The sequence below is a fragment of the Pseudoalteromonas sp. NGC95 genome, assembly GCF_015864705.1.
Taxonomy (GTDB): Bacteria; Pseudomonadota; Gammaproteobacteria; order Enterobacterales; family Alteromonadaceae; genus Pseudoalteromonas; species Pseudoalteromonas arctica.
In genome coordinates, this window is sequence record NZ_JADYWR010000007.1 from 1 (window position 1) to 115,343 (window position 115,343).

Genomic DNA, 115,343 nt, shown 5'->3' on the forward strand with positions numbered 1-115,343 from the left:
CGATGCCAATTCGAGACTGGCGTAATGCAATGAGTCGTTTTATCATTGAATTTGAGGAACGCCTCAGTAAGCATATTTAAAATCTAACAACGGGCAGTTACACAGAATCCGTTACAGGCTCCCTATTTTTTCAAAGCCATTAAACTCGGTGTTAATTTGATCTTGTGCATTATTTTGCCAAATTAAAGTATCACTTTGCTCAATACGCATATCATCCACAACAAAACCATAATAATGTGTGTTCGCATCTGTTATGTATTCAATTTTTAGATCAATCATTTGCCCAGCATAAGCTGATAAATCAAACTCATGAGTTAAATAGCCGTTAGGCTGCTTAGCATCACTATTAAAAAATGAATCACCTGATATATACGGACCAATGTCACCATAGTATGGGTTTATTGCTTGCGTATAATCACTAGCAATAGGCTCCCCATTTACTTTTACCTGTACTAAATCATAGTCGCGCTCAATACTGTAATAAGCAATAAAGCTTAAAGTAAGTGCCTCAGTTGTGTTTGGTAGCGTTACGGTATTAACTAAGCTGTTACTAACATTGTCGCCCGTATTTGAATAGTATTGAAAATCGCCTTCTACTGGCGTTTTAAATTTTTCGAGTCGAGATGGCAGTGTTATTTTTATTTGGCTTTGTAGTTGTGAAGTACTCGCAGTATTAATTAATGTTTGCTGTGCGTTAGCATCTATCTCATCCATATCAAGCGTGAGCTGATTAACCCAATTACCCTGGTATCGATTTTGTAAATATTCAAGCGCATAAGGGCTAAACATAACAGGCTCTGAGCCTCGTGGAGAACCTGCCCAACTTCCTGTTGACATAACTGACCAAGACGCGACAGGCTCACCTACCGTGTTAGATTGTAAGTCGTATTCATCTAATAATCCCAAGTCATGCCCAAACTCATGCACCACCACGCCAATCCCAGCATCAATTGGATTAATTGTGTAACCAAAGAGTTTAATACTGCTGCCTGCAATCTCGCTCGGCCCGCTATTTTCATCAAATACATGATAGCGGTGCGACCAAATAGCATCGGTGCTTAGGTAACCACCACCCGCTTCCTCGCCAATACTTGAATGAAAAATCATTACATGGTCAATAATGCCATTGGGTTCATTAATAATTCCATCGCCATCAACATCATCTAAATCAGTTAAATCGTAGTCCGCTAAATTAATATTAAACTTTGCAACTGCCTTCTCCACAGCCTCCTTGACTAAAGCGGGCGCATTTTTATCACGCGTACTGCCTTGGCGTTCACCATATATTTTTGCATTACTATCAGCGGTTACCCAGCCATATACTTGCCCGTTAAAATTTAAGCTATTACCAGACGCTGCTTTATAATAATCTGCAGCCGTTGATAAGCTTTGTCCATCAGGGCCCGCATAACCTTGAGTATTAAAAAGCATTTGCTGATAGTGTTCAGTTGAATAATCAGCGTAAAACATATCTGTGTCTTGCTCTACAAGTCGATTATCGTCATGTTTGAGGTCAGGAAAATCAATTAAGATAGCTAACACTTTTACATCATTAACGCTTTGATCAGGCACTAGCGACGTTGAAAAAGCGGCTTGTTGTTTATTTGTGTTTGAAAAATCCGTAGAGGAAGATTTAAATCGCCTAAAGCCATTTTTAATTGAGTGATTGGCAGCGTTTTTGTTACTCATATATGACTTAAATGAACTATCTAACTCACTAGAGGATATTTGGTCTCTTTTTTTAAGCCAATATAAAATACGTTCTTCGTTAGTTATACCAACATCATGCGGGCTTAAATTATTAGCCGCTACTATAGGGCTTAATAGCGTAGTTAAAAGTGCAATTAACGTCACTTTTTTCACTGTGTTTTCCTCAAACATAATTATGTAGTAATCATACCTAATAATAAAAATTTAAACATGCGATAAAAACATATAGTTAACATGTGCAATAAAAGTTAATGGTCTTTCACACTTTTTTATAACTAAAATCAAACACACAACCTAAAACGCATAATTTCTGCTAGTTAACTCAGTTAAATACAGTATTTCTGCAGATTTAAATTAAAAAAAGCTACAAAACGAATTTAAAATGCAAAAAAACACTTTCAAGGTTGACATAAGGGTTCAAAACCCTTAAAAATAAACCTATACAGAATTTTTAATTTAAAAGCAGTGTTTTGCTAAGTAGAGTAAAAACTATGAACACACAAATTAACCTTTTAGTCGTACTCGTACTGGTCTTAGTTATAAGCCCAGCGGGGATGTATTAAAAGGTGATACTGCTTTTTAAAAACCCTCGCACTACGCGGGGGTTTTTTTATGCATAAAAAAAGCGCACAGAGGAATGAGGATGAGCAAACAAGAATATAATGGCTCTGAACTAGTAGTTCAGGCATTAAAAGAGTTAAAGGTAAAATACATATTTGGCTACCCCGGTGGTTCGGTCTTAGACTTATATGATGCACTTTTTCAGCAAGATGATATTGAGCATATATTAGTACGTCATGAACAAGCTGCCACACATATGGCTGATGGTTATGCTCGTGCTACTGGAGACGTCGGTGTTGTACTTGCAACCTCAGGCCCTGGCGCTACAAACTGTATAACGGGTATTGCAACGGCCTACATGGATTCAATTCCTATGGTTGTATTATCAGGCCAAGTGCCTACAAGTTTGATTGGCGATGATGCATTCCAAGAAACTGATATTGTGGGCTGTTCTCGCCCTATAGTTAAACACAGCTTTAACTGTAGAAGTGCTAAAGAAATCCCAACAATCTTAGCTAAAGCCTTTTATATAGCCAGTACAGGTCGTCCTGGGCCCGTTGTAGTTGAGCTTCCTAAAGATATGCTTAACCCTGCTATAAAGTTTGAATACGAATTTCCTAAAACAACAGAGCTAAGAACATACAGCCCTAATACTAAAGGGCATTCAAAACAAATTCGTAAAGCGGTAACAACTATTCTAGAGGCCAAAAAACTGGTTATCTACTCTGGCGGTGGTATTGTTATTTCAAATACGTCAGAGCAATTAACGCATTTAGTTGAGTCGTTAAATGCGCCCATTACCAATACACTAATGGGGCTTGGCGGCATATCAGGTGTACATCCAAACTTTGTAGGTATGCTAGGCATGCACGGTACGCTTGAGGCCAACAAAGCAATGGCAAACGCCGATGTGATTTTAGCGCTTGGTGCACGATTTGATGACAGGGTAACTAATAACGTTAAAAAGTTTTGTCCAAATGCCACAATTGTACATGTAGATGTAGATCCAACTTCAATTTCAAAAACAATCAAAGCGCATATACCGGTTGTAGGTTGCTTAGCAACAGTGCTAGAACAACTACAAACGGGCATTGATAAAAGCCCAATTAAAATAGATCGCAGCGCGCAAGAAGATTGGTGGCGCCAAATTATCAGCTGGCGTGAACAAAAATGTTTAAGCTACAACACAGATGGCGACAAAATTAAGCCACAAGCCGTAATTGAAGCTGTTTATAAAGCCACTAATGGCGATGCTTACGTAAGTTCTGACGTTGGTCAGCACCAAATGTTTGCAGCGCAATATTACCCATTTAAGCATCCTCGTCAGTGGATAAATTCAGGCGGCCTAGGCACTATGGGCTTTGGCTTACCTGCTGCTATGGGCGTAAAATTAGCCTTTCCTGGTAAAGAATCTGTATGTATTACGGGTGATGGCTCTATTCAAATGAATATTCAAGAGCTATCTACCTGCTTGCAGTACAACCTAGCTGTAAAAGTTGTATCACTCAATAACCGCTCTTTAGGTATGGTACGCCAATGGCAAGATATGGTTTACGGCGGTCGTCATTCATCATCTTACATGGACTCACTGCCTGATTTTGTTAAGTTGGTTGAAAGCTACGGGCATGTGGGTATTAAAGTAAACACACTTGATGAGTTACAACCTGCAATCGATAAAGCTATGAGCATAAACGATCGTTTAGTCTTTTTAGATATTCTTGTAGACGAGAAAGAACATGTATACCCAATGCAAATCAAGTTAGGTGGCATTGATGAGATGTGGTTACGTAAAGGAGTAAAAGCATAATGCGTCGTATTTTATCTATTTTATTAGAAAACGAACCAGGTGCACTGTCGCGGATTGTTGGGCTTTTTTCACAACGTGCATACAACATTGACAGCCTAACTGTTGGTACAACTGATGATCAGTCGTTATCACGTATTACCATTACCACCATGGGTGATGACAGAGTGGTTGAGCAGATCACAAAACAAGTTAACAAATTAGTCGACGTGCTTAAAATTATCGATTTAACAGAAATGAGTCACATTGAGCGAGAGTTATTGCTTGTTAAGGTATTTGCTCAAGACGAGACGACTCGTGCAGCGGTTACCCGCGTAGTTGATGTGTTCCAGGGTGTTATTTTAGATATGGGCCGACAAAGCTATAGCCTGCAACTAGTGAGTAGTACAGACAAAATAGAATCGTTTTTAGACACACTTCGTCATGAAACCGATATTATTGAAGTTGTACGTTCTGGTGCTGTTGGCATTGGCCGAGGCGATAAAGCCTTAAAAGCATAAATTTATAATATAAAGGCATCAGTTGATGTCTTTATTAAACATAAAAAAAAAGAGCTAAATAGCTCTTTTTTTATTTTAATTCGTTAAACCTATTAAGGGTTTACTTGGTCTTTAAGACCTTTACCTGCTTTAAAGCTTGGGATAGTTGCCGCTGCGATTTGGATCTCAGCACCCGTTTGTGGGTTACGGCCAGTGCGAGCTGCACGTTCTTTTACTGAGAAAGTACCAAAACCAACTAATGCTACTGAATCACCTTCTTTTAAAGAAGAAGTTACAGCACCTGTAAACGCGTCAAGAGCACGAGTAGCAGCGGCTTTAGAGATTTCTGCATCAGTAGCAATTTTTTCAACTAATTGAGCTTTATTCATTGTTAGATTCCTATTCGTTATTATTTTGCCTTCGCAAAACCTATCTTTATGCATTTTTAAAGAGTTAGCAACAGCAAATTGCATTTTTTGCTTAAATTCTTAAAAAATGAGTAAAATTTAAATAATTCTCGGTAGAATACAGCGTGTTGGGTTAACAAAGACTTAATTTGAGTACAATTTTGGCGCAAGTTAAGCAACTGGGCAAATAAGCTATATTTTTTCGATAACTAAGGTCACTTCCCCGACCTCGATTCCAAACTTAACAATAGATGTGCGGTTTATCAAGCGCGATTGTGTAACCAAGTACATCCAATCGTCAAAATTCACTTCTAAAGTACTGCCATCGTATGGAAGCTCTACATCATAATTCCAATGAAATACGCTGCCGTCACTTTTGCCTTTTGCTGTACCTATAACATCAGCTGCTGTCCCCGTTAAACTATTGTCTTCATTTAACGTTATTTTCCAGATTCGCTTTTGGGTTTCGCCATCATCATAAATAAAGTCTTCTTCAATAACGCCCTGGTTACCGTCCCAAGTCGCATTCATATCTACGACAAGCTTTCGGGTCAATTCGCCTTTAAAGTCTTGTACAACACCATAGGCTTTCAAATTTCCGCTAAAAAACGTTTTAAAGTCGAAATTTGGCGATGTATTTTTATAATGTTCAACATTTGGTGCCGAACAGCTAATTAAAAATAGAGCCGATAGGCTCATAACAGCTGCTTTTAACGTGTTTAATATGTTCATATTAATTCCCTAATAATTGCTTTCGTAGTTTTGGCTCAGAGGTTTTTTCATCAAGCCAAATAGCTAAAAAGTCACTCGAAAATTGAGGTTCATCAATTTCACCCATTTTTTCATCATTATGATAAAAAGTGCTCATACCTTGCTCATTTGTCACCAATGTTAGTGAGTCACCCTTTTTTATATCAGGCCAAATAGACAACAATTTACGGTCGTATTTATCTGCCAGCCCTGCTTTTCCAAGATGTTGCCACTGCTCATTTGTTGCTTTTACTATTTCTTTAGCGTCAAAGTCACGTAAATAGGTAAGCTTAAACTTAACAGGATGTGTTCCTGCGCTGTAATTACCTGAAGGGGTAAATAGCACGGCGTCATATACATCCCAAAATAAATACTCCATTCGTGCTTCGCCTACTTTATTAAATTGTGTGTTAGCTAAAACAATTGAAGTTGTAAGCAAATAAAAAGTAACTGCCTTTAGTAAAAATTTCAAAATAAGCTCCCTTTGAGTCAATGGGTAATGTTACGAAATAGAAATTGTGGAAGATCAGCGATTGATGAATAACTTGATTTTTTGGTTTATAAAAAGAATAACAGTAAACACTGTAGACCAAAGCGCCCCGTAAACGAGCCAGAATTGCCATAAAGGTAAACCTAAACTTATTACTTCAAAGCGCGCACCAGCCCAATAACTTGCTGGTGCAAATGCCATACATACCAAAAAGGCCTGCCAAAGCTTTAATTTACTCAAAAAAACCATAGAGGTATTCAAAGAAAGTAATAATGCAGCCCATAAAAAGACGAGCCATAGAGGGAAGGGATAAACTTTAAATTCTAACAAGCCTAACTTTACCGCTATAAATTCTAACAATAGTGCTAAAGGTAGGGCTTTAATTAACAGTAAGGAGTCTTGTTTTTTCTGCTTTGACAAACAAAACATTAAAACAATAATCAAGCCACTAAAAAGTAGCGAATTGGCTTCAAGCAGCAGTGATAAAAACCACACTGCTTGAAATAAAACAAAATTAGTAACCGAGCGCAATATCATCGTTATCACTAGTAAAACGAGGTTTACGCGCCATTAAATGTACCGTACTTGTTGCTCTGGCTCTAAACGCACCTTCACAATAAGCAAAATAAAATAACCATAAACGATAAAAGCGTTCATCAAATTTAGAGCGGTCTAAATCAGGCCAACTTTTTATAAAACGAGTTCGCCAGTCTGCTAATGTTCTTGCGTAGTGAGCACCAATATCATTAACAGTATGAATAACCATATCGGTATTATTTTTAATCTGCTCACTCATTTCGTTAAGCGATGGTAAACATCCGCCCGGAAAAATATACTGCTGGATAAAGTCAGAGTTCTTTAAATAATGCTTATAACGCTGATCGCCAATAGTAATTGCTTGAATAAGCATGGCACCATCGTCTTTTAGGAGCTCACCACACTGAGTGAAAAAGCTCGGCAAATAATCATGACCAACCGCTTCTATCATTTCAATAGAAACAAGCTTGTCGTATTTACCTTTTAGTAGTCTGTAGTCGAGCTTAAGTAATGTTATTTTACTTTCAAGACCAAGCTCAACAATCTTGTTAGCTACATAATCATGTTGCTCATCAGATATGGTTGTTGTTGTTACATGGCAATCGTAATGTGTGGCTGCATATATAGCAAATGCCCCCCACCCTGTACCAATTTCAATTACTGAATCATTTTTTTGAAGCTCAACTTGCTCACAAATGCGTTTAAGCTTGTATTGTTGAGCCTCTTCAAGTGTCGCTTCTTTTGTAGGATACACAGCACTTGAATAAAGCATTTCTTTACTTAAAAATGATTCGTACAAATCATTACCTAAGTCGTAATGAGCAACAATATTTTTCTTAGAACCCGATTCTGAATTTTTGTTTTTTATGTGATTAAATCGGTGTGCGATATTACTAAAAAATGCGAATTTTTTTTCAAACTCATCGAGTTGCTTTTCGTTTATAGCAAATATCTCAATGAATGAAGTTAAGTTGTCACAAGACCAATGTCCCAAAATATACGCTTCACCAGCGCCAACGCTCCCAGATAACGCAAACGCTTTATACATAGCTTTATCATTAACTGTTACTGTTGCTTTTAACGCAGACGATACATCACCAAAAACTGTACGCTCATTTCCTTCAATTAAAACAACTTGACCTGTTTCAATTGACGAAAAGGCTTTAGTCACTAATTTTTTATATATATTAGTTAACCAACTAGTGCTTTGTTCGCAATTTAAGCTCGACACTTTATCCATTAAAATACCTATTAATTGTCCTGACTACCTATGTGCTTTATGGCTTACCTGAGTGACCTAAAAAAGGCACTCGCTTTATAAACAACTTTAATGCTTGATAATAAATACCTTTGAAAATAGACCATGTCATGGCCGGAAAACGTTTAAACAACTTATTAATCTCTTCGTTAGTGAGTTCTTTACGTTTCAAGCGAAGTGTTGCATCAAATAATAACTCTTCATTTCGCTTATTTTCAATGTGTATCAATGTTTTATCAGGCGATTGTTTAACATGCCAATGATAGTTCATATCCAGATTCATAAAAGGTGATACGGAAAAAACCTTCTTAAAGTTCACTTTTTTTTCTAAAGGGACTAAATAATAATGACGTTCGTTCCATGGTGTATTACTCACTTCAGCAATCATGTACTTAAAACGGGTGTCGTTGTGGCCAAAAAAGTAAAAATTAACAGGGCTAAAATACACACCAAAACAACGAAACTGCCCTAACATGTAAATATGAGAAAAGGTTTCAGTAATACCTAAATTGGCAAGTTGATCATGCGCACGCTCAATAAGAGGTCGTTTAGCAAGTTCTGAGGTGTCTTTAAGATAATCAGCTTCATTAAATTTTAACGCTTTTAAGCCTGATGTACCTATGTGCTTATGCACACCATTTAGTTGTTGAGGATTATTTAAATCTACCCACATCATATACAAAGGGTAACTAAAACGATGTTCTTTAACAGCAAAACGGCGATGTTTTACATCGCCTAAATACACTGCACTAGTCAAATTCGACCCCAAGTTGCTTGGCTACATCTACACCACTGTGTACGCCATCTTCATGAAAACCATTGTACCAATAAGCACCACAAAAATAACTATTGTTTTGTCCATCAATACTGTGTTTAAGCTTTTGAGCAGCAATTGACTCTTGGTTAAATACAGGGTGATGATAAGTAAACTCGCGCAAAATTTTACTTTGGCTTATTCCTTCAAGGTGATTAAGCGTTACACAAAACTGTGTATCCGATTGTATACCTTGCAAAATATTCATTTGGTAAGTAACAACAGCTGCTTTATCAGTGTTGTTATTAAGTAGGTAGTTCCAACTTGCCCATGCCGCTTTTCTATCTGGTAAAAGGTTTGTATCGGTGTGCAGCACAACTGAATTCTCAGTGTAAGCTATTGCACCCAATACTGACTTTTCTTGCTCAGTCGCATCACCAAGTAGTGCAAGCGCCTGATCTGAATGACAAGCAAATATTACTTTATCAAACTTACTTTGCTCACCACTGGCAAACTCTATTGTTACTTCATCATTTTGACGCGTAACAGATTTAATATCTGTATTAAGTTTAATTTTATCAGCAAAACCTCTGATCAGTGGCTTAATATACTGACGAGAGCCACCTGGTACTACATACCACTGTGGTCTGTTTGTTACATCTAAAAGGCCATGATTAAAGAAGAACTTAACAAAAAATTCAACGCCTACATTTTCCATTTCTTTAATACTGGTAGACCAAATAGCCGCGCCCATCGGAAGGATATAATGGTATTTAAAAAAGTCATTAAAGTGATTGTCACTAAGCAGTTGCCCTAATGATTGATTAGATTGGTAATCATCTTTTTCATGTAGTGCTTTACACAGTTTGTTAAACCTAACAATGTCGTACAATAATCGCCAAAACTTAGGTCTAAAAATATTACGACGCTGTGCAAACAGGCTTGTAAACGTATGGCCATTGTATTCAAAGCCAGTGGCTTCGTTATGAACACTAAAGCTCATTTGCGTTGTTTGTTTATCTACACCAATACGCGATAGTAACTTTTCAAAGTATGGGTAAGTTCTGTCATTAAATACAATAAAGCCAGTATCTATTGCGTATTTTATGCCGCACACATCAACATCAACCGTTGCAGTGTGGCCACCTATATAATCATTTTTTTCAAATACGGTTACATCGTAATGTTTATGAAGCAAATGCCCACATGTTAAACCAGATACACCAGTTCCTATTATTGCTATTTTTTTCAACGGGCTAATCCTTTTGCGATTTTAAGCCAAATTGGGAGTGGCAAAATACGTAATGCCTTTAATATAAGTGTAAAACGGTACGGAAAGTGAACATCTTTTCGGCGCTCATGTATTCCCTTAATCATATAATCTGCGGCTTTTTCAGCGGTAACAGCCATAGGCATCGGGAAATCATTTTTATTAGTAAGCGGAGTTTTCACAAAGCCAGGGTGAACTAAAGTCACATCAACATCATCTAAATCAACAGCTAAGCTTTTTGCTAAGTAACTTACACCCGCTTTTGATGCACCATAAGCTTCTGAACGAGGTAGCGCAAGATAGGTAACACTTGAGCTGACCAAAACAAGCTGACCACCTGAATTTATTTTAGGAAGTAGCGCCTCAAGGCAATACCCCATAGAGAGTAAATTTACGTTTATTACACGTTCAAACAATGCACTATCAAAGTTTCGTGCGTCATCTATGTATTCACAGTTACCCGCGTTTAAAATAACACGGTCAAAATGAGGAAAGCCAACTGTCGACTCTTTAATGTCTTGTAGATTAGTTGCATCAAATTTACATGCTTGAATATTGTCGTATTTAGCAAGCTCAGCGAGCTTTTCACTATTACGGCCACAAGCTATAACAGTGTCTCCCATCTGTGCATATTTAATTGCTAACTGCTCACCAATACCAGAAGTAGCACCCGTTATAAGTGTGATCATAATTAACCTGCCCTTTTATCAATTAGCTTTATAACACTACCAAGTAAAGGAATATGTTTGTACAGCAACTCGCCCACATTAAAGTAGTCTCTGTGCTTGATAATTTTGCCATTTTCAAAAATAAGCTTGCTATGACCTTCTACCGATATAGTTTTACCTGATGAAAGCTTTGGATGTGCATAGTGCATAGTCCAATAAATAAAAGCATTGTTTCCGCTATTAAACGAATCGCTAATATCAAACTGACAATGCTTAACATTGCTGTATAAGTTAGCAAAGTACCTGCGCAATTCTACAATGCCATTAATTTCGTGCATTGGGTCTATAAACTGTATGTTGTCACAGTAAATATCACTCAATAAATCAAGATTGGTGCTATCAAGCTGTTGGTATATTTCAACAAATTTATCTACTGGTAACTGGTTATCCATATCACACCTTAAATGCAGCAAGTGCACGTTCTCGTGCCGCTTTATGATCAACTATTGCTGGCCAGTAACATTCCTTATCTTTACCTATTGCGGCTAAATAAGTGTGTGGAAAATGAATGTGTTTATCTGGCACGTTTTCAAGCTCTGGCAAATACTTACGGATAAACTTGCCAGTTGGATCAAAGCGCTCGCTTTGTCTGATAGGGTTAAAAACTCTAAAGTAAGGCTGAGCATCACACCCGGTACTTGCAGCCCACTGCCAGCCACCATTATTTGAGGCTAAATCGCCATCAATTAGGTGCTGCATAAAAAAGCGCTCACCTTCGCGCCAGTCTATTAATAAATGCTTAGTTAAAAAGCTCGCAACAACCATACGTAAACGATTGTGCATCCAACCGGTTTGCTTTAGTTGTAGCATTGCAGCATCCACTAACGGGTAACCTGTACGCCCTTCACACCATGCTGTAAATTCATTTTCGCTTTTACGCCACACTACGGCGTTATACTTTTCGTTAAAGTTATCACCGCGCGAAAGCTTCGGAAATTCAGCAATTAAATGCCTGTAAAATTCGCGCCAAACAAGCTCGTTAATCCACGTAAACGTTTTACTTTTTGACGTAGTTAAAATATCAGGATAACGCTGCTGAATATTAATAAGAAGCTGTTTTGTGCTTACAATACCAAGTGCTAAATACGGGCTTAAACCTGATGTGCCTTTTACGCTGGGTATATCACGCTGATCGTCGTAGCTTGTAAGTTTGTCACATATAAAATTATCAACTACGGTTGAGAGTGTTTCGTCGTCAACCGGCCACTTATCTGAGCATCCATCACTTTTTAGTAAGTCGCTTTCATCAAATTTTATTGAATCAGAAGTTAAAGGCCATTGTGGCAAACTAAAGTGTGTATCTTGATACTGCTTTAACCATGCTCGCTTAAATGGAGTAAATACTTTATACATTTCATTACTTTGATTTTTAACCGTTCCGACAGGTGCAATTAAATCACCTTCGTACAAAGTAAAAGTAATAGAAAGCTCATCGCATTTATGCAAAATTGCTTTATCGCGATTTGCTTCATTAAGCTCATATTCTGTATTAGCAATTACGTGTTTTACATCGTTTGCTTTACAAAAATCAATAAGCTCACGCGTACAATCAGAAAAGCTAGGCGCTTCAATAACATGTAAAGTAATGCCGTAATCAGCAAGCTGAGATTGAAGATAAGTAACTCGGCGCTTGAGTAAGTCAATCTGAATAGGCGCAGTTTGGTGTTGTTGCCACTGTTTTTCAGACACAAAAAAAATGGCGTGTTTAGCGCCATTGTTTAGCGCTTGAATTAACGCTTCGTTAGAAAAAAGGCGCAAATCGCGCCTAAACCAAAATAATGTATCCATTAAATACCAAATCGTAGTTTTAAATCGTGAGGGTAAGGGTTAAAAAACACTTGTTTTTCAAGGTACTCATTTGGGTGAACCTTCAAATGATGTTTTAACAAGGTAAGTGGTACATACAATGGCACCAAACCTTCGCGGTATTCATCTATCGCATCACGAAGTTCTTGTTTTTCAACCTTCGATAAATCAGTTTTAAAGTAACCTTGTAAATGCATTAGCGTGTTGCAATTATTTCTGCGAGAAGCTGGCTTTTTAAGACCCGTCATCAAATCTAAAATATATTCATCAGCAACTGCATTTATATCGTCGCCTACATAAGTCCCCAGCAGGTTACCCAAATCACGATAAGCTTGATAGTTATGAGCCATCAACAAGTACTTATACTGAGAGTGAAATTGAGTAAGCTTATGAACCGTAAGCGGCTCTTGTACTAATTTTTGCCAGTTTTTAAATACGTAAATTCTCATTACAAAGTTTTCACGTAAATGCATGTCGTTTAAACGTCCGTTTTCTTCACATGGCAATAATGGGTTGTGCTTCATTATTTGCTCAGCAAAAAAACCAACGCCTTCTGAGGTATTACCTGTTCCTGCTTCATTGTATATTTTAATGCGCTCCATGCCGCAACTTGGGCTTTTTGCACAAAATACAAATCCGCTTAATTCTTTAGCTTGTTCAGTTGCAACTTTTTTACCATATTCAGTAAGTTGTTGGCCTACTTCGCCGGTGCCATCTGGGCGGCATACTTTAATAGTATCGCCCACTTTAACTTGGCGAATAGTTGGACGAGGTATCGGTAAACCAACAGCTACTTCCGGACAAAACCGTGTGTATTCAACGTGTTTACCTAGCTCATCCATACAAAAATTTGACTTTTTATGTCCTGTGTCAAATCTAACTTTTTCGCCTGCTAAGCAGGCGCTTATACCTATTTTTATTATATCTGTATGCATATATTCTCTTAGTAAATCAAATTACCTATTGGATTTAGTAACTTGCTGAAGCCCTTATTAAAATGTAGCGCACTACTGACAACTGTAAAGCATAAACATCCATCTTTCGTTAAAGGTGTGTGTTGATGACTACCATCTTGCCAAATAAAGTCGCCTGGTACGTAATTACCGTCTTCATCACTAAACTCACCATCTAGTAGTAAAGTAACTTCAAATCCGGTATGTGTATGCTCAGGAATTTCGCCACCGGCATCAATATGTAGCAAGCTAGAACGCAGCGCACCATCATCAAGCGAAACGCGAGATCGTGCCAGTTTACCAACTTGTGTAAATTTGCTATGAGAAATACGTGTTAAAGCACGTGGAAGCTGATAGTTATGCTCATTCACTTTAATAGATACAGGCTCTACTTCGTAAACTTCATCGATAGAATCATCAGACATGATCATATCAAGAACATTTAGTTCAAATTCTTCAAGTAAATCAGATTTCTCAGTTTGAGGTTTCTCAAATTGAGCAGGCTCTTCACTAAATAATGCATTTGCATTACTTGCTTCAATTTTAGCTACTTTAGCTTGGCACACAGGGCACATGTCTACGTGAATAGAAACGGCTAAACTCAATGATGTAGCAAGTGATGCATCGCAATACTGTGTCAGTAAAGTTTCACTCGGGTGATGTTTAATCATGCTGATCTCCCATTTCATTACGTAATTTTTGCAAGGCCAAACGTAACCGTGATTTTACCGTGCCTACTGGAATATTAAGTTGATGTGCAAGTTGCTCTTGCGACATATCTTGAAAGTAAACGCCTCTTACCACTTCGCGTTGAGCAATTGGTAATTTGTCTAAATAACGCTTAATTTGCTTATCTTCTAAATGATCACTGTATTCGTGATGCGTATCTTGTGAGTCGTTTAGTAACGGCCAAATATCTTCGCTTATATTTTCTTCTTTATTACTTTTCATTTTACGAAGCATATCGAATGAAGCGTTACGCATAACGGTATAAACCCACGTAGTCGCAGCGCCTTTTTCACTATGATACAAATGTGCTTTACGCCAAACAGACGTTAATGTTTCTTGCACAAGCTCCATGGCTTGGGCTTCAACACCAAACTGCTTAATTCCAAAGCGTTTAATTTTTGGCGCAAAGTATTCAAATAAATATGAAAACGCTTTTTTGTCGCGTGATTGCGCAACATCTATAAGCGCTTGCATGAGCTCTTTACTCGGCGTTTCTGGCATGGCAGTGTACTTACCTGTATTAGGTTCACAACGTGGTGACTGTTGTTGACTTACCATAATAATTTATCCCGTTATTGCTTTTGTATTAAGTAATACGGGCAATAATTAATTTAGGATCATAAAATTTAGGCAAATTCGTTATTAATCACAGTATGGAGGAAATTCAGTAAGTTATCAAAATTCGTTTCAAACGCAAGTTGCTGTTTTTTCTCAATAGAAACAGGTAGGAGTTCGAGCCAACGTGCTGCAATCCATGGAAGCTTGTCAAAATGAGTTTTCTTGTACAACAAATTAAGTTCCGGATTACCTTGAAACACGTTTTTAAGCGCGTCGTGTAGTAGGTAATGTTCACCAATTTGGTTGTTAGAATCTTTGTACCAATACGGCGTATTACAAGGCGATACCAAGCCATGACGTAATTCGTCTTCGTCTTGATAAACATCATTAATTTGCACGTTTTGCGATGCAAATACATCAATTAATAATACATCGTTATCGTCTTGGTCAAAATCAATAATATCAACAAGGCAACCTTGCGCGCTTATATTAAAAGGCGTGTCATGCTCAAACGTACAAAGCACAAACCCTGTATTATTTTTTAATGCGGTTTTAACCATATTTAAGTAGCGAGGCTCAAATATGCGTAATCGCGTATAACCTTCAGGTAACATAAAAATGGGTAATGGAAAAATCGCACGTTTCATAAAGTCTACTTATTTCAAACACTCTGCCTTTATTTACGTGCGCTTTTGCTAAGTCGATCAGCTTTGTATAAATCGAATTAATTACCAGCTATATAATTGGCTAAAGATTAAACCAACCTCCCATAGCTTTAAACACTTGAACCGAGTAATAAGCGCTAATCATACTGACTACGGGTGCTAACATTAATGCAAATAATCCAAGTTCACTGCTCATCGTTTTAATCCTTTAAATGATTTATTTTACGTTTTTTATACTAGTGTCAGTATTTTTAAGCGTTGTGCTATCTGTTAAAACGGGCTCATCTAATAACCCCTCTAAAACAGTTTTAGCATCAAAATAAAGCGTTTCCTTTAGTGATTTTTCAAGCTCGATTGTGGTTTGCTTAACATAGCTTGCTACACTTTGAGTTAATATATCAGTTACATCTAGGTCCACTTCTGTTGCGTGTACTTGCGCAGAACCTAATACTAATAAACTTGCCATAGCGATTTTAATTGAATGTTTCATAATGGTATTCCTTGTTTGTGTATTGTTTAGACGTAGTTATATACTCAAGGGTTGTGCCAACATAAAAACAAACCTTAACCAATTGTAATTAAACAACTTTACACGCATTACTTTAATTTAAAAATTCACCTCTCGTTAATTTAACCATTTAATTTAATTTTTTGACTACTTTTTAGTTAATAAATAAAAGGATTTAAAGGTATTAATACCGTCACACTAAATACATTTAGCGTTTATAAAAACGTCATATCTACCCGCTAAAGTGCACACCACTATAAATAATTCAAAAAGTGCAGTATGACTCTTTCATCACGTCGAAATTTTTTAAAAACCTCAGCAGCAAGCATATTTACCGTCGCAGTATCGAGTGCCATTACAGGTTGTGCTCAAACATTAATAAACAAACCTCTATCGGCTATTGAATTTAAACACGGTGTAGCGAGTGGCGACCCGCTTAGTCATGCTTTAATAATTTGGACACGTGCAACCACTTCTCAATCAAATTTTGAAGTTACTGTTGCTTGGGAACTGGCAAGTGATTCTCAATTTAAAAACATTATTCGCAGCGGGCAAGAACAAACAGATAAAAGCCGAGACTTTACAATAAAAATAGATGTGCAAGAACTTGCTCCAAACACAGAGTACTTTTATCGTTTTATGGGTGTGAATACACAAAGCCCAATTGGCCGGGCTAAAACACTACCAATAAACAATGTTGAACAAATTAAAATGGCTGTTGTGTCGTGCTCAAACTACCCTGCTGGGTACTTTAATGCCTACACAGATGCCGCTAAGCAAAAAGATTTAGATGTGGTCCTGCATTTAGGAGATTACATTTACGAATACCCAATGGGCGGGTACGCTACCGAAAATGCCGAAAAAATTGGCCGCCAATTAGCCGCCGATAACAGCGGTGAAATTATTACCCTTAGCGACTATCGTAAGCGCTATGCTATTTACAGAACAGACCAAGGCTTACAAGCACTTCACGCTGCAGCGCCTTTTATCGCAATATGGGATGATCACGAAGTTACCAACGATACCTATAAAAGTGGTGCTGAAAATCATACCCCTGATGAAGGTGATTTTTTTAAGCGTCGCGCAGCAGCTATTCAAGCCTATTACGAATGGCTGCCAATTAGGCCACCTATGGGCGAACAAAGCCCGCAAATATACCGCACCTTCGATTTTGGTAATTTAATAAGCTTACATATGCTAGATACGCGCGTAATAGCACGCGATAAACAACTCGCTTACAGCGACTACAAAAACCCCGAGACCAAGCAAATGGATGTTGCGCGCTTTGTCAGTGATTTAAATAATCAAAATAGGCATTTACTAGGTAACACACAACTAAACTGGCTCACCAGTGCAATAACTAAATCAAATGCAAAATGGCAAGTATTGGGCCAGCAAGTATTGATGACTAAAATGTGGCTACCTACTGAAATATTCTCGCAATCCGATCGCACTAAAATACCTCAGGTGTTAAAAGAGCTTGTTACCATTAAAAAAGCAGTGTTAGCTCATAAAGCGGTAACACCCGAGCAACTCGCACGCGTAAATACTTTAATGCCTTATAATTTAGATGCGTGGGATGGTTACCCAAGCGAGCGCGAAGCATTATACAAAAGCATTACCGCATTAAATAAAAAGTTAGTCGTGGTTGCAGGTGATACGCACAATGCGTGGCATGGCACATTAAAAAATGCAAAAGGCGAAAGCGTAGGAGTAGAGTTTGCAACACCTGGTGTTACATCCCCGGGTATGGAGCATTATTTAGCGCTTAATACAGCACAAGCAAAGCAAATGGCTGACTCGCTTACATTGCTAATAAACGACTTAAATTATTGTGACTTATCACACCGTGGATATATGTTACTGACTATTACTAAAGAGCAAATCACAACCGATTGGCGCTATATAGATAACATAAACTCTCCAAGCTACAACATTGCTGCTCAACACCAAAGTGTTTATAAAGGCTAATACTTTTAAAAAGAAGGTAAATGTATTATTTACCTTCTTCGCATATTTTATAAAACGTGCTTAATTACAAGTATAAAGAAGCGTCCACGAAGCATCACTTCCTGGAATGCTGTTTGTATACCAATTTGCGCTGTATGCATTACCTTGATATTGCATTTTATCGTCGGTGTTATTGTGAGTAAACGGACCACCTGAGTAATCTTTGTTCACCCAATTAGGGTATGTATTAATACCGTTACAATCTGTTGAACTTACAACACTGCATCCATTTGTATCAACACTAGTACCTGCAGGTGTATCTGGGCACTGATCAATATCATCATTCACACCATCGTTATCCGCATCGCTTTGTGGCTCAACTACTTCAACAACGCAACCTACATTATTAACAGTTTCACCTACTGGTGTATTAGGACATTGATCAACATTATCGCTAATACCATCGGCATCGCTGTCAGTTACTGCACAACCAATACTATCAACCGTTGTACCTGCGGGAGTATTATTGCACTGATCAAGGCTGTCACTTACGCCATCCCCGTCGCTATCTAAATCAACATTGCTACTACCACCACCCCAACCTTGAATGATCTCTTTAACTTTAGAGCCTGACGATGTTAGTGAATTCCAACTACCGCCTGGAGTAAATAACGATGCACCTTCGTTTTTATCGTTTAAAGCCCAGTTAGCGTGGCTAATATTGTTTGTTTTAAAAAATGCCATCCATGCATCGGTTTCATTGATATTAACACCACCATTACCATCAGCATTAACTGTTCCCCACTCTGTGGCGAATAGTGCAATGCCGTTATCGAGTGCTGTTTGTGCTTTATTTCGATACGATTGACCATGCGTGCCAGCATAAAAATGCAGAGTGTAAGCAATATTGGCGCGATCAATTGGGTTTTGTGATGCCACATCAACATCTTGCGACCACGTAGGCGTTCCAACCACAATTAAGTTATCAGGGTCGATTGCTCTAATTTTATCAATAACTGTTTCTGCGTAAGGCTTAATATCGTTAACCCATGAGATTTGTAACGGCTCGTTATAAATTTCATAAATAACATTGTCGTACTGCCCATATTTGGTAGCTACGTCTTCAAAAAAGCGAACTGCAGTTGCTTGATCGGTATGTGCTTCATGGCTATGAAAATCAATAATAACGTACATATCTTCGCTAATAGCTGCGTTTACAACAGTATCAAGACGGCTCATATTGCCCTCCCAATCAAAGTTCAAACTACCACCAGTACTCGTACCATGGCCAATAGCTGCACGAATTAATGTTGCATTAAATTCAGTTTTTGCCTTTGCTACTGTTTCTGCTGTATAAAATTTTTCAGCGCCCCACCCCGTGTTACTCCAAAATAGGCTAGGTCCTGCAAAGCTTGTGTTTTCTCCGCCCGCAAGAATTTGATTCCCACTCACCGTTAACTTTTCAACAGCGGCATTGGCCATTGTTGAGCATCCTAATAATAAAGCTAACGATAAGCTCGCCACTTTAAAATCCTTTCTTTTGTGATTATTTGAACTGTTATTCATCGTATTTCCTTAAATTGAAATTATCAGTCGTCATTGCTTGACGTAATAAATTGATAGCAAACCAATACTTAATAGTTAAACAAAGTTAATTTGGCGAGCAGAAAGTATCATTTATTTATTAACATTAAATGAATAAAAAGGTACAAGGAGAAGGATTTTAATTAACTAAATATCAACAAGTGAGCGATTTAACGAGGTTTGAGGATTTTACTGGGTATATACAGGCATTTACACGATGTTTACATGATGCGGGCAAAAAATCTCGGTTACAAAAAATATGTATAAAAATGAAAAGGCGGTAATAATAATTATTACCGCCATCAATAATAGCTAAATATCAGGGATAAATATGCGGGAAGAAAATTAATAAGCCAACCAAACCGAGTTCTGATTAAGTGGCTTATTTTTTAGTGGGTAGCGCTTTTCTGCCCAAACGGTATGCATCCATAATGCTCAGCACCCAAATTATAATCATTAAAGGTACATACTTATATTCAGCGAGTTGAGCGCAAGCGTCAGATGGTTGTTGCGCTGCTTTTAAAATGGCCGTAACCGACATGGGGATTTTTCCGTTTACAATTTCATTTGCAGTACACTGTGCAATCGCAAATATATCTTGAAAGGTTAAAATTAAAAGAACAGAGAATACACCCGCAAAAATAGCGCCTATTAGGTGTTTTTTTAAAGAAAAATGCCCCGCTCCAGGATAAACAATGGCGGTAAGTAAAGCAGCTTTTAGATCTTGTTTCATTTTTACCTAATATAAATTCACTTTAACGTGATCACATAAAAAAGCCACTTTGCAGTGGCTCAATTAAAATATCAAGTAGTTAAATGTATTATTGTCCGCCAAACCCGAGAGTTAACTCAATACCAACAAAGCGAGGTGCCCCTGCAACAAATGTTGGGTTGCTAAATCCTCCTCCAGTATTACCAGCATCAACTAAATACTCTTTATCTAATAAGTTACTGGCAAAAACACTAACGGCCCAATCATCACAACTTGCAATTCCTAAGCGCGCACTGACTAATCCAAGCCCAGGTTGGCTAATATCTAAGCCTGATATTGGCGCATTTGCTGGCTCAAAAAACACTTCAGAGCGGTAGCTATATATTAAAGAGCTCGTTAAATTAAGTGAGTTCGACAATTCTGTTGAGTAAAACAGCCCCGTACTAAACGTCCACTCTGGTTGTAATCTAAATTTATTGCCTGCGAGGTTACCGTTATTACTATCATCATCTATTTCAGCATCAAGGTAGGCCGCATTGGCAAATACCTCAAACTCATTATTAATTAACGCCCTTACTTCAGCCTCTGCGCCAACATTAGTGGCAGAGCCCGCATCAGCAGAAAACGCAACGCCTTCATCATCCTGTAACGTAACCTGAAAGTTAGAGTAATCTTGATAAAATACAGCGACAGAGTAATCTAAACGCCCGTCAAGCGCTTTGCCTTTAATACCGGTTTCGTAGTTCCAAATAATTTCCGCTGGGACTTCTGATATAGAAGCTTCGACATTCCCTTGTTCATCGTTAGCCGAACTTACTTCAAGTACTTCCGAACGACGCCCTTTTGAAACAGTCGCATACATATTTGTAGTAGGGTTTATTATATAAAGCGCATTAAAACGTGGCAGCCAATCATCATAATCAGCATCGCCATAGAATGTTTCACCATTTGTATCAACCGTAAACAATGGCGCTTGTGTTAAAACACTATTGGGTGCTGCAGAGCTATAACCACTGCGCTTTTCTTCTTTTATATAACGAAGACCCGCTGTTAACTCTAATGCTTCAGTAGTAGCATAAGTTACATCAGCAAACGCTGAGTACGCTTTGTTTTCACCATAGTTTGTAAACTCTAGTGAATATGGCAACTCGTTTACTACACCACCTGTTAATGCTGGCGTTAAAATATTAACGCTACCATCATTATTAATACAAGGAACACCTGAACCCAATACGCCTAAGCAATTTAAAAATATAGACTCCTCTGTACTAAATGGAATACGCTGGCTACCATCTTCTTCAAAGTAACTCACACCAAAAATACTAGTAAACTTATTCTGCGTATAAACAGCGCGTAATTCTTGGCTAAATTGATCGCCCTCAGCAGCTTCTGCAAATTCTAAAAACCATGCTTGCGTACCATCAGCATCAAACACTTCTAAAGAATCAAAGTTACGCCCTGCAGTAATTGAGGTGATTGTTAAATCGTTACTTACATCCCAATTTACAGTCAAATTTAAATCGTTAACTGTGCGATCCACACCTAAGTCTTTTTTTCCAAACACAGACTCTGCATACGGACTACCTGGCATTTCAACAAAGCTATATGGACTTATATCACCACCGGTTGGTGCATAAAGCCCATTTTTAAAAGATGTACCCGAGTCATCATTTTTTTCATACGTATACACCAAATCAATCGTTACATCGTCACTAGGTGTAATACGTAAAGACGGACGATAAGAAAAACGCTCAATAGCATGCATATCATCTTGCTTAAACCCAGCCGGATTTTGGGAGTTACTATCTCCTGCAATATTTTTTATAAACCCATCACGTTCACGATAAGTAAAAGCAACACGGCCTTGCAATAAATCATTGCCACCCGTTACAAAGCCACTAGCACCTTTGGCCGAGTAATTACCAACGGATGCTTTTAATTGAGCCGAAAAATCTTTTTCTGGTTTACGTGTTGCTACACTAATAGCACCTACAGAAGCTGCTGTTCCAAACAGTGTCGCTTGTGGTCCCTTAACAACTTCAATCCCTTCTACATCAAAAAGCTCAAAGTATGAGCCACGAGAGCGTGATACATCTGCTCCGTTATAATAAATAGACACACGAGGGGATGATTGAGACGACCCACTATCAGACGTAATACCACGAATTACAAAGCCCGGGTTGTTAGGGCTTTGCTCTTGAATAACAAGCCCTGGTGTTATTTCAGATAAAGTGTCTAGTTCACCTATACCCAAGCTTTCTAAAAAGTCGCCATCGTAGGCGCTTATTGTTACGGGCACATTTTGTATTGATTGCGCACGCTTTTGAGCAACAACCACTATTTCATCAAGTTCTTTATTTATGGTTTGATCTGCAAAACTATTTGTTGATGTAACGCAAATCATCGCCACAGACAATTTAGTAAGTTTAAGAAAAGGCCGTGTTGTTAATTTATTTTTCATGTTTTTCACTGTTCGTCCGGTTAATTGTTTTTAGGAATTACCAGTAATCTAACGAACTATTACGACTTTTTTACGTCTTATTAATTACGCATTGGTTAAATTGATGTTTCAACTTTATGAAAAACAATAAATTATTGTATTCATATAAAAATTATAATATTGAAAAACTCAGCGTACACTTGTACACTAAAATTCATTCAAATAGTGGTAGGATCTGTCATGTCGTTAGAAGCGCCCTATTCTAAAAAAGAAGAACAACTAAACGTAATTAGCCATGCACTTGGTATTGTATTTGCCGCATTTGTTATGTGGGATTTATTTAGCCAAGCCACCAGCACTAAAGCGTATATTAGTACTGCAATTTATGGCAGCAGCCTATTTGTGCTGTTTTTGTCATCCACTTTGTACCACGCCAGTATTCAACCGCGCTTAAGAGCCTTTTATAAAAAGTGCGATCACTGCGCCATATATTTATTAATTGCCGGCACCTACACTCCCTTTTTATTAATCTCATTAACCGGTGCTTGGTCATGGGCAACACTTACATTTATTTGGACTGTGGCACTAGCAGGCGTTGCATACAAAGTATTTATAAAAAACGGTAATAAAAAAATATCGCTCGCCACCTACTTGCTCATGGGTTGGTTTGCACTGGCTATTGTATATCCGCTTTATTCAAGTGTTGATGTAAAAGCACTTTACTGGCTACTTGCCGGCGGCGTTTTTTATAGTTTAGGTACATTATTTTACAGCGCTAAAAGCACCCAATTTAGTCACGCTATTTGGCACTTATTTGTTATTGCTGGGTGTGTTTGCCATTATATTTCAATTAGCAATTACGTTTATTAGGCTGGTTAAGTCAATTAGAATGGTCTGGTTTGAGCGATAACCGGACATTGAGGTGAGTTGTCATTAACTTAGTAAGAATAAGAGGACACTTTCCTCTTTTTTACATGTTTATATAGGCTATAGAAAGTATAATATTTATAGCTGGCAATAGTTTACGCTATTTGCTATTGATATAAGTTCATAAAATAAGGACATTTTCGCGCTAAAATAGGGAAAGTGTCCTCTTATAAAGATGTTAGGCAAATTAACCTCGCTCCTCATGTCAATATTTATCGCACAGGGATTTAGAAGATGAATAACATACAAGAAGACCATCATTCACAAGAGCCCGACAGCTTCGAAACTTGGATTAATGAGCGCCCTAAGTGGCTACAATCCGCAGCGAGATTACTTATTGACTCAAAAAGAATGCCTAATGACGCTGAAATAACGGAGCTTGCAAGACTTTGCTTTAAAGAAGCGTCGGGGGCAAAGGAGGGTTTCTCTAAAATAGTACCTGGTGCTTTAGCGCAGGCAGCCCAGCGCCCAGAACTACGTATAAATAAAATTTCTGGCGTCTCAGGTGTTAACGCAATCAAAGCAGACGCATCTATTTCATTTGGCAATACAAACCTTGCAGTTATATATGGTGCAAATGGATCAGGGAAAACAAGCTTCTCTCGCATTCTAAAACAGGTATGTGGTTCAAGGGCTAAGGATGAACTGCTAGGCAACGTATTCTCTAATGAATCACCGCCCGCTTCTGCCGATATAGAGTTATCGATAAGTGGAAAAACACAGTCAGTTTCTTGGACCCTTAGTGGCGGGGCTTTAGCACATCTGCGTCATGTTCATGTTTTCGATACGAAGACTGCACAGATGTACATGGGTAAAAACGAAGCTACATACGAGCCAAGTAGCATGCGTTTCAATTCATCTCTAATTGCAATATGTGATCGTGTATCAACATTTCTAAAGCAAGAAAAAAAGACGCTCGCGTCGAAGCTCCCTAGTACCCCACCTATGTTAATCCATGCTGTACCAATCCAATGGCTAAATACAATTAAGGCCACCACCAAGCTAGAAGTTATTGATCAAAAATGTGTATTCTCTAAAGAGCTTGACGACGAGCGCATTGCAACAGAAGCAGCTTTAGCTCAAAAAGACGTAGAAGGCCGTCTTAAAGTTATTGCGCAAGATAGACTTGTTTTCAAAAGGATAAAAGATAGGATCGATAGCCTAAAATTCGCTTTGGCTGATGAAGCAATTCAAGCTGAAATTACAGCGAGATCCGATGCAAACAAGAAGCGATATATTGCGAATGAAGAGGCTAAAAAGGTCTTTTCTAACGCTGCCCTTGATGGGGTAGGACAAAGCACATGGATGGCACTATGGAAGCATGCAAAGGAATTTTCAGAAAAGCACGCATATCCAAATGTCAATTTCCCATCTACTGAAGATGGATCTCGCTGTGTTTTATGTCAGCAAGAATTCACAGTTGATGGAAAAGAGCGCATGGATCACTTTCAGGTATATGTTCAAGGAGGGCTTGAAGCAGATGCCAAAGCAGCCGAGAAACTGAGAGATGAGCTGACGAAGAGAATGCTTAGCCTACCATTGGAGCATGATTGGTTGATACAAATGAATCAATTGAAAATATCAGAGGAACTAGCTAGGCAATATATGGCATCACTAACGCTACGGCGAAAAGCTGTTGATACTGCTGATAGTCTTGCGACAGTCCCTATATTTGATTGGAGCCCTCTTGATAAAGCATGTCAACATATATCAAATACTTTTGATATAGAGGAAAAGACCCTAAAAGAACTACAACAGGATGGGCAACGGCTGAAGCTAGAAACAAGACTTAAAGAGCTGCAATCCATACAGTGGCTAAATCAAAATAAAGCCGCGATTCTAAAGGAGAGAAAAAGACTCTACTATATTTCTACTTTCGATTCTGCAATTAGACTTACAAGCACAAATGCCCTGACAACAAAAAGCAATGAATTAGCAAAAGTTGAACTTGATGCGGGCTATCAAGAACGCTTTGCCAAAGAGCTAAGAGTGCTAGGGGGCATTAGGCTCCCCGTTAAGCCAGAGAGTAAACCACAAGGAAAGGGGAAGATAACATTTGGACTTACACTACAAGGTAGTAAATCAGCTGTCCCAGCTGAGATAATTTTGAGCGAAGGAGAAATCAGAGTTGTAGCTCTAGCGGCTTTCCTAGCTGATATCACAGGATCTGGCCAAAAATCTCCATTCATATTTGATGATCCGATATCATCTCTTGACCAAGACTTTGAAGAAAAAGTTGTATCTCGACTTGTTGCTTTAGCGATGGAACGTCAAGTTATTATTTTTACACATAGGCTATCACTTTTGTCTCAGGTTGAGTCAGTGACTAGGAGATTAAAAGACCAAGCTCGTGAAAATGGTCTTCCAGCCCCGATTTCTGTAACTGTGGAAACGTTACGAAAGCTCGGGAAAGACACTGGAATTACAGCTAAATTAAGCCTTCGAGATTCGAAACCAGTGAAAGCTGTAGCACGAATAAAAAACGAATTCCTTCCCCAGCTAAGGAAGCATGTTGATAATGGTGATGCAGATACTTTTGAGAGAGAGGCATGGCAAACCTGTAGCGAGTTTAGAATTTTAGTGGAGAAATGCATAGAAAGCGTACTGTTGAATGAAGTTCTTGTCAGGTTTAGACGAGATATTCAAACGAAGGGCCGGCTGTCAAAGTTAATTAAGATAGAGCAGAGCGATTGTGATCTTATTGATGATTTGATGACTCGATACTCAGTGTTTGAGCATTCTCAATCGGATGAATCTCCTGCCCCATGTCCAGATCTTCAACAGATAGAAAACGATGTTGATGCATTATCTTCTTGGATCAAAACATTTTGACAAACTTATTAATACTAGAAAACTTTGGCGGCGCATAGTCTTCAATGCCTAACAAGCGCAAGCACTCGGAACAATTTTCGCTGCGCTCCAAAGTGTCTGGTGTTGCGTGCGTTACCAATGTCCGCTACTGGCACTCTCCAGCCAGTCGACAACATAAAATATTGATAATAATTGGCAAGGTATTTTACTGTGTCGGATGGCGTGGCTTCACCACTTATCCGACCTACGTCAAAATGTAGGTTGGTTAAGCAGAAGGCGCCACCCAACAGAGTATCGATTCACGCCTTGAAGGTTAGCTTTTGGCACTCAGCTAATAGTCGGTGTCGAGCGATAACCGGCAATTCAGAAGATTTGCCATCAGCTAAGTAATACTAAAAGGATACTTTCCCCTTTACTACATGACTAAATAACCCACCCCAAGCATAATATATATAGCTAGCAATAACTTATGCTTTTTGCTATTAATAGAAACTCATAAAATAAGGACGTTCTCACGCTAAAATAGGCAAAGTGTCCTCTGATATAACTGTTAACTGGCTCTTTAGTATTGAGCATATTTTTAGTAGGGAGTAATAATTTGTCAGCATTTTTGAGAATACATTTTCAAATATTACTTACTCATTTTGGTGTTGCTTTATTCTCTGGAAGCATGATTGGTTGGGCGGAAGGTTTAAATAAAGGGTTACTGTTCGGTGTACTTTATTTTATATTTATGTTCATCGTTCATTTTTATTTATTTTACAAGCACGGGCATAGGTACGGTAAAAACCCATCTAAATAAATTACAGTAATTTAAAGCCAGTTAACAAGGCAAATTAAAAAATGCGGACAAAAAATATTGATAATAATTGGCAAGGTATTTTACTGTGTCGGATGGCATGGCGAAGCCACTTATCCGACCTACGTCAAAAGGTAGATTGCTTAAGCCGAAGGCGCCACCCAACAGAGTATCAATTCACGCCTAGAGGTCAGCTATGGCACTTACCTGCCCATAATAGTCATATCACTCCCACCGGCACTCGCGCATATTCACTTTGTCGCTTTTAAACAGCACACCTTCTGATAATAGCTTTTCACGCTGTTCTTGGTATTTTTCGCTACCTGCAGGGAATGATATTTTACCTTGGCTATTCACTACCCTGTGCCAAGGTATAACCGAGTCGTTTGGCATCATTTTTAATAAGCGCCCGACCAACCGTGAGTTTTGCGGATAACCAGCAAGAGCTGCAACTTGCCCGTAACTTGCTACTTTTCCTACTGGTATGCCTGCGATAACAGTATAAATAAGCGTTTCTTTATCAATATCCATTGTTGTTAGAATATTCCTTACTTAATTGTTTAAATTGCTCCCAGATAGTACGCGCTACAGGGCCGTGGTGCATTGCATGCTGCCTAAAGGCTCTAATTTGCGCGCTAAATTTATGCTCTCGGTCAGTTATGTGTATTTCTTGAAGTAAGCCTGCTTTTATTTCAGGGTCGCAGTGCTCTAGGCTCATCATTGCCCAACCCGCACCTGAGAGTAAAAACGATTTTAGGGTCGATACATCATCAATTTTCATCATGGCGGAGCCTTTTGAGTACGATAGCCTGTCACTGTCGATACTCAAGTCACTTTCAAACATGGCTAAACACGGATACGTTTGTAGTTCGCTATAGGTTAGCTTTTGAGGGAGTACGCCTTTAGCGCTGACAATGCCAATATCGAGCCTGCCTATAGGTACGCTTTCTAAATCACCTGTCGCATGAAATAAATCAAACCAAGGGCCAATGCCTAATTCGGCTTGCCCACTATTTACTTGCTCTAACGAAATAAAGCGCTTCCCGCTTGTTAAGCTAAATTCTGTACTGGTAAATAGCCTAAAAGTATTACTTATGATCTCGTTGTAACTCTGCATATGACAAAGTTGTTCGTAACAAACTCTAAATTGGGGTTCATTACCTAATGCCAATTCTTTAGCGAGCTGTGCCAGCTCGTCGTTGGCATGCAGTAGTTGCTGCGCTTCGCGGTGAAAAACACGCCCTTTTTCAGTAAGCTGTAATCGGTACTTACTTCTGTCTAGTAACTCAAATCCTATTTTGGCTTCTAAGTTTTTAATGGCTAGTGTAAGCGCGGGCTGCGTTTTATGTAGCTTTAGTGCTGCTCCGCTTAAGCTTGCGCTTTGCACTATGGCATCTAAAATTATTAATTGATTCAGCTTCATATACCGCCCTGTAACATCATAAATAAAACTTATTGAGTTTCTAAAATTTAATGATTTTTATTTTATATGTTTGCAGCGTATGCTGCACTTAATTATTTTGCCATCATTGCAACGGAGAAGACATGAAACTCTTTCGTCTATGTTTATTAACAACGACCTTACTTAGCTTAATAGCCTGTTCTGAGCCAGAACAACAAGTTAAAGAAGAGCCTATTCGCCCTGTTAAATTATTCAACATAGGTCATGATACGCAAATTAACATTCGTAGTTTTCCTGCTGAAGTTGTTGCAAACCAAGGCTCTTACCTTGCTTTTAGGGTAAACGGTGAACTTATTAAGTTTCCGGTTCTTGCTGGTGAACACGTTGAAAAAGGTGATTTATTAGCAAAACTGGATCCAGAAGATTTTCAATTACAGTTTGACGAACGTAAAGCGCGCTTTGAATTGGCAAAGTCACAACTTGGCCGTATTGAGCAATTGTTTGAGAAAAAAATCACCAGCCAATCAGAATTAGATCAAGCCACTGCTAATATGCAAATTGCTGAATCTGCATTTAGAATTGCACAAACAAACCTTGAGTACAGCGAGCTACGCGCACCATTTTCAGGCACGGTCGCAAAAGTATTTGTTAAAAACTTTGAAAATATTCAAGCAAAGCAAAATATATTACGCTTAGAAACACGCGATTTAATGGACGTAGAAATTCAGGTTCCTGAAAAAATAGTCGCTCGCTTTCAAAAAGGCACCGATTACCACCCTACTGTAAAGTTTGATGGCTTTGACGACAAAGAATACATACTTGATATTAAAGAGTGGGATACCCAAGCAGATCCTGCAACACTTACTTATAAGGTTGTATTTTCGCTACCAGTACCTGAGGACTTTAATTTACTAGCCGGTATGACGGGTAGCGTGCTTATAGATTTAAGTAAAGTAACGCGCTCGCAGGTTGCTTATACAATCTTACCTATCGAGTCGGTGTTTTCTGAGCCGCAAGAATCAATTGAAGATAACGCCTACGTATGGCTTTTTGATTCAAAAACTAGCCAAGTGCATAAACAAGCTGTAAAGGTTGGCCAGTTGCACCGCGATGGTATTGAAGTATTAAGCGGTATTGAAGAAGGCCAAATTGTGGTTTCTGCCGGTGTGCATTCACTAAAAGAAGGCATGAAAGTAAGAGCATGGAATAAAGAGCGAGGCTTATAATTATGAGCTTTGCACAACTCTCCATAGAGAAAAAAGTAATCAGTTGGATGTTTACGCTGCTGCTATTAATTGGCGGTAGTGTGTCGTACTTTGATTTAGGGCAACTAGAAGACCCTGAGTTTACGCTTAAAAAAGCCATGGTTATTACCATGTACCCTGGCGCTTCGCCGCAGCAAGTTGAAGAAGAAGTTACTTTTCCGATTGAAAACGCGATTCAGCAATTGCCTTATGTCGATTACGTTACGTCTATTTCATCTAACGGTAAATCACAAATTTCTGTAGAAATGAAAAGCAATTATCGTAAAGAGCAGCTTCGCCAAATTTGGGATGAAATGCGTCGTAAAATTAACGACCTTTCTCCGTCATTACCTAGTGGTGTTTACCCAAGCACTATTTTGGACGACTTTGCCGATGTTTACGGTGTTATGTATTCGGTAACCGGCGATGGTTATTCGTATGATGAGCTTAAAGATTACGTCGATTTTTTAAAGCGCGAACTGGTATTGGTTAAAGGTGTTAGTAAAGTAACCGTTGCGGGCCAACAACAAGCGCAAGTAATGGTTGAAGTTTCTACGCGTAAACTCGCTCAATTAGGTATTGCGCCAAGCCATATATTCCAGTTATTACAATCGCAAAACACGGTATCTAACGCGGGTAAAATTCGCGTGGGCGATGAGTCAATTCGCTTGCATCCTACTGGCGAATTTAAAGATGTAAAAGAGCTCGAAACCTTATTAATTTCAAAATCAGGTGCCAATGAGCTTATTTACTTAGGCGATGTAGCAAAGGTTTACAGAGAGTACGCAGAAGTACCAAATAACATTATTCGTTATAACTCTCAGCAAGCTTTACTTATTGGCGTGTCGTTTATGTCGGGTGTTAACGTGGTTGATGTGGGTCAAAACATAGACGAGCATTTAGCTTCACTTGAATATCAACGCCCTCATGGTATTCACATAAATTCTGTATACAACCAACCACAAGAGGTTCAAAAATCGGTTGATGGTTTTATTATCAGCTTACTTGAAGCCATTGCGATTGTTATTGTTGTACTGCTGTTATTTATGGGTTTAAAAAGCGGCATTTTAATCGGTGGTATTTTACTGCTTACCGTACTGGGTACGTTTATATTTATGAAGTTGTTTGCCATCGACTTGCAACGTATATCGCTTGGGGCACTTATTATTGCTCTTGGTATGCTGGTTGATAACGCAATAGTCGTCACTGAAGGCATACTGATAAACCTCAAACGTGGCCAAACAAAACTCAAAGCGGCTGTTAATATTGTTGAGCAAACAAAATGGCCTTTACTAGGTGCAACAGTAATTGCAGTAACTGCCTTTGCGCCAATTGGTTTAAGCTCTGATGCCAGTGGTGAATTTGCCGGTAGCTTGTTTTGGGTGTTGTTTATTTCGCTTTTATTAAGCTGGATAACAGCCATTACGCTAACGCCATTTTTTGCCAATTTAATGTTTAAAGAAAACGAATTTAAAAACGAAGAAGGCCAAGAAGATGAAGACCCATACAAAGGTTTTATTTTTAACGGTTACAAAGCGATTTTAGATTTAGCGCTGCACTTTAGAAAAACCACGCTTATATTAATGGTTGTTTTACTGTGTACGGCGGTTGTTGGTTTTGGCTCTGTAAAACAGTCGTTTTTTCCTGCCTCTAATACACCTATGTTTTATGTAGATTATTGGCAAGAGCAAGGCTCTGATATTCGATCAACCCTTGAGGGCGTTAAAAAGCTCGAAGAGTTTTTGCAAAAAGAAGACCTTGTTGAAGAAGTAACAAGTACAACAGGCCAAGGTGCACCGCGCTTTATGCTTACCTACGCGCCAGAAAAATCATATCCCGCGTACGGGCAATTAATTATTCGTGTTGCCGACAGAGAAGCCGTAGCAACTGTAATGCAAACAGTGCGTGATTACTCAAGCAATCATGCACTCTCTGCACAGCTTAAAATTAAACCGATGGAAATTGGCCCCTCTACTGATGCAAAAATAGAAGCACGTTTTTCGGGCCCTGATCCTGTTATTTTAAGACAACTCGCTGCTACAGCTGAAGAATTGATTGGTAGCGACGATGGTGCATATAATATTCGTGATGACTGGCGCGCACGTACCAAAATGATTCGCCCGCAATTTAACGAGCAAAAAGCACGTCGATTAGGTATTAGTAAATCAGACTTAGATAATGTATTACTAACGAGCTTATCGGGTAAACAAGTGGGCGTATATCGCGATGGTACGCAATTGCTACCCATTATTGCTCGCTCTCCTGCTAACGAGCGCTTAAACGTAGAAAGCGTACACGACCTTCAAATATACAGCCCAGTATTGGGTGTATTTGTACCAGTGACTCAAGTTGTAGACGAATTTGATGTGCAGTGGGAAGACAGCCTAATAATGCGCCGCGATCGCAAACGAACTATTACAGTAATGGCCGATCACAATGTATTAGGAGACGAAACGCCCGCTAAATTATTTGCGCGTATTCGCGGCCCAATAGAGAACATGGAACTACCGCGTGGTTACCAACTAGAATGGGGCGGCGAGTTTGAGTCATCAAGCAAGGCGCAAAAAGCAATATTTGGCTCATTACCGCTGGGTTATTTAGCGATGTTTGCAGTCACGGTATTACTTTTTAACTCACTTAAACAGCCACTTGTTATTTGGGCAACTGTGCCGTTGGCTATTATTGGTGTAAGTGCCGGCTTGTTAGCGATGAATGCGCCGTTTAGCTTTATGGGGCTACTTGGTTTGTTAAGCTTAAGCGGTATGCTAATTAAAAACGGTATTGTATTAGTTGATCAAATAAATCTTGAATTAAGGGAAGGTAAATCGCCCTATGAAGCCGTGTTTGACTCTGGTGTGAGCCGTGTGCGACCAGTTGCAATGGCAGCTATAACCACTATTTTGGGTATGATCCCGCTGTTATTTGACGTGTTTTTTCAGTCAATGGCGGTAACAATAATGTTTGGTTTGGGCTTTGCTACCATACTAACCCTCATTGTAGTGCCGGTACTGTACACGGTTATATTTAGAATTGATTACGAGCCACGTAAGTAGTTAAACATATAATTGGTTAACATTAAAAAATGCCACAGGCTCAAAATCCTGTGGCATTTTTATTTAATACCGATTAAAAAAGAAAGGCTACATATTTAGTTGTTAAGAAACTAACCGCAACACTTCTTATATTTTTTGCCGCTACCACATACACAAGGTGCGTTACGCTCTGGTACTTTATCAAATACTTGTGGTGTTGACTTACTAAGCGCAAAGTCTAGTTCGCGAATATCTTCTGGTACGTCTGCTTTAACTTCAATTGAAGCAAACAGCGAATGCTCTTCTAGTATTGCTTCTATTTCTGATTGTCGTTCAGCTGAGTTTACAATTAGCGTTAACGGGTGCAACTCTGTGCCTACCTTTGCAGTACGATTTGGCGCAAATCCATTACTGTTATTTTTACCCATTATGTCGGGCTTACCCATAAAGAAAAATTTTGACATGTTACTTCTATAACCTTTCTACATTATTAAGACGGCGCATCTTAACAGCTTACCCAAAATATAACTAAGTGTACTTGTAAATAGCTTAACAACACGTCTATAAAGCAATTTTAACTTAAAAATTTAAATGGCCTGCAAAATAGGCTAACCACTATTATATACATTTACTATAAACTGATTAAATAAATGCGATTATTATCAATATTTAAATACTCTGTACACTTAGCTTCGTTATCTAAGCACTTACCAATTAAGCGATAGGTATGCTAACTAGGGCGATAGAAATTGCCTTTAACTTTTTAGCCTCACTTATACAGAGGCAATTTATTTAAGTAGAGAAAGTCATGTTTAAAAATTTTGGATGGATAGTAGAAGCTAAACTTAATGCTGGTGAACTTGAAAACTTTAAAGCGGTGATGAATTCACAAGTTAATCGCGCACTTAATGAAGTTGGCACTAAAAATTATCAATATTATATATCTGATGCTGGCGATGTTTTAGTTTACGAACGCTTTGCTGATGCAGACTCTTCACACGAACATATTGAAAATTGGGACGATCATTCAGCACGTTGGATGGCGGCTGCTGCACCAACACGCATGGTGAATTTAGGCGAATTACCTGAAGATGTTCGTGAGCGTCATGCGGCTTTAAGCCCTCTTTGGCTAAAACCATTTGGTGGCTTTTCTCGCGAAGAAGAACAAACGAGTCAAATTAACAAAAACGGTGATACGACATTTGATAATTTTGGCTGGATTGTTGAAGCCAAGCTAAACCCTGGCCAGTTAGATGCCTTTCGTGAAGTAATGAATTCACAAGTAGAACGTGCAAAAACAGAGCCTGGTACACTAAATTACCAATATTACATGTCTGACGATGGCGATATTATGGTTTATGAGCGCTTTAGAGATTTAGAAGCATCGTACATACACATCCAAAACTGGGATGACCATGCAGAGCGCTGGATTGCTGCAGCAACACCAACACGTATGGTTCATTTGGGTGATTTACCTAAAGAACTAACCGATAAACATGCTGCACTGTCACCACTTCTATTAAAGCCTCTAGGTGGTTTTGCAAAGTAAATATGGTTAAATACTAAATTCGTAATATAGTTAAATGCCACTGACTAAACTCAGTGGCGTTTTAGTATCTAACTCAATATTATGGAAAAGCCTTGGAAAACTTTAAAATTGCAGCACTAATAGCAGGCAGTCTTTTTATACTTTTTGGTTATTTACGCTTTATAACTGACGATAGTGGTAACGTGAACTTAAACAACTACCGTTTTACAGGGGGCATACTACTGGTTATTTCCGGTATGGTTGATGGCACACGCGACCTTGTTAAGCGCCTGCGCTCTAAAAACTCGTTATCGGCGATTACAATTTATTTAGGTATACTCTTGTTTTATATTGGCTTTAGCATTCAATAGCTAAACATTAAGCGCTAATTTGGGCTTTATACAAGCAGCATTTTATAAGTGAATACCCTGTGACCTTTAAACAACTATTCAACAGCGCTCTGCTACTTTTAGCAACGGCTCCTCCACTGGTTTTACTTGCATGGGATGAACAAGCTGATCCCGCTTTTATTCCCAATGGTATATATAACACCTTAACATTTACGTTATTTCCAATAATGACGATCGTGTTATCGGTTGCTTTATTTAAGCACCTATATAAAAAATACAATAATAACTTTGAATTTAAACATACGGTTAAAGATTATATTGTTGAGCACGGGAAATTCCGTTCAGTATTTATACCAATCGGTTTACCTATTTTAATTTACTTATGGTTGTGGACGTCAGTATGTATTTCAGTAAAGTTACTGGCTAATAAATACGGCGATAATATATGGCAGCAAGAATATCAGTTACTCGAAGTAGGTACTTGCCCAACTGATTATGAATACAGTTGCGCAAAACTGACTGTACTGGATTTAAAAAGCTATAAAAAGCACACTTTTAGATGGTATTTAGATAAAGGTAGATTGGTGGGTTTGCAAAATAACAACGTAAACTTAGTGGGCGTTAAAAGCCCACTTGGTAATATAGTACAAGAAATACAGTGGTAGTAGAATACCACTTAGCTGCACATTATTTTTTTAGACTGAGAATACGGTCCGAGCTTGGTTTTGAGTCTGATTTAGCATTAGACGACTTGTTCTCTTTAATGCTTTTTGGCTTACCCACATACGTTGTAGAACGCTTTTGGTAAGGAGTATTACTGCGCTCATTTTTGCGCTCTCCGTTAGCGTTGCTGCGCTCAGAGTTACGATTTGTATTTCGCTCAGTACTACGCTCATTATTTCGATCACCATTATTAAAGCGTCGAGGGTTTTCGCCCTGAAAATCACGTTTTTTAGGTGCTAAAGGTGCATTATTTTCTGATTGCTTATTAGTATCAAGCGAGTGCTCTTGGGTTTTACCAGAATCAGAAATTGAATCGTTTATTTGCGCCATTTCAATATCTGATAGATGACGCCATTGTCCTACTTTTAAACCTTTAAGTGTTACGTTCATTATGCGCGTACGTTTTAAGGTTACAACTTCGTAGCCTAAGTATTCACACATGCGGCGTATTTGACGGTTTAAACCTTGAGTAAGTACTATTTTAAATTCTTTGGGGCCACTTTGCGTTACTTTACATTCTTTAGTAACGGTATCTAAAATAGGCACACCATTCGCCATTTTTGTAACAAACTGACGATTAAGCGGTTTATCTACCGTAACAACGTATTCTTTTTCGTGATTATTGCCCGCACGTAAAATTTTATTAACGATATCGCCTTCGTTAGTTAAAAATATAAGCCCTTCAGACGGTCTATCTAAGCGCCCTATTGGGAATATACGCGTAGGATAATTTACCGCGCGAATAATATTACTTTGAATTTTACTTTCGGTAGTACACGTTATACCAACGGGTTTATTGTAGGCAATGTAAACGCGCTTTGGCGTGGCTTTAAGAGGCTTACCATCAATTAATACAACATCGGTAGCGGCTACTTTTACGCCCATTTCTGGTGAGTAGCCATTAACGCTGACACGACCTTGCTCAATATATTTATCGGCTTCGCGGCGTGAACAAAATCCTGTTTCACTAATAAATTTATTTAAACGTTTTAATTCAGTCATGGCACTTATAGCGTAGTAATTTTTAAGGCGAGTAGTGTAAACCACCCACACTATTTTTTCGCCCCTAATTTACTATTTATAGGTGTTTAAGCACTAATTTTTACTTTAGTTAATTTACGCCATACACATTCAAGCGGACCTTGATTAAAATAGCGACTGTATAAAAAGGTAAATATAAGCTGCAGCGCAACTAATGCCGTTGCAACTAACCAGTAGTCAATACGATCAAAACTGAGCACCCAGTGGGTAAATAGCACTTTATATAACAACAGTTGTATGAGTGTTTGGCTAATATATAAAGTAAATGCTAAGCGCCCTGCTTGTTGAATAAGCATGCCGACGTGTGCGCTGTTATTGCAAAATTTAACAATTAAATGAATATACAGCGTAGCCATACCTAGGGCCGCAAACATATTTACAAATTCTTGCACCCCATATCCTAAGCTGCCATTAAGCTGTGATGCATAAAGCCTGATCCCACAAAAAACAAGGGTCATTGCACCGCAAACTATTAATTGCTGAGTCGTTAAGCCTTTACTAAAAACGCCTTGTTTATATAAATAAATGCCAATGAGCATAAGGCCCACGCACATCCACATTGTCATTATTGGCACCATAACAAGCATCAATGTGTTCATGGCGAGGTTACTAATAAAGTAATCAATATAGTGTGGGTTATATAAATCTATAAACTGTGCTGAATCACGGTAAATCACTTCATCGGGTACGCTAGATACAATAAGCACAGTAGCTACACCCGATAACAAAATAAACTCAAGTCCTCTTTTTAAAAGAACAGTGCTATCACTCTCTAAATATTTAATAACAAACCAGCCAGATACACCGTAAACAAATAAAATATCACCTGCCCAAAGTAAAAAACCATGCGCTAAACCAAAGAGGATTAACCAATAGAGCCTGCTTTTTAACTGCAATTCAGACTTATAACGTTGCCACTGAATGTAAAGCCCAGCACCAAAAAGCAAACTAAACAGTGTTCTAAAACGCCCGTCTACAAACAAACTGCTAAAGGTGTGAATAATTGAGTCGCTAACAGGAGGATTAGTTAAGGAGGTATACCCGTATTCAAAAAGGCCGAAGGCGTAAGCATTCATGTAAACTAGGCCAAGTACGGCAACGCCGCGAATAAAGTCCATATTATAATTGCGCATTAAAGCTATTATCCGTTAAATATTATTCTTATAACTGTCAGCCCAATCGACTGACTGCTGGTAAAGTGGAGGAAGTATAGCACTGTCTATATTTAGCAAAAGTACAGCTTGTTCAAGTGCCCACCAGCTTCCTGTTTCGTATGCTTTAACAACGTTTAAAATATAATAAAGTGTGTTTTTATCCCCTAATAATGCCGTTTTTATTTCATCAGGGAAAGGTAGCTTTTCAACAAGCAAGCTCATTGGTTGATCAAGGATTGCATCTAGCAGTGAAAATAACCCAGTTAAAAATGCTTCGCCTGACTGGCTTTTATTAACATTTTTTGCTAACAACTCACAAAAACGAGCACGTACAACACACACTTGCATTAGCTCTGCAGGCTTTTTACCCGCTGTATGAGCAGTAACAATAAGGCTCACAAACTTTTTAAGGCGTTCATGGCCTAAATACACAAGCGCTTGCTTTAATGACGATATTTGGCTTTGTATAGGAAAAATACCGCTGTTAATTAAACGCAGTAATTTATATGCAAGTGCAGCATCAAGCTCAAACAGTCCAGATATAGCTTTTATATCTGGACTGTTTTTCATTATTTCGGCGTAAATAGCGACGACTAAACCATAATTATAATCAATGTCATTTTGTTTGATCATGGTAGGTTTTGCAAAAAAATAGCCTTGAAAATAATCAAACCCCATATCAAAGGCGAGCTTATAGTCTTCTTGCGTTTCTATTTTTTCGGCTAGTATTTTTATTTGTTTATGCGTTTGTAACTTATTAATTATGGGCTGTATTTCGCTAAGAGGTGTAATCGCAATATCAAATTTAATGAGCTTCACAAGCTTTAAAAAACGATCCCACTGTGGTTTATATACAAAGTCATCGAGTGCGAGTTTGTAGTTACTATGAAATAAACCTCGGCACAGTTCATAGTTATCGTCGGTGGGTTCTATGGTTTCGAGTAACTCAATCACAACGTCTTGGCATGGTAGGAAAGCACATAAATCGAGTTTTAATGATTCTGGTCCTATATTAATAAGCGCTTTTTTGCCTGATGTAATATGGCGTGTACCTAAATTTAATTGATTTTCCATAATAAGCCTTGCTGTTGCTTGGCCTTCTGCAATATCTGGAAAATAATTTTTTGGACTATCACGAAAAAGTAGCTCATAGGCTACTACTTTTTTATTTCGATTGAATATTGCTTGCCTTGCAACAAATACAGACACATTACCTACTTCTTAGTTTTTATATAATACTAAGTAATTAAACCCTAAGCAGGTACATTTGTCACTAAACTTTAAAGTACAGCAACGATTTACCGGTATAAGGTTGTTATATAATCAGTTGCCACTTGTGGCCACGAAAAACGCATTTGCTCTGCGCTGTGCTTAATTTTATGCCACTTTTTAGGATTTTGCTTTTTAATTAAGAGAGTTTCGTCTAAACAGCTAATTAAATTACTCGTTTGCGTTACTAACGTGTCGCCATTAAAGCTAAAACCATTTTCGTGGTGTTTAACTGTATCTTTTAATCCGCCAACACTGTGTACTAAACAGGGTTGCCCGGCACGCATTGCTAGCATTTGGCTAATCCCACAAGGTTCAAACGAGCTTGGCATTAAAAATAAGTCACCTAGCTGATACATTAAATCGCCAACACCTTGACCATAACCCTTCAAAAATAAAAGATTAGAATTACGCGCCATTGCTTTGGTAAATATGCTTTCGAGCTCTTTATCACCCGAGCCTAGAATAATAAGTCTGCCGTTATGTTCATTAATGACTTGGCACACTTTATCAATAGCTAAAGCCTCATTAACCTGCTGGCACAATAACAACACTTTTTGCTCTGTAAGTCGGCCAACGCTTGTGATTAATGGGCCATTATTAACCGTTGCTTTAAATTGCTGTAGTCGTTGGTGCGCAATATAGTAGCCGCTTTGTAACTGCTCGCTATTTGCCATCCAAGTAAATAAAGTGTTCTCGGCTTGGCTATAAAAATCAGCGAGAGTTGCTCCTTCAAGTGCATTGCTTGGATATTCGCAGCCATTTAAAATACCGACAAGCTTACCTTGGCTTGCTGCATTTTGCAGATCTTGCTCAAGCCCTTCGCCACCAAAAAAACCATGCTCGTAATTACTAGGTTCAAGAACCTCTTGGCTGTAGGTTGGTGATACAACATGTATTTTATCGCACAGATTTATTGCACTGCGCATAGGATTAAAGCAATGAGGGTAACGCGGGTCGCATAGTTGCTGGCCATTATAACTAAGTGACGGAAACCATGCCTCTAAGCTTGAGTCGTCGTGTTTAAAAGGTCTTATACCTTGCAGTGCAATATTATGCACTGTGTAGGCAATGGGTAAGGTATTAAGTGAGCTATAACGTGGCTCAAACTTAAGTAAAACTGCAACGCAGGCGCTGTGCCAATCATGTAAATGTAGCGCTGTAGGGCGCTTTAATACACCTTGTAATAATGCTTCGCAGACAGCTGCATTAAATAAAGCAAATTTTGTCGCGTCGGTAGCAAAAGGCCTCCCCGGTGCATCGTTACAATATACACTGCCTGATTCACTAAATAGCGGGTGGCTAATAACAATTTGGCTTAAGTTATTTTGGGCTTGTTGTACTTGAAAAACTGTTAATACATGGGGTTGAGCATTAAATGCAACGGTTACTTCACCTATATAAATACGCTCAAGAGGCTCAAACCCGTAGTCAGGAATAACAACGTCAACCGTTATACCTTGCTTTGCGAGCGCCCTTGGGGCATCGCGTACTACATCTGCCACACCGCCTACTTTTGCGCCTGGTAACGCGTCATTTTCTGCTGCAACCATTAATACATGCATTAATTTACTACTTCCTTTAACCTGTGTGGGCTTGCTCATAAATGAGCAAGCTTTGTTGTCGTGCTTAATATTTAACGTGTTTTACGCTAGCTTTTTATTCTCACGCGCTTGGCGCTCTAACTTTTTTGCAAGCTCAGTGAGCATATCACGAGTAACAAGAACGATGCCTTTCTTAGATACTCTAAAGCCGTTTTCTTCATCTGTTTTTTTGTCAAAACCGATTTCGAGACCTGCCGGTATTTCACAGCTCCTATCTATAATCGCACGCTTAATTTTACAACCTCGATTTATAACCGCTCCGGGTAAAATTACCGACTGCTCAATGGTACAAAATGAGCGAACGTGGACATTAGAAAACAAGAGTGACTTTCTAACCGCAGAGCCCGAAATAATACACCCACCCGACACAGTTGAGTCTAATGCCATACCGCGCCTATCTTCGTCATCAAAAATAAACTTAGCAGGTGGTAGTTGCTCTTGATATGTCCATATTGGCCACGTTGGGTCGTATAAATCAAGTTGTGGCTCAGGCATTACCAATTCCATATTAGCCTCCCAGAACGAATCTAGGGTACCTACATCACGCCAATAAGGTTGCCCTTCTTGATTTGGATCTCTAAATGGGAACGCAAATACATTATGCTCTTCTATAATCGCTGGAATAATATCGTGACCAAAATCTCGGCCAGAACCTTCATTCTCAGAATCTTTTTTAAGTTGCTCAAACAAAAATTCAGTATTAAAAATGTAGTTTCCCATTGATGCTAAACATGTACCTGGCTTGCCAGGTACGGAGCTAGGCATTGCTGGTTTTTCATCAAAACGACACACTCTGTTTTCTTCATCAACGGTCATTACACCAAACGTGTCTGCGGCTTCCTCTACGGGCACTTCAATACAACACACTGTCATATCTGCACCCTTTTGCACATGTTCAGCCAATAAAGCACCATAGTCCATGCGATACACATGATCTCCAGACAAAATCATCACATATTTAGGAAGCTCGTGACGAATAATATCTATGTTTTGAAAAACAGCATCTGCGGTTCCACAATACCAATCATCACCTTGGCGCTGAGATGCAGGTAGTATTTCAACCGACTCTCCTAGCTCTTTTTTAAAGTGCCCCCACGCGCGGTTTACATGGCGTATTAATGAATGTGATTTATATTGTGTAGCAATACCAACACGTCTCACACCCGAGTTAATACAGTTTGATAGTGGAAAATCAATAATTCGATGTTTACCACCAAAGTAAACTGCTGGCTTTGCTCGCCAATCGGTTAGCTCATGCAGGCGAGAACCGCGTCCGCCTGCCAGTATTAACGCGTAAGTTTCTCTGGTTAGGCTACTTATGTAGCGATTTGCATAATTGGGCATAATACTCTCTCCATTTAGTCTAGGCTGTTAGTGGCATGGCTTTTAGTTGTCGTTAAGTCTGTTTCACTAATATTGAGGGGTTCTAAATGCCAAATGTCTTCACTGTATTGGCTTATGGTTCTATCACTTGAAAACATGCCACTGGCTGCCGTATTTAAAATACTCATTTGTGTCCAGTAGGTTTGATCTGCGTAAGCTTTATCAACTTCTTTTTGAGCTGCTACATAACTTTCAAAATCGTGCGCAACAAGCCATGGATCGTGTGGGCTTTTAATTGCATTTGTTATATCGTCAAATAAGCATGGTTCAAACAAGTTAAAATGGCCGCTTTCGAGTAGTTGCATTACATTATTTAAATCGCTATTTTGTGCGATTAAGTGCTCAGGATTGTAACGCGATTTAATATCATCAATTTGATGAGCTTGTGCCCCAAACAAAAAGAAGTTGTCTGCACCAACGGCGTCTCTAATTTCAATGTTTGCACCATCCAGCGTGCCGATCGTCAATGCACCATTCATCATAAACTTCATGTTGCCAGTACCAGACGCTTCTTTGCCTGCGGTAGATACTTGCTCTGACAAATCGGTTGCAGGACAAATCACTTCCATAGCGGTTACGTTGTAATTAGGTAAAAAGGCGACGCGTAAATACGGGGCTGCTAACGGATCTTTATTTATAACTTCTGCCACGTTATTAATAAGCTTAATAATTTTTTTAGCCATGTAATAACCCGGTGCTGCTTTACCACCTAATAAAACACAGCGAGGAACAAGCCCTTGGGTATCACCACGGCGAATACGGTCATATAAATGAATCACATGAAGTATGTTTAATAGCTGACGTTTGTATTCGTGAATACGTTTTACTTGTACGTCAAACATCATCGATACGTCAAAATCAACATCGCAGCGCGCCTTAACTAAATCAACTAAACGCTGTTTGTTTTCGCGTTTAGCATTTTGCCATTGCCCATGAAATGCTTTGTCGTCGTAAAAGCGACGTAGATCGCTAATTGTTGAAAAGTTTTTAACCCAGTCATGACCAATTTTTTCGCTGATTAATTTACTTAAAACGGGATTACAATGTGCAAGCCAACGTCTTGGTGTAACACCATTTGTTTTGTTATTAAACTTATCTGGCCAAAGCGCGTAAAACTCTTTAAATAAACCCGCTTTTAACAGTTCGGTATGCAGTGCTGCTACGCCATTTACAGAGTAACTACCTACAATGGCTAAGTAAGCCATACGAATTTGCGGCTCATCGCCCTCTTCAATCAACGACAATGCACGCTGTTTATTAACATCACCCGGCCATTGCTGTGCAACTTGTGCTAAAAAGCGTGCGTTTATCTCGTAAACTATTTCTAAAATGCGTGGTAATAATTTTGAAAACAACGAAACAGACCACTTTTCAAGCGCTTCAGGAAGTAGCGTATGATTTGTGTAGGCCATTGTTTTAGTAGTGATTTGCCAGGCATCGTTCCAATCAAGTTCGTAATCATCAATTAAAATACGCATCAGCTCTGCAACAGCAATACTTGGGTGCGTGTCGTTTAACTGAAAAACATGAAAATCAGCAAAGTCACTAAAACTTTCGCCATGTTGAGCAACCCATTGATCTACTACGTCTTGAATACTCGCAGATGATAAAAAATATTGTTGGCGCAATCTAAGCTCTTTACCATTTTCGCTGCTGTCGTTTGGATACAGCACCATGGTAATTTGTTCAGCTAGGTTTTTTTGTGCGACGGCTTCTGAGTAACTGCCTGCATTAAATTCGGTCAAATTAAATTCATCTGTCGCTTCTGATTTCCATAAGCGTAGTGTATTTACAATATTGTTTTTATAACCTGGAACAGGTACATCGTAAGGTACAGCTAATACATCTTGTGAACTCATCCATTGACGATGCTCTCGGCCAAATTTATCTGTGTAACTTTGCACGTAGCCGCCAAATTTCACACGTTTTGCATGCTCTGGCGCGCTTAGCTCCCATGGGTGCCCTTCGCGCAGCCAGTTATCTGGTTGCTCAATTTGGTTACCATCTTTAATTGATTGGTTAAACATGCCGTATTCGTAACGAAGGCCATAACCAATGACAGGTAATGCTAGACTTGCACAGCTATCTAAAAAACAAGCAGCTAGGCGGCCTAAACCACCGTTACCTAAACCTGCATCATGCTCGGCATCTTCAAGCGTTTCTAGTGTTGTGCAGTATTCTTGTAATGCAGCAGCAACTTGGTCGTCTAAATCTAGGTTTAGTATTGCATTACCCAGCGCACGTCCCATTAAAAACTCAAGAGAAAGGTAAGCCGTTTTACGGCGTTTCTCTTGCTTAATTTGTTGATTCGTTTCTCTGCAGCGGGCAACAAGTCTGTCGCGAATAGTCAGCGCTAAAGCATGGTATAAATACAGTCTTGATTCGCCGACCTTATCGCGACCTAGGGTATAATAAAAATGCCGTGTTAAGTCATCTTTAAGCGTACTTTCATCTATAACAGGACCTTCTTGCCAGCCCTTTACTACACACACTTGTTCACTTTGTTTAGCCATGACTTACATCCTCTAAATTAGCACTAAAAACCCAACTACTTTGTGCTGAAATTTCAACCATCGCATCTTCATTACTACTCACAGATGCATTATTTACACTTGATAAAACCATTTGCCACGGCGCATTAATAGGCGAAGGCGGAATTTGGCAAAAAACTGTTTTTTTACTGGCATTAAATACCATCAGTAATGCATGATTGTTTTGCTTATCAAGTAAGCTATACATTAAAAACTGTCTGGTATCTTCATGCCAATGAGCGTCGGTCATGGTTTTACCTTGTTCGGTAAACCACTTAACGGTAAAACGCTCGTCTATATCATCTAAAAATACACTGTGTTTGAACGCACTGTGCGCGCGTCTAATTTTTAAAGCATCATCAATAAATCGTGTTAGCGAATGATTAAGTTGAGAATCTTTCCAGGCAAGCCAGCTAGTGCGATTATTTTGGCAATAAGCATTGTTATTCCCCCCTTGAGAGTGCGCCATTTCGCTGCCAGCGGCAATCATGGGTACACCTTTTGAGAGTATTAAAGTAAGTAAAAAGTTCTTTTGTTGTTGCAAACGCAGTGCGTTTATTTTTGAGTCACTGGTAAAGCCTTCTACTCCACAGTTGAACGAGTGATTTGCACTGTGCCCATCTCTGTTTTGCTCACCATTAGCTTCGTTATGCTTTTCTTCATAACTCACTAAATCGGCAAGCGTGAAACCATCATGACTCGTTATAAAGTTAATGCTATTAAGTGGTCCACGTTGGCTGTGCTCAAAAATATCAAACGATCCATGCAAACGTTTTGCAACGTTGGCAATTATGCCCGTTTCACTTTGCCAAAAACGTCTAATTACATCGCGGTATTGATCGTTCCATTCTCGCCATGGCGGCGGAAATGCCCCAAGCTGATAGCCACCAGGACCTATATCCCAAGGTTCACTTATTAGCTTAACCTTATTAAGCACAGGGTCTTGGGCTACTGCTTGTAAAAAAGTATGTGCAGAGCTAAAGCCTGCTTTTGAGCGCCCTAAAATGGTCGCTAAATCAAACCTAAATCCATCAACTCCCATTACCTCAACCCAATAACGAAGGCTATCAAGTACAAGTTGCAGCGTTTTAGGGTGATCAATATTTATGGTATTTCCACAGCCGGTATCGTTTATATATACATTAGGCTGACCCTCTACTGTGCGGTAATACGCTAAGTTATCAAAGCCTCTTAGCGATAATATAGGGCCATCGGCCCCAGCCTCTGCGGTATGGTTATAGACAACATCTAAAATAACTTCTATGTCGGCAGCATGAAGCTCGCGCACCATTTGCTTAAACTCGTTTATATCGTCGTTTACCAAATAGTCTTTGTGGGGCGTAAAAAAGTTAAGCGTGTTATAACCCCAATAGTTTTGCAGCCCTTTTCCTGTTAAAAATTGCTCACTAATAAAAGAGTGAACAGGTAAAAGCTCAACTGCTGTAACGCCAAAGCTTTGTAAGTGCTCAATAAAGCTTGGGTGACTTAACCCTAAAAACTTTCCTTGTAGAGATTTAGGTATTTTAGGATGACGACACGTTGTGCCTTTCACATGGCACTCATAAATAACCGTGTTTGACCAACGGTGGTTTGGCTTTTTATGCGCATACAACGTAGGGGGGGCTACTTTTGACTTAGGTATATCAATGGCATTATTTACGGTGCTTTTAGTGCCAATTGGCATTTGCCCATAATGGCGTTCGCTCCATGTAAACTCACCAAACAAGTCTTTTGCGTATGGGTCTATCAGTAGTTTATTTTCGTTAAATAGTTGACCATTTTTAGGGTTATATTCACCCTCAACTCTAAAGCCATAAAGTGCGCCGGCGCTTAATGGCGAAATATGAATACTCCAAATACCCCCTTCGTTAATATTCATCGCCATTTTTAGAATTTCTGAATGGCCACTTTTATCAAACAAACACACATAGGCTTGGCTTGCACCTGGCGCATAAAGCGCGAAGTTAACCCCATTATTAATAACACTAGAACCTAGCGGTTCTACATTACCGGGGGCTACATCAAATTGGTTACTCATCATCAACCTTTTGTAAGTAAATAGTTGTTAAGCCACCAATGGCAATTGAAATACTGTGTTTAAAGCCATGATTTGATTCATTTATTGCCTGAACTATCTGCGATGAATCTTTAGTTACTTCAACGCCAGAGCCAAAAAACTGAGTATCGTCTGTATTTAAAACAACTTTATAACGCCCTTTACTCGGTACGCCAATAACGTAGTTTTCATATGACGCGGGGGTAAAATTAGCAATAACAACCACAAAGTCTTTTGCGTTTTTAGCATAGCGAACAAAGCTTAAAATGCTCTGCTGATTATTATTGTTATCTATCCAGGTAAAACCAGCCGCGCTCGAGTCTAACTCATACAACGCGGGTTGGTTTTTATAAACGGTATTGAGCGCTTTTACGGTGTGCTTTATACCGCTGTGGCTTTGGTGCTCAAGTAAATGCCAATCGATAGAATGATCGTGTCCCCACTCTTTTCGCTGTGCAATTTCACCGCCCATAAACAAGAGTTTTTTACCCGGGTGTGCCCACATAAATGCGTAGTAAGCGCGTAAATTTGCAAATTTCTGCCAATCATCGCCTGGCATTTTTTCAATTAACGATCCTTTACCGTGGACTACTTCATCGTGGCTTAATGGCAATATATAGTTTTCACTAAAAGCGTATACCATCGAAAAAGTCATTTCGTGATGATGATGCTGACGGTATAAAGGGTCGTGCTGCATGTAATGCAAACTATCGTTCATCCAACCCATATTCCACTTATAGCCAAAGCCTAAGCCGTTGTGCTCAACACTTTGGGTGACACCCGGCCACGCTGTTGACTCCTCAGCCACCATCATAATGCCTAGGTTGTTTTTATAGCTGCGCATATTGACTTGCTTTAGGCACTCAATTGCACCTAAGTTTTCGCGCCCGCCATAACAATTAGCAATCCACTCGCCTTCTTTTCGGCTGTAATCTAAATACAACATAGAGGCTACGGCATCTACACGCAGACCATCTAAACCAAATTGATGTAACCAATACATAGCATTTGAAATCAAAAAGCTTTTAACTTCAGGGCGGTCGTAGTTATAAATGTAGGTATTCCAATCAGGATGAAAACCTTGACGCTTATCGGCATGCTCATATAAATGAGTGCCATCGAATCGATGTAAGCCATGCGGATCGCTGGGAAAATGCCCAGGCACCCAATCAAGTAAAATACCTAAATTAGCTTTGTGGCATTGCTCTACAAAGTATTTAAAGCTGTTGTAATCGCCAAAACGGCTGGTAGGTGCAAATAAACCAACAGGCTGATACCCCCACGAACCATCAAACGGGTATTCACTTATTGGCATAAGTTGCAGATGGGTAAAATTCATTTCAAGGGCGTAGCTAACCAGTTTGTCAGCAAGCTCTGTGTAACTTAAATAGCGGTTGTTTTCAGCGCGTTGCCATGAGCCTAAATGCACTTCATAAATACTAATTGGCGCATCAATATGATTACGCTTTTGTCGGTTTTGAAGTGCCTGAGCGCCGAGCGTTATAGGTTCTGGTTTATACTGCAGTACACTTGCAGTACCCGGGGCTTGTTGCATTTTAAATGCATAGGGGTCGGCTTTTTCAAGTACTTCTCCACTTTGAGCGGTAATTGCAAATTTGTAGCACATGTCGGCTTTAAGGCCTGGTACGAATAGCTCCCATACACCACTTGCAGGATGAAAACGCATAAAGTGGCGATTAGCTTGCCAAAAATTAAACTCACCAATAATAGAGACACTTGCAGCATTAGGCGCCCATACACAAAAGCGCACACCCTCTACATTTTGTTGAGTGCTAAAATGTGCACCAAAATGAGAGTACGCATGTTCAAGGCTGCCTTCGTTAAATAAATACATTGCCTCTGCATCAAGTGTGCTCTCAAAGCTGTATTCATCATAAAAGGTAGTGCTGCTATTTGTGTACTGAGCAATGCATTGATAAGGCGCAGTGGGCAGCGCATCAACTTTGACTATAAATAAGTCACTTTGTTGGTAGCGCTGCGCCTTAATACTTTTATTATTTAATGTAACACTCACACCTATTGCACAAGGTAAGTAAAAACGAATTTCAACCTCAGCATCCGTTTTATGTGCCCCTAAAAAGCTAAATGGGTCTTTAAATCGTCCTGTATTTAATGCATGCACCTGTGCATCGTAACTATTTTCATTAGTTGTACTGCTCATTTAACCTTTCCTTATTGAATCGATAGCAGCTAAAAGTGAGGTATTTTTGGTAAAAATTTCTTCACTGGTATGCGTTAATACACGTCGCCAATTAGGATATTCTTTGTCTGTCCCGGGGATATTAACCGGATACTTCTGCTCATCTAAATCATCTATTTGTATTGCAAATAAACGCGATTGAGAACCCGCCAAACATAATGCTAGTGCGTTATATACTTCGACTGAATTACTATGTAATAAAAGCTCGGTTGTATTGGTATGGCGATTAATAAATCGTAGTATCCTATGTTGCTCTTCTATTCGTTGTTGCTTTAATTGCTCGTATTCATTGCAAGTAATAAGCTTGTATTGTTGCTTAATATTTAAATCAGCATGCTGCCACCAACCTGTAAAAGGCGGTACATCATGATTGGCTATCATTAACAAACACTGTGTTGCTAGCTCATCAGTCGATAAAAACTCACCACTGTGTTGTTTTTCAAAATAAAATAAGCTGTTAGAAAAAATACCGCTAGATGCCAAAGCCTGCCTTACCTCTGGCGGCACAACGCCTAAATCTTCTCCAATAACAATACTCTGATTAATATGTGATTCAATTTTTAAAATGGCGAGTAAGTGCTCAAACGGGTAGTAAACATAACAGCCATCTTGTTCACCATTGCTTTCAAAGCACCACCATAGGCGCCTAATAGCCATTACGTGGTCAATTCTAAGTCCACCTACATTTTGCAAGTTTGCGCGAATGAGCGAGCGATAGAATTGGTAGTGATTATTACTAAGACTTTGAGGATTTAGTGCTGGAAGCCCCCAGTTTTGGCCAGCTTCGGCCCATGGATCTGGTGGAGCACCTACACTTGCACCTTGGCTAAACAGTGGCTTTTGATTTTTAAACTCGGCTCCATCACCCGCACAACCAACAGCTAAATCATTTATTAAGCCAATAGCCATACCTCGCTCTGCACAACTTTGTTGACACAGTGCCAATTGCGTATGCGCTTGCCACTGCAGGTAATAATCAAATGTTAAGTTATCTGATTCGAGGGTATTTAACGTAGTTGAATGAGTATTACAAAAATCAGTAAACGCTTGGCGACGCTCATCACTTGCCGTTAATTCAAACTGATTATAAAGCGCTTCAAATAACGCATACTTTATATGGCTTACATTTTCATAATTTATAAATTGATCATTACTTTTTATAAGTGTAATTACATCGTCTCGTTGCATGAGGTCATGTAGAACTGCGTTATTTTGTGCGTCTTCGCTTAATACTATAGAAATATAAAGAGGGTTTAATAAAGCCCGACTACTAGGGCTATAAGGGCTTGCACGCTCTGGCATATCAGCAAATAACAAATGCAGTGGGTTAAGTAATATGTAATCCATATTTTGCGAGCTGCATAATTTTGTAAGCGTTAGTAAATCGTCAAAGTCGCCAATACCTAAATGCGCTTTATTTTTTAATGTGTAAAGCTGAATAGATAACCCTGTGCGCTTTGTGTCTTCAACTTGATAGACTTGCTCAGGCACGCACCAAATTTGTGTAATAGCGTGTTGCTCACCTACCTGAACATTAGCGTCATGATAGCCAATTGGCATAGTTTCTATGGGTAGTGCCAGCTCAATATAGCGAACGCCATGTAAGTAATATTCACCTGTAACTGCCAAATTATAAAGGTTCTCAACCGCTATATTAATCCCAAGAGAAGGGACATTAATGTTGGCGGCTAAATACTGCTGACGTTCGTCTATACGAAGCTTTAAAGCGCATTTTTTTTGGTCAACCAAACTCACACTGGGTACTAAATCCAGCCAAAGCGATGCATCTAAATCATAAGTTAGTTGAGTTATTTCGGCTTCGTTATTTGTATCAACACCGCAACATTGCAAAGCACGTTTACGTGTGTCTTCGCTAAAAAACACCTGTTCACCTGTATACTTAGTGAATTCAAAGCCAATACCATGCAGGTAAAACAACTGCGAAAGAGCATCCATTGAATCGCCTTAATTAATGCGTTGAGTATTTACTATGCTGTTTTCTGTGCCAAATGTATTGCCAATATAACCGTCAGCTTGGTGGTCGTTATCCCAAATGTCTCCATTTATTAAATAACGAAAGTGAAATTGTTGATCAATAGGTAAGCGTTGCTTAAATTTAAACACACCTTGTTTTTTATTAAGCTTCATTGGCACAGGTTGCCAATCATTAAATTCGCCTAGTAAGCAAACTTCTTCTGCCTCTGGATAAGAAAATTCAAAGGTTACTTCAGCTTCATCTTTTGTTTTAAAAAAACGTTTATTCAACATAGCAGGCTCCAACTAAACCAAAAAGGGTACTTAATCTTTGCCACAGGCCATACAACTAAACAAAAAGGCGATGTGGATTCCATTCAAAATCATTAAACACGTTGTAAGTTAACCAAAACTTTATTTACGCATTATTACAGTGCAACAATTCATTTTTTCTGCACTTAAAAAGTGCGGTTAGTATATAAACAATCTTTTTTAAAAAGCTCAGTAGTACAGAGCAATATTTGAACCAACTAAGCGTACATCACATATTATTTATTTAATCGAATTTAAAGTTAAATAATCCAAAAGTATTGCCTAAATTTATAAAATTCTTTTGTTCTGTACTTTCATCAGCGATAATACACAGCATCTTAATACTCTGAAATATCATAATTTTCATGTTGAAAAAAAGCATTTTAATAACTATAGCCATCATCTTTTTAATAATAGCCACACTTGTTGGTTCTTCAATCTATACCCTTTATAGTAAAAAAGAAATCTCAGTTGATCCTAAATTAAAAGAAATCTCAGGTATTGAATTTGATAAACAAAAACGTCTATGGGCTATTAACGACGGAGGCAACGAACCCAAGCTTTACCGCCTTAACAAAGATGGTTCTATCGCCAAAGAAATTTTGGTTGAAAACGCTAAAAACATTGATTGGGAAGACATGACCCAAAACAAATTTGGGCACTTTTTTTTAGGGGATTTTGGTAATAACAAAAATGATCGTAGATGGCTCACTATTTATAAAATAGAAAACCCTATAGATATAAAAACAAACACAACCCAAGCCGAAATAATCAAGTTTACCTACCCTGAAATGGATGGCAGTCCGATAAAACCTAATGACCGAAATTTTGATTTAGAAGCATTTGTAGCACTAGGTCGTCACTTATATTTATTTACTAAAAACCGCACAGAACCTTTCGATGGCATTACTAAAGTGTATAAAGTGGGCGATCATGCAGCAAATTTTGATGCTGAACTAATTGACTCTTTTAAAACGTGTACCACGCTTGAAAAACTATGCTGGATAACCTCTGCTGCGCTCAGCCCCGATCGTAAAAAATTAGTCTTACTTGATTCAACCAGTCTTTGGTTATTTGAAAACTTTGAAGGTGATAAGTTTTTCTCTGGTGATGTATCAAAAATAGACCTAGGGATTGTTACTCAAAAAGAAGCAGTCACCTTTTTTGATGACAACACGATTGTATTTACAGATGAAGAGTTTAAAGGCATAGGCGGTAATGCTTATTTTATAAAACTTGATAAAGCCAAAAAAGAAGTTATAAGAAAAAAACCTATTTCAGAAAAAACACTTCCATAGCATCTAGTTAGCTAAGCTGAAGCATTAAAGCTTAGCTAACTTATGTAAAAGGTAATGAGTTAATTACTCTTTTCATTTGACGAATGAAGTGCTTTTTCTACATCAACACCTAAAATCAACACTCCAATATGACTATTATTATCATCTAAAACAGGAAAACTTAGCTGAACTTGAAAATGATGTGTTGATGCATCATATGTGACGCTATCAAAGTTAAAATCTTTTGACTGTTTAAATGTTTTAGTAAACTTATTTTCATCTCCTTGCCAGTAGTCACTGGTTAGCTTACTAATAGCGATGTTTTTTCCTTGGTTATCAGTCAATATTAGCTCAGTAACAACACCTTTGAATTGAGATTGCCATTTTTTAAATACTTTAGATAACGGTAAATTAAGCATAGCTAATCCATCAGGGTGCTTTACTTGTTTACTTTCTTTTATCCATAGCTGGTCTAGTCTTTTAATTTCAGATTCACTTAAGGGAAACTCATTACTTATTTGAACTTGTTCTACTAAACTAGGTAAGTTTAGTAAGGTTTTAGCACTACTGGACAATCTATCAAGCATTTGCTTTTCTTCACTTTTTGATAGTGAAAATGGAACCTGCGCGCAAGTATTTATATTTTCATCAAACTGCTGCATAAATTTAGGGAAGCGTTTAATAAGTGAATGCGAAGCAAATAATCCCAAAGGTACATACCTAAAAAATTCTCTTTGATACTAGTCTTCATTAATGCCTAGCTTAGAGGCTGCTAATTCAAAATCGTCTAAATCAAGTAGAATTCTATCAATCCGCTTATGGTGCATAACATTTACTATTTCTTCTAATGAATTTACTCCTACCTCAGCAATAATATTCTGAGTTTTAAACCAATTAGCCTGGTAACTCCCTCTTACTGCACCATAACGCATTTTATTTTTTGGTTTATTAATCCTCTCTGGATGAGTAAACCAGTACCAGCTTTCTAAAAAGATGGGGGATGATATGCGCCCATAGGCCTTCATTTCAGGCATTAAGTGAGTTGTGAAATAACCATCTAAGCCGTCTAACTTTACTTCTCGACGTGCACGTAACCATGGCAAGGTTTGTAGCTGAAAAGGGGCTCCCATTTCAAATAAAATACACTCAACTTGGTTGACTGCATTATCAGGTGCAGTGGTGGGTAAGTTTGTTCCAAACTGAAGAGGCTCAGTTAAACCCAATAAGAGGGTAAAAAAATATGCAGGCATAATCCATTACTAAATAATGTACAAATTAAAATAAGTGTAGCCAAACAGATTAAAATTGCATTATTTGCTGTAATTATTAGGTAACAGCTCTAATTTCCTAGCTATGCAGCGCTTACACACTTAATAAACCGTTCTGTTAGCAGTGTTACTGTAGCTTTGTCTGTATAGTGCTGCTTAGCATTCTTCATAATATGCTTTGAGCAAACGTTTTTAGATTCTTCAAATTGAGAATTGCAGCTAGCAACAGTATTACCTAAAGCTTCCTGATAGGCTTTATCTGCGCACATAGTTAAAGCAAAATCTGTAGCGCCAGCAATTATTTCATTGATATTTACTGAGGATGTTTCGAGTTTAAAATAGATATCACTATACGTATTAACTTCTGTATTCTTCTTTGACGAAAAATGACTAGCTTTGGCAGTTAAATAATAGCCTATAAGTATGATTGATAATATCACTGTAAAAACCGTTTTCATAATTACCCTTAACACAATAATTAGTATTGCATTGTTTATAAAATAGTTCGATTTTTTACATAAGTACGAGGGAGGGAGACTCTCTACATCCATGTAAGTAGCAAATAAATCCTTGTTATGTAATTACTAAAAACGCAATTACCAACTATTCTTAATTTTAGCATGCAAGATAAATAAATCAAGAATTTATAAACTATTTACTACACGTTATTTAGTAATGTTTATAGTCATTTCTAATATATAAACAGTATTAAACAATTCAGGGCTTAAATGGCGATTAACGCTTAAATTTAGTTTCTAAAATAACAGAAGATGTTGTGCGCTCTACTCCATCCAGATTTCCTATATCGTCTAGTAAATGGCTAAGCTGCTCTAAATTTTGAGCCTGTACTACAGCAATTAAATCAAACTCACCACTTATGGCATAGAGCTGCGAAATTGCATCAATTTGCTTAAGCTCAATATTTGTTTTAGTTGTTAGTTTTTGTCTTACTTTTATGGACACATGAGCTGATACCATTTTACTGAGGTAGTCGTCACCATAATCAACGCTATAGCCTTTAATTACACCCGTTTCTTCTAGTTTGAGCATACGGCTTTGTACCGTTGAACGAGATAAGTCAAGCATGCGAGCAAGATCAGAAATACTCGCTCTAGCGTTTGTTTTTAGTACAGAAAGTAGCTTTTCATCTTGTGGAGTTATCATAATGGTTATTTTCTTCGTTATTTTGTCTTTTATTTTAATCATTTTTCACAAAATAGCACTGCAATTTTAATAGCTAACCTTCGATAATGACCTCTACAAGAAATAATAACGTGTTTGCTGAAGAATAAAGGCTATATTCTTCTTTGAGTTAGCAACTAATCTTTTATCTAAGCCCATTAAATTTAGGTGTAAAAATGCAAGTAACAAGAGACTTATTTAACGACGTAATGGTACCAAACTATAATCCATCAGCAATCATTCCAGTTCGTGGTGAAGGTTCACGCGTTTGGGATCAAAATGATAACGAGTTTATCGATTTTGCTGGTGGTATTGCCGTTAACTGTTTGGGTCACTGTCATCCTGCATTAGTTAAAGCATTAAAAGAGCAAGGCGAAAAAATTTGGCATTTATCGAATGTTATGACTAATGAGCCAGCACTTCGTTTAGCTCAAAAAATGGTTGAAGCAACATTTGCTGATAAAGTTTACTTTGCAAACTCAGGCGCAGAAGCAAACGAAGCAGCTCTTAAGCTAGCGCGTCGTTATGCACTGGACGTATATGGCGCTGAAAAGACTCAAATTATTGCATTTAATAAAGGTTTTCATGGTCGCACATTCTTTACAGTAACTGTGGGCGGGCAAGCTGCATATTCTGACGGCTTTGGTCCTAAACCTGCTGACATAGTACATTGTGATTTTAACGATATAGCAGCATTTGAAGCGCTGATCAGCGACAAAACATGTGCTGTTATGATGGAACCATTACAAGGTGAAGGCGGTATTATTTCACCAACAGATGAATTTGCTAAAAAAGTACGTGAACTTTGTACTAAACATAACGCGTTACTTATTTTTGATGAAGTACAAACGGGTGTTGGTCGCACAGGCGATTTATACGCTTATGAAGGTTTAGGCGTTGTTCCTGACATTTTAACAACGGCAAAAGCATTAGGCGGTGGTTTTCCAATTGGCGCTATGATCACTCGTACACCTATTGCTGAGCATTTAAAAATTGGTACTCACGGTTCTACTTATGGCGGAAACGCACTTGCTTGTGCTGTTGCTGAAGCGGCATTTGATACAGTAAATACACCAGACGTACTAAACGGTGTTAAAGAGCGCGAGCAATTATTCCGTGACGGATTAAACGCAATTAACGAAAAATACAACGTATTTAGCGAAGTACGTGGTAAAGGCTTATTAATTGGCGCAGTACTAAATGACAAATTTGAAGGACGTGCACGCGACTTTTTAGTAGCCAGTGCTAATAATGGTTTAATGAACCTTGTAGCGGGCATGAATGTAATTCGCTTTACACCATCTTTAGTTATCCCGTTTGAAGATATTAAAGAAGGCTTAGCGCGCTTTGAAAAAGCCGTTAGCGATGTAGTAAACGGTTAATATAGTTTAAATTAGCACGCCTACAGGCGTGCTATTGGAGCAAGCAATAAATGCAAGTATTACGTCCTATTACTGCCAATGATTTTGACGCGCTTAAACAAATAGCGATTGAGTCCGGTCATGGGTTTACCTCTTTACCTGTGGACGATGCACAGCTTAAAGAAAAAATTGAACGTGCTGAAAAAAGCTTTGCCAAAAACATTAACCAGCCACTTGATGAAAGCTATTTATTTGTTTTAGAGGACAGTGAAACAGGTGACGTTATTGGCACAACCGCTATAGAAGCTGCGGTGGGTTTATCGGTGCCTTTATATCATTATCATTTAGGTAAAACAGTACACCACTCGCCTACTTTAAATGTATATAACACCGTTGATATTTTAAGCATGTGTAACGACTACACTGGTTGCTCAGAAATATGCACATTATTTTTGCGCGAAAATAGCCGTAAAGGTTTAACAGGTCGATTTTTATCACGTTCACGCTTTTTGTTTATGGCTCAGCATAGCGAGCGTTTTGCCGATACTGTTATCGCAGAAATGCGTGGTGTTAGCGACGAAGACGGTCATTCTCCTTTTTGGCAATGGCTGCAAGAGCACTTTTTTAGTATCGAATTTCCAGAAGCGGATCACTTAGTTGGCTTAGGCGATAAGGTATTTATTAGCGAGTTAATGCCTAAATACCCTATTTATGTGAACTTGCTTAGCAAAAAGGCCCAAGCAGTTATTGGGCATGTGCATGAAAAAACAAAACCTGCGCTAAAATTATTAGAAAAAGAAGGTTTTGAGCACAGAGGCTACGTTGACTTATTTGACGCAGGTCCAACGGTTGAAGCAAAGCTTGGTAATATTCGCAGCATTCGCGACTCTCAAGTTTGCCCTATTACTATTGGTGAGCTTGATCACATATCACAAAATAGCTCTGATACGCTGGCTGTATGTAATCAAGGCGTAAGTGGCTTTAGAGCAACATTTACCAAAGACGCACATTACAATCATGCAAAACATACTCTCGTCATTAGCCAAGATGTGGCTAAAGCACTTAATTTAAGTCAAGGAGATGCAGCGCGATTTTTCCGCCTGTAAATTATTTATGAATACACACCTAATTAATAACCAGTGGCATGCAGGGCAAGGTCCAGCATTTGAGTCAATCAATCCAAGTAATGGCGATGTGGTATGGCAAGGTAATGGCGCAAACGCCCAGCAAGTAGATTCAGCTATAAAAGCAGCCAGAGCAGCACAGGTACAATGGGCAGATAAGCCGCTTGAAGAGCGTATAGCCATTCTTGAAAACTTCGCAGCTCAATTAAAAGAACACAGTGAAGAATTTGCGACCATAATTGCACGCGAAACAGGTAAGCCATTATGGGAAACCCGTACCGAAGTGGGCGCAATGACAGGCAAAGTAGCTATTTCAGTTAAAGCGTACCATGAACGTACCGGTACAACCGAAAACCCAATGCCAGGTGCAAAAGCGTTTATTAGACACAAACCGCATGGCGTTGTGGCTATTTTTGGCCCGTATAACTTTCCGGGGCATTTACCAAACGGGCATATTGTTCCTGCAATTTTAGCAGGCAACACCGTAGTATTTAAGCCATCAGAACTAACACCGCACGTTGCAGAATTCACCCTCTCACTTTGGTTAAAAGCGGGCTTACCAGCGGGTGTTATTAACCTTGTCCAAGGTGAAATTGAAACAGGCAAAGCGCTTGCTTCTCATAAAGATATAGATGGATTGTTTTTTACTGGTAGCTCAAACACAGGTCACTTACTACATAAGCAATTTGCAGGGCACCCTGGCAAAATTTTAGCACTTGAAATGGGCGGTAATAATCCTCTTATCGTAAAAGACGTGAGTGATGTAAGCGCTGTTGTGCACGATATTATTCAATCAGGCTTTATTACCTCAGGTCAGCGCTGTACGTGTGCACGCCGCTTATTTATTGAAAAATCGCTCAATGGCGATGCTATTTTAGAAAAGCTAATAAGCGCGACTAAAAACATAGTTGTAGACGACAGTTTTGCTACAGAGCAGCCTTTTATGGGTGCAATGATAAGCGAAAAAGCAGCACTGGGTATGGTCGCTGCGCAAAGTGAATTAGTGTCAAAAGGCGCGCAAATCCTTGTTGAACTTAAGCAATTAAAATCAGGCACCGGTTTTGTAAGCCCAGGCATTATTGATGTAACAAACATTACCGACATGCCAGATGAAGAGCATTTTGGACCGCTTATTAAAGTGTATCGTTACAACGACTTTGACAACGCAATTATTGAAGCTAACAACACAAGCTTTGGCTTATCTGCAGGTTTACTTAGCGACAGTGAAGATGATTACACTCACTTTTTAAAGCGCATCCGTGCAGGTATTGTTAACTGGAACCGCCCTATTACGGGTGCCTCAAGTGCAGCTCCATTTGGCGGTATTGGCGCCAGTGGTAATCACAGAGCAAGTGCCTATTACGCCGCTGATTATTGTGCATACCCTGTAGCATCTGTTGAGTCAGACAAAGTGAGCTTACCGCAAACCCTAGCGCCAGGCTTGGTAATTGAATAAGCAATAAAACCAAAACTTTAGATTTAAGGATTTAACATGCATACTGATGTAAACACATTATTTGAGAGCCTTTGGAAAAACTACTTAAACGTAACACCATCGGCAGACAAAATTCATGACCTTTTAGGGTCAACGCAAAAAGATGACATTATTAACGATCATATTGCGCTGCGTACGTTTAATATTGAAAAAGTGGGTCTTGAAAAGCTCGCTGCTCACTTTTTAGCTATTGGTTACAAAGAATGTGGTGAGTACCATTTTGAAGCTAAAAAACTCTATGCAAAGCACTACGAGCATAGCGATCCTAACCAGCCAAAAGTGTTTATTTCTGAGCTATTAGTTGAAAAATGCTCGCCTGAGTTACAAGCCATCGTAACCGACATGGTTGACAAAATTGATGAAAGCGCAGTAACAGCTGATAACTTTTTGTATTCAGGCACGCATTGGCAAATAAGCACCGATACTTATAAGCAGCTGCTAGCTGAAAGCGAATATGCAGCGTGGATGTCGGCGTGGGGCTACCGCGCCAATCACTTTACCGTAAATATTAATACGCTTGCTAAGTTTGATAACATTCATGATGTTAACCAAGCCCTAAAAGACGCTGGCTTTTCGCTTAATACGTCAGGCGGCGAAGTTAAAGGCTCACCAGAGGTGTTACTAGAGCAATCGTCAACACTTGCTGATGAATACTCTGTTACCTTTAGTGACGGTGATATGAGCATCCCTAGCTGTTTTTATGAGTTTGCTATTCGTTACCCTAAAGCCGACGGTGAGCTTTATACTGGTTTTGTTGCAGCCTCAGCTGACAAAATATTTGAAAGCACCAATGCTCGATAGCAAAACCTAAAGTACTTTATTTAGAAAGCCCGTTATGGGCTTTTTTTATGTCGGTAGGTTATGTTGATTAATTATAAAAATAACGGTTTATAATCGTTTTCTAACTTTTCAAACGATAAATCGCCAATAAAGCGGCCAAAGCTCAACCAAGTTGCCAAACCGCGTAAGTCTTTAAAGTGTGGAGGCACAAATTGTGGGCTCTCTATTACACCTAAATCATGAAGCTGCGATATTAATCTAAAGTCATCTATTGATATTTTACCTACCAGTAATAAAGGGAGTCTATCGATTCGACCCAGCTGTATTGCAACGCGTATTAAGTTATAAACTAGTACAAAGCCTTTAATGTAAGCAATATCTTTTGTAAAAGGCAAACCTGTTGGCGTACTGCCTCTAAATACACGCTGCGCGAGTGTGTAACTGTCATCTTTTGATAAACCTTGCGCTACGTAATCACGGTAAATGTCTACAAACTCAGCGCCATCTATTACCTTTGTAACAGCTTGAATACGATTCACTAATTTAGATAAACGCCTTGGAGTCGATTTTAAAGTAATAATTTCGGTAAGTACCGCTAAGCCTTCTTGGGTAATAGTCGAGCTAGGCGTACCTTTACTCAAACATGTTAAATACGGCTGTGCTAAACCATTTTGAGTGGTACCTACGTGTATCCACCCTTCGTGAACTTCCAATATATCAAGTTCACGCTGAGAAAACTTAACATCTTGATTAAGCTTTATATTATTAGCACCTGCGGCTGCATCACTGACAATACCATCGCTAAGCATTACCTCTACATTTATGCCTGCCATACTGGCATTTACTTGCTCAGACAAAATACGCACAGCATCAACAGCATCAATATTTTTAGGGTCGTCAGGCAGTATGTCGGCTATAAGTAAATTTTGCAGCGGTTTATCTAGCATATTAGCTAGCTCAGAAAGTGAGGGCTCACCAGCATGGAATAAGTCTTTAGGGTGTCCAAATAACTCCACTGATAAGTCATGAAACTCTGGTGTGCCACGATACTCAAGCATACTTAATACCGTTTTATACTCGGTGCACATTTTTCCCATGTATTGAGCTATGGGATTTAACTGTCCCAATTGGTTAATAATGTTACGGTGCAAAGTAGAAAACGCTTGGCGCAGCTCGCTAGGTACAAAACCAAGGTCGCGCTGTTGATAATATGCACGATCGATGAGTGGGTTTTTTTGACATTTCTGTCTAAAAAACTCCTCTTTAGTTTGTTTATCCCAATTAATAGCATCGAGTATCCTAATTGGAGTTTGCAATGCAATTAATTGATCCGATAACTCACGAGTTTTTAGTAGTAACGCCTTGTCTATCATGCTCTAAGCTCAACAATAAATGAGTTTTGAGCATAATTTAAAAAAGCGAAATTACAAAGCAATATCACACTTTTTTAGCTATTGTTTTTAAGATGATCGACCCTCATATCTGTATCGTATGAGTTACTAAACGAAGGGCATAAAACATGAAAAACGAAATCGACAACAAACAGATTTTAGCCGTATATGAACGTATAATTCAAAAAGGTGAAATGACTGATGAAGGCAAGCATTATCAAGGCGTTACGGCTTATTCAGACGTAGATGGCTACACAGTATACCTACAAGGTAGCGGCGTTGAACTGCGCTTTGGTTTTCATAATACTTACCACCTTGACTACGAACATGAAAAGCATAAAGACGACTTTTTGAAAAAATTATATAACATTGCAAACGAGAGCTAATGCAACCACGAAAACGCAGACACCGCCCTACCAGTAAGCTCAATACTACTTTTATAAACCAAGTAGTAGAAGAGCTTAGAGCTGATCCAAGCAAAGTCTCAATTATTCAAGAAAATTTAGAACAGTACCGTGCTCAAACTCATTTAAAGCGTGGTTTTTTACTGGCTATAGAGCGCTTTGATTGGGTTTTTGAAGCAAGCAAAGATATAGACTTTATTTGCCAGCAAATTTTAGCTGATGACTATATTGGCAATAGACTAAGACGTTACCCCCTACTTTTTAAAGGCGTTATTAATAATGCCTGACCTTTCAAAACCAAGCCCTTTAAAACGATAAAACCACAAAGTTTACTCTCTATATAAATTTATTAGAGCACTAAGCAATTGCAGGTTTAGTGCGCTTTTGTATTAAATTAATACTATTAGTACTCTAACTATTACTGCACTAATGATTATTGATCATTTTATTCATTTATTGCTGTAAACAAATCATTACTATTATTTAATTTCAAAATAAAATTCACAAGCCTTTGTTTTAAATAAAATAAAACAAAATAAAACCTTATCTTCTTTATCGCATTAGTTGCGCTTTTATTAATGATTAATCTACATTTTGGCATCTAGATATTTACTTCAGCCTTGAATTGTTAGAGCTATTACCTTAAGCTTATGTTTATTGAACGTTCAATTAATAAAAATTATGCCTAAAGTCGGAATGGAACCTGTCAGACGTCAGCAGCTAATTGACGCGACTATAGAGTCAGTTGCAACTAATGGACTACAAGGCACAACTATAAACAGCATTAGTAAAAATGCCGGTTTATCGTCAGGCATTATTAGTCATTATTTTGATGGTAAGCAGGGGTTAATTGAAGCCACTGTTAGATACTTACTAACAAGCTTAAAACAAGGCTTGATAAGTAAAGTAAATAACCAAACGAATGCCATTGAACGTTTAATGATTATTATCGAAGCCAACTTTGCGCTTGTACAACAGCGTAATGATACAACCCGAACGTGGTTAAGTTTTTGGGCGCAATCGATGCATGATGAAGAATTACACAGACTACAAAACGTAAACAGTAAACGCTTGCAAAGTAATTTAGCATTTTCTTTTAAGCAATTAATGCCTATTGAGCAAGCAAAGCAAGCTGCAGAACTTAGCGCCGCAATGATCGATGGCCTATGGTTAAGAGCAGTACTGAGTAAATCAGACAATAATCAGTTTAAACACAGTGAAAAGTTAGCAAAAAGCTACGTACTTTCACTTATCAAGCAATATGGAGCCTAGCGTGACTACACCTGTCTATCAAAATTTTATTAACGGCCATTTTCTTGCAAACCAGAACGGCAAAACATTTGATGTAACAAACCCAGCAACGGGCGAGGTTATTTACGCAGTAGAAATTGCCGACGAATTTATTCAAAACGCAGCCATTGCCAGTGCAAAGCAAGGTTTTGCTCAGTGGTCAGCAATGACACCCATTGAACGTAGTCGCATTTTATTAAAAGCAGTGGCTATTTTACGCGAGCGCAACGATGAGCTGGCACTTGTAGAAGTACTCGACACCGGTAAACCAATGCAAGAAGCAAATTGTGTTGATATTGAAACCGGCGCTGATGTAATTGAATACTTTGCAGGCCTCGCGCCAGCACAAGTAGGCCAACAACAAATGGTTGGTGATGACTTTTACTACACACGTAAAGAGCCATTAGGTATTTGTGCGGGTATTGGTGCATGGAACTACCCACTACAAATTGCATGTTGGAAGTCGGGCCCTGCCCTTGCAGCTGGTAATGCATTTATATTTAAACCATCAGAAGAAACACCACTGGGCGCACTTAAACTTGCAGAAGTATTTGTTGAAGCTGGCGTACCTGCAGGTGTGTTTAATGTTGTTCAAGGCGCGGGCGATGTAGGCCAGTGGCTAACACAGCATAGCGATATTGATAAAGTATCGTTTACGGGTGAAGTAGGCACAGGTAAAAAAGTAGTGGCAAGTGCTGCCGGTACTTTAAAAGATGTCACGATGGAACTTGGTGGTAAATCTCCATTATTAGTATTTGATGATGCCAACATTGAGCAAGCAGTTAGCGCTGCTATGTTAGGTAACTTTTATACGCAAGGCGAAATTTGTACTAACTGTACACGTATTTACGTTCATAAAAATGTATATCAGCAGTTTATTGATGAGCTTAAAGCGCGCACTGAGAAAAACATTATTGCTGGCGACCCACAAGATTTAAATACTAACTTTGGCGCACTTATTTCTAAAAAGCACCAAGAACTAGTAATGAGCTACGTTAATAAAGGTATTGAAGAAGGTGCAACGCTATTAACCGGTGGTACAACGCTTTCACCTAAATCTGCACCTAATGGCTATTTTGTAGCACCGACTGTGTTTATTGATTGTAATGACGATATGACTATCGTTAAAGAAGAAATATTTGGCCCTGTAATGAGCGTGCTTGTTTTTGACGACGAAGACGATGTTATTGCACGCGCTAACGGGACTCACCTAGGCTTAGCTGCAGGCGTATTTACTAGCGATATTAAACGTGCGCACCGCGTGATTCATAAGTTACAAGCCGGTATTTGTTGGATTAATGCATACGGTAACTCACCTGCTGAAATGCCAGTTGGCGGTTATAAGCAATCGGGTATTGGCCGTGAAAATGGTATACAAACTCTTGATCAATACACGCAAACTAAGTCTATTTATGTTGGTATGGCCGACATAGAAAGCCCATTTTAAGGCGCCTTACTATGAGTAATCATTACGACTATATTATTGTTGGCGCGGGTTCGGCGGGTTGTGTTTTAGCAAACCGTTTATCTGAAGATTCAAGCAACCGCGTATTGCTACTTGAAACTGGCGGTAGCGATAAAAGTATTTTTATAAAAATGCCAACCGCGTTATCTATTCCTATGAATAGTGACAAATACGCATGGCAGTTTCATACGCAGCCTGAGCCTCATTTAGATAACCGTGAGATGCATTGTCCTCGAGGCAAAGTATTAGGCGGCTCGTCATCTATTAATGGCATGGTATATGTACGTGGCCACGCAAAAGATTTTGACGAATGGCAGCAACACGGTGCAAACGGCTGGGATTACCAATCGTGTTTACCGTATTTTCAAAAAGCAGAAAGCTTTTACCTTGGTGAAAATACTTACCGTGGTGGCAAAGGCCCGCTTGGCGTTAATAACGGCAACGAAATGAAAAACCCGCTTTACCGCACCTTTATCAAAGCAGGTGTACAAGCCGGTTATGCTTCTACAGATGATTATAATGCGTCGCAGCAAGAGGGTTTTGGCCCAATGCATATGACCGTAAAAGACGGCGTGCGCAGCTCTGCTTCTCGTGAGTATTTAGACCCTGTTAAATCGCGTAGTAATTTAACAATTATTACAGGTGCACTAGCACAACGCGTGATTTTAGATGGTAAAAAAGCCACTGGCATTGAATATAAAGTAAATGGCAACGTTAAAATTGCACATGCTGTAAAAGACGTTGTACTAAGTGCAGGGCCAATTGGCTCTCCACATATTTTACAACTCTCTGGTATTGGTGATACTCAAGTGCTTGAAAAAGCAGGCGTTGAAGTACAGCATCATTTACCAGGTGTTGGTCAAAACTTACAAGATCATCTTGAGTTTTACTTTCAATACAAGTGTAAGCAACCTATCACACTTAACGGCAAGCTAGGCATTGTTTCAAAAGGGTTGATTGGCGCGCGCTGGTTATTAACGCGTTCGGGTTTAGGTGCAACGAATCATTTTGAATCGTGTGCGTTTATTCGCTCAAAGCCCGGTGTTGAATGGCCAGATATTCAGTATCACTTTTTACCAGCGGCTATGCGTTACGATGGTAGAAGTGCATTTGCAGGTCATGGTTTTCAGGTACATGTTGGTCATAACAAACCAAAAAGTCGCGGTAGTGTCACTATTGCTTCTGCGAATCCTGAGCAACCACCAACCATTTTATTTAATTACCTTGAACACCAAGACGATATTGAAGGCTTTAGAGCGTGCGTTCGCTTAACACGCGACATAATCGAACAAAGTGCCTTTGATGAATACCGCGATGAAGAAATTCAACCTGGTAAACATATTCAAACAGATGAAGAAATAGATGCCTTTGTACGCCAAGCCGTAGAAAGTGCCTACCACCCTTCTTGCTCATGCAAAATGGGTGAAGATGATATGGCCGTTGTTAACTCAAATACGCAAGTACATGGTATTGAAGGACTACGTGTTGTTGACTCATCTATATTCCCAACTGTTCCTAACGGAAACTTGAATGCGCCTACTATTATGGTTGCCGAAAAAGCAGCTGACATAATTTTAGGTAAAGACCCATTACAGAAATCGGATGTGAATGTTGCCATAACAACAAACTGGCAAGAAACACAACGTAGTACGGAGATCTAACTTTAGCCACATGCTTAGGTTTAGTCTCGTCGGGCTAAACCAATGCGTGCCTTGCAGTGGCACACGATGTAAATAGGTTACGTTGTGTTAATGCGAGAATAAAACAATAAAATACGGAGTGCTTATGAATTATTTTTATTCATTACTGGAGGGTAACAATGACTATTTGGCTTAATGCAGGGATCATTTTTACCTTACTTGCCATTATCACTATTTTAATTAAATGGGGTAATGTTCGCGTAGTAGGTGTAACACCAGTTCGAACCTTTACGTTTATAGCAATACTATTTACTTCTGGCCTAGATGTTGGCCTTATCATGTTTCCTTTAACTGAGTTTGCAGGTTATGCAGACATAAAAGCAAGCCCAGAATACGCGTTTGCAAATCCACTGGCTATTGAGTTTGGCTACTGGGGATTTTTGATCTGGGGATTTTACTTTCTTACGTGCTTTTATTTCTGTGTAATAGAACCTAAAGTGAAATTTTTCGAAATTCCTTGGGTTAAATTTATCAATAACGTTGTAATTATTGGTACATGTGCATTTACCGCTTATTTGCTGCTTACAAACCTACCGTGGTATTTACCCGAATTAGGTGATGGAACAAGTATAGTTTCTGAGTTTTACTTAATTGTGTTTGCGGCTATCTGTTTTGCTGTGTACTCAAGTACTGATATTAAATATGTACGTATTTTAAGTATTTCTACTACCTGGTTATTTTTAGCTTTAATCGCCTTTATGTGGGCTGGCGCATTTGTGATTGGTGATAGTCAAATGTCAGCATTTACAGATAACTTAGGCTCTATTGGTACTTACTTTGCGAACATTAATGAATTTGTTTTACCGCTTAATGATTACCATGAGTTCTACTTATTCTGGTGGTTTGCGTGGAGCATAATGATTGGTCAATTTACATCACGCTTTGTTGGTGGACTTAAAACATACCAAGTATTAGGTGCTATGTTGATTTTCCCTTCTATTCCTATTGCGATTTGGTTTAGCGTACTTTATCACTACCATGAATCGGGCATTCCAACTCAAGGCATTAAAAACTTTGCAATGGTATTTGTAGGTATTGTATTTGTAATTAACTCACTCGATTCGTTAGTGCGTTTATATACAGATAACCTAAACTTTACCGTAAAGCGTTTTGGCAAAATGAAATACATGATCGGAAATGTTGTCGCTTTATCGTTACTTACACTATTGTTTAAATTAGAATTTTTACAAATTCAGTGGGTAGGCGCATTGGTTATTGGATTGTTCTTTATCTGTGCTGGTTTTATCGGATACAGCAAGTTTAAAACAGTTACAAACATAGACAGCTCACCAAAAGCAAACGAAATTGATTACACAAAAATAGACACAGTACACTAGGGATTAATAATGAATAACAAACTAAAACAACTTGTAGTAGCACTACCATTTGCACTTTTATCAACAACCGCAGCTGCTGATTGGTCAACAACAATCACTGCAGCGTCTGACTACACTTTTAATGGTGTAACACAAACAGATAGCGATCCTGCAATTCAAGGCAGCTTAGACTATGCCTTTGATAGCGGTGTTTACGCCGGTGTTTGGGCTTCAAACGTAGATTTTGGTGACGACACTGATTTTGAACTTGATGCTTACGTAGGTAAATATGTACAACTTGATGAGCAATTTAGCGTTGATTACGGTATTGCTTATTACACTTATCAAGGTAATAACAGCGATGGTAACTACGCTGAAGCTTACACTAAATTTGGTTATGCAAGTGAATACGGCCAAACTGAGCTTAACTTTTGGTACAGCTGGGATTACTTTGGTTACGATACAGGCCACGTTATTTCGATGATCGCTCACACTTATGAGCTAGCTCCTAATCATGCACTACGTGCAAGCTTTGATATTTCAAACTCACTTGATGGTGATAAGTTTGAGTGGGATCAAGCTAAGGGAGACAAATCGTATTATCACTACCGTCTAGCATATCAAACAAGCTACGAAGGTTTTGGTATTGAAGTAGCTGCTGAAAACACAAGCTTAGATTACGATTATGCTGATGAGCGTATTGTACTTGCTGTTTCACGCACATTTGATCTTTAATACAATAATTACTGATTAAACAAAAAATGCCACTCTACTTAGAGTGGCATTTTTATTTGTAAACTAACTAACTAACTAACTAACTAACTAACTAACTAACTAACTAACTAACTAACTAACTAACTAACTAACTANAACTAACTAACTAACAATATCCCACGCACTTGTACCCGATGCTGAAAGGTTACTGGTGTTATTGCGTAATACTTTATTACCTACATTAGCTGATGACTCAGGTCGACTTACTAAATAACCCTGAACAGAACTCACACCCATTTTTTTAACAAGTTCAAACTGCCCTATTTCTTCAACGCCTTCAGCTACAATTTTAAGGCCAAGCTTTTGTCCAAGCTCACTAATTGTATTTAATATATCATTATATTTTTGGCTTTTATTAGCTTGAGCTATAAACGAGCGATCAATTTTAATAACATCTATTGGTAAATCCGCTAATGTACTTAAAGAACTAAAACCTGTACCAAAGTCATCAATAGCAATAGTAATCCCCTCTTCTCTTAGCCTACTTAGCTCTTTAATAATTCTTGGACTGGCTTTAATGAAAGTTGATTCGGTAATTTCTAGCATCAAAGACGTCGCCGGTAAGCCGGTTTTTTTGAGCTTCTTCATTACCCAATCATAAATGTCACGGTGCTTTAATTGAATGCCCGAAACATTTACTGATATTTTTACTTTGCGCATACCTGCATTGTGCCAAGCAGCCATTTGCCGACACGATTCAAGCATAATCCAATCGCCAAGCTCTAATATTAAATTAGACTCTTCTGCTATCGGAATAAACTCTGAAGGAGGGATCATACCCTCAACTGGGTGGTCCCAGCGTGTAAGCGCTTCGAAATAATCAATCATACAATCTTCAACATGCACAATTGGCTGAAAAGATAAGTAAAAATCTTTACACGCGACTGCTAAACGCAGCTCTTCAAGTAAATAATGGTAACGGCGCATTTTGTTACCCATTTCTGGCGAGTAAACTTTAAATATTCCCTTACCATCACTTTTAGCTCTATACATAGCTACATCGGCTAATTGTAAAAGCGCTTGAGGCGTTGATGCACTTTCTGGGTAAGCCGCAATACCAATACTGGCACTAATTTTTACTATTTTATTGCCAAGCACAAAGTCTTTTTCAAGCTCACTTAGCACATGCTTAGCAATTTCAACGACTCTGTCGCTATCATCAAGTAATTCTATAAAAATGGAGAACTCATCCCCTCCTAACCTTGATAAGTTTTGCTCTAATTGGTTAGCATTATTTATGTTACTTAATTTATGGTGGCGTAAAACATTCGCAAGTCGGCTAGCAACTTGAACTAATATTTCATCACCAAAACTGTGACCAAACGAATCGTTTACTTGTTTAAAACCATCAAGGTCTATAAACAGGAGTGCACACTTGAGATCTTCTTGATTAGCATGATTAATTTGTCTGTCGATATGTTCAATATATGCATGGCGGTCAATTAATAACGTCAGTTTATCTTGGCATATACTGGTTTGAGTTTGTTTTACATAATTAGCCACATGCGTATTTAAACTATTTATTGATTGGCTTAAGCTGCTTACACCCAAAGGGTTCTCAGCCGGCTTTACTTGCAAGTTAAATGCAGTGAGTAAGCTATTGGCTTGAAGATTAAGCTCCGCTATTTGATTTTTATAATGGCGCTTTCTACGCTCTCTGCGTAAGTACAGGCCAGAACCAAATATTAAGATACATAAAAGTAAAAAATTAATAGGTGATGCAAGTGTCATTATAATTAACTTACTTGAATCAGCAGCTACAAACTGAGTGTCAGTGGTTTTAATAAGCAAAAAATCAGCAGTGGGCTGCTCAATTATATAATGGCCATTTAAGATCGGATTATACCAAGGAGCCATATCAAGAGAGGTATTCGTTATTTCGAAATTTCGTATATCAATACTGGTACTAAATAAATTTATACGATTAATCTGATTCGTTAACTCTATGTTTATACAAAAACAAAATAGAATTATGATTAGAAAAATAAAACCGAGCGGCTTAAGTTTACTCATGAAAAAAATCCATCTATCTTACTTCTCCCTTAAACCTGTTACTAAAAGCGGATTATATCGCCTGCATTTCGAACTACGCAAGAATTGATATAACCCTTAGCCACTAGCATAACAAAAATCGTAACAATAATGGATTAACTAACTATATCTTGCATATAGTATAGGTGGGATTAACAAAAATAAACAAAAAGGTTCTAATTGTTTAAAATTTAATACATACCGTCAATAAGCTCTATAATTTTTTCTTCAGCGTCTATAAACTTATCCAATCCACCACCGGTGCGATAAGATGCTTGTGCTATTTTTTCATTCGTTTCAACGTCTTTAATCCAAATATTTGCGTATGCCATATAGAGCGCTATATCCCAACGCCAATTTGCTACGTAGTAAGCCACTGCATTACATCCTGTCGTATCTGCACCTGGTAATTCGGTCTGGTAGTCCTGGTGTTTCAATACATAATTGGCTGGAATTACCCGAGTTTCAACATCATGCTTTGCAAAACCTTTTTTCATTGCATCTATAACACCAGCTTTAACAGCCTTATGTTCAGCAATACATACTGTTTTAGGTATGTTTGTTTCAAATCGAGTAATGTCTTGCTTTGCAGCACAACCGGCCAAGGTGGCAACCATTGCTGCTGCAACTGTTATTTTTAACGTATTCATATTTATTCCTTTTTTATTTTTAATATTTAAAGCTGCCATGCATAGCTAACTTTTGTAAAAAATGTACGCTGATCTCGCTCAATATTTTTAAGAGAATCGTCTTGGTAACCTCTATCTGAGTAACCCAAATAAAACAGTGTTTGCGCATTAATTTTATATGAGTAAACAAGCTGGCTGCCATAGTCTTTATTGATTTGACTAACTTGGTAAAAGTAGGCGTTTTCGTCTCTATCAATGTCTTCAAATTGTAAAATTAATTTAAGAATTGAACGCATGCTAAATTTATAATGAAGCCTAAAGTCGACCAAGTTAGCAGTAAATACGCGATCCCCTTGCGGGTTATCTAATTGACTGTAGTTATGTTTTACATCGAGCTGCCAATGGTCGTTAATGTCCCACACCACTTGGGTTTGAGTGTCAAACGCGTCGCCTAATTGCTCATTTGCATAATCAATGCGGCTAGCGTATTCAATATATAACGAAAGCTTTAAATCTTTAGTGGGTTTAAAGCCCGTATAAATAAAACCAATATTTTGATTATAAAAATTGTCGTTATAGTTTTCATAGCGGTGCACTAAACCAATTTCAAAAATAGATTGTTTTTGGCCTTTAAAGCTTAAAAAGCCTTCGTATTCTTCTTCAAGTAAGTCGCCGTTTTGCGCCCACGTTTTATCCCAGTCAGCTTCGTATGACCATGAGGTAAGTAAATCAGATTCATCTCTGTACCATGTTTGTCCGCCACCAAAGCCTACTTTTTCATAATCAACTTTAGCTTGATAACCTAAATCAGTTCGGTAGTCCTGCCCAATATTTTCATAAGATGCAAATAATTTGTAATCACGTTTATCGCGGGTAAGTTCCAGGGCATATGCTTCATCTGACTGAGTTTCAGATAAGTTATAATTTTGAATTAAAAATTCAGAGTTACGTGTATCAGCAGATGATACTTGATACAAAAGAGTATCCGATTGATTAAACCAGTAGCTACCATCCACTGATAATACAGTGTTGTGATAGTCATCACTTTCTCTGTGCGTGCTTGAAAGGCCAATAGTACCCTGCTGACCTAGGTCATATTGATAACGCCCTGCGGCCGCATTCGTTTTTTCGTTTAAGCTTGCAAAGCCAGAGCCCTGATTCGTTGGCAGTAAAATATTACTATTGTCGTCATCAGCGAGCATTAACGCATAACTATGATCACCCGTTTTACCCGTTAATTTTGCACCTAAAGTAGGCTCTGCAATTGTACGTGTATATAAAAGCTCAAATAAGCTGCTTTTAAAGTAAGAAGCTCCATCTAAAAAGAAAGGACGTTTTTCAGCATAATAAATAGAAAAGGTTGTATTTACATCGAGCTCTAAAGAGTCTGTTTCTACTTGCGAAAAATCTGGGTTGATAGTCGCATTTAAAACAGCGTCCTTGGTTAAACCCCAGCGCAAATCTAAGCCCACTTCGGTATCTATATCGCCATTATCCCAGTTACCCGGTAATTCAGATTTATTATCGTTACGAAGTGCTGTCAATGTAGGTGTTAATTGAATATTTTTACTCGATTCAATATCGCTAAAACCCACTAACTTATCAAACTGACAAAGGCTACATTTTATATTTCTATCAAATCCCATATTTGATAGCTGATATAAAACATCACGTTGGTAGTTTCTCATTACTGAAAAACCCCACGTTAGCTCTTTTTTATTTTCAGGAAAGCGCAGTGCCTTAAAAGGAATACGCATTTCAACAACGTAACCTTTCTCGTTAATTTGTCCCGCGCTATCCCAAATAGCATTCCATGAGGTATCTGAGCTCCATCCATCGGTATCGGTCATTCTTATATCGCCTTGTGCACCAAGGGGATTTACATGAAATTCATAACCACTGCGTTCATCATTAAATGTATCAATAACAAGAATGACTACGTCGTCTTCCCATAGCGTATCGCGGTCACGAAGTGATGCACGAATTTGTTCAGGGTTTGGATCCTCTGCAATAAAGGCAACATATAAGTTTGTGCCATCTTCGTAAATAAAGGCATCAGTTTTTACAGGAGGTGTGCCTTTTTCGTTAGGCTCATCTTGGTAGAGTAGAGGTATACGTGTCGCATTTTGCCAGTGCGCTTCATCCATAACACCATCAATAGTGATATTTGAATCAATACGAGATAAGGATACTTGCTGTTTACTAGCCGCTACATCAAGGCTTGAGAGTAATAAAACGAAACTTAAAAATAGGAAGGTAAACTTTTTTATTATAGTTATAAAGTACTGCATAAACATCCATTTAGACTGTAATTACTCATAGGGAGTAACTTAAGCTGGGGATTGTAATTTATCCAGGTACATTTGTTAATACTTTGAAATAAAAAATTAACTATTTAATGATAAAGGAGTAACTAATTGTTACGTATTATGTTTCGAGTAGTTTAAGTTTATCGTCTATGCCATTCCATACATCAGCGTCCTCTGGTGCAGGTTTAACCTCTGTAATGCGCGGCCAGACCAGTGCAAGTTCAGCATTCAATTCAGTAAACTCTTTTTGAGATTCTGGTAATTCATCTTCTTGGTATATAGCATCAGCTGAACACTCAGGGACACATAAACCACAATCGATACAATCAATCGGGCTAATTGCTAAAAAATTAGGGCCTTCAAAAAATGCATCTGCTGGGCACACTGATACGCAATCGGTGTACTTACATTTTATACAATTTTCGGTGACTACAAACGCCATACTATTTTAATACCTAAGATTTTAAACAACAGTTGTGGATCATACCCATCCACTCCAAAAATACAATAAATAAGTGCCATATCACCCTATTTTAACGTAAAATACGCGCCTTATGTTTGCACACCCGTTGTGCCCTGCATCCCCTTATTGTGAGCGGTAATAATACCCCGCTATGACACCTAAAAGAGATATAAATGATACGTTTAACCGAAATAAAGCTGCCACTTGATCATGACGAAGATGCAATTGGTCAAGCAATTGTAAATAAACTAAAAATCCAACCAGAACAATTGCACAGTTTTAATGTGTTTAAGCGTGGTTATGATGCACGTAAAAAATCAGCTATTTTACTGATTTATACACTCGATATAGAAGTTGATAACGAAGCCGAGCTACTCGCGGCATTTGAAAAAGACCAACATGTAAAAGTAGCGCCAGACACAAACTATAAATTTGTAGCCCAAGCCAGCGAAAATATAACAGAGCGCCCTGTTGTGATTGGTTTTGGCCCTTGTGGTTTATTTGCAGGCTTATTACTTGCTCAAATGGGCTTTAATCCCATTATATTAGAGCGCGGTAAAGAGGTACGTGAACGTACAAAAGACACGTTTGGCTTTTGGCGTAAACGCACACTTAATACCGAATCAAATGTACAATTTGGTGAAGGTGGCGCAGGTACATTCTCAGACGGTAAGTTATACAGCCAAGTAAAGGATCCAAAACATTACGGTCGTAAAGTCATTACTGAATTTGTAGAAGCAGGCGCACCCGATGAAATTTTATACGTAAGTAAGCCACACATTGGTACGTTTAAACTTGTCACCATGATTGAAAAAATGCGCGCTCGTATAATAGAACTAGGCGGCGAAATTCGCTTTAGCACACGTGTTGACGATATTCATTTAGACGACGGGCAAGTAACAGGTTTAACGCTTTCAAATGGCGAGCAACTAAACACTCGCCATGTTGTATTAGCCGTTGGTCACAGCGCACGTGACACGTTTGATATGATCCACAAAAAAGGGATTTATGTTGAAGCAAAGCCATTCTCAGTCGGTTTTAGAATCGAACATAAACAATCAATGATCGATGAATGTCGTTTTGGTACAAATGCAGGAAACCCAATTTTAGGCTCTGCCGATTATAAACTTGTTCATCATTGCGACAATGGCCGCACAGTTTACAGCTTTTGTATGTGCCCAGGTGGCACAGTAGTCGCTGCAACCTCTGAAGAGGGCCGTGTTGTTACCAACGGTATGAGCCAATATTCACGAAGTGAGCGCAACGCTAACAGCGCTATTGTGGTAGGCATATCACCGGAGCAAGATTTCCCAGGTAATCCACTTGCTGGAATAGACTTACAACGTAAACTTGAAGAGCAAGCGTATGAGCTTGGTGGTAGCAACTACGATGCACCAGCCCAGTTAATTGGCGACTTTTTGAAAGGTAAATCATCAGAAAACTTAGGTGAAGTACAACCCTCTTATACACCCGGTATTAAGTTAACCGACTTGAGTAAAGTGTTACCACAATTTGCAATTGATGCTCTTCGCGAAGCGATACCAGCGTTTAATAAACAAATTCGCGGCTTTTCAACTAACGACGGTTTACTAACCGGCGTTGAAACACGTACTTCGTCGCCTATTAGTATTAAGCGTGATAAAACATTCCAAAGTATTAACACCAAAGGGCTTTACCCTGCAGGTGAAGGCGCAGGCTACGCTGGCGGTATTTTATCAGCGGGTATTGATGGTATTAAAGCGGCTGAAGCGGTCGCACTTTCTATGTTAGAAAACGCTTAAACCTCTTTTTTAAGCCGTTTATCGAAAAGCCTCACTTTGTGAGGCTTTTTTGTGCTAAATGTATAGAAAATAATAACACCTCAAGCACCTCAACAATGATCAAAACATTTACCTTTTCGTTGCTTAGTGTATTAGCAATTTTTAACGCTAAAGCACAAGAGCTAAAAACCATCGATGAAATTCACAGTGCATATAAAAATAATTCTATTAATGCACAGCAACTCACCCAAAATTATATAGACCGAATTAACAAACTTAATCCACACTATAATGCGGTTATTAGTTTAGAGCCTACAGCTATTGCTCAAGCTAAAACGTTAGATGAACTTGCCGTCAAAGGAACTTGGGCTGGGCCATTACATGGAATACCTGTACTTCTTAAAGATAATATAGAAACTAAAGGCACACTTCCCACAACGGCTGGCTCTTTAGCACTTAAAAATAACGTTACTGATAATGATGCTTTTGTTGTTAAACAACTACGTAATGCGGGCGCTATAATTTTAGGTAAAGCTAATTTAAGTGAGTGGGCAAATTTTCGTTCATCCTATTCATCTTCAGGCTGGAGTGCCGTAGGCGGACAAACACATAATGCGCACGATGTAACACGTAACCCATGTGGTTCTAGCGCAGGTTCTGCTGTTGCGGTAGCACTTAACTTTGCGCCTATAGCATTAGGGACTGAAACAGACGGTTCAATTACGTGCCCTGCCTCAGTAAATGGAGTGTATGCAATAAAACCGAGTATGGGCCAAGTATCACGCTCAGGCGTTGTGCCTCTTTCAAGTAGCCAAGATTCTGTAGGGCCGATGGCGCATTCACTTAAAGATGCGCTGCTGGTTTTATCAGTTTTGCAAGGTGAAGACTCCCTTGATGCGACAACTACAGGGTTTGAATTAAAAACAGGTAATATAAAATCAAAATCGTCACTTATTATTGGTGCACTGCCTAGCGACAAATTTACAGTTGAAACGCAGCGCCTTTATGCCAAGCAGTTACAAGCATTACAACAGGCTGGACACACTGTTATTAATGTAGATATTACTGATAACTTAGATACGCTATTTGCTGATGAATACTATATTTTACTTTACGACTTCAAAGCCGAAATTAATCATTACCTCGCAAACACTCCAACACAAGTGGCTGTTAAAAGCCTAAAAGCACTTATTAATTTTAATATTAAAAATAAAAAAACAGAAATGCCCCACTTTGAGCAAGATATCCTAGTTCAATCGCAGGCTATTGATTTAACTAACAAACAAAAATATCAGGAGACTAAAGAACGCTATCGCACTTTAGCAACGACAGCCATTGTTAATGTATATAAAAACAACAAGCTTGATATTGTTATAGCGCCTACAGTATCACCGGCCTGGAAAACAGACTTAGTTAATGGTGATAATTTTAATGGCAGTAGTAGTTCGTTATCTGCTATTGCTGGCACAACGCACATAACCCTACCGGTCGGAAAAGTAAGTGGTTTACCGGTTGGTTTGTCCATAATAGCAAATAAAGAGGACGAGCAAGCGGCTTATTTATACGCAAATATTATTGATGAGGTGTTATCACCAGGCACAAAAAAACCTGAGTAAACTCAGGTTTTTTAAACTAAACGGCGTTAACTATGACTTTTTAAGTGACAGTTTTTCGCCTTTTAAGCTTTTACGAACGCTTGAAATACGTGAGCGATTTACTGCTCTCGCTTCACCGGTTGCTTGTCCTGATAACTTGTTAGAACGTGTACGGCGTAAATGCGCTGGCTTTTTACCAATTTTATCAATTAGCACTTCGCGATTACTTACTTCGTAACCTTCTAAATATACACGTTTGATTTTTTGACCGATTAACGTTTCAATTTCAAATAATGTATTTTCTTCTTCGCGGCTAACAAATGAGATTGCTTGGCCTTGGCGACCAGCACGACCTGTACGGCCAATACGGTGAACGTAATCTTCTGCAAGCCATGGTAAATCAATATTAATTACACGAGGTAAGCCATCAATATCAATACCACGAGCAGCCACTTCTGTAGCCACTAATACACGTACCTTGCCTTCTTTAAATTCACGTAAAGCACGACGACGGTTACCTTGAGATTTATCACCGTGGCAAACGCCTGCCGGAATACCATCAAGGTTAAGCTCTTTAACAAGCTCATCAGCTGTTTCTTTCATGTTTACGAAGACAAGCACTTGTTGCCAGTTTTTCTTACCAATCAATTCAGAAAGTAGCTCTTGCTTACGACGTTCTTCAACTGGGTAAACAACATGCTCAACGGTGCTTGCTGTACTGTTAGTTTGATCAACACGCACTATTTCAGCTTGTTTCAATACTTTAGATGCAAATTGTTTAATTGCTGCAGGGAATGTAGCAGAGAAAAGTAAAATCTGGCGCTCTTCTGCACAGCTTTTAATAACGTTTTGCATATCTTCAATAAAGCCCATATCAAGCATACGGTCAGCTTCATCAAGAACAAGGTGCTTAACACTTGCAAGGCTTAAGTTACCTAAACGAATATGATCAAATAAACGACCTGGCGTTGCAACAACAATATCTACACCTTCTTTTAAAGCATTTGCTTGGCCGGCAGTGCTAACACCACCAAATAAGCTAACGACTTTAAGTGATGTATGCTTTGCAAAATCTCTAAAATTATTTGCAATTTGTTCTGCAAGTTCACGCGTTGGAGCAAGTACTAATGCATGAGGTGCATTAGTTGTGCTGAGTTCAGACTCAACCAATTTTTGGATGATAGGTAAAGCAAACGCGGCAGTTTTGCCGGTACCAGTTTGTGCACTGGCTAAAACGTCTTTACCTTTACGGACAGCAGGAATTGCTGCGCGCTGAATGGGCGTAAGGGTGTGATAGTTAAGTTCGTCCAACGCCTGGATGATTTCAGGAGCGAAACTAAAAGATTTAAAATTCATGCTGTATAACCTACGGCCACATTATCAAGGGTCGCAAATTATACAGTAAAAACGAGCTAACAGTTAGTCATAACTTATCTTTTAACGTGTTTAATCTACTTTATAGCGTTTAAATATTAAAGAGGTGTTAATACCACCAAACGCAAAGTTATTACTCATCACGTAATCGGTATTAATCTCACGCCCTTGATACCTTATGTAATCAAGCTGAGCACATTCGTCATCAACGTTATCTAAATTAATTGTTGGTGCAAACCAGTTATCAGCCATCATATTAATGCTTGCCCATGCTTCTATTGCACCACAAGCACCTAATGTATGCCCCAAATAACTTTTTAACGAGCTAATAGGTTTGCTGCCCAATGCTTTAAACGTTGCGTGAGACTCGGCAATATCACCTTTATCTGTTGATGTACCATGAGCATTAACGTAACCAATTTTTTCTGGTTCTAAATTGGCATCTTGCAGTGCCATTTCTATCGCTAGTTGCATTGTTTTTGATGTTGGTTGAGTAACGTGCTGTCCATCAGAATTACAACCAAAACCAACCACCTCAGCTAATATTGTTGCTCCGCGCGCTTTTGCATGTTCGTATTCTTCTAAAATAAGTGTACCCGCGCCTTCGCCTATCACTAAGCCATCGCGATTTTTATCAAAAGGTCTTGGTGTTTGTTTTGGTGTTTCATTTTTTGTAGATGTTGCATAAAGCGTATCAAATACTGCAGCCTCTGTGATGCATAATTCCTCTGCTCCACCAGCCACCATTATTTTTTGTCGGCCAAACTTAATCGCTTCATAGGCGAAGCCTATTCCTTGAGATCCCGATGTACAAGCAGAGCTTGTTGTTATAACACGCCCTTTTAAACCAAAAAACACACCAACATTTACAGGGGCAGTATGCGCCATCATTTTAATGTAACTCGTGGCTGTTACACCTGACATCGACCCCGTTTCCATCATATTTGCAAAGGCGAGTAATGGCTCAGTAGAGCCAGTAGATGAGCCATACGCTATACCCGTAGAGCCATCTGTTAGACTGTCATGCTCTAGTAGTTTGGCTTGTTCAAGTGCGCATTCAGTAGCACGAGTTGACATAAGTGACACTCGCCCCATTGAACGGATTTGTTTTCGTTTGTAATGACTTGGTCGCTCAAAGTGTTTAACTGGCGCGGCTAAACGAGTATTGAGGTCGTCAGCTATATCCCACTCTGGCATAGTAACAACAGCATTTTCGCCTTTAATTAAGGCTTGTTTGAATTCAGACCAATCATCGCCCAATGCAGTGACCACCGACATCCCTGTTACAACAACGCGTTTAATCAAACCATGCCACCATTAACCGAAATTACTTGGCGTGTTATGTAAGCTGCATCATCAGACATTAAAAAAGCGACTGTTCCCGCAACTTCTTTAACGCTCCCCATGCGTTTAAGGGGTATCATTTTCATCATTTCATCAATAGATAATTCATCAGTCATCGCGGTTTCTATTAAACCAGGTGCCACACAATTAACTGTGATTTTGCGTTTTGCCAATTCTAATGCAAGTGCTTTAGTGGCCCCAATAATACCGGCTTTTGCTGCACTATAATTTACTTGTCCTCGGTTACCTGCAATACCTGACACCGATGACATTGTAATTATTCGCCCACCTTTACGGCTTTGTACCATAGGCATTACAGTTGGGTGTACTACATTATAAAACCCATCAAGGCCTGTACGTATTACACAATCCCAGTCTTCCCCTTGCATAGCAGGAAATGCCATGTCGTTAGTAATACCTGCATTACACACCACACCATAATAAGCGCCATGCTGAGCTATATCTTCTATTATTTGTGCTTTGGCCTGCTCTCTGTCGCATACATCAAATTGTAATAAACTGGTGGCTCTACCTAATGCATTAATTTCATCGCATGTTGCTTGAGCTTGCTCAACACCCGCTCTGCAATGTACTGCAATATCAAACCCTTGCTCAGCAAGTTTTAACGCAATAGCTTTACCAATACCACGGCTTGAACCCGTAACTAAAATTCTTTTTGTCATTGATTTTCTCTTATAAATTCCAACGGGTTTTCAGGCTGAAATACATTAATTTTTGCTTGGCAAAGTAGAGTTTCACACACGAGTATTTGGCATTCAAATACACTTAAACCTGACTCTTCTTGATATAGCTTTTTCACTTCAATAGTCAGCTTACTGCCGTTTTTAAAACACGGTTGATAAGTTTGATATTTTCGCGTGCCAATTAAAAAACCAATTTTTACAGGTTTATTTTCATCATTCGCTAACGCACCAGCGTAAGCGGCAATAGACTGCGCCATGTACTCAACACCAATATAGCTAGGTACGCCGTTAATTACAGGACTAAAAAAAGGGCTTTGCTCAGTGATAGTAACGCCGCATTGAGCTTCATCTTCGCTGTGTGTTAAAAGGCTATCTATTAAAATCATAGGCGCATCATGCGGGACTACTTGCTCTATAGGGTAATTAGTCAACGTTAACTCCCAATATTAAGCTGGCATTATTACCGCCAAACGCAAATGAATTAGATAAGCAGTATTTAAGAGCGGGCTTAAACGCTTGTTTTATTATTTTTATATCAGCCAAATCACTGCCTTCTTTAATCGCATTATACGGCAGCATATGTTGGCCGCTGTCTTTTAATAATAACCAACATATACCGGCTTCAATGGCACCTGCAGCACCAAGAGTATGCCCTGTTAAATGCTTACTTGAGCTAAGCGGGGTATTGTTGCCAAACACGCGATTAATTGCAAGTGCTTCCATTTCGTCATTTTTTACAGTAGCCGTACCGTGAGCGTTAATATAATCAATATCACCACAGGATAACTTTGCGCTTTTTAGTGCTTTTTCCATTGAGGCTTGGGCGCCCATCCCATTAGGATCGGGGGCTGACATATGATGCGCATCTGAGCTTTCGCCACTGCCTAGTAACATAACGCCGTTATTTGTTATTGGCTTATTTTTAGTCATTACAAATAAAGCGGCCCCTTCACCAATATTAATGCCGTCTCTGGTGCTAGAAAAAGGCTGGCATAAACCCGAGCTTAAAGAAGCGAGCGAGTCAAAGCCATTAATTGTTAATTGGCACAAACTATCCGCACCACCACAAATTACCACATCGGCTAAATCAGCATTTAGCAAAGCTCGGGCGCTAATTAACGCTTTGCTACTCGACGTGCACGCAGTAGAAATACTGTAACAAGGCCCTAGAGCCCCTATTTTATGTGCAATATAATGAGCGGGTGTTGCTAACTCTTGATCACTGTAACTAAAGTCATCAGGCCAGAGTTTTGTACTTTCATAGCTTTTACGCGCTCTTTCGCCATCATGAATACCTGATGTACTAGTACCCATTACAATTGCGATACGCGACTTATTAATATGCGAAAGTTTATCTAAGGTTGGCTTAATCTGCTCTAAAGCTAGATCAATAAATGTATTGATACGTTTATTATTTGATAAAGCAATAGACTGAACTTGCCCGACATACAGCGGAGTTTGCTCAGCACTTAAACTTTTATTTAAAGTTAATAAAGGAGTTGCAGGGTTATATTTATTTAAGCTTGTTGTGGTTGCATCTTGGCCTATGCCCATCGCACTCACAATGCCTAAATCATTCAGCCAATATGTCACTGTTCTACCTTTTTAAATGTTATTTGATACTGATGTAAAATATTGTTCAACGTTGTCGACTCATCACTATAGTCAATGGTGATAAATGTACCCTCATCGTTAAATACCTGCCGATTAGAGCCAACCTGCTCTATTAAAGCACCCTCTAACTGCTTTTGTAAAAATGCTACTGGCCAATGTACTAATGCAATATCCGCCAAAATATAATAAGGGTCTATCCCTTCTACCGCCAGCATATTTCGTGTTTTTACTGGGCCATTTAAAGGTTTTTCAAGCTCCATAATCGGAAAGCCTTGCACTGTCATTAACAATAACTTAATTGCACCTTTGTCATTTATAGCTAATTGGGCAAATACAGTGTGTGTTTTTTGCTGATTCGTAATATACAAAACATGCTGCCAAGACTTATCAAACATTTGTGCTGGCAGGCTATTAATATTTAATTGAATATTAGGTGATAGATACACTCTATTTTTAGATGCTGTAAAACTCGTACATGCGCTCAATACAGCAAATATAAATACACTACACACCGCATACTTAATTAATTTTGACATAACTGAGCCAACACATTTAAACGGCGTTCACTTTGTGCAACAAATGGGTTATTTGTATCCCATGCGTAACCCGCTAAAATAGCACTAATCATTTCTCGCACCTGAGTATTTTGTTCAGAGTAAAATATCACATCCTGAAAACGCGTATCGTACCACCCTGTTACAAATGTTCTAAAACAATCGACCCCAGCTTGTAATGGCTGTGCGTAGTGAGCGTCAAAATCGACGACTTCGTTTTTTAAATAGCGATCAACAAGTGGGGCAATTAAATTTGCAGATTTGAGTGCAATTGTTACACCTGATGAAAATACCGGGTCTAAAAATTCCCCCGCATTACCCAATAAAGCAAAGTGCTTACCATATAACTTACTCACATTTGCCGAGTAGCCTTTTATATTTTTTGCTGGAGTTAATAACTCACGCTGTGCTAACAGTGTTTTTAAATAAGGGTCTTGCTCTATAAATTGATTTAGTAAATCGCTAGATTCATCATCATTAAAACGCTCTGACTGCGCCACAACCCCAATACTCGCAGTACCATCACTAAAGGGAATAAGCCAATACCACACGTCTGAATATTGAGGGTGTACGGTAATCAAAATTTTATTTCGATCGAAGCTTGTATCACTAATATTGTCTTTAAAGTGACTAAAATAAGCGCTTCGAACAGGAAAGTTAGAAGGAAGCTCTAAATCTAACAATTTTGGTAATACACGCCCAAAGCCACTTGCGTCCAATACAAATCGGGCATTAACGCGATAAGCTTGCTGCTGTTCATTGTGTACCACTAATGATGCACCATTTGGCTCATCACAGTAGTCAACCACCGTGTGCTTATATCTGATTTCTACGCCTTGTCCTTGTGCTTTGTCTGCTAATAATTTGTCAAAGTCGGCTCTTTTCACTTGATACGTAGTGCCTGGGCCTTTAGTAAATTTTTCAGTGAAATTTATAGTTGTATTTTGCCCTGCCCGATGAAAAGCAGCGCCATCTTTAAACTGAAAACCTAAAGCCGCTGCATTGTTATGTAGTGTATCGATTAAGCCCGCGTCTTCTAAGTACGCCATACATTGCGGCAGTAAGCTTTCACCAATTGAAAAACGTGGAAACGCCTGCTGTTCAAGTACCAGTACCCGCCATCCCTTTTGAACTAAAAGACTACTAGCCAATGCACCAGAAGGCCCAGCGCCAATAACAACAACATCGTACTGCTCAAGGTTATTCAAATTATTGTTCCTTTTGAGGCTTTAAAACACTCAGCGGTGATAAAAAGTAAATAGCTAAAATTCCGACCATTACACTCAGCCCAAAGCTAAAAATAGCAGGGGTTTCAGAGGCACTCAGCATGCCAAATACCCACATTGATGATGCTGCAGATAAACTAATCGCCAGTACATTTTTGGGCTCTAACTTATTTATTTGATAAAAAACGAGATAATCAATTGCTAAAGCAATAACAAGTAACGCACCGAGCAAATTAAATAACGACAAGCTACCTTGAATTGCGTTACATATCCAAAGCATACTCAATACCACAACAGATAAAATAGTTACTTGCAGAAGCGCTATCTTAATCGAAAATCGCCAGCTAAATAGCAGCCAACTGATCAGACCCGCGAGCACCAAGCTTAATAGTAAATATTCGCGGTAATCACTTAATAAAGCACTAATTTGTTGAGGTTTGTTATAAATATAAACATCTTTGCTTTTTTCAACTTCATTAATTAATTGAACAGATGAAATACCCGAAATAGACATCCATGTTATCGATTGACTTGGCTCAACAACCATTTGAGAAAGTAGTAACGGTTTAAATGTACTCGCGGCGAGTGTTTCATAAGTGATTAACGGTGATTTTGTACTTGCAAGTGCTTGCCCTGTAACGCGCTCTGCAATATCCAAAGTCCCTTTGTTTTTAGCCTGTTCAAACACAGCCTGGTTATCGCCCTGTCTTTGTAAACTAGGCAACCAATGGCTAATGCTATTATGTTTAAAATTTGGGTCTAGTTGGGTTAAGCGTGTTAAAAATTGTTCTTGTTTTTGTAAAAGCGCTTCGTCGCTATCTGCAAACATAAAAACAATTTGGCTGTCCCATTGTCCAAGTAATAACAAATGCTTTTTTTCGTTTAGCATTAAATGTTCGGAGCTTGCATTTAATAGCTTTACATCATCATTAAAGCTAATTGGTTTAATTAAAAATAACGCACTGATAAAGGCCAGTAATGTAATAAGTATTGGTGTTTTTAGGTGGTTAAAATATTCAAAAACATTGATGAGTTTTTTACTCATCAATAGGCTAGAAGGCGATAACGTGAGCGTAGATTGCCATAATGGCAAAACTAACACGGTAAATAGCCAAGCACTCACTAAACCCGCAATAACAAACACGCCAACTTGAGATAATAACGTTAGTGGCGCACCTAGTAAGCAGCAATAACCCAACGTAGTCGTAATAAGAGACAGTAAAAGCGCAGATTGAGTCCCTTTGCTGTAGCCTTTTTCATGCTCTTTTTTGGCTAAGTCAGTCATACCATGAAATGCATAATCAATGGCAATACCAATCAAGGTAACTGCAAAAACAAGCGTTAATAAATGAATAGTCTTAAACAGCAACACCATAGCGATAGCGCCGCCAATAAGTGCACTCAGTACGGTAAAGCTTGCTAATAAAATACTGTTTAAACGCCTAAACACCCAAAATACCATAGCAATAAGGGCTAATAAGCTAATGCCACCAAACAGGCTCATCTCGTATTTAGCTTGTTTAGCATTTTCAGCCGTATGAAATAGCACACCAGAGTAAGTAATGCTTAAATCAGGGTAGGTTTTATTAAGTATATTGATCTGTTTAATTATCGAGCCAGCTAAATCAATTGATTTATTAACCCCTAAATTTTCAGGCGCTAAGTTTGCCAAAATGACACGGTATTCAACGCCTTTTAAACGTCGAGTTAAACGACCTTGTTCAAGCGTAAACAATTGGCTTTGTTTTAAGTTATCTTCTATAAATGCCGCTAAGCTCAAACTTGTATCTTTGCTTAAGGTAGCACTTACAAATGGGTTGCCTAACTGATTTAATTGCTCAAGGTAATAATGTTCAAACGTTGTTTTTTTGCTTAATGTTTGCTTGTAAGTATCACTTAATAACGCATGTTTGAAAGGTGAGAATGTTTGCGCTAAATCGTTAACGGACGGAAAGTTAAATGTGCTTTTAATTGCATTATCGTCGAGCCATTTTTGGAAATCATCAAATGCTTTATTTTTATTATTTCCTGCAAACGAGAACATAATACGGTTAGCATTTTGCTGAAAAAAAACATCTTCCGCATGTGCAATTTGGGAGTGCGACTTTGGCAATAAGCTAAACATATCGGCGCTAAACGTTGGTTTAGACAGCCAAAAAGCTGCAGCAAAAAGTAAAATTAAACTGCTAAACCACCCTACAATAACGGTAATTCGTTTTGTCACTGCACTATTCCCTTAATTAACCATTGCATTATTTAAAAACATAATTTTATTTGGAATAAGTAAACTCAATTTTTGTGTTATTTCCTGAGTGCTCATTTAGTGTAATACTGCTCACTTGCTTAGCAGTTTCACATAAAATAAAATCACTAAATAATTGCTTTAGCATAGCTTCTTTTGGTATTAACTGTGTGCAACTGTCTTGCATTTTAGCAATGTCAAAACGTGTTTCCAGAGCACTCATATTTACGCTAAGTAAGTCACTCAGTAATCCTACAAATTGCTCGCTACCGGGTTGTGGTATTAACTCACCATTGGCATTTTGTGCAAGCACTTTGCCGTTTTCTATTATGAGCATACTCTCAACAGGCATTTTCACTTGCCAAATTAGCTTTTCGTCAATTAACGAAAAAACACCCGACGAAATAAAAGGCTTAGCAAATCCATTAAATTGCTTATATTGCTTAAACTCACCTTTAATAACTGCTGCATTTACTACAGAGCAAAACAGTAAAAAGCTAATGGCTATGCTCAATGTAAAACATTTTAAAAAATTCATTTAATCGCCTATAAAATAAAAATTTAATTCAAAACCGCTTTTAACTTATTAAATAAAATAGCGGGTGATTCAAATTGCATTTCTTTGGAGCTAACCTCAACCGCAACTTGCGTGGTTGAGGCTTTAGTAAGGCGCTTATTAGTTAGCGAGTCAGTGATTACGTAATCAATCCGTAGTCTATTCTCGTATTCTTTTAAATAAGCCGCTACTTTAATTTTTTGAGTAAATACTGCTGAGGCGACATACTTTATTTGCATATCAACAATAGGCCACGCGTAGCCCGATTCATGCATTTGTGGGTAATCATAATCAAATAAACGCAGTAACTCGCAGCGCGCTACTTCTAAGTAACGTGGGTAGTTACCATGCCATACAACATTCATTGGATCGCAGTCATGAAATGGAATTTCAATTTCTACAACATGCGTTAATAATGCACCTTTACTATTCATACAACGCCCAACGTTTAGTTTGAATATACCCTATTGTTTGCCTTAGCACGGCTTCCATTGGTCTATCCTCAGTGAGGTTTTCAAAGTAATCAGTTATATCGGTATACATGTTTTGCATATCTTGCGTTAAAGTCGAAAACTCAAGATCGCCTTGTTTTATACGCAATCTAACACCTTGAATACTTGCTAATAACGTACTTGCTAACACTTGTTCTGTTAGCTGTAAAATACGTAAACAATCGCGAGACGCAATAGTCCCCATACTCACTTTATCTTGATTATGACACTCTGTAGAGCGAGAAAAAACGCTGGCCGGCATGGTTAGCTTTAATGCTTCAGCAGTGTAAGCACTACAGCCAATTTGAACCGCTTTAAAACCATGATTAATATAACGGCGCTCTGGTGCACTATCAGACAAGTTTGAAGGTAGCCCATTGTTGTACTTAGTATCAACCAAAGAAGCGATTTGTCTGTCTGCTAAATCAGCAAGGTTTGCAACGGCTGTTTTCATGCTATCCATTGCCATTGCAATGTGGCCTCCGTAAAAATGCCCGCCGTGTAATACATGCTCACCTTGGCCGTCAATTATTGGGTTATCGTTTGCTGAATTAAGCTCGTTTTCTATCATGTGCCTAAAAAACGGCAGACTGTCTTGCAGAACACCAATAACATGGGGTGCACAACGGATTGAATACCTATCTTGAAGTCTGTCTGCATTACGAGGGTGATCGTGATGGTTTAAATCTTCTCTTATCCAACGTGCAATTTGCTGCTGCCCAGGATGTGGCTTAACTGAAAATAATATCTCATCAAAATGATGGCTATTTCCTTTAAGCGCTAAGCTTGATAATGCAGTAATACGGCTCGCCAGTTTAGCTAAGTAATTAGCCCTATCAAACGCTAAACACGCTAATGCAGTCATTACCGCTGTGCCATTCATAACGGCAAGACCTTCTTTTGGCCTTAGTGTTAGTGGTTCTAAGCCAACTTCTTTCATAACTTCTGCACTGTTACGTACTTGGTCTTTGTAAAACACATCACGCTCGCCTACCATCGCACCTGCAACGTAAGATAACGGTGTTAAATCGCCACTGGCACCTACTGACCCTTCTTGCGGGATCACAGGCACTATATCGTTATTTAAGTAATCTTTAAGTAGGTGCAGCATTTCCCAGCTAATACCAGAGTAGCCCTGTGAAAGTGATGTTAAGCGGGTCGCTAAAATTGCACGCCCTTGAACTTTATTAAATACATCCCCGAGTCCACAGCCGTGAAAGCGAGTTAAATGCAGAGGTAGTTCATCAACTAAATCAAGGGGTACAGCCACCGTTACAGAATCACCGTAACCAGTTGTAACGCCATAAATTACGCCATCTTCTTTTAAAAGTGTGTCTAAAAAACGCAAAGCGCTATTAATTTTAACGCTAAAAGTTTCACAGCTATTTAATTGCACTTGTGTTTCATTAAAGGCAACTCGAACAATATCTTCAATTGATAATCGCTGATTGCCAAAAAGCTGTATATTTTGTTCAGTCACACTTGTTCTCCATTGATTGATCGCGTACTACCTGCTGATCACTTTTCCAAAAATCGTAAAAATTAAACCACTGATAAGGATATAAAGCTGCGTAATAACTCAAACGCTGTGCATAGTCAGTAATAATAAGTGTTAGCGCCTGCTGTCGCTCTCGTCGAGGCATTTTTAATGATTGGCTGTAATGTTCAAATATCACTTGATACTTTTTGCTTTTTTTATCTTTTAAACAAAACAAAAAGTAAACAGGGCAATCAAGCAGCGCGGCTAATATAAAAGGCCCCTGTGAAAATGGGGCATTTTTGCCTAAAAACGGTACCTGTACCGACCGAGAAGCCGTTGTTGTGCTTGTTCTGTCACCAACAATAACGATTATTTCTCCCTGCTCTACTTTTTCTTTTAGTAAAATAGCTAAGTCAGGCCCCATATCAGTCACTTGTATTAAATTAACCGACACATCTGGGTTAATCTTTTTAAGCATTTTATTAAATTCAACAGCGTGATGGGTAAACACCAGTACATTTATTTTTTTACTGCTGCGGTGCTGGCTAAGTGCCCTGCACACCTCTAAATTACCCAAGTGGGAACCTATAAAAATAGCCCCTTGATTTTGCTCATCTAGCTCAGCAAATAAATGCTCATTAGTGTATTTAATATCACGTTGGGTTATTCGCCCAAGCCAAGCATCAATTTTATCTAATGCGCTATCTGCAAAACTGCAAAAGTGCGTTAATTGCATTTTAAACGTAACAGGTTGTTTACTGCCTTGGTAAACATTAACCTGCGCTAAAAACGCTTTAGATGCTACACGCGCTACTTTTCCTGTTAAAAAAAGATAAAAAACCACAGGAAACAAAACAATCCACAGCCCTTTTCTACCCAGTAATTTATGAGCAAATAACAGTATTTGAATACCTAAGAAATTACCGCGCTCTTGCATTTTAGACCAGTGTTTAGCCGCCATAACGCCTCTTTAATTTATGCCAAATTAACACAGGAGAGCGAATCAACATTCCAAAAAATAAGCGAGTGTGCAACCACGAAATACGCACGTTATCGTGTAATGGCTGAAAATGAGAAAGCCCATTTTCGGGGTAAATTACTTGGCTAGGTAAAAATACAAAAGGCACATTGCGCCAATATAAACGCACTAAAATTTCGGGGTCAAAATCCATGCGTTTTCCAAGCGATACCTCATCAATTAGCTTTGTACTTGGCTCAAGCGGATATACTCTAAAGCCACACATTGAATCTACAATTGTAAAACTTAACGTTTCAATCCATACCCAAACATGCGTTAAATAACGTGCTAAATAACGGTGTTTAGGCACTGAATCGTCATATATTGGGCAACAGCTTATAAGCGCTTTAGGCTGAGCGTTTGAAAGCGCTATTAGTTTTTTAATATCAGATAAGTCATGCTGACCATCAGCATCAATCTGTATCGCATGCGAAAAACCTAGCTTATATGCTTGCTTTAAGCCGGTTTGTACCGCGCCGCCTTTGCCTTGATTATCGTCGTGGGTAACTACACTCAACTGCGCGTGTTTTGCATCAAGCTTACTAAACACATTTTTAGCTTCGGCGTTGCTTGCGTCATCAACCATAATAATAGGAAGATTAAATGACGATAATTGGCTCAGTACATCATCAATAACCGTAATGTGATTATAATTTGGGATAACAATACAAAAGTTATTCATTTATTAGGCTATCAAAAATAACACGGCCAGATGCATGCTGTCCTTTGTTTGAATTATACGAAAAGGTATATTTATTCTCTGCTTTTTGCTCAAGCAATAATTCGATTGTTATACCTGGGGTAATCACTACCTGAAATTTTAATACTTCAACATTTTTAACAGGTTGCTGAACATTATAATATTTACAAATTGCAGCCACTGCCCAGTCTAATTGCACAACACCTGCGAGTATTGGGCCATCCGTAAAATGTCCTTTGAAATAATCTAAATCATGAGGAACTAGTAAGCTTAATTTATACTTTTGCTCTGCTTTTTCACAAGACAGTAAATCAGGCTGTGTTTTAGTCAACTTTTGCAAAAAGACTCTCCAATGCTTTTAAATTTAACTTTGCCTGTGAGTTGTATGGTAATTGCTCTACAAAACGCCACTTTTTAGGGATACAAATTCGCTCAAAGCGCGCTAATGCATGCGCTTTTAATAAATTATTTGTAGCTAACTTACCGTCACCATTAAAAAACATCTGCCCTTTATGCGTAAGCACAACAATAGCGCCTACAATTAATCGCTCACCAGGCAAGGCGATTACTTTAGCTTCACTTACCCACTCACTAGTACACAAATGTTGTTCTAGCTCATCTAAACTTAATCGTTTTTCTTCTAATTTTATAATTCGATCGAATCGGCCTAATAATCTAAATTGACCATTTTTAAGTACTTCGCCTCTATCATCTAAAGGGTAATTTTTGTCGCGAACGAGCGGTGAGTTTAAAATTAAACGCTGATCGTCCAAAGCCCGTACTTTAATACCCGAAAAAGGCTGCCAAAGGCTAACCTTTTCAAGTGAAGTAACTTGTCGATACGCGATACCACCGGTTTCGGTACTACCAAAAACTTGTGTAACTGGTTTATTTAATTGCGTAAACAACGATACAGCATCTTCGTTTAATAGCGGTCCACCTGATGAGAAAATCCATTGTAAATGAGACTTATCATCCACTAAAACATTATCAATACATAACCGTTTTAACTGCGCTGGGCTTGAAACAAACACTACTTTTTTAAATAACTTGAGCTTTGTAGCTATATGTTCTGGGTAATGCAATAGCTCTGTATTTACAACCTTTCCTGCACGTAATGGCCACAATAATCTAAACAATAAGCCGTATATATGCTGATGCGAAACACTCGCTATAAAAATAGGATTATCAATCAGTGCGTAGCTATTAATTAATGTACTTAATTCTTTATTTATTACCTGCCACGTTTTTACAATTGGCTTTGCTTTACCCGACGAGCCCGACGTGTAAAAAACAATTGTGCCTTCTTGAGGCCATTTAATTGTTTCAATAGATACAAAGTGAGGTTGATTGACTAAGGTTCCTATATCTAAAAAATCAGCCTCTAAATCGGCTACTAATTCAGACTCACCAATAAAAAAAGGTGTTTGTTTAAGCAAGGAGTTTAACGTTGCAGGTTGCCCATTAGGCGGCAAAATCACTGTGTTTCCGTGTAGTGCCAAAGCAAATAAGTACACGGCAAATTTGTAGGTGTCTGTGGTGTATAAAACAACCGATGATTTAGCATTTAACGTTGATAGCTTTGCTAAAACTTCGTTTATATCACTAACAAACTGACGCTCCGAAATATCATTATCAGTATGATTAAAACATGTTCTTATCGCATTACTTTGAAAAGCATTAAACACCGGCGTTCCTTTTTACTTTTTGTCTGACTAGCCACTCTATAGCAAACAATGTGCCCATAGCTAAGTAAGCAATAAAACCATTATAAAAAGCCCAGGTTTCTAGGCTACTAAAAATACTGGTGTACAGGGCAATACCACCGTTTAATACAAAAAAAACACACCACACTAGCGTTACTTTTTTTGTATAAATTACACCGTTTTCATCAAGTGAGGGCTCAGTAATGCGCGCAAAGGTTTCAATAATAGAAGGCCCTTTATACAAAGAATACGCAAACACAACTAACATAACTAAATTAATGATTACGGGATACAAACGCAGCCCTAAGTCGCTATCCATTACCTTGGAAATCAAAATAGTAATGGCTGCTAAAAATGTAGCGGGCTTTAACCACGGCATTTTATCAAACAAGGCTCTGCTTACCCAAAGTCTAAGCCCGAGTAAAAATAGCAGTAATACTGTAATAATCTGACTATTAAAACGCGTAAGGCCTACGTACACAATAATAGGGTAGCAAGCCAAGCAAATCATAATTAACGTTGTTAAAACTGCTTTTAACATAGTATTAGTTAACTAACTTTTCTATTTCGGTGACTATGTCTTGCACTGTGCGCACAAGTTTAAAGGCATCAGGCTCAATTTTTTTACCTGTGATTTCTCTTAATTTCACAACTAAGTCAACTGCATCAATACTGTCTAAATCAAGATCTTGGTACAGGTTAGCCTCTAAGCTAATATCTTCTGGGTCTATTTCAAATTCGTTTTCTAAAATGCCGTGTAATACATCATAAATTTCAGCAGCGGTTTTCATCTTTCTTCCTACTTTTATATATTAAGAACGTGCTTGTTCAATAAATTTTGCTAAAGAATTAACTGAGGCAAAGTGCGCTTTAGTTTGATCAGAGTTTGCATCTATTTTCACATCAAATTGCTTCTTTATCGCAAGACCAAGCTCTAATGCATCTATGCTGTCTAGTCCTAGGCCATCTACAAATAAAGCGTCATCATCTTGTATGTCAGCAGTGGTCATGTCTTCAAGGTCAAGGCTTGAGATAATCAGTTGTTTTATTTGTTCTTTTAATTCGCTCATATATTTTTTAGCTCTTGTGTAAAATAATGTTGTAAATCTTTAGTCAATTGGCGTGATTGCATCGCAGGCATATCGCTGTCGTACGTTGCACAATTAAACTGCTGGCTCGCAAGCCCCATTGTAAAATGCGCCTGATATGGCGCGACCTTATACCAAGGTGTGCCTTTGGTTAAAGTGTTTGGCTTCATTTTAATTAAAAAAGTAGTAATGGGCGCATGACATCTAATTGCAATATTTGCAGCGCCTCGTTTAAACTTTAATGTTTTGTGAGGCTCTGTCCGTGTCCCTTCAGGAAATACAATTAAGTTATTACCCTTTTGCAAACTGCGCTCGCATTCTCGTAATAGCTCCTGCGGATCGTCATTACTTATATAGCCGGTGCTTTTAATAACGCCGCGCATAAAAGGATTTTTAAATAAATGCGCCTTTACTACGCAATCTGCATTTTTTACTACCGAAATTAAAACAACAACATCAATTAAAGAAGGATGGTTTGCTAATATCAGTTGCCCTTTTAAGCCTTCAATTTTTGCTTTATCGTTGACATGAAATCGAATAACGCCCGTTACATGCATTAAACTAACAAACCATTTGAAGCTGTAATGTACTGTTTTTCGAGCCTTAATCTTTTGTTTAACTGAGTCACTTTGAAATAGGCGCTGAGCAGGAAAAACAATAAAGGCTAATACTAAACCACCAACCCCAAAAACTGAAAAGCAAAATGCAGTAGCAATAATCCGCCAAATCAACCCACATAACCTTTGTACATTTTTAAGCATGGTATGTAAGCTGCCAATCGTGCTCAAGCGTGTTATGAACAAGTAATATATTGCTTCGCTCATACAAAGCTTTAGCGCATTGAATACTCATTGGTAAGTCGCTTTTTTCCATGCCCGTATTAAATACTTTGTTTAAACTAAAATGGGGTTCGCCTTTTTGCGGCGCTCTTATTATTAAACCAATAGAGTGTGCTATTTGCTGTTCATCGGCGTACTGAGCGTAAATATCGGGGAGAGTCTCATCGGTATGAACTATTAACATGTGTTGCAGATCGTTATCAGCAAGTCTTACAAAGCCATCTACGAGTGCATAGATAAAGCTTTCGGCTCCTGCAGCAATAGCATTTGTAGCACTTGTATTACCCTGTATTATCCCAAAAAGTCCCGATGCGGCATTGTGCACACTTAACCCAAAACCAGTGGGCGACAGTGGCTGATAATTTACTACATCAATAAGTAAGTTAGACGTTTTGTGAAAATCACCGTGGCGAGAAGAAAAAACACTCGGTAAATTAACGTAGTTACCTCGAGTACTTACTTGATGAGCACTAAAAAGTGCCATTTTGATAAAGGAAGTCATTCGGCGTCGCTGCATAGCAGGCACCCAACTAAGATTTAATACAGAGGAATCAAACCAATTACTCTCTTTTATTTGTCGCTGTTCGGGCTTTATCCATATAGCGAGTTCTTCAACAACAAATTTCACAGCTCTGCATATTTTATAAGATATAAGGGAGGGAATTTTACCGATTTTAGCAATAGAAGTAAATAATCATTAACAAAAAGCACTGAACTAACGAGTCGTTCAGTGCCTGCTCATATTACTATGAAAGTAGAGCTATATCATTCTGCTTTAAACACTTAGCTATACCGCCAACAACATCGTTGTTATTCAACTCATTAATTAACACTTCGCCTTGAGCTTGCTGCTCATCACTAAGCGGTAAGTACGGTAATCTAAATACAGGGTTTACTGCACCTGTCATCATCAATGCGGTATTAATGGCAATCGGGTTTGGTTCACAGAACAACCAGTTCATTAATGGTTGTAACGACGCATTTAGCTCGTTACTTGGCGTATCCATTAACTGACGGAATAACCCAGGTATTAAGTTAGAAGTAACCGAAATAACACCGTGCGCTTTATGTGTGTGGCGCGCATCATGACTTTCGTCATCGTTACCCGACCAACATGCAATACCTTGTTGTTCATAATGGGCAATACGTTCATTACCGCCACACTCTTTTACACCAATAAAATATTCATGCTTAGCGAGTGGCTCAATAATATCAGGTGTTAGGTCTTGACCTGTTCGCCCTGCTACGTTGTAAATAAAGGCAGGTCCAATATCAAGTACGCGCTTAAAGTGCTCTTTAACACCCGCAATAGACGTACGTCCGTAATATGGATTAATTTGCAGTGCTGCATCCATACCGCTGGCAAAGCCATATTTAGTTGCTTTAATCGCTTCACGAGTGTTGTTACTACCGGTATTACCAACAATAACCAGTTTGTCACCATACTTGTTTGCACTGTGCGCTATAAGCATTAAATGCTCTTCCCAGTTCATTAACTGGCCTTCGCCTGTTGTGCCACCAACTACAATGCCGTCAACGCCTGCTGCAATTTGTATTTCTACGAGTTCATCGTACTTTGCCAGGTCTATTTCACCGTTTGCTAAGTATGGCGTTTTAATAGCTGTAATAAGGCTTGCTTGTTTAATTTGGTCTAGGGTGCGCATAAAAAATCATTATTTATAAAACTTGCGCTATTTGTAACATAATTGCCGGTACTTTTGGAGGTGTAAACCCACATTTAATTATAAAATCTCTTGTGTTATTAAGTTTGGTAATACAAAATGAATAACTGTATATATGAACAGTGCTTTATTTTTAACTATACCAGAGGCTTTATGCGTTTATCTGATTACTTAGCAACTCATTTTTATAACACCGATGAACTGTGCCAAGCATTAAATATAGATGCAGATACACTTTTAGCTTGGCAAGAGCGAAGTGTTTTCCCCAAACCAAGTTACTGTATTAAAAGTCAACTTAGCTGCAGCTCATATTCAGGTTTGTATGAATGCGAAGAGTATGACGACTATTACCCGCGCGGCTGTGTTAATTGGGGTCAAGGTCTTTTAAAACAAAAAATAGAATCATCAAGCCATGCTTTTAATTATTTTGCACAGCAATATACTGCAAGCCTAACTAAACTCGCTCAGCAAGGATTTACGTTTAGCGAAGAGCTATTTGGCTGCGAAATAGACGAACACTTGCAGCAAATTTGGCAACAGTTTTTATGCAGTAAGTACGGCGTGCTTACTCAAAATGGATTAATAGACGAAATAGTCTCGGTAGATATTGGCAGGCTATTAGTTGACGACATTACAGAACTGCGCAGTAAAGCGAGCTTAAACCAAGAAGAAAGAGCGCTACTGCACCCCGCCATGAAGCTTTTAAACAAAGCATTAGGGCATGGCGCCGATCATGAAAAACAACACACATTACGCACCCGCTATATAGATGCACTTATTTTAAAATACGACTTATCTATAAAATAGTTTTGCAATAGTTTGATTATTTATCATTTTAGGATTATTTTACGAAAAACAAGATCTGTTAACTTAATTGTTACGTAAAACATGATTTAAAGGCACTGACTCAATGACAATCAAAACAAAAATAAGTGTAATTTCTGCTGTAATCACTATCCTATCTTTTAATACGCTAGCTAAAGCTAACCACGAAATAGCAAATGACGACATAATAAAAATGCAGCGTGCAGCACTTGCTAAAAACACTGCGAATAAAGGCTTTGGCCCACAATCTCCACGCAATATTGATAATTATAAAGGCGAAAACACCGTAGTTTTCTCTCATGCCCCAACTTCATCAAATATGAACTTATGTAATATACACTTTCATAAAAATGCTGAACATGCCGGTGGCGAGTTTAGTAAATATGCCGGAAATGGTAATGGAAAAGGCTTTAAAAGTGGCTACTTATATTCAGGCTCTTTAACTAAAAGTGAAAGTAAACCAGCAAAAATTGAAATTTGTCCGAGCGATCACGGCGCGCTTTTAGTTGGCGATACCATTGAGGTTCATAACGTTCATACGTCAGCAATTGTAAAACCAGGCCCTACCTTGGGTAGCTGTTTAAGTGATTCGATTAAAAATCCGCAACTACGTGTTGAAGCTCAAGTATATGTATTAGTAAACGATGCTAACGCACTTGATTTTGCTCAAATAAGCGCCGTGTCATCTGTTAATGGTTACTATCAAGCTATTGCTACACCTACAAATACGGGTAAACCGGTTGTTTATAGCGGTTCAACTACTGGCCCTAGTTACAACGAGGCAGGCTCTCCTTTTCAAGTAACATGGTCAGTTAAACCAAAAGTAGCAAAGGTTGATATAAACAGTGTTGGCAAATGGTGTGAAAGTAACACATTTAATGAAGATCACGCTCACGGCGTACGAAATCTCGTAATAAATCCTGCATTACTCTCTAAAATCAATAATTAAAATTTAGCCAAATAAAAAATAACCCGCTAATTAGTGGGTTGTTTTATTATGACCGTTAAAATGAGTATTACGCTTAATGGGATAAAAATGTCACATTAAATGTATTTAAATCTTCATATGTAATACATGTTTGCTCATTGGTATTAAGCTCAACTACACCACAGTAAGAACCAGTTATAAACACTTGCCCTGCTTTTAAATTAATTCCCTTTGCTGATAAGTAATTAACCGCCCAATAAAGTGGAAGCTGCGCAAGCTCTGCAGGGTGCACACCTGCCAAGTTTAACTCCAGCTCAGTTTGCTTAACGTTAATATTTACAGTACTTGCGTTATACGCTTTGGCTTTATCTATTTGCGGGCCTAAATACACGCCTTGATTAGATAGGCCATCGGCCAGCTTTTCAATGTGAGTGCTTGGAGTGTCTTCATCAAACCTTTTTTGAATAAGCTCAAGTGCTAAATGGGCGCTGGCAAATGCAGTATCTACGTCTTCATTTGTATAGGTTTTATTACTTGGTAAATCGCTTTGCAAAATAAATGCAATTTCTGGTTCTATCAGCGCTTTGTTGTTTGTTGTATACAGTGGGCAATTTTCAGCTTGTTTTATAGGTGCATGTAAAAGAGGCGCTAATATAATTGAGCCATCATCTAAAGGCAGCATACACTTCCAGCCATATACAGTTTGATCATTTAAGTAAATCATCAACTTTTGTACTTCTATTGCATCGTCAGTCGAGTCTAGTACTAACTCTTTAGGAAAGTTTGAACGTGCTGGGTTTTCATCTCTTTGTGCTAATAAGTGAGTAGCAATTAGTTTTAGCTGTATTGAGTTGTTCACATAAATCTCTTTAAAATACGTTACTGGTTAAGCAGTAAATAGGAAGGGTTATATTATTAATGTATTAGCTTAGGCATTAGAACATCATGTTAAATGCCTATAATTAAAATTGTATTTAAAACAAAGCGTGGTGATTATTTAAGTATCAATAGATTTAAGCGAACGTAAAAACAACCCTAAGCCGCCAAACGCTAAAATTATAATAACAATCAAATCAAACGACGTCATAGTTCGCATACTAAATCGCACACTCGATATAACGCCAAATATTAGTGCGGTTAACGAACCTAGAGATAGCACCCAGCCTAAAATATTTTTAGAATTATAAAAAATCAGACCCACACCAAAAATAAATGGGATCATAACCATGCCGCCTGTAACGCCAAAGCCACCTAAAGCATTAACACTATAAATGCGAGAACTTAGTCCAAAATTAGAGGTCACCGAAATTGCGTTTAGCAGCATATAAAAGCCACCGCACATCATAATCAAACCAATAAAAAAATGCCCAATACCACCAGAACTTCCACCCGCACCTTTCATTATTAATTATTCCTTTTATATTTTTAACTTAATCGTTTTAAATGGTAATTACTCGGCTATTAACATTGACCGCAGTCTACATAATCAATCAGTGCAAACGCGAAAGCACTTATCGCGTGATTACATGCCAAATAACATAAAACCAAGATAAAAAACCGTGCAAAATTGCCCATAACACAGACTCGTTAGCACTCCATGAAATAGCAATTGCTAGGGCTGTACCAAAAGAGACTCCATATTTTACTATTTCATTTCTTGAGTTTCTCATTAATTATATTCCTAATTTTTAACTTGTTAGCTGTTTGATTTGCTTACTAAAACTGAAAGCTCTTTACCATCAATATTGATACTTGCTTCTTTGCCTAGTTCAACAACTAAAGAGGGAGCCATATGTTTTCCACCTAGTTTTAGGTCAGTTGCTAAACCAACAGTAGAATCATCAATTGGCGTTACTGTAAGAGCAAAACTATACGAATTATCAATTGAAACTGACGCCTCTTCATTTGAATTGACTACTAAAACAGGTGAACCAATTAAGTTTTTATTATCATAAAACTTGGCATTCACTACAAAACTATCATTAGCTTGTGCAAATGAGGCAAAGCCTAACAACGCTACTATTGCGATTAATTTTTTCATTATTATCTCCATATAAATTATACAGTTTAAAGCTGTTAAGGCTTTATTGGCTGTGATTTTTTAGCTAGCAATTTACCAGCTAATGATTAAAAACTTATGTTATAGCTCTGATGACATAACCAACGCCCAGCGAACTAATATAGAACAACACTCCAAATACACTAATATCAATGAGTAGCTTTAGAATGTCAAAAGTATCTGTAAACACAAGATACTCAAAAGCAAATAAGTGAAATATAACTTTTGATCCAAAATACGCAGTTAATAAAGGAATTACAAAAATAAGAATAGATTGATTAGATTTATTAATTTCCATACCCATGTCTCCATTATTAGTTTAATTAACTCAGCTCTAAAAATATAACACACAAAAAATATATAAATAGTTTGCTATTTTGAGTCTCATATTGAGTACCACTCGAACTATTTACGGCTGACTAAAATGCCATATTATATTTCTATAATTTACACCAGAGAACTTTAATGTAAACAACAAATTAAATAGGCTATTTATTAGAGTGGGTTGTGATACCAAAACGACTTTTAATAAAGTTATGAACCTCTTTTGATTTCGACGCACTACGAATGCGAATTAACAAAAAGAGTCCTAATAGGTTTCATTGATATTGGCGAAGTTGTGTATTTAGGCAGGTTGAAGTGTAAGAATAAAAGGTGATGTAGGTTAACAGCACCTATTTGAGTATTTACTTTATGATATGTAATTTAACTAAGTATTTTAATACGTACCATAATAGGCACTATAAAAAGAATTTAACCAATTGATTTATATACATCAATACTACTATTGGTTAAAAGCCCAGTAACTTGCGTACCAAACGCTTTAAAGTGTGGCTCGTTTTTATGCGCTTCAAAGTGCTCGTCAGACGCCCACTGTTCACTAACTACATAGTCGGTATGTTCATCATCACTTTTTACCGATAGTTCATAACGTAAGCACCCTACTTCTTGGCGCGATGACTTTTGTAAGTTTTCAAGTGCTGTAAGCATTACATCTGCATCAATATTTTTGCACGACAGTGCCGCTATAACCGTTAACATGTGTATTCCTTTTAAAAGTTAAGGTGTAGATAATCTACACCTTAAAATATTTAGTTTAACTTTGCGTTTGGGGTAAATTTACTGATCCCACTGCGGCGCAAATTCTGGTGTTGCTTGGCGGTCGCCACAATCTAGGCCATCAATGCGGGCTATGTCTTCATCATCTAATTTAACGTGGTCGTTAAAGTTATCTTCTAAGTTTTTACGCTTAGTTGATGATGGAATTGTCGTCATGCCGCTGGCGTTAACCCACGCTAGAACAACTTGTGCTGGACTTGCATCGTGCTTTTTAGCAATGTCGATAATGGTTTGATCTTTAAGTACTTTACCTACTACAAATGGCATGTATGCTGTTACATGAATGTCGTGCTGAGCACAAAATGCGCGTAATTTAGTATTAGTTAAATATGGGTGAACCTCAACCTGATTGGTAAATATTTCACGCGAGTCGAGTGTTTGCATTGCTTCATTTAAGTTTGCAATGGTGAAGTTTGATACACCAATGTGCTTAGTTAAACCAAGCTGCTTAGCTTTTAGTAATTCAGTAAGGTATTCACTCATTGGCTCGTCGTTAGCGGGCGATGGCCAATGAATTAGCAGTAAGTCGACCGAATCAACTTGTAGCTTTTCAAGTGACTTTTTAACGCTTGGGATAAAGTCGCTTTTATTTAATTTGTTATTCCACACTTTGGTAGTTAAGAATATTTCACTGCGCGGAATATTACTATCTTTTATGGCTTGACCTACTTGCTCTTCGTTGCCATAAATTTGTGCGGTATCAATATGGCGAAACCCAACTTCGAGTGCCATTTTTACTGAGTTATAGGCAGTGTCGCCCTCTAAGCGGAATGTTCCCATACCGAGTTCTGGCATTTCTATTACACGTTTTGTCATGGTTTATCCTTATAAAATAATCGGTTTGAAATACAAACTTTTAAAAGTTTTACGAAATACACCTTTTACTTCTTATTACGACTGTCACTTAAAAATCTATGACCTCATAACAGGTATGAGGTCATTAATTTTAGTTTCAAGGTTAGGGTCTGTTAATCTTTAGAGATTACATTTGCAGCAGTGTATTTGGTATTTAGGCAAGGCAGAGCCTATGCAGTGTGGTTGTTCCACATTAATAGGCGATAACGCAGCATAAATGCCAAATACGCGCTGCCTGTAGGTTCTTCCTAGGGTGGATTTACTCTTTGTCCCTCGATTTTTACTTAGCCCACTAGGTTACAAACCTCGCTCCGTGATTAAATCCTCCCTAGATTGAACAAATTTAATCCTAAAAGGTCAACAGACCCTGCTAAGGCTTTATGCTTGCTGAATTTCACGTTTATCAAGCATACCGCTGTAGCGTGTAACACCAAGTGCTAAAACAGAGATAACGGCGCCTATCCATGCTGTATCTTGCAGGGTCATATTCTCTACTACGCTACCGCCAATAATTGAGCCAAGTGCAATACCAATATTAAATGCGGCTATGTTTAAACCTGATGCAACATCTACCGCATTGGGCGTGTGCTTTTGTGCTTGCTTTACTACATAAAGTTGCAAGCCTGGCACATTACCAAAAGCAAATGCGCCCCAGACTAAAATAGTAAGTACAGCAGCAATTTTTGATTCCATCGTAAAAGTAAATATCAGTAAAATAATACTCAAAGCGCTGAATATAATGCTCAGTGCGCTAATTGGGCCGCGTTTGTCGGCCAACTTTCCACCCCAAATATTACCTATCGCTACCGATACACCGTAAACAAGCATTATTAAAGCAATAGCCGAAGGCGCAAAACCTGTTTGTTGCTCTAAAATAGGTGCTAAATAAGTAAACGCTGTAAACGTGCCGCCGTATCCCAATATCGTCATTAAATACACGAGTAATAAACGCGGTTTTACAATTACTTGTAGTTGTTCTTTAAACGTGGCTGGTATTGATTGTTTTAAGTTTTTTGGCACTAAAATAGAGCTGCCGATTAATGCAATTAAACCTAATACCGACACAACTAAAAACGTTGCACGCCAACCAAAGTGTTGTCCAATCCATGTACCTAATGGCACACCGGTTACTAGTGCTACAGTAAGCCCGGTAAACATAATGGCAATTGCACTGGCTTCTTTGTCTTTGCTTACTAGACTTGTGGCAATCATCGATCCGATTGAAAAAAACACACCATGGGCAAGCCCCGTTAAAATGCGCGCAAGTATTAATGTTTCGTAACTTGGCGCTTGCCAAGCAAGTAAGTTGCCCAATACAAACAAGCCCATTAAGCTTATTAAGACCACTTTACGATTCCAACGACCCGTTAAAGCTGTTAGCACCGGTGCACCAATAGCAACGCCAACCGCATATAAACTTACAAGCAAACCCGCTGAAGGTAGGCTTACGCCTAAGTCGTTTGCAATGGTGGGTACTAATCCCACTATTACAAACTCAGTTGTTCCTATTGCAAATGCGCTTAAGGTAAGCGCCCACAAAGCCAATGGCATAGTTATGTCCTCATTAATATTTGAAGAATGTAGTTTGGCTAAAATATCGTTTGCAAAAAATAGCATTAGTGACAAAATACTTTTGTTAATAATGCAAAGATGGTGTTGGTATACTTATGGCTGTTCATTCAAAAACTGAAGATTTAGAAACGTTTATAACGGTAGTAGATTGCGGAAGCTTTTCGGGGGCAGCTAATTTGCTCGATCAACAAGTGGCTAAAGTGTCGCGAGCTGTATCACGCCTTGAAAATACACTGCAATGCACTTTACTAAACAGAACAACACGCCGATTAGAACTTACCGAAGAGGGCCATACTTTTATAAAATATGCGCGCGAAGGATTAAATACGCTTTATACCGGTGAAGAAGCCATAAAGCTTTTAAAACAAGCGCCAAGTGGCAAGCTGCGAATAGATGCGGCAAGCCCTTTTGTATTGCACCAACTTACGCCTTTAATTGGAGAATTTGCTAAGCAATACCCTCACATAACGCTTGATATAACCTCACACGACAGCATTATTGATTTACTTGAACATAAAACCGATTTAGCCATACGCATTGGTGATTTAAAAGACTCAAACTTACATGCTCGTAAACTCGGCAGCAGTCAGTTACGTATTGTAGCCAGCCCAGAATATATAAAAAACAACGCAGCAATTACACAAGTAGATGACTTACAAAACCATAAGTTAATTGGTTTTAGTGACTCCCCTAAATTAAACACTTGGCCGTTAGTAAAGCCCGCTTTATTTACGTTTTCGCTTAGCGCAAGCAGCGGCGAAACAGTGCGCCAACTATGTATTGCAAACCAAGGCGTTGCGCTACTTTCTCACTTTATGATTGGCAATGACCTAAAAACAGGTAAATTAGTTGAAGTGTTACCCAGTGCAGTTAGCTCACCTAATAACCGAGAGGTTGTACAAGCCGTGTATTATAAAAACAGTGCGGTATCGTCTCGAATTGTGGCTTTTTTAGATTTTATAAAGCCACGACTAAGCTTATAACTATATTAAAAAGCAAGTTAAATTATGCTTGGTTATTAAAAAGCAAACCTGAGTGTTTACTATCCGAAGATGATGAAAACATTGAATCCATTAAAGTAGATACATTTTTACGCACTGATAATTGTATTGACGATAGCTCACTGTCGAGTTGCTTTTTAAGTTCGCTTAGCTCTTCTACCGCTTCCCCTGTGGGCGTATCAGAACTATTGGTCATTTCTCTTATTTTACTCTGTAAATCTTTAATTGACTCGATCGCTTTATTCATTTGAACTGCTGAATTGTCTCTCGAATCTTCTGTTTCGCTGCTAATGATAGACTTTGCGTCTTCAGTAGCTGCAGTAGAGCTCGTAGTTTTTTCGGCGTCTTTATTTAAAGAAGAGTCTGCTTTAGCCTCTGAACTTTTACTAGGATCATCCGTTTTTACAGTGTTTTTATTTAAATTACTTAGGTTTGAATAGCCATTGTCATTGTATAACTGCGAAGAAAGAGTTCCAAAATTCATTTTTGCCTCATGTGTCTAAAAATTGACGACTTCATTTTTATAATTAGAGGCAATTATCATTCCAAATATGGTAACAAATTGACCATCCGTATTTTAAACGGGAACAGGACTTATAAGTCGCCACGGGGTATTATTTTGCTTAATTTAAAATGCGAGGAAAGCTATACTTTTAAAATACGCCTGCGAAAGGCTAAATATTTTATGCACAGATGAAAACGCCATAAAGCTTTAAAACAAGCGCCAAATGGCAAGCAACTAATAGATGCGGCAAACCCTTTTGTATTGCATCAACTTACGCCTTTAATTGGTGAATTCGCTAAGTAATACCCTCACATAACGCTTGATATAACCTCACACGGCAGTACTATTAATTTACTCGAGCATAAAACAGACTTAGCCATACGTATTGGTGATTTATGAGATTCGAACTTACATGCTCGTAAACTTGGCCGTTAGTAAAACTCATTTTATTTACGTTGTCGCTTAGCGCAAGCAGCGGCGAAACAGTGCGGTATCATCGCGAATTGTGGCTTTTTTAGATTTCATAAAGCTTAGGCTTAGTTTATAAGCTCTGTATATTAATACTAATATGCTTATTAAATGTTTTAACCGATTTTTTGACGCTTTTTAATAATCAAAAAGTATAAATAACAAAAGTAGTAATTAAAGGTATTAATTAAAATGGATTCTTTAACGCAGGTAGCATTAGGCAGTGCTGTAGGTTATGCGGTGTTAGGCAATAAAATAGGTCGAAAAGCCGTTTTATGGGGAGCAATTCTAGGCACGCTCCCTGATTTAGATGTATTTTTGCCATATGGCGGATCTGTAGAAGCATTTACTTATCACCGTGGCTTTAGCCATTCGTTATTAATACATTTATTAATTAGCCCGCTCATTGTATGGCTAATATTAAAAGTACACGCGGGAATGCAAATTTATAAAGTGCGCTGGTTTTGGCTAGTATTTTTAAGTTTATCTACACATGCCCTATTAGACAGCCTAACGGTATACGGTACACAACTACTCTGGCCTTTTACTGAGTACCCCTTTGCGGTTTCTAGTGTGTTTATTATTGACCCCGCTTACACGCTTCCTTTATTAATTGGCGTAATATGTACGCTAATACCCAAAATAAAAGCAGCAACGGCTTATCGTATAAATGCAGCGGCTTTAGTTTTAAGTAGTCTATATTTATTTTGCGCTTTAATTTTAAAAGTAAATATTGATGACAAAGTAAAAACGGCTCTCAACAACAGACAAATACCAGTAAATGCGTATGTTAGTACGCCTGCTCCGCTAACCACTTTGCTGTGGCGTATTGTTGTGATGTCTGACGGACAATACTACGAAGGTTATGCATCAGTATTTGACGCACCCAGCGATGTTACATTAACGGCTTATCAAACAACGCCTTCACTGTTAAATAATATTAGCGATGAATGGGCTATAAAACGCTTGCAGTGGTTTACTAAAGGGTTTTATTCGGTACGCCAACAGCAAAGCAATATTGTACTTTCTGATTTACGTATGGGCATGGAGTGCAACTATGTGTTTAATTTTGTAGTGGGTCAAAAAAATGATTCAGAAGTGAGCATTGGTAACTTTGAAAAAATAAGTCAAAGACCAAACTTAAACAATCTTCATAAAATATGGAACAGGGTTTGGCAACCAAATGTGTCTTTAGCATCACCCGCGGCAAAAAATGACTGCAATAGCGAATAACGGCATATTATAAGATTCATACTAGCATGAGGAAGTTAAGTGAAGTTCAAGCAGCAATTAAACTAAATAGTTCACTAAAGTGATTGCTGCTTTTTTTGCTGATACATTGCAACATCAGCATCTTGAATCATATCCTCAACTGATTTACCTGTATCGTGTTTAAAGTGTGTTACCCCTACACTGTAGTCAATTTTGTATGGCTTGTTTAAGGTATTATTAGCATGCGCTATTGCATCCGCAAACCTTTGTAAAACAAACTCTGCTTTTGTCTCGTCTGAGTCGCTTAACATCGCAACAAATTCATCTCCGCCAAGTCGACCTATGACTTCACAATCACGAAATGAACTAAGCATAATTTGTGCAAATTTATTTAATACAAAATCGCCTTCGTGGTGTCCATAAATATCATTAATTTGTTTAAACTTATTGAGATCAAACAATATAAACGACATTGATACTTTATTTCGCCTACATACATTTAGCGTATGTTCGGCAAGGTTTAAAAAGCCACGTCGATTAGAGATTCTTGTTAACTCATCAATTGTGGCTAGTTGAATTGATTGAATTTCTCGCTCGACTAACGTGCCTAAATCTCTTAGTAATTGTTTTTCTTCATCATTGAGTTGTCTAGGTTTATTATCGGCAAGGCACAAAGTGCCTATAATGACTCCCTCCCTTAATTTTAAAGGAAAACCTGCATAAAAGCGTACTTTAGGATCGCCTGTAACAAAGGGGTTATCAAAAAACCTTTCGTCTTGAGCTGTATCTGGGATTATTAATAACTCGTCTTGATTTATGGTGTGGCCACAAAATGAGGTTTCGCGAGGAAGCTCAGGCGCATCGAGCCCCTGTCTTGATTTAAACCACTGGCGGTCTTCGTCAATCAAAGTAACCAATGAAATAGAAACATTAAACATACGCTTGGCAATACGAGTAACACGATCAAATCGCTCTTCATGAGACGTATCTAGAATTTTTAATGCTCTAAGCGCGTGTAATCGCTCAGCTTCGTTATTTGGAATCTCAGGTTTAATCATTAAAGCTCTATTAATTTTAAATGTTTTATAAATTACGAAACTGGAGCGAATATTTTCGAGTATATAATCCGATAAACTTATTTAAACTATAAACAGTCTGCCTATTCAAACTAGAACATTACCTAAAAATAGCAATAAATAAATATTTATAAATATCAGTAAGTCGTGCCTAAATAAAGATAAGATTCAATCCGCAAAAAATTATGATTTAAACAGGTGGGAGTAGTGGTTGATACAACATAGCTACTCTTTAATGAAAAAGTAGTAGTGGCTATTTAGTTTTATTTAAATAACCACTGGATTTGGCATACTTACAAAAATAAACACTTTAATTTTGGTGCTCATATTGTCCACGGTAAACTTCAAATACTTTTAAAACAGTATGTTGCTCTTTAGTTAGGTTATCAAACCAATCATCAAACAGCTCATCATCTTCTTGCTCGCTTAGTGCCATATACCTTGCTAGTAACTCTACAATATCATTGTGGTTGCAGGTTAAAGGATTTACTTGTTGCGCCAAGGTACTGTGGTCGCGCTCTCTTAGGGTTTCCATCACCCCTTGATCTATTTGTTCTTGTTGTTGTGTTGCGTCACTCATACATAACCTCTGTAATAACTTTATAACCGTATTTGTTAACGTTTTAACTCTTAAATATAGTTATAACAGCCTAAACGCCAATAGCCAGCATTTTTGATTCAAGTGCTTATTTTTTGATTTGTTTGCGCAAATAGCCAGCAATTACGGCCTTTTTGATGAACATTTAAATAATTTGCAATGGGAGAATAAATACGTTAAATTAAAATGATATACTATCACATATCATTTATTGAGGCGTATTATGAAACCAAATATTCATCCTGATTACCACGTGGTTGCTTTTCACGATACCGCTGCCGATTCTTACTTTATTATTGGCTCAACCATAAAAACGAGCCGCACAGTAGAAATAGACGGTAATACATATCCATACGTACCTATTGATGTATCAAGTGACTCGCACCCATTTTATACAGGCAAGCAAAAAACAACCGCTACAGATGGCCGCGTTGCGCAGTTTAATCGTCGTTTTAAAAGTTTATCGACTGTTAAAAAGGAAAATGTATGAAAGTATTAAGCTCTCTTAAAAGTGCTAAGCAACGTCAGGGGTGTCAAATTGTAAAACGCAAAGGCCGCGTATTTGTAATTTGTAAAAACAACCCACGCTTTAAAGCAGTACAAGGAATGAAAAAGAAATAAGTTAAACGGGGATGCTCAACATATAATTAGGTAGCTTGCTTAAGCTACCTAATTTAGGGGGGACTATTTTACCACGACTGAAAACTCTGGCACTGCCTGAATTACTTTTTTTACCGTACAGGTATTAACGGCTGCAATAAGCGCCTTTTTATATTTATCCGGGAAGCCTTCTGGTAAGTTAATCTCAATTGAAAATAGCTTTTTACCGTTGTCATCTACATTTTCGTTATTTTGAGTAAGCGTCATACCTTGCGTTGAAATATCACGCTGCTCGCAAAACTTACGCGCATAAAAACCCGCACATAAAACCATACTTACTAAAAAATAATCAAACGGTTCTGGATACTCTGCATTGCCACCAGCGTTTACGCTTTGATCGCTTATTACTTCTAGGTCGCCAAATTTAGCGCTTTGCTTTTGGCCTTCTAACATTGAAACTGAAATTTCCATTGTGTTTCCTTATATTTATTGCTGCAGATACCTTTAACGCAATTAGCTTAAAAGTAGCTACTAAAGACACATATAGTCTAGGTTTATGAACCGAACAGTAATTCAAAGAACCCTGGAGGCTCGTGTAACTCATGATATTTTTTACGTAAATTATCTATATTTTTCAGTGGTTCTTTTGCCGCACTTAGCCCCTGCTCGTTTGCTGCTTTTTTTGCAAGTTCAGCTTGAGCAATCACTTTATCAAGGCCCTGCAATGACTGCTCAGGTTTTTTGTAAAACTTACCTGTTTTACTCACTTTAACCAGCTTTATAAATTCATCAATCGCAGTATTAAATTCACTAAGTTGAGTTGCCTGCACCGCTTGTTTATATGCAAGGCCCGTGTTTTTCATATTTACTTCAAGATCGACTTCTTGCTGCGCAAAAGACATTGAACTAAACGCAAAGGTAAAAATAATAACTAAATACTTCATGGTAAAACCTATTAATTAAAAACACCTAAATTGTATCAAGTTTACGTAGCAAAGTAACTTTACGAGCTGTTATGAGCACTTTGAGCTGTAAAGGGGGTTTACAAATTAATCATTTTAAAGCCGCAATAGTGAAAAATATTCAAATAACGATTTTTTTGAATAAAAAACACCTAATAAAAATCACTTTAAAAGAGTAATAACACACATAACCTTTACAAATAAGTACATATAACACTCGCTGACAACTTCATATAAATAAAAATTTATATGTGAATAATTATAAACTGCAAAAAATTGACTTAAAAAACAACTTAAAATTTAACAAATAAAAACCAATGTTAATAACTAAAACATATAAGAAAAACTAAATGTAAAAACACCACAGTAAATCATTTAAAGGGCCTTTGTAATTAATACCAAAAACCACAACAACCGTCCTTCAGATTAATTCAAGTTGCTTATTTTACAACAAGTTAGTTACTTTAAATAAAATAATCAGCATGCAATAATCGCCGCCCTCATAAAAAATTATAGGGATTTATCCAAATACAAACTGCATTTGGATAAAACTACATTGTACTTAATTACTATGAAACATTCTCTGGGAATCAAATGAAGCGTCATAATTTACTTTCTACTAGCATTAAATGTGCATTAATTACTGCTGCTGCAACAGCAAGTAATTCTGTGCTTGCACAAGATGAGCAAGCAACAAAAATTGAACGTGTTGAAGTGACGGGTTCACGTATTTTACGTGAAGGTGCTATTGCACCTGCCCCTGTAACAGTTATCAGTGGCGAGCAGCTAATGAACACTGGCGCGGTAAACATTGGTGAAGCGCTAAATAACTTACCAGCACTTGGCAATACATATTCTATGGCTAACTCTGGCCGTTTTATTGGTACTGCGGGTTTAAATATTCTTGATTTACGTAACATGGGTACAGACCGTACTTTGGTACTTGTAAATGGTAAGCGTCATGTATCAAGCTCTGCAGGTTCTCAATCTGTAGATACCAACACTATTCCAAGTGTATGGGTTGAACGTGTAGAGATAATTACTGGTGGTGCATCTGCTGTATACGGTGCTGATGCGGTAACAGGTGTTGTTAACTTTATATTAAAAGACAACATTGAAGGCATGGACTTTAGCGTTACACGTGGTTTTGCCGATTTAAGCAGCTACAACAACGAAAAAGCAACGTTCTCATACGGTTCTAACTTTAACAACGACCGTGGTAATGCAGCTTTTGCTATTGAGTACTCAGGCCAAGATTCATTAAATGCGCTTGATCATCCTTGGACAAGTACTTCTTTTAGAAGCTTACGCAGAGAAGTTTTACCTGGTGAAGATACAAATAGCTTAGACTTTCCTGATAAAATTTTAACGCCAAATGCAGGTTATTACGCTATTAATAACGCGGGGGTTTACGCACTCGAAGATTCAACTAAGTTTATCAATAGCTTTAACCCTGATAGCAGCGCCCGTGATTTATACATAGGTAATAATGTAGATTTGTATTCATGTGCAGAATGTGACTTTTTCAACTTAGGTCAATTTGAAGAAATTCAACCTGAGTTTGAGCGTTACAACGTAAACTTTAAAGTTAACTACGATGTTACCGACGACTTAAACGTTTACTTTGATGCTAAATATGTAAACAGCCAAGGTGAAAGCATAGGGCAACCTGCATTTTTCTTCTTTGACGATGAAAACAGCATTAAAATCGACAACCCTTACCTAGACCCAGCCATCAAAGCGCGTATGGAAGAACAAGGTGTTGATTCGATCATGGTTAACCGCATGATGACCGACCTAGGCCGCCGCATTGAAAACAATACCCGTGAAACAACGCGTTTTGTTACCGGCTTAAAAGGCACTGTGTTTGAAGATTGGGAATTAGATACATCAGTTGTTTATGGCCAAACTGATCTAGAGCGTGAAAACGGCGCTAACATGATTGTAGCCAACTACTTTAATGCACTTGATGCCGTTGAAGATACAAATGGTAACGTAGTATGTCGTAGTGCTGCAGCCCAAGCTGATGGCTGTGTTCCTGTAAATATTATGGGGTTTGGTTCGCCATCTCAACAAGCCATTGATTACATTAATACGGTATCTGTTGGCACATCAACTATTAAGCAAACAGTTATTTCTGGCTCACTTGCTAATGGCGCTATTTTTGAATTACCAGCGGGTTATGTGGGTGTTGCATTTGGTGCTGAGTACCGTAAAGAAGAAAGCGAAACTAAGGAGCCTGATAACGCAGATGGTACTTTCTTTAATGCTTTGGGCGAAGATAAGGGTTCGTTCAACGTACGCGAGGTATTTTTTGAAGCGTCTATGCCAATTTTAACTGACTTACCGCTTATTCAAGACTTAGTGTTTGATACAGCAGTACGTCATGCTGATTACAGCACTATTGGTGATGCCACAAGCTGGAAACTTGGCCTTGATTGGACTGTAAATGATGAGCTACGTGTACGTGTAACTCAATCTGCAGCACTTCGTGCACCTAACATTAGTGAAGTATTTGGTGCAGCAAGCCAAACTTTCTACAATGTAGACGACCCGTGTCGCGCCGACAACCTTGGTGATTTATCAAACGGAGCAACCCGCACTGCAAATTGTGCCGCGTTAGGTGTAGCGAGTGATTTCAACTCAGGTTACGATTCAGCGTCATTAGATGGTTTAACAAGCGGCAACCGTGATGTAAAAGGTGAAGAGTCAACAAGTACAACTGTAGGTATTGTTTACCAACCAGAGTTTTTAGAAAATGCGCTACTTACTATTGATTACTGGGAAATTGAACTTGAAGATGCAATTGACACAATTAACGCGCAAGACATTCTTGATCGCTGTGTAGATAGCGCAACAGGTATAAACAATCAGTACTGTAACTTAATTACACGTAATGCTAATGGTGAAATTACTTTAATTCAAAACTCAGTACTAAACGTTGCCGGTCAAAAGGCATCAGGGGTAGATTTTGAACTAGGTTACGACTTTGACGCGCTTGAAGGTAGCTTTAAAACACGCTTAATTGGTACTTACTTAATTGAACGTAAAGATTATCCGTTCCAAGACGACCCTAGTAACTACATTGAATACGCAGGCACGGCAGGTGAAGCTAAATGGCAAACTAACCTATCTGTAAGCTATGTTATGGATAACTTTTTCTCAACAGTTGAAACACGCTTTTTGAGTGAAGTAGAGCTATACACAAATTTTGAACTTGATAGCAACCCTAACCCAAGTAATCAAATGTCTTACGGTAAATACTTTATTACTGATATGACTGTAGGTTACAACTTTAATAGCGGTTTAGGCGTTAAAGTAGGTGTTGATAACGTATTTAACCGTAAGCTTCCGTACGGTACTCGCGGTACAGGTGAAAACAGCGCAAGTTATGACAACATTGGCCGCTTTGGCTACATTAACTTAAGCTACAGCTTATAATTAATAAAATAATTTATTAGTTAAAACAAAGGCTCGCAGTGCGAGCCTTTTTTATACACTTTATTTAATATTACTCAGCCACACGCTTTGGTATGGTTCTAGCTCTATCGTTAATTGGCTTTCTTCAATCGTTTTATTTGCCACCAAATCAAACCACTTTTGGGTGTTAATTAAGTTTAAGTCGGCCAATGTGAGCGTTTGTGGTTTATCGCTAATGTTATAAACACAAAATATACTTTGGCGCCTGTCAATGCTTTGTCTCCAAAAACCAAACAACCCGCCTGCTAAATGCAGCGTAAACTGTGTAGCATTGGGGTGAAAGGCACTCTGCTTTTTGCGTACTGCCAATAAGCTTTTTATGCCGTTAAACACTTTATGATGATGACTATACTTTTCACCAATTGCAGCCAGTAGCTTTGACTCTTGCCAACGATGACGATTTATAGCGCGGTTATGCTGTGAATTTTCAAATCGGTCGTAATCGTTAGTTGTACCCAACAAACTATGAATATAAAGCCCTGGGATACCTTCAAGTGCAAACATAATTGCGTGAGCACACATAAATCGCTCAAGGCCAAACTTATCGGGGCCATTGTGCGTCCCTTGAAGTGCATCAAATAAAGCAATATTTAGCTCGTACGGTGTATGTGTGCCATCGTTACTTGTACGCATAGATACACGACCACCAAACTGCATGGTTGTACTTACTAGTGACGCCACTTCGCTGGGTTGTAGTAAACCTTCAATTGGTCTGAGCCCTATTCCATCGTGCGAAGCTATAAAGTTAAAGTATGCAGTACCATTTTGCGCAGGCGGCATACTCATCATCCAATGCTTAATTGCTGTGCTATCGCCGCTAAGTAATGTGTGTAGCAACAATGGCGGTAAGGCAAAGTTATAAATACTGTGCGCTTCGTTGGCATTACCAAAGTACGATAGGTTTTCTTGGTTTGGAATATTGGTTTCGGTAATTATAACTACGCTGGGCTCTGCGTGCTCAATAAGTGTTCGCATTAGCCTTACGGCTTCATGTGTTTGCGGCAAGTTAATACAACTTGTATTAAGCTGTTTCCACAAAAATGCAACCGCATCGAGTCTAAATAAACGTACGCCATTGTCTAAATAATGCCTAATTATTCCCACAAACTCTTTAAATACATCAGGATTGCCAAAGTCAAAATCAACCTGATCGTGACTAAACGTACACCATACGTGCTTTTCACCGCTTGGCGTTGTTACAGTATTTAATAACGATGAGGTTCGCGGGCGTACAACTTGGCTTAAATCATCCGTTAAGCTGGCCGTTTTAAAGTAGTCTTTACCAGGGTGTAAATCGTTTAAAAAGTTCTCAAACCATACGCTTCTGCTTGAGCAATGGTTAATAACTAAATCTGCCATTAACTTTACGTCTTTAGCGATGTTTTGAATATCGCCCCAATCACCTAACGACTCATTCACTTGCACGTAGTTCATTACGGCAAAGCCTTCATCTGAGCTATACGGGTAAAATGGCAATATATGCAGCGCATTTAACTGCATATCACATTGCTCTTTTATAAACCGGTGTAGTGTTTTAAGCGGTGCCTCCATTGGGCTCGATACAGCAAATTCACTATCATCATGTTTAATAATAGAGTCGCCATAAGCAATCAATACTATATCTTGTTCATCCCACCGGTTTGTATGGGGGGTCGGGTCGCGCAGTGCATTGCTACCTAATATAATTTTAATGAGTTGCTGAGCAAGCTCAGTAACCGATAAAGGCAGCTCAACCCCCTCATAAATAATATGAAGATGTTGCTCTACTCGTTGTAAAAATAATTCGCTAACTGTGCTCACATGCGCCCCTAATATTTATTGTTTAGACTTATAGGCTAGTTAACCTGCGCGCAGGTTAACTATATTCTTCGTTATCTAGCTCTACGGCTTCTTTTAAGCGCTCAAGTACGTCTGGCATTGCTGATACAACACGGTTCCAACTTGGCACAAATGGCGCTTCCATTGGGTTTTCTAAAAAGTGTTGCCCTGCTTCCATAATATTTTGTGCAAACATTTCTACTGCTTTTTCTTCTTGGTGTACATCAAGCGTTAACCCGTTCATAAGCGCATCGTTGTGATAGGTTTCAATAAAATCTAGCCCGATACGGTAGTAAGTCGCTTTTAATGAACGAATTGTTTCGCTGGTAAAAGTAACACCTTGTGTTGCCAGCTTTCTAAACAATGCCTTAGTAATATCAATCGACATTTTAGACAAACCTGCGCTTTGGTCATCAAGTGAAAGTTCTTGGTGCTTATGATCGTAATTATCTGCAATATCTACTTGGCATAAGCGGTTATGCGAATAGTTACGATACATTTCACTCAGTACGCCTATTTCAAGGCCCCAGTCACTTGGAATGCGAATATCGTTTAAAACATCGCGTCTAAACGAAAACTCACCTGCAAGTGGGTATCTAAATGAGTCCATATATTCAAGGTAGTCGGTATTGCCTAAAATTGTTTTAAACGAGCGAAGCAGTGGCGTTACTAATAAGCGCGATACACGGCCATTAATTTTGCCATTAGCAGTACGCGGGTAAAACCCTTTACAAAATTCATAGTTAAAACGCGGATGCGCAACGGGGTAAATTAAGCGAGCAAGTAAGCTTCTGTCGTAGGTTAAAATATCGCAATCATGCAGCGCAATAGATTCCACCTCTGCTGTTGCTAATTTATAGCCCATGCAGTACCACACGTTACGGCCTTTACCCAGCTCACGCGGTGCAACGCCTAGCTCTTGTAATTCTTTATCAAGTGCTTGTAAGCGTGGGCCGTCGTTCCATAATACTTTATGGTTTTGGTTTAGCTCTTTAAAAAAGCCAAGTGCATGGCGGTAC

At 38.5% G+C, this 115,343-nt stretch carries 107 protein-coding genes and 2 pseudogenes (1 of these 109 running past the window's edge); 33 read left to right on the top strand and 76 right to left on the bottom strand.

From position 1 onward, the window contains the following. Positions 1–117 precede the first annotated feature (117 nt). Positions 118–1,863, bottom strand: a pseudogene (locus I6E70_RS08035) (immune inhibitor A domain-containing protein); the annotation flags it as partial. A gap of 490 nt (positions 1,864–2,353) precedes the next feature. Between I6E70_RS08035 and I6E70_RS08040 the strand changes: the two are divergent. Next, positions 2,354–4,078 (top strand): acetolactate synthase 3 large subunit, encoded by a 1,725-nt coding sequence (locus I6E70_RS08040; protein ID WP_197188473.1) that lies wholly within the window; start codon positions 2,354–2,356, stop codon positions 4,076–4,078. Beyond that, positions 4,078–4,575 carry an acetolactate synthase small subunit gene (gene ilvN / locus I6E70_RS08045; protein WP_007580691.1) on the top strand — a complete coding sequence of 166 codons (498 nt, stop codon included), beginning with the start codon at positions 4,078–4,080 and terminating at the stop codon, positions 4,573–4,575. The genes I6E70_RS08040 and ilvN overlap by 1 nt, the downstream gene beginning before the upstream one ends. A 92-nt stretch (positions 4,576–4,667) precedes the next feature. Here ilvN and I6E70_RS08050 read toward each other — a convergent pair whose 3' ends face one another. The 15 genes from I6E70_RS08050 to I6E70_RS08120 form a co-directional block, all read right to left on the bottom strand. Then, the gene (locus I6E70_RS08050; RefSeq protein ID WP_002962474.1) at positions 4,668–4,943 is read right to left on the bottom strand and encodes an HU family DNA-binding protein; all 276 of its coding nucleotides are present in this window, start codon (positions 4,941–4,943) and stop codon (positions 4,668–4,670) included. A 210-nt stretch (positions 4,944–5,153) separates the two neighbouring features. After that, complete coding sequence (locus I6E70_RS08055; RefSeq protein WP_165725498.1) at positions 5,154–5,693, bottom strand: DUF3833 domain-containing protein; 540 nt, start codon at positions 5,691–5,693, stop codon at positions 5,154–5,156. A 1-nt stretch (position 5,694) separates the two neighbouring features. Beyond that, the gene (locus tag I6E70_RS08060; RefSeq protein ID WP_165725497.1) at positions 5,695–6,183 is read right to left on the bottom strand and encodes a chalcone isomerase family protein; all 489 of its coding nucleotides are present in this window, start codon (positions 6,181–6,183) and stop codon (positions 5,695–5,697) included. A gap of 54 nt (positions 6,184–6,237) precedes the next feature. After that, on the bottom strand, positions 6,238–6,738 hold the full coding sequence (locus tag I6E70_RS08065; protein ID WP_007580697.1) for a DUF2878 domain-containing protein: 501 nt from the start codon (positions 6,736–6,738) through the stop codon (positions 6,238–6,240). Then, a complete protein-coding gene (locus I6E70_RS08070) occupies positions 6,716–7,978 on the bottom strand; it encodes an SAM-dependent methyltransferase (protein WP_165735776.1) in 1,263 nt (420 codons plus the stop codon). The genes I6E70_RS08065 and I6E70_RS08070 overlap by 23 nt, the downstream gene beginning before the upstream one ends. Before the next feature lie 37 nt (positions 7,979–8,015). Continuing rightward, the gene (locus I6E70_RS08075) at positions 8,016–8,753 is read right to left on the bottom strand and encodes a DUF1365 domain-containing protein (RefSeq protein WP_010552975.1); all 738 of its coding nucleotides are present in this window, start codon (positions 8,751–8,753) and stop codon (positions 8,016–8,018) included. Continuing rightward, positions 8,746–10,002 carry an NAD(P)/FAD-dependent oxidoreductase gene (locus tag I6E70_RS08080; RefSeq protein WP_197188474.1) on the bottom strand — a complete coding sequence of 419 codons (1,257 nt, stop codon included), beginning with the start codon at positions 10,000–10,002 and terminating at the stop codon, positions 8,746–8,748. Before I6E70_RS08080 ends, I6E70_RS08075 begins: the two co-directional genes overlap by 8 nt. Continuing rightward, entirely contained in the window at positions 9,999–10,709 is a 711-nt protein-coding gene (locus tag I6E70_RS08085; protein ID WP_197188475.1) for an SDR family NAD(P)-dependent oxidoreductase, read from the bottom strand. Before I6E70_RS08085 ends, I6E70_RS08080 begins: the two co-directional genes overlap by 4 nt. A 2-nt stretch (positions 10,710–10,711) precedes the next feature. Continuing rightward, complete coding sequence (locus tag I6E70_RS08090; protein ID WP_007580706.1) at positions 10,712–11,140, bottom strand: nuclear transport factor 2 family protein; 429 nt, start codon at positions 11,138–11,140, stop codon at positions 10,712–10,714. A gap of 1 nt (position 11,141) precedes the next feature. Further along, entirely contained in the window at positions 11,142–12,536 is a 1,395-nt protein-coding gene (gene phrB, locus I6E70_RS08095) for a deoxyribodipyrimidine photo-lyase (protein ID WP_197188476.1), read from the bottom strand. Further along, a complete protein-coding gene (locus tag I6E70_RS08100; RefSeq protein WP_197188477.1) occupies positions 12,536–13,489 on the bottom strand; it encodes a YbgA family protein in 954 nt (317 codons plus the stop codon). The genes phrB and I6E70_RS08100 overlap by 1 nt, the downstream gene beginning before the upstream one ends. An 8-nt stretch (positions 13,490–13,497) precedes the next feature. Beyond that, positions 13,498–14,178 (bottom strand): ChrR family anti-sigma-E factor, encoded by a 681-nt coding sequence (locus tag I6E70_RS08105; RefSeq protein ID WP_024591091.1) that lies wholly within the window; start codon positions 14,176–14,178, stop codon positions 13,498–13,500. Continuing rightward, positions 14,171–14,794, bottom strand: a complete 624-nt coding sequence (locus I6E70_RS08110; protein ID WP_010552978.1) for a sigma-70 family RNA polymerase sigma factor — start codon at positions 14,792–14,794, stop codon at positions 14,171–14,173. Before I6E70_RS08110 ends, I6E70_RS08105 begins: the two co-directional genes overlap by 8 nt. A 68-nt stretch (positions 14,795–14,862) precedes the next feature. Further along, positions 14,863–15,441 carry an LON peptidase substrate-binding domain-containing protein gene (locus tag I6E70_RS08115; protein ID WP_024591092.1) on the bottom strand — a complete coding sequence of 193 codons (579 nt, stop codon included), beginning with the start codon at positions 15,439–15,441 and terminating at the stop codon, positions 14,863–14,865. A 235-nt stretch (positions 15,442–15,676) separates the two neighbouring features. Continuing rightward, on the bottom strand, positions 15,677–15,949 hold the full coding sequence (locus tag I6E70_RS08120) for a hypothetical protein (RefSeq protein WP_007580717.1): 273 nt from the start codon (positions 15,947–15,949) through the stop codon (positions 15,677–15,679). Between the two features lie 297 nt (positions 15,950–16,246). Between I6E70_RS08120 and I6E70_RS08125 the strand changes: the two genes are divergently transcribed. Next, entirely contained in the window at positions 16,247–17,938 is a 1,692-nt protein-coding gene (locus I6E70_RS08125) for an alkaline phosphatase D family protein (RefSeq protein WP_197188478.1), read from the top strand. A 60-nt stretch (positions 17,939–17,998) separates the two neighbouring features. On the opposite strand, the gene I6E70_RS08130 is transcribed toward I6E70_RS08125, so the two are convergent. The 3 genes from I6E70_RS08130 to I6E70_RS08140 form a co-directional block, all read right to left on the bottom strand. Then, the gene (locus tag I6E70_RS08130; protein ID WP_197188479.1) at positions 17,999–19,483 is read right to left on the bottom strand and encodes a cellulase family glycosylhydrolase; all 1,485 of its coding nucleotides are present in this window, start codon (positions 19,481–19,483) and stop codon (positions 17,999–18,001) included. A 400-nt stretch (positions 19,484–19,883) separates the two neighbouring features. Beyond that, complete coding sequence (locus I6E70_RS08135) at positions 19,884–20,234, bottom strand: hypothetical protein (RefSeq protein WP_197188480.1); 351 nt, start codon at positions 20,232–20,234, stop codon at positions 19,884–19,886. Between the two features lie 88 nt (positions 20,235–20,322). Beyond that, on the bottom strand, positions 20,323–22,674 hold the full coding sequence (locus tag I6E70_RS08140) for a TonB-dependent receptor (RefSeq protein WP_197188481.1): 2,352 nt from the start codon (positions 22,672–22,674) through the stop codon (positions 20,323–20,325). A 219-nt stretch (positions 22,675–22,893) separates the two neighbouring features. Between I6E70_RS08140 and trhA the strand changes: the two genes are divergently transcribed. From trhA to I6E70_RS08155, 3 genes are all read left to right on the top strand, one after another. Then, on the top strand, positions 22,894–23,523 hold the full coding sequence (gene trhA, locus I6E70_RS08145) for a PAQR family membrane homeostasis protein TrhA (protein WP_197188482.1): 630 nt from the start codon (positions 22,894–22,896) through the stop codon (positions 23,521–23,523). A gap of 291 nt (positions 23,524–23,814) precedes the next feature. Further along, positions 23,815–26,412, top strand: a complete 2,598-nt coding sequence (locus I6E70_RS08150) for an AAA family ATPase (RefSeq protein WP_197188483.1) — start codon at positions 23,815–23,817, stop codon at positions 26,410–26,412. 577 nt (positions 26,413–26,989) lie between these two features. Beyond that, a complete protein-coding gene (locus I6E70_RS08155; protein ID WP_197188484.1) occupies positions 26,990–27,193 on the top strand; it encodes a hypothetical protein in 204 nt (67 codons plus the stop codon). Between the two features lie 222 nt (positions 27,194–27,415). Here the strand turns inward: I6E70_RS08155 and I6E70_RS08160 are convergent, their stop codons facing one another. Continuing rightward, positions 27,416–27,721 carry an MGMT family protein gene (locus tag I6E70_RS08160; protein ID WP_165741271.1) on the bottom strand — a complete coding sequence of 102 codons (306 nt, stop codon included), beginning with the start codon at positions 27,719–27,721 and terminating at the stop codon, positions 27,416–27,418. Beyond that, the gene (locus I6E70_RS08165) at positions 27,711–28,613 is read right to left on the bottom strand and encodes a LysR family transcriptional regulator (protein WP_010552989.1); all 903 of its coding nucleotides are present in this window, start codon (positions 28,611–28,613) and stop codon (positions 27,711–27,713) included. Before I6E70_RS08165 ends, I6E70_RS08160 begins: the two co-directional genes overlap by 11 nt. Before the next feature lie 122 nt (positions 28,614–28,735). Between I6E70_RS08165 and I6E70_RS08170 the strand changes: the two genes are divergently transcribed. Together I6E70_RS08170 and I6E70_RS08175 are read left to right on the top strand one after the other, a co-directional pair. Further along, positions 28,736–29,818 (top strand): efflux RND transporter periplasmic adaptor subunit, encoded by a 1,083-nt coding sequence (locus I6E70_RS08170; protein WP_197188485.1) that lies wholly within the window; start codon positions 28,736–28,738, stop codon positions 29,816–29,818. Positions 29,819–29,820: 2 nt separating this feature from the next. Next, positions 29,821–32,889, top strand: coding sequence for an efflux RND transporter permease subunit (locus I6E70_RS08175; protein ID WP_197188486.1), 3,069 nt, complete (start codon positions 29,821–29,823; stop codon positions 32,887–32,889). A gap of 110 nt (positions 32,890–32,999) precedes the next feature. On the opposite strand, the gene I6E70_RS08180 is transcribed toward I6E70_RS08175, so the two are convergent. After that, positions 33,000–33,332 carry a PBPRA1643 family SWIM/SEC-C metal-binding motif protein gene (locus I6E70_RS08180; protein ID WP_010552992.1) on the bottom strand — a complete coding sequence of 111 codons (333 nt, stop codon included), beginning with the start codon at positions 33,330–33,332 and terminating at the stop codon, positions 33,000–33,002. Positions 33,333–33,676: 344 nt separating this feature from the next. Here I6E70_RS08180 and I6E70_RS08185 point away from each other — a divergent pair, with 344 nt between their 5' ends. The 3 genes from I6E70_RS08185 to I6E70_RS08195 all read left to right on the top strand — a co-directional run bounded on the left by I6E70_RS08185 (position 33,677) and on the right by I6E70_RS08195 (position 35,411). Next, a complete protein-coding gene (locus I6E70_RS08185) occupies positions 33,677–34,417 on the top strand; it encodes a putative quinol monooxygenase (RefSeq protein ID WP_197188487.1) in 741 nt (246 codons plus the stop codon). Positions 34,418–34,509: 92 nt separating this feature from the next. Beyond that, positions 34,510–34,767, top strand: coding sequence for a MetJ regulator of methionine regulon (locus I6E70_RS08190; RefSeq protein WP_197188488.1), 258 nt, complete (start codon positions 34,510–34,512; stop codon positions 34,765–34,767). Positions 34,768–34,826: 59 nt separating this feature from the next. After that, complete coding sequence (locus I6E70_RS08195) at positions 34,827–35,411, top strand: hypothetical protein (RefSeq protein WP_197188489.1); 585 nt, start codon at positions 34,827–34,829, stop codon at positions 35,409–35,411. A 22-nt stretch (positions 35,412–35,433) separates the two neighbouring features. Here I6E70_RS08195 and rluF read toward each other — a convergent pair whose 3' ends face one another. From rluF to I6E70_RS08245, 10 genes are all read right to left on the bottom strand, one after another. Continuing rightward, entirely contained in the window at positions 35,434–36,471 is a 1,038-nt protein-coding gene (gene rluF / locus I6E70_RS08200) for a 23S rRNA pseudouridine(2604) synthase RluF (RefSeq protein ID WP_197139377.1), read from the bottom strand. 86 nt (positions 36,472–36,557) lie between these two features. Continuing rightward, positions 36,558–37,628, bottom strand: coding sequence for a DUF418 domain-containing protein (locus I6E70_RS08205; RefSeq protein ID WP_197188548.1), 1,071 nt, complete (start codon positions 37,626–37,628; stop codon positions 36,558–36,560). A 30-nt stretch (positions 37,629–37,658) separates the two neighbouring features. Continuing rightward, positions 37,659–38,873 carry an EAL and HDOD domain-containing protein gene (locus I6E70_RS08210; RefSeq protein ID WP_197188490.1) on the bottom strand — a complete coding sequence of 405 codons (1,215 nt, stop codon included), beginning with the start codon at positions 38,871–38,873 and terminating at the stop codon, positions 37,659–37,661. Between the two features lie 89 nt (positions 38,874–38,962). Continuing rightward, positions 38,963–40,498, bottom strand: a complete 1,536-nt coding sequence (locus I6E70_RS08215) for a glycogen synthase (protein WP_197188549.1) — start codon at positions 40,496–40,498, stop codon at positions 38,963–38,965. Positions 40,499–40,579: 81 nt separating this feature from the next. Further along, positions 40,580–41,881 carry a glucose-1-phosphate adenylyltransferase gene (gene glgC, locus I6E70_RS08220; RefSeq protein WP_002958601.1) on the bottom strand — a complete coding sequence of 434 codons (1,302 nt, stop codon included), beginning with the start codon at positions 41,879–41,881 and terminating at the stop codon, positions 40,580–40,582. A gap of 14 nt (positions 41,882–41,895) precedes the next feature. Then, the gene (locus I6E70_RS08225; RefSeq protein ID WP_197188491.1) at positions 41,896–44,433 is read right to left on the bottom strand and encodes a glycogen/starch/alpha-glucan phosphorylase; all 2,538 of its coding nucleotides are present in this window, start codon (positions 44,431–44,433) and stop codon (positions 41,896–41,898) included. Then, positions 44,426–46,489 carry a glycogen debranching protein GlgX gene (glgX, locus tag I6E70_RS08230; RefSeq protein ID WP_197188492.1) on the bottom strand — a complete coding sequence of 688 codons (2,064 nt, stop codon included), beginning with the start codon at positions 46,487–46,489 and terminating at the stop codon, positions 44,426–44,428. The genes I6E70_RS08225 and glgX overlap by 8 nt, the downstream gene beginning before the upstream one ends. Beyond that, entirely contained in the window at positions 46,482–48,689 is a 2,208-nt protein-coding gene (gene glgB / locus I6E70_RS08235; RefSeq protein ID WP_197188493.1) for a 1,4-alpha-glucan branching protein GlgB, read from the bottom strand. The genes glgX and glgB overlap by 8 nt, the downstream gene beginning before the upstream one ends. Further along, on the bottom strand, positions 48,690–50,684 hold the full coding sequence (gene malQ / locus I6E70_RS08240) for a 4-alpha-glucanotransferase (protein ID WP_197188494.1): 1,995 nt from the start codon (positions 50,682–50,684) through the stop codon (positions 48,690–48,692). Between the two features lie 9 nt (positions 50,685–50,693). After that, positions 50,694–50,996, bottom strand: coding sequence for an isoamylase early set domain-containing protein (locus I6E70_RS08245; RefSeq protein ID WP_197188495.1), 303 nt, complete (start codon positions 50,994–50,996; stop codon positions 50,694–50,696). A gap of 383 nt (positions 50,997–51,379) precedes the next feature. On the opposite strand from I6E70_RS08245, the gene I6E70_RS08250 reads away from it, so the two are divergent. Further along, positions 51,380–52,312 carry a hypothetical protein gene (locus I6E70_RS08250; RefSeq protein WP_007580756.1) on the top strand — a complete coding sequence of 311 codons (933 nt, stop codon included), beginning with the start codon at positions 51,380–51,382 and terminating at the stop codon, positions 52,310–52,312. A 59-nt stretch (positions 52,313–52,371) separates the two neighbouring features. On the opposite strand, the gene I6E70_RS20645 is transcribed toward I6E70_RS08250, so the two are convergent. The 4 genes from I6E70_RS20645 to I6E70_RS08265 form a co-directional block, all read right to left on the bottom strand. Then, positions 52,372–53,001, bottom strand: a complete 630-nt coding sequence (locus I6E70_RS20645; protein WP_231620083.1) for a cache domain-containing protein — start codon at positions 52,999–53,001, stop codon at positions 52,372–52,374. 30 nt (positions 53,002–53,031) lie between these two features. Next, positions 53,032–53,541: a hypothetical protein gene (locus I6E70_RS20650; protein ID WP_231620084.1), complete on the bottom strand. Its 510-nt coding sequence runs from the start codon at positions 53,539–53,541 to the stop codon at positions 53,032–53,034. A 101-nt stretch (positions 53,542–53,642) separates the two neighbouring features. After that, a complete protein-coding gene (locus tag I6E70_RS08260) occupies positions 53,643–54,017 on the bottom strand; it encodes a hypothetical protein (RefSeq protein WP_121954573.1) in 375 nt (124 codons plus the stop codon). A gap of 277 nt (positions 54,018–54,294) precedes the next feature. Beyond that, on the bottom strand, positions 54,295–54,723 hold the full coding sequence (locus tag I6E70_RS08265) for an Lrp/AsnC family transcriptional regulator (RefSeq protein ID WP_002958609.1): 429 nt from the start codon (positions 54,721–54,723) through the stop codon (positions 54,295–54,297). Between the two features lie 194 nt (positions 54,724–54,917). Here I6E70_RS08265 and I6E70_RS08270 point away from each other — a divergent pair, with 194 nt between their 5' ends. From I6E70_RS08270 to I6E70_RS08285, 4 genes are read left to right on the top strand one after another with little or no spacing between them, the layout of a single operon-like run. After that, positions 54,918–56,123 (top strand): aspartate aminotransferase family protein, encoded by a 1,206-nt coding sequence (locus tag I6E70_RS08270; RefSeq protein ID WP_007580760.1) that lies wholly within the window; start codon positions 54,918–54,920, stop codon positions 56,121–56,123. Between the two features lie 50 nt (positions 56,124–56,173). Continuing rightward, positions 56,174–57,208 carry an arginine N-succinyltransferase gene (gene astA / locus I6E70_RS08275; protein WP_007580762.1) on the top strand — a complete coding sequence of 345 codons (1,035 nt, stop codon included), beginning with the start codon at positions 56,174–56,176 and terminating at the stop codon, positions 57,206–57,208. 7 nt (positions 57,209–57,215) lie between these two features. Continuing rightward, positions 57,216–58,682: a succinylglutamate-semialdehyde dehydrogenase gene (gene astD, locus I6E70_RS08280; RefSeq protein ID WP_197188496.1), complete on the top strand. Its 1,467-nt coding sequence runs from the start codon at positions 57,216–57,218 to the stop codon at positions 58,680–58,682. Positions 58,683–58,718: 36 nt separating this feature from the next. After that, entirely contained in the window at positions 58,719–59,522 is an 804-nt protein-coding gene (locus I6E70_RS08285) for a DUF1338 domain-containing protein (protein ID WP_197188497.1), read from the top strand. 71 nt (positions 59,523–59,593) lie between these two features. Here I6E70_RS08285 and I6E70_RS08290 read toward each other — a convergent pair whose 3' ends face one another. Further along, positions 59,594–60,874, bottom strand: coding sequence for a flavohemoglobin expression-modulating QEGLA motif protein (locus tag I6E70_RS08290; protein WP_008169642.1), 1,281 nt, complete (start codon positions 60,872–60,874; stop codon positions 59,594–59,596). Positions 60,875–61,020: 146 nt separating this feature from the next. On the opposite strand from I6E70_RS08290, the gene I6E70_RS08295 reads away from it, so the two are divergent. The 7 genes from I6E70_RS08295 (at position 61,021) to I6E70_RS08325 (ending at position 67,802) form a co-directional block, all read left to right on the top strand. After that, a complete protein-coding gene (locus tag I6E70_RS08295; RefSeq protein WP_002958616.1) occupies positions 61,021–61,278 on the top strand; it encodes a DUF3081 domain-containing protein in 258 nt (85 codons plus the stop codon). Continuing rightward, positions 61,278–61,583 carry a hypothetical protein gene (locus I6E70_RS08300; protein WP_007580773.1) on the top strand — a complete coding sequence of 102 codons (306 nt, stop codon included), beginning with the start codon at positions 61,278–61,280 and terminating at the stop codon, positions 61,581–61,583. The genes I6E70_RS08295 and I6E70_RS08300 overlap by 1 nt, the downstream gene beginning before the upstream one ends. Positions 61,584–61,992: 409 nt before the next feature. Beyond that, complete coding sequence (betI, locus tag I6E70_RS08305; RefSeq protein ID WP_197188550.1) at positions 61,993–62,568, top strand: transcriptional regulator BetI; 576 nt, start codon at positions 61,993–61,995, stop codon at positions 62,566–62,568. Between the two features lies 1 nt (position 62,569). Further along, the gene (gene betB, locus I6E70_RS08310; protein WP_024591762.1) at positions 62,570–64,033 is read left to right on the top strand and encodes a betaine-aldehyde dehydrogenase; all 1,464 of its coding nucleotides are present in this window, start codon (positions 62,570–62,572) and stop codon (positions 64,031–64,033) included. A gap of 11 nt (positions 64,034–64,044) precedes the next feature. Next, positions 64,045–65,712, top strand: a complete 1,668-nt coding sequence (betA, locus tag I6E70_RS08315) for a choline dehydrogenase (RefSeq protein ID WP_197188498.1) — start codon at positions 64,045–64,047, stop codon at positions 65,710–65,712. 158 nt (positions 65,713–65,870) lie between these two features. Then, complete coding sequence (locus I6E70_RS08320; RefSeq protein WP_197188499.1) at positions 65,871–67,088, top strand: BCCT family transporter; 1,218 nt, start codon at positions 65,871–65,873, stop codon at positions 67,086–67,088. Between the two features lie 9 nt (positions 67,089–67,097). Beyond that, a complete protein-coding gene (locus tag I6E70_RS08325; RefSeq protein ID WP_154902876.1) occupies positions 67,098–67,802 on the top strand; it encodes a TorF family putative porin in 705 nt (234 codons plus the stop codon). 141 nt (positions 67,803–67,943) lie between these two features. Here the strand turns inward: I6E70_RS08325 and I6E70_RS08330 are convergent, their stop codons facing one another. From I6E70_RS08330 to fdxA, 4 genes are all read right to left on the bottom strand, one after another. Further along, the gene (locus tag I6E70_RS08330) at positions 67,944–69,698 is read right to left on the bottom strand and encodes a putative bifunctional diguanylate cyclase/phosphodiesterase (protein ID WP_442960263.1); all 1,755 of its coding nucleotides are present in this window, start codon (positions 69,696–69,698) and stop codon (positions 67,944–67,946) included. A 365-nt stretch (positions 69,699–70,063) separates the two neighbouring features. Beyond that, a complete protein-coding gene (locus I6E70_RS08335) occupies positions 70,064–70,522 on the bottom strand; it encodes an Sbal_3080 family lipoprotein (RefSeq protein WP_007580787.1) in 459 nt (152 codons plus the stop codon). Positions 70,523–70,548: 26 nt separating this feature from the next. Continuing rightward, on the bottom strand, positions 70,549–72,792 hold the full coding sequence (locus tag I6E70_RS08340; protein WP_007580789.1) for a carbohydrate binding family 9 domain-containing protein: 2,244 nt from the start codon (positions 72,790–72,792) through the stop codon (positions 70,549–70,551). Positions 72,793–72,928: 136 nt separating this feature from the next. Further along, a complete protein-coding gene (gene fdxA, locus I6E70_RS08345) occupies positions 72,929–73,252 on the bottom strand; it encodes a ferredoxin FdxA (RefSeq protein ID WP_002958626.1) in 324 nt (107 codons plus the stop codon). A gap of 194 nt (positions 73,253–73,446) precedes the next feature. On the opposite strand from fdxA, the gene I6E70_RS08350 reads away from it, so the two are divergent. Both I6E70_RS08350 and I6E70_RS08355 read left to right on the top strand, forming a co-directional pair. After that, on the top strand, positions 73,447–75,054 hold the full coding sequence (locus I6E70_RS08350) for an NAD(P)/FAD-dependent oxidoreductase (protein WP_197113067.1): 1,608 nt from the start codon (positions 73,447–73,449) through the stop codon (positions 75,052–75,054). 95 nt (positions 75,055–75,149) lie between these two features. Next, entirely contained in the window at positions 75,150–76,649 is a 1,500-nt protein-coding gene (locus I6E70_RS08355; RefSeq protein ID WP_010553020.1) for an amidase family protein, read from the top strand. A 30-nt stretch (positions 76,650–76,679) separates the two neighbouring features. Here I6E70_RS08355 and I6E70_RS08360 read toward each other — a convergent pair whose 3' ends face one another. The 21 genes from I6E70_RS08360 to dapA all read right to left on the bottom strand — a co-directional run bounded on the left by I6E70_RS08360 (position 76,680) and on the right by dapA (position 95,228). Then, a complete protein-coding gene (locus tag I6E70_RS08360) occupies positions 76,680–77,984 on the bottom strand; it encodes a DEAD/DEAH box helicase (protein ID WP_002958629.1) in 1,305 nt (434 codons plus the stop codon). Positions 77,985–78,074: 90 nt separating this feature from the next. Continuing rightward, a complete protein-coding gene (locus I6E70_RS08365) occupies positions 78,075–79,304 on the bottom strand; it encodes a beta-ketoacyl-ACP synthase (RefSeq protein WP_197188551.1) in 1,230 nt (409 codons plus the stop codon). Continuing rightward, on the bottom strand, positions 79,304–80,029 hold the full coding sequence (gene fabG / locus I6E70_RS08370) for a 3-oxoacyl-ACP reductase FabG (RefSeq protein WP_197188500.1): 726 nt from the start codon (positions 80,027–80,029) through the stop codon (positions 79,304–79,306). The genes I6E70_RS08365 and fabG overlap by 1 nt, the downstream gene beginning before the upstream one ends. Continuing rightward, positions 80,026–80,481, bottom strand: a complete 456-nt coding sequence (locus I6E70_RS08375; RefSeq protein ID WP_007580798.1) for an ApeP family dehydratase — start codon at positions 80,479–80,481, stop codon at positions 80,026–80,028. Before I6E70_RS08375 ends, fabG begins: the two co-directional genes overlap by 4 nt. Further along, complete coding sequence (locus I6E70_RS08380; RefSeq protein ID WP_197161309.1) at positions 80,474–81,643, bottom strand: beta-ketoacyl-ACP synthase; 1,170 nt, start codon at positions 81,641–81,643, stop codon at positions 80,474–80,476. Before I6E70_RS08380 ends, I6E70_RS08375 begins: the two co-directional genes overlap by 8 nt. Then, on the bottom strand, positions 81,640–82,200 hold the full coding sequence (locus I6E70_RS08385) for a DUF3261 domain-containing protein (protein WP_197188501.1): 561 nt from the start codon (positions 82,198–82,200) through the stop codon (positions 81,640–81,642). The genes I6E70_RS08380 and I6E70_RS08385 overlap by 4 nt, the downstream gene beginning before the upstream one ends. Then, positions 82,188–83,426 (bottom strand): NAD(P)/FAD-dependent oxidoreductase, encoded by a 1,239-nt coding sequence (locus tag I6E70_RS08390; RefSeq protein WP_182671191.1) that lies wholly within the window; start codon positions 83,424–83,426, stop codon positions 82,188–82,190. Before I6E70_RS08390 ends, I6E70_RS08385 begins: the two co-directional genes overlap by 13 nt. 1 nt (position 83,427) lies before the next feature. After that, positions 83,428–85,668: a transporter gene (locus I6E70_RS08395; protein ID WP_197188502.1), complete on the bottom strand. Its 2,241-nt coding sequence runs from the start codon at positions 85,666–85,668 to the stop codon at positions 83,428–83,430. Positions 85,669–85,714: 46 nt separating this feature from the next. Then, positions 85,715–86,224, bottom strand: coding sequence for an outer membrane lipoprotein carrier protein LolA (locus I6E70_RS08400; protein WP_024593019.1), 510 nt, complete (start codon positions 86,222–86,224; stop codon positions 85,715–85,717). Between the two features lie 23 nt (positions 86,225–86,247). Further along, positions 86,248–86,676 carry an acyl-CoA thioesterase gene (locus I6E70_RS08405; RefSeq protein WP_007580812.1) on the bottom strand — a complete coding sequence of 143 codons (429 nt, stop codon included), beginning with the start codon at positions 86,674–86,676 and terminating at the stop codon, positions 86,248–86,250. Beyond that, positions 86,669–88,213 (bottom strand): HAL/PAL/TAL family ammonia-lyase, encoded by a 1,545-nt coding sequence (locus I6E70_RS08410; RefSeq protein WP_008137191.1) that lies wholly within the window; start codon positions 88,211–88,213, stop codon positions 86,669–86,671. The genes I6E70_RS08405 and I6E70_RS08410 overlap by 8 nt, the downstream gene beginning before the upstream one ends. Then, a complete protein-coding gene (locus I6E70_RS08415; RefSeq protein ID WP_197161320.1) occupies positions 88,206–89,174 on the bottom strand; it encodes an LpxL/LpxP family acyltransferase in 969 nt (322 codons plus the stop codon). Before I6E70_RS08415 ends, I6E70_RS08410 begins: the two co-directional genes overlap by 8 nt. Next, positions 89,164–89,913 (bottom strand): glycosyltransferase family 2 protein, encoded by a 750-nt coding sequence (locus tag I6E70_RS08420; protein ID WP_197188503.1) that lies wholly within the window; start codon positions 89,911–89,913, stop codon positions 89,164–89,166. The genes I6E70_RS08415 and I6E70_RS08420 overlap by 11 nt, the downstream gene beginning before the upstream one ends. After that, a complete protein-coding gene (locus I6E70_RS08425; protein WP_121954599.1) occupies positions 89,906–90,271 on the bottom strand; it encodes an ApeI family dehydratase in 366 nt (121 codons plus the stop codon). The genes I6E70_RS08420 and I6E70_RS08425 overlap by 8 nt, the downstream gene beginning before the upstream one ends. Further along, the gene (locus I6E70_RS08430) at positions 90,255–91,619 is read right to left on the bottom strand and encodes an AMP-binding protein (protein ID WP_024593024.1); all 1,365 of its coding nucleotides are present in this window, start codon (positions 91,617–91,619) and stop codon (positions 90,255–90,257) included. The genes I6E70_RS08425 and I6E70_RS08430 overlap by 17 nt, the downstream gene beginning before the upstream one ends. Beyond that, a complete protein-coding gene (locus I6E70_RS08435) occupies positions 91,612–92,178 on the bottom strand; it encodes a hypothetical protein (RefSeq protein ID WP_197188504.1) in 567 nt (188 codons plus the stop codon). Before I6E70_RS08435 ends, I6E70_RS08430 begins: the two co-directional genes overlap by 8 nt. A 4-nt stretch (positions 92,179–92,182) precedes the next feature. Then, the gene (locus I6E70_RS08440; protein ID WP_002958648.1) at positions 92,183–92,428 is read right to left on the bottom strand and encodes an acyl carrier protein; all 246 of its coding nucleotides are present in this window, start codon (positions 92,426–92,428) and stop codon (positions 92,183–92,185) included. 21 nt (positions 92,429–92,449) lie between these two features. Continuing rightward, positions 92,450–92,707, bottom strand: coding sequence for a phosphopantetheine-binding protein (locus I6E70_RS08445; RefSeq protein WP_007580830.1), 258 nt, complete (start codon positions 92,705–92,707; stop codon positions 92,450–92,452). Next, positions 92,704–93,486 (bottom strand): lysophospholipid acyltransferase family protein, encoded by a 783-nt coding sequence (locus I6E70_RS08450; protein WP_180961397.1) that lies wholly within the window; start codon positions 93,484–93,486, stop codon positions 92,704–92,706. The genes I6E70_RS08445 and I6E70_RS08450 overlap by 4 nt, the downstream gene beginning before the upstream one ends. After that, the gene (locus I6E70_RS08455) at positions 93,479–94,192 is read right to left on the bottom strand and encodes a beta-ketoacyl synthase chain length factor (protein WP_197188505.1); all 714 of its coding nucleotides are present in this window, start codon (positions 94,190–94,192) and stop codon (positions 93,479–93,481) included. Before I6E70_RS08455 ends, I6E70_RS08450 begins: the two co-directional genes overlap by 8 nt. A 118-nt stretch (positions 94,193–94,310) precedes the next feature. After that, the gene (dapA, locus tag I6E70_RS08460) at positions 94,311–95,228 is read right to left on the bottom strand and encodes a 4-hydroxy-tetrahydrodipicolinate synthase (RefSeq protein ID WP_165722736.1); all 918 of its coding nucleotides are present in this window, start codon (positions 95,226–95,228) and stop codon (positions 94,311–94,313) included. A gap of 171 nt (positions 95,229–95,399) precedes the next feature. On the opposite strand from dapA, the gene I6E70_RS08465 reads away from it, so the two are divergent. Together I6E70_RS08465 and I6E70_RS08470 are read left to right on the top strand one after the other, a co-directional pair. Further along, the gene (locus I6E70_RS08465) at positions 95,400–96,053 is read left to right on the top strand and encodes a DUF6058 family natural product biosynthesis protein (RefSeq protein WP_024591738.1); all 654 of its coding nucleotides are present in this window, start codon (positions 95,400–95,402) and stop codon (positions 96,051–96,053) included. Positions 96,054–96,156: 103 nt separating this feature from the next. Beyond that, the gene (locus I6E70_RS08470; RefSeq protein WP_197188506.1) at positions 96,157–97,020 is read left to right on the top strand and encodes a delta-class carbonic anhydrase; all 864 of its coding nucleotides are present in this window, start codon (positions 96,157–96,159) and stop codon (positions 97,018–97,020) included. A 73-nt stretch (positions 97,021–97,093) separates the two neighbouring features. On the opposite strand, the gene I6E70_RS08475 is transcribed toward I6E70_RS08470, so the two are convergent. The 7 genes from I6E70_RS08475 to I6E70_RS08505 form a co-directional block, all read right to left on the bottom strand. After that, entirely contained in the window at positions 97,094–97,858 is a 765-nt protein-coding gene (locus tag I6E70_RS08475; RefSeq protein ID WP_197188507.1) for a 2-keto-4-pentenoate hydratase, read from the bottom strand. A gap of 138 nt (positions 97,859–97,996) precedes the next feature. Continuing rightward, positions 97,997–98,401: a hypothetical protein gene (locus I6E70_RS08480; RefSeq protein ID WP_002958658.1), complete on the bottom strand. Its 405-nt coding sequence runs from the start codon at positions 98,399–98,401 to the stop codon at positions 97,997–97,999. A 294-nt stretch (positions 98,402–98,695) separates the two neighbouring features. Then, positions 98,696–99,040, bottom strand: coding sequence for a hypothetical protein (locus I6E70_RS08485; protein ID WP_197188508.1), 345 nt, complete (start codon positions 99,038–99,040; stop codon positions 98,696–98,698). 94 nt (positions 99,041–99,134) lie between these two features. Continuing rightward, positions 99,135–99,356, bottom strand: a complete 222-nt coding sequence (locus tag I6E70_RS08490) for a hypothetical protein (RefSeq protein WP_197188509.1) — start codon at positions 99,354–99,356, stop codon at positions 99,135–99,137. A gap of 455 nt (positions 99,357–99,811) precedes the next feature. Further along, positions 99,812–100,099, bottom strand: coding sequence for a putative quinol monooxygenase (locus I6E70_RS08495; RefSeq protein WP_002958660.1), 288 nt, complete (start codon positions 100,097–100,099; stop codon positions 99,812–99,814). A 78-nt stretch (positions 100,100–100,177) separates the two neighbouring features. Next, positions 100,178–100,993: a 2,5-didehydrogluconate reductase DkgB gene (gene dkgB, locus I6E70_RS08500; protein WP_024591732.1), complete on the bottom strand. Its 816-nt coding sequence runs from the start codon at positions 100,991–100,993 to the stop codon at positions 100,178–100,180. Between the two features lie 417 nt (positions 100,994–101,410). After that, positions 101,411–102,583: an MFS transporter gene (locus I6E70_RS08505; RefSeq protein WP_024593033.1), complete on the bottom strand. Its 1,173-nt coding sequence runs from the start codon at positions 102,581–102,583 to the stop codon at positions 101,411–101,413. A gap of 116 nt (positions 102,584–102,699) precedes the next feature. Here I6E70_RS08505 and I6E70_RS08510 point away from each other — a divergent pair, with 116 nt between their 5' ends. After that, positions 102,700–103,587 (top strand): LysR family transcriptional regulator, encoded by an 888-nt coding sequence (locus I6E70_RS08510; protein ID WP_007580854.1) that lies wholly within the window; start codon positions 102,700–102,702, stop codon positions 103,585–103,587. 22 nt (positions 103,588–103,609) lie between these two features. On the opposite strand, the gene I6E70_RS08515 is transcribed toward I6E70_RS08510, so the two are convergent. Beyond that, complete coding sequence (locus I6E70_RS08515; protein ID WP_197188510.1) at positions 103,610–104,089, bottom strand: hypothetical protein; 480 nt, start codon at positions 104,087–104,089, stop codon at positions 103,610–103,612. Positions 104,090–104,258: 169 nt separating this feature from the next. Between I6E70_RS08515 and I6E70_RS20655 the strand changes: the two are divergent. Both I6E70_RS20655 and I6E70_RS08520 read left to right on the top strand, forming a co-directional pair. Beyond that, positions 104,259–104,506 (top strand): annotated as a pseudogene (locus I6E70_RS20655) (LysR family transcriptional regulator); the annotation flags it as partial. 264 nt (positions 104,507–104,770) lie between these two features. After that, positions 104,771–105,811: a metal-dependent hydrolase gene (locus I6E70_RS08520; protein WP_010553067.1), complete on the top strand. Its 1,041-nt coding sequence runs from the start codon at positions 104,771–104,773 to the stop codon at positions 105,809–105,811. A gap of 74 nt (positions 105,812–105,885) precedes the next feature. Here the strand turns inward: I6E70_RS08520 and I6E70_RS08525 are convergent, their stop codons facing one another. Both I6E70_RS08525 and I6E70_RS08530 read right to left on the bottom strand, forming a co-directional pair. Beyond that, positions 105,886–106,848, bottom strand: coding sequence for a sensor domain-containing diguanylate cyclase (locus tag I6E70_RS08525; protein WP_024593037.1), 963 nt, complete (start codon positions 106,846–106,848; stop codon positions 105,886–105,888). A 328-nt stretch (positions 106,849–107,176) separates the two neighbouring features. After that, complete coding sequence (locus tag I6E70_RS08530; protein ID WP_007580861.1) at positions 107,177–107,446, bottom strand: hypothetical protein; 270 nt, start codon at positions 107,444–107,446, stop codon at positions 107,177–107,179. A gap of 241 nt (positions 107,447–107,687) precedes the next feature. Here I6E70_RS08530 and I6E70_RS08535 point away from each other — a divergent pair, with 241 nt between their 5' ends. Both I6E70_RS08535 and ykgO read left to right on the top strand, forming a co-directional pair. Beyond that, a complete protein-coding gene (locus I6E70_RS08535) occupies positions 107,688–107,954 on the top strand; it encodes a type B 50S ribosomal protein L31 (RefSeq protein WP_197188511.1) in 267 nt (88 codons plus the stop codon). Next, complete coding sequence (gene ykgO, locus I6E70_RS08540) at positions 107,951–108,085, top strand: type B 50S ribosomal protein L36 (RefSeq protein ID WP_197188512.1); 135 nt, start codon at positions 107,951–107,953, stop codon at positions 108,083–108,085. Before I6E70_RS08535 ends, ykgO begins: the two co-directional genes overlap by 4 nt. A 63-nt stretch (positions 108,086–108,148) precedes the next feature. Here the strand turns inward: ykgO and I6E70_RS08545 are convergent, their stop codons facing one another. Both I6E70_RS08545 and I6E70_RS08550 read right to left on the bottom strand, forming a co-directional pair. Further along, positions 108,149–108,535, bottom strand: coding sequence for an OsmC family protein (locus I6E70_RS08545; RefSeq protein ID WP_024591728.1), 387 nt, complete (start codon positions 108,533–108,535; stop codon positions 108,149–108,151). 83 nt (positions 108,536–108,618) lie between these two features. After that, complete coding sequence (locus I6E70_RS08550; protein WP_007580869.1) at positions 108,619–109,008, bottom strand: cytochrome b562; 390 nt, start codon at positions 109,006–109,008, stop codon at positions 108,619–108,621. A 612-nt stretch (positions 109,009–109,620) separates the two neighbouring features. Between I6E70_RS08550 and I6E70_RS08555 the strand changes: the two genes are divergently transcribed. Further along, on the top strand, positions 109,621–112,467 hold the full coding sequence (locus tag I6E70_RS08555) for a TonB-dependent receptor plug domain-containing protein (RefSeq protein ID WP_197188513.1): 2,847 nt from the start codon (positions 109,621–109,623) through the stop codon (positions 112,465–112,467). A gap of 60 nt (positions 112,468–112,527) precedes the next feature. Here I6E70_RS08555 and I6E70_RS08560 read toward each other — a convergent pair whose 3' ends face one another. Further along, a complete protein-coding gene (locus I6E70_RS08560) occupies positions 112,528–114,306 on the bottom strand; it encodes a sugar phosphorylase (protein ID WP_197188514.1) in 1,779 nt (592 codons plus the stop codon). Between the two features lie 55 nt (positions 114,307–114,361). Then, positions 114,362–115,343, bottom strand: partial view of a glycosyl transferase gene (locus tag I6E70_RS08565; protein WP_002958673.1) — the 3' portion only. It continues 239 nt past the right edge of the window; 982 of the gene's 1,221 nt are visible here — the last part of the coding sequence; its start codon lies beyond the right edge, outside the window; it ends in the stop codon at positions 114,362–114,364.

Excerpts from the sequence above, each read along its gene's own strand:
- I6E70_RS08420 (WP_197188503.1), bottom strand. The coding sequence starts at position 89,913 with ATGAATAACTTTTGTATTGTTATCCCAAATTATAATCACATTACGGTT.
- I6E70_RS08385 (WP_197188501.1), bottom strand. The coding sequence starts at position 82,200 with ATGTCAAAATTAATTAAGTATGCGGTGTGTAGTGTATTTATATTTGCT.
- I6E70_RS08355 (WP_010553020.1), top strand. The coding sequence starts at position 75,150 with ATGATCAAAACATTTACCTTTTCGTTGCTTAGTGTATTAGCAATTTTT.
- I6E70_RS08400 (WP_024593019.1), bottom strand. The coding sequence starts at position 86,224 with ATGAATTTTTTAAAATGTTTTACATTGAGCATAGCCATTAGCTTTTTA.
- I6E70_RS08335 (WP_007580787.1), bottom strand. The coding sequence starts at position 70,522 with ATGAATACGTTAAAAATAACAGTTGCAGCAGCAATGGTTGCCACCTTG.
- rluF (WP_197139377.1), bottom strand. The coding sequence starts at position 36,471 with ATGACTGAATTAAAACGTTTAAATAAATTTATTAGTGAAACAGGATTT.
- I6E70_RS08250 (WP_007580756.1), top strand. The coding sequence starts at position 51,380 with ATGTTGAAAAAAAGCATTTTAATAACTATAGCCATCATCTTTTTAATA.
- I6E70_RS08245 (WP_197188495.1), bottom strand. The coding sequence starts at position 50,996 with ATGTTGAATAAACGTTTTTTTAAAACAAAAGATGAAGCTGAAGTAACC.
- I6E70_RS08300 (WP_007580773.1), top strand. The coding sequence starts at position 61,278 with ATGCAACCACGAAAACGCAGACACCGCCCTACCAGTAAGCTCAATACT.
- I6E70_RS08175 (WP_197188486.1), top strand. The coding sequence starts at position 29,821 with ATGAGCTTTGCACAACTCTCCATAGAGAAAAAAGTAATCAGTTGGATG.
- I6E70_RS08530 (WP_007580861.1), bottom strand. The coding sequence starts at position 107,446 with ATGAGTGACGCAACACAACAACAAGAACAAATAGATCAAGGGGTGATG.
- I6E70_RS08290 (WP_008169642.1), bottom strand. The coding sequence starts at position 60,874 with ATGATAGACAAGGCGTTACTACTAAAAACTCGTGAGTTATCGGATCAA.
- I6E70_RS08085 (WP_197188475.1), bottom strand. The coding sequence starts at position 10,709 with ATGATCACACTTATAACGGGTGCTACTTCTGGTATTGGTGAGCAGTTA.
- I6E70_RS08180 (WP_010552992.1), bottom strand. The coding sequence starts at position 33,332 with ATGTCAAAATTTTTCTTTATGGGTAAGCCCGACATAATGGGTAAAAAT.
- I6E70_RS08140 (WP_197188481.1), bottom strand. The coding sequence starts at position 22,674 with ATGAAAAATAAATTAACAACACGGCCTTTTCTTAAACTTACTAAATTG.
- I6E70_RS08160 (WP_165741271.1), bottom strand. The coding sequence starts at position 27,721 with ATGGATATTGATAAAGAAACGCTTATTTATACTGTTATCGCAGGCATA.
- I6E70_RS08115 (WP_024591092.1), bottom strand. The coding sequence starts at position 15,441 with ATGAAACGTGCGATTTTTCCATTACCCATTTTTATGTTACCTGAAGGT.
- malQ (WP_197188494.1), bottom strand. The coding sequence starts at position 50,684 with ATGGATGCTCTTTCGCAGTTGTTTTACCTGCATGGTATTGGCTTTGAA.
- I6E70_RS08170 (WP_197188485.1), top strand. The coding sequence starts at position 28,736 with ATGAAACTCTTTCGTCTATGTTTATTAACAACGACCTTACTTAGCTTA.
- I6E70_RS08450 (WP_180961397.1), bottom strand. The coding sequence starts at position 93,486 with ATGCTTAAAAATGTACAAAGGTTATGTGGGTTGATTTGGCGGATTATT.
- I6E70_RS08445 (WP_007580830.1), bottom strand. The coding sequence starts at position 92,707 with ATGAGCGAATTAAAAGAACAAATAAAACAACTGATTATCTCAAGCCTT.
- I6E70_RS08110 (WP_010552978.1), bottom strand. The coding sequence starts at position 14,794 with ATGGTAAGTCAACAACAGTCACCACGTTGTGAACCTAATACAGGTAAG.
- I6E70_RS08510 (WP_007580854.1), top strand. The coding sequence starts at position 102,700 with ATGGCTGTTCATTCAAAAACTGAAGATTTAGAAACGTTTATAACGGTA.
- betI (WP_197188550.1), top strand. The coding sequence starts at position 61,993 with ATGGAACCTGTCAGACGTCAGCAGCTAATTGACGCGACTATAGAGTCA.
- astD (WP_197188496.1), top strand. The coding sequence starts at position 57,216 with ATGAATACACACCTAATTAATAACCAGTGGCATGCAGGGCAAGGTCCA.
- I6E70_RS08485 (WP_197188508.1), bottom strand. The coding sequence starts at position 99,040 with ATGAAAAAATTAATCGCAATAGTAGCGTTGTTAGGCTTTGCCTCATTT.
- I6E70_RS08350 (WP_197113067.1), top strand. The coding sequence starts at position 73,447 with ATGATACGTTTAACCGAAATAAAGCTGCCACTTGATCATGACGAAGAT.
- I6E70_RS08260 (WP_121954573.1), bottom strand. The coding sequence starts at position 54,017 with ATGAAAACGGTTTTTACAGTGATATTATCAATCATACTTATAGGCTAT.
- I6E70_RS08285 (WP_197188497.1), top strand. The coding sequence starts at position 58,719 with ATGCATACTGATGTAAACACATTATTTGAGAGCCTTTGGAAAAACTAC.
- I6E70_RS08535 (WP_197188511.1), top strand. The coding sequence starts at position 107,688 with ATGAAACCAAATATTCATCCTGATTACCACGTGGTTGCTTTTCACGAT.
- I6E70_RS08100 (WP_197188477.1), bottom strand. The coding sequence starts at position 13,489 with ATGCATACAGATATAATAAAAATAGGTATAAGCGCCTGCTTAGCAGGC.
- I6E70_RS08325 (WP_154902876.1), top strand. The coding sequence starts at position 67,098 with ATGAATAACAAACTAAAACAACTTGTAGTAGCACTACCATTTGCACTT.
- betA (WP_197188498.1), top strand. The coding sequence starts at position 64,045 with ATGAGTAATCATTACGACTATATTATTGTTGGCGCGGGTTCGGCGGGT.
- I6E70_RS20650 (WP_231620084.1), bottom strand. The coding sequence starts at position 53,541 with ATGCCTGCATATTTTTTTACCCTCTTATTGGGTTTAACTGAGCCTCTT.
- I6E70_RS08120 (WP_007580717.1), bottom strand. The coding sequence starts at position 15,949 with ATGAAACATTCAATTAAAATCGCTATGGCAAGTTTATTAGTATTAGGT.
- I6E70_RS08165 (WP_010552989.1), bottom strand. The coding sequence starts at position 28,613 with ATGAAGCTGAATCAATTAATAATTTTAGATGCCATAGTGCAAAGCGCA.
- I6E70_RS08320 (WP_197188499.1), top strand. The coding sequence starts at position 65,871 with ATGACTATTTGGCTTAATGCAGGGATCATTTTTACCTTACTTGCCATT.
- I6E70_RS08515 (WP_197188510.1), bottom strand. The coding sequence starts at position 104,089 with ATGAATTTTGGAACTCTTTCTTCGCAGTTATACAATGACAATGGCTAT.
- I6E70_RS08205 (WP_197188548.1), bottom strand. The coding sequence starts at position 37,628 with ATGGACTTTATTCGCGGCGTTGCCGTACTTGGCCTAGTTTACATGAAT.
- I6E70_RS08525 (WP_024593037.1), bottom strand. The coding sequence starts at position 106,848 with ATGATTAAACCTGAGATTCCAAATAACGAAGCTGAGCGATTACACGCG.
- dapA (WP_165722736.1), bottom strand. The coding sequence starts at position 95,228 with ATGCGCACCCTAGACCAAATTAAACAAGCAAGCCTTATTACAGCTATT.
- I6E70_RS08105 (WP_024591091.1), bottom strand. The coding sequence starts at position 14,178 with ATGATTAAACATCACCCGAGTGAAACTTTACTGACACAGTATTGCGAT.
- I6E70_RS08185 (WP_197188487.1), top strand. The coding sequence starts at position 33,677 with ATGTTTAAAAATTTTGGATGGATAGTAGAAGCTAAACTTAATGCTGGT.
- I6E70_RS08435 (WP_197188504.1), bottom strand. The coding sequence starts at position 92,178 with ATGTTAAAAGCAGTTTTAACAACGTTAATTATGATTTGCTTGGCTTGC.
- I6E70_RS08225 (WP_197188491.1), bottom strand. The coding sequence starts at position 44,433 with ATGGCTAAACAAAGTGAACAAGTGTGTGTAGTAAAGGGCTGGCAAGAA.
- glgX (WP_197188492.1), bottom strand. The coding sequence starts at position 46,489 with ATGAGTAACCAATTTGATGTAGCCCCCGGTAATGTAGAACCGCTAGGT.
- I6E70_RS08135 (WP_197188480.1), bottom strand. The coding sequence starts at position 20,234 with ATGAAACAAGATCTAAAAGCTGCTTTACTTACCGCCATTGTTTATCCT.
- glgB (WP_197188493.1), bottom strand. The coding sequence starts at position 48,689 with ATGAGCAGTACAACTAATGAAAATAGTTACGATGCACAGGTGCATGCA.
- I6E70_RS08130 (WP_197188479.1), bottom strand. The coding sequence starts at position 19,483 with ATGAATAACAGTTCAAATAATCACAAAAGAAAGGATTTTAAAGTGGCG.
- I6E70_RS08090 (WP_007580706.1), bottom strand. The coding sequence starts at position 11,140 with ATGGATAACCAGTTACCAGTAGATAAATTTGTTGAAATATACCAACAG.
- I6E70_RS08415 (WP_197161320.1), bottom strand. The coding sequence starts at position 89,174 with ATGGCGGCTAAACACTGGTCTAAAATGCAAGAGCGCGGTAATTTCTTA.
- I6E70_RS08270 (WP_007580760.1), top strand. The coding sequence starts at position 54,918 with ATGCAAGTAACAAGAGACTTATTTAACGACGTAATGGTACCAAACTAT.
- I6E70_RS08050 (WP_002962474.1), bottom strand. The coding sequence starts at position 4,943 with ATGAATAAAGCTCAATTAGTTGAAAAAATTGCTACTGATGCAGAAATC.
- I6E70_RS08495 (WP_002958660.1), bottom strand. The coding sequence starts at position 100,099 with ATGTTAACGGTTATAGCGGCACTGTCGTGCAAAAATATTGATGCAGAT.
- I6E70_RS08465 (WP_024591738.1), top strand. The coding sequence starts at position 95,400 with ATGCGTTTATCTGATTACTTAGCAACTCATTTTTATAACACCGATGAA.
- I6E70_RS08440 (WP_002958648.1), bottom strand. The coding sequence starts at position 92,428 with ATGAAAACCGCTGCTGAAATTTATGATGTATTACACGGCATTTTAGAA.
- fdxA (WP_002958626.1), bottom strand. The coding sequence starts at position 73,252 with ATGGCGTTTGTAGTCACCGAAAATTGTATAAAATGTAAGTACACCGAT.
- fabG (WP_197188500.1), bottom strand. The coding sequence starts at position 80,029 with ATGACAAAAAGAATTTTAGTTACGGGTTCAAGCCGTGGTATTGGTAAA.
- I6E70_RS08330 (WP_442960263.1), bottom strand. The coding sequence starts at position 69,698 with ATGGCTCCTTGGTATAATCCGATCTTAAATGGCCATTATATAATTGAG.
- I6E70_RS08150 (WP_197188483.1), top strand. The coding sequence starts at position 23,815 with ATGAATAACATACAAGAAGACCATCATTCACAAGAGCCCGACAGCTTC.
- I6E70_RS08480 (WP_002958658.1), bottom strand. The coding sequence starts at position 98,401 with ATGAAAGGTGCGGGTGGAAGTTCTGGTGGTATTGGGCATTTTTTTATT.
- I6E70_RS08340 (WP_007580789.1), bottom strand. The coding sequence starts at position 72,792 with ATGCAGTACTTTATAACTATAATAAAAAAGTTTACCTTCCTATTTTTA.
- I6E70_RS08215 (WP_197188549.1), bottom strand. The coding sequence starts at position 40,498 with ATGCATGTATTAATGGTTGCAGCAGAAAATGACGCGTTACCAGGCGCA.
- I6E70_RS08360 (WP_002958629.1), bottom strand. The coding sequence starts at position 77,984 with ATGAATTTTAAATCTTTTAGTTTCGCTCCTGAAATCATCCAGGCGTTG.
- I6E70_RS08265 (WP_002958609.1), bottom strand. The coding sequence starts at position 54,723 with ATGATAACTCCACAAGATGAAAAGCTACTTTCTGTACTAAAAACAAAC.
- I6E70_RS08550 (WP_007580869.1), bottom strand. The coding sequence starts at position 109,008 with ATGAAGTATTTAGTTATTATTTTTACCTTTGCGTTTAGTTCAATGTCT.
- I6E70_RS08055 (WP_165725498.1), bottom strand. The coding sequence starts at position 5,693 with ATGAACATATTAAACACGTTAAAAGCAGCTGTTATGAGCCTATCGGCT.
- I6E70_RS08065 (WP_007580697.1), bottom strand. The coding sequence starts at position 6,738 with ATGATATTGCGCTCGGTTACTAATTTTGTTTTATTTCAAGCAGTGTGG.
- ilvN (WP_007580691.1), top strand. The coding sequence starts at position 4,078 with ATGCGTCGTATTTTATCTATTTTATTAGAAAACGAACCAGGTGCACTG.
- I6E70_RS08555 (WP_197188513.1), top strand. The coding sequence starts at position 109,621 with ATGAAGCGTCATAATTTACTTTCTACTAGCATTAAATGTGCATTAATT.
- glgC (WP_002958601.1), bottom strand. The coding sequence starts at position 41,881 with ATGCCCAATTATGCAAATCGCTACATAAGTAGCCTAACCAGAGAAACT.
- I6E70_RS08405 (WP_007580812.1), bottom strand. The coding sequence starts at position 86,676 with ATGAATAGTAAAGGTGCATTATTAACGCATGTTGTAGAAATTGAAATT.
- I6E70_RS08505 (WP_024593033.1), bottom strand. The coding sequence starts at position 102,583 with ATGCCATTGGCTTTGTGGGCGCTTACCTTAAGCGCATTTGCAATAGGA.
- I6E70_RS08470 (WP_197188506.1), top strand. The coding sequence starts at position 96,157 with ATGACAATCAAAACAAAAATAAGTGTAATTTCTGCTGTAATCACTATC.
- dkgB (WP_024591732.1), bottom strand. The coding sequence starts at position 100,993 with ATGACAAAACGTGTAATAGAAATGCCAGAACTCGGTATGGGAACATTC.
- I6E70_RS08125 (WP_197188478.1), top strand. The coding sequence starts at position 16,247 with ATGACTCTTTCATCACGTCGAAATTTTTTAAAAACCTCAGCAGCAAGC.
- phrB (WP_197188476.1), bottom strand. The coding sequence starts at position 12,536 with ATGGATACATTATTTTGGTTTAGGCGCGATTTGCGCCTTTTTTCTAAC.
- I6E70_RS08520 (WP_010553067.1), top strand. The coding sequence starts at position 104,771 with ATGGATTCTTTAACGCAGGTAGCATTAGGCAGTGCTGTAGGTTATGCG.
- I6E70_RS08040 (WP_197188473.1), top strand. The coding sequence starts at position 2,354 with ATGAGCAAACAAGAATATAATGGCTCTGAACTAGTAGTTCAGGCATTA.
- ykgO (WP_197188512.1), top strand. The coding sequence starts at position 107,951 with ATGAAAGTATTAAGCTCTCTTAAAAGTGCTAAGCAACGTCAGGGGTGT.
- I6E70_RS08545 (WP_024591728.1), bottom strand. The coding sequence starts at position 108,535 with ATGGAAATTTCAGTTTCAATGTTAGAAGGCCAAAAGCAAAGCGCTAAA.
- I6E70_RS08070 (WP_165735776.1), bottom strand. The coding sequence starts at position 7,978 with ATGGATAAAGTGTCGAGCTTAAATTGCGAACAAAGCACTAGTTGGTTA.
- I6E70_RS08295 (WP_002958616.1), top strand. The coding sequence starts at position 61,021 with ATGAAAAACGAAATCGACAACAAACAGATTTTAGCCGTATATGAACGT.
- I6E70_RS08490 (WP_197188509.1), bottom strand. The coding sequence starts at position 99,356 with ATGGAAATTAATAAATCTAATCAATCTATTCTTATTTTTGTAATTCCT.
- astA (WP_007580762.1), top strand. The coding sequence starts at position 56,174 with ATGCAAGTATTACGTCCTATTACTGCCAATGATTTTGACGCGCTTAAA.
- trhA (WP_197188482.1), top strand. The coding sequence starts at position 22,894 with ATGTCGTTAGAAGCGCCCTATTCTAAAAAAGAAGAACAACTAAACGTA.